Source organism: Erythrobacter sp. SDW2 (assembly GCF_021431965.1).
GTDB lineage: Bacteria > Pseudomonadota > Alphaproteobacteria > Sphingomonadales > Sphingomonadaceae > Parerythrobacter.
Genome location: NZ_CP090370.1, coordinates 1,410,645 through 1,522,660 on the forward strand (window position 1 = coordinate 1,410,645; position 112,016 = coordinate 1,522,660).

General features: G+C 64.0%; 114 protein-coding genes and 2 tRNA genes (1 of these 116 only partly in view). 60 read left to right on the top strand and 56 right to left on the bottom strand.

Features of this window, described 5'->3' with window-relative positions; all coding sequences use genetic code 11:
- Positions 1–536 carry the 5' portion of a hypothetical protein gene (locus tag LY632_RS06920; protein ID WP_234093064.1) on the bottom strand. The gene continues 130 nt to the left of window position 1, outside the view, so only the first 536 of its 666 coding nucleotides appear in the window; the start codon lies at positions 534–536; its stop codon lies beyond the left edge, outside the window.
- A 324-nt stretch (positions 537–860) separates the two neighbouring features.
- On the opposite strand from LY632_RS06920, the gene LY632_RS06925 reads away from it, so the two are divergent.
- The 3 genes from LY632_RS06925 (at position 861) to LY632_RS06935 (ending at position 3,103) form a co-directional block, all read left to right on the top strand.
- Positions 861–1,970 (top strand): hypothetical protein, encoded by a 1,110-nt coding sequence (locus tag LY632_RS06925; protein WP_234093065.1) that lies wholly within the window; start codon positions 861–863, stop codon positions 1,968–1,970.
- Between the two features lie 247 nt (positions 1,971–2,217).
- Positions 2,218–2,397, top strand: coding sequence for a hypothetical protein (locus LY632_RS06930; protein ID WP_234093066.1), 180 nt, complete (start codon positions 2,218–2,220; stop codon positions 2,395–2,397).
- Positions 2,398–2,464: 67 nt separating this feature from the next.
- Entirely contained in the window at positions 2,465–3,103 is a 639-nt protein-coding gene (locus LY632_RS06935; RefSeq protein WP_234093068.1) for a TIGR02466 family protein, read from the top strand.
- On the opposite strand, the gene LY632_RS06940 is transcribed toward LY632_RS06935, so the two are convergent.
- From LY632_RS06940 to LY632_RS06955, 4 genes are all read right to left on the bottom strand, one after another.
- Positions 3,100–3,624: a septal ring lytic transglycosylase RlpA family protein gene (locus tag LY632_RS06940; protein WP_234093069.1), complete on the bottom strand. Its 525-nt coding sequence runs from the start codon at positions 3,622–3,624 to the stop codon at positions 3,100–3,102. The genes LY632_RS06935 and LY632_RS06940 overlap by 4 nt on opposite strands.
- 905 nt (positions 3,625–4,529) lie before the next feature.
- The gene (locus tag LY632_RS06945; protein WP_234093071.1) at positions 4,530–5,744 is read right to left on the bottom strand and encodes an argininosuccinate synthase; all 1,215 of its coding nucleotides are present in this window, start codon (positions 5,742–5,744) and stop codon (positions 4,530–4,532) included.
- 108 nt (positions 5,745–5,852) lie between these two features.
- Positions 5,853–6,401 carry a DUF1003 domain-containing protein gene (locus LY632_RS06950; RefSeq protein WP_234093073.1) on the bottom strand — a complete coding sequence of 183 codons (549 nt, stop codon included), beginning with the start codon at positions 6,399–6,401 and terminating at the stop codon, positions 5,853–5,855.
- Between the two features lie 58 nt (positions 6,402–6,459).
- Positions 6,460–7,716, bottom strand: coding sequence for a cyclopropane-fatty-acyl-phospholipid synthase family protein (locus tag LY632_RS06955; protein WP_234093074.1), 1,257 nt, complete (start codon positions 7,714–7,716; stop codon positions 6,460–6,462).
- A gap of 70 nt (positions 7,717–7,786) precedes the next feature.
- On the opposite strand from LY632_RS06955, the gene LY632_RS06960 reads away from it, so the two are divergent.
- Entirely contained in the window at positions 7,787–8,227 is a 441-nt protein-coding gene (locus LY632_RS06960) for a DUF1801 domain-containing protein (protein ID WP_234093076.1), read from the top strand.
- On the opposite strand, the gene LY632_RS06965 is transcribed toward LY632_RS06960, so the two are convergent.
- The 7 genes from LY632_RS06965 to rlmN form a co-directional block, all read right to left on the bottom strand.
- A complete protein-coding gene (locus LY632_RS06965; RefSeq protein ID WP_234093077.1) occupies positions 8,224–8,976 on the bottom strand; it encodes a molybdopterin-dependent oxidoreductase in 753 nt (250 codons plus the stop codon). The genes LY632_RS06960 and LY632_RS06965 overlap by 4 nt on opposite strands.
- On the bottom strand, positions 8,973–9,647 hold the full coding sequence (locus LY632_RS06970) for a cytochrome b/b6 domain-containing protein (protein ID WP_234093079.1): 675 nt from the start codon (positions 9,645–9,647) through the stop codon (positions 8,973–8,975). Before LY632_RS06970 ends, LY632_RS06965 begins: the two co-directional genes overlap by 4 nt.
- Positions 9,644–10,429 carry an SDR family oxidoreductase gene (locus tag LY632_RS06975; protein ID WP_370636566.1) on the bottom strand — a complete coding sequence of 262 codons (786 nt, stop codon included), beginning with the start codon at positions 10,427–10,429 and terminating at the stop codon, positions 9,644–9,646. Before LY632_RS06975 ends, LY632_RS06970 begins: the two co-directional genes overlap by 4 nt.
- 99 nt (positions 10,430–10,528) lie before the next feature.
- Positions 10,529–10,921, bottom strand: coding sequence for a glycine zipper 2TM domain-containing protein (locus LY632_RS06980; RefSeq protein WP_234093082.1), 393 nt, complete (start codon positions 10,919–10,921; stop codon positions 10,529–10,531).
- A gap of 137 nt (positions 10,922–11,058) precedes the next feature.
- Positions 11,059–11,703 (bottom strand): MOSC domain-containing protein, encoded by a 645-nt coding sequence (locus tag LY632_RS06985; RefSeq protein WP_234093084.1) that lies wholly within the window; start codon positions 11,701–11,703, stop codon positions 11,059–11,061.
- Entirely contained in the window at positions 11,700–12,296 is a 597-nt protein-coding gene (locus tag LY632_RS06990; protein WP_234093086.1) for a bifunctional 2-polyprenyl-6-hydroxyphenol methylase/3-demethylubiquinol 3-O-methyltransferase UbiG, read from the bottom strand. The genes LY632_RS06985 and LY632_RS06990 overlap by 4 nt, the downstream gene beginning before the upstream one ends.
- Complete coding sequence (gene rlmN / locus LY632_RS06995; RefSeq protein WP_234093088.1) at positions 12,293–13,534, bottom strand: 23S rRNA (adenine(2503)-C(2))-methyltransferase RlmN; 1,242 nt, start codon at positions 13,532–13,534, stop codon at positions 12,293–12,295. Before rlmN ends, LY632_RS06990 begins: the two co-directional genes overlap by 4 nt.
- 253 nt (positions 13,535–13,787) lie before the next feature.
- Between rlmN and LY632_RS07000 the strand changes: the two genes are divergently transcribed.
- Entirely contained in the window at positions 13,788–14,459 is a 672-nt protein-coding gene (locus LY632_RS07000; protein WP_234093090.1) for an outer membrane protein, read from the top strand.
- A gap of 67 nt (positions 14,460–14,526) precedes the next feature.
- Here the strand turns inward: LY632_RS07000 and LY632_RS07005 are convergent, their stop codons facing one another.
- The 3 genes from LY632_RS07005 to LY632_RS07015 are packed head-to-tail and all read right to left on the bottom strand — an operon-like array spanning position 14,527 to position 17,447.
- A complete protein-coding gene (locus LY632_RS07005) occupies positions 14,527–15,012 on the bottom strand; it encodes a hypothetical protein (RefSeq protein WP_234093092.1) in 486 nt (161 codons plus the stop codon).
- Complete coding sequence (greB, locus tag LY632_RS07010) at positions 15,005–15,484, bottom strand: transcription elongation factor GreB (protein ID WP_234093094.1); 480 nt, start codon at positions 15,482–15,484, stop codon at positions 15,005–15,007. The genes LY632_RS07005 and greB overlap by 8 nt, the downstream gene beginning before the upstream one ends.
- Before the next feature lie 10 nt (positions 15,485–15,494).
- Positions 15,495–17,447 (bottom strand): lytic transglycosylase domain-containing protein, encoded by a 1,953-nt coding sequence (locus LY632_RS07015; protein WP_234093096.1) that lies wholly within the window; start codon positions 17,445–17,447, stop codon positions 15,495–15,497.
- 98 nt (positions 17,448–17,545) lie between these two features.
- Between LY632_RS07015 and dapA the strand changes: the two genes are divergently transcribed.
- From dapA to alaS, 10 genes are all read left to right on the top strand, one after another.
- Positions 17,546–18,427: a 4-hydroxy-tetrahydrodipicolinate synthase gene (gene dapA, locus LY632_RS07020; RefSeq protein WP_234093098.1), complete on the top strand. Its 882-nt coding sequence runs from the start codon at positions 17,546–17,548 to the stop codon at positions 18,425–18,427.
- A gap of 312 nt (positions 18,428–18,739) precedes the next feature.
- A complete protein-coding gene (locus LY632_RS07025; protein ID WP_234093099.1) occupies positions 18,740–18,886 on the top strand; it encodes a hypothetical protein in 147 nt (48 codons plus the stop codon).
- 183 nt (positions 18,887–19,069) lie between these two features.
- Positions 19,070–19,552, top strand: coding sequence for an SsrA-binding protein SmpB (gene smpB, locus LY632_RS07030; protein WP_234093100.1), 483 nt, complete (start codon positions 19,070–19,072; stop codon positions 19,550–19,552).
- Between the two features lie 189 nt (positions 19,553–19,741).
- Positions 19,742–20,278: a DUF2062 domain-containing protein gene (locus LY632_RS07035; protein ID WP_234093175.1), complete on the top strand. Its 537-nt coding sequence runs from the start codon at positions 19,742–19,744 to the stop codon at positions 20,276–20,278.
- Positions 20,275–22,719, top strand: a complete 2,445-nt coding sequence (locus LY632_RS07040) for a response regulator (RefSeq protein ID WP_234093102.1) — start codon at positions 20,275–20,277, stop codon at positions 22,717–22,719. Before LY632_RS07035 ends, LY632_RS07040 begins: the two co-directional genes overlap by 4 nt.
- Before the next feature lie 70 nt (positions 22,720–22,789).
- Entirely contained in the window at positions 22,790–24,271 is a 1,482-nt protein-coding gene (locus LY632_RS07045; protein ID WP_234093104.1) for a DUF4139 domain-containing protein, read from the top strand.
- 11 nt (positions 24,272–24,282) lie between these two features.
- The gene (locus LY632_RS07050) at positions 24,283–25,923 is read left to right on the top strand and encodes a DUF4139 domain-containing protein (RefSeq protein ID WP_234093105.1); all 1,641 of its coding nucleotides are present in this window, start codon (positions 24,283–24,285) and stop codon (positions 25,921–25,923) included.
- A 118-nt stretch (positions 25,924–26,041) separates the two neighbouring features.
- Positions 26,042–27,100 (top strand): recombinase RecA, encoded by a 1,059-nt coding sequence (recA, locus tag LY632_RS07055; protein ID WP_234093106.1) that lies wholly within the window; start codon positions 26,042–26,044, stop codon positions 27,098–27,100.
- 123 nt (positions 27,101–27,223) lie between these two features.
- The gene (locus LY632_RS07060) at positions 27,224–28,096 is read left to right on the top strand and encodes a trans-aconitate 2-methyltransferase (RefSeq protein ID WP_234093107.1); all 873 of its coding nucleotides are present in this window, start codon (positions 27,224–27,226) and stop codon (positions 28,094–28,096) included.
- A gap of 69 nt (positions 28,097–28,165) precedes the next feature.
- Positions 28,166–30,826: an alanine--tRNA ligase gene (gene alaS, locus LY632_RS07065; protein ID WP_234093108.1), complete on the top strand. Its 2,661-nt coding sequence runs from the start codon at positions 28,166–28,168 to the stop codon at positions 30,824–30,826.
- Positions 30,827–30,828: 2 nt separating this feature from the next.
- Here alaS and LY632_RS07070 read toward each other — a convergent pair whose 3' ends face one another.
- From LY632_RS07070 to cpdR, 6 genes are all read right to left on the bottom strand, one after another.
- Positions 30,829–31,011 carry a hypothetical protein gene (locus LY632_RS07070; protein WP_234093110.1) on the bottom strand — a complete coding sequence of 61 codons (183 nt, stop codon included), beginning with the start codon at positions 31,009–31,011 and terminating at the stop codon, positions 30,829–30,831.
- A 53-nt stretch (positions 31,012–31,064) separates the two neighbouring features.
- Entirely contained in the window at positions 31,065–32,828 is a 1,764-nt protein-coding gene (locus tag LY632_RS07075; RefSeq protein WP_234093114.1) for a cation:proton antiporter, read from the bottom strand.
- Positions 32,829–32,875: 47 nt separating this feature from the next.
- Positions 32,876–34,510 carry a bifunctional GNAT family N-acetyltransferase/carbon-nitrogen hydrolase family protein gene (locus tag LY632_RS07080; protein WP_234093116.1) on the bottom strand — a complete coding sequence of 545 codons (1,635 nt, stop codon included), beginning with the start codon at positions 34,508–34,510 and terminating at the stop codon, positions 32,876–32,878.
- Between the two features lie 95 nt (positions 34,511–34,605).
- The gene (locus LY632_RS07085) at positions 34,606–35,829 is read right to left on the bottom strand and encodes an NADP-dependent isocitrate dehydrogenase (RefSeq protein WP_234093176.1); all 1,224 of its coding nucleotides are present in this window, start codon (positions 35,827–35,829) and stop codon (positions 34,606–34,608) included.
- Between the two features lie 123 nt (positions 35,830–35,952).
- Positions 35,953–36,027 (bottom strand) — tRNA-Val (locus LY632_RS07090).
- Between the two features lie 98 nt (positions 36,028–36,125).
- On the bottom strand, positions 36,126–36,521 hold the full coding sequence (gene cpdR / locus LY632_RS07095) for a cell cycle two-component system response regulator CpdR (RefSeq protein ID WP_234093118.1): 396 nt from the start codon (positions 36,519–36,521) through the stop codon (positions 36,126–36,128).
- Between the two features lie 264 nt (positions 36,522–36,785).
- Here cpdR and LY632_RS07100 point away from each other — a divergent pair, with 264 nt between their 5' ends.
- Positions 36,786–37,562, top strand: coding sequence for an N-formylglutamate amidohydrolase (locus LY632_RS07100; RefSeq protein WP_234093119.1), 777 nt, complete (start codon positions 36,786–36,788; stop codon positions 37,560–37,562).
- 165 nt (positions 37,563–37,727) lie between these two features.
- Here LY632_RS07100 and LY632_RS07105 read toward each other — a convergent pair whose 3' ends face one another.
- On the bottom strand, positions 37,728–38,504 hold the full coding sequence (locus LY632_RS07105) for a SapC family protein (RefSeq protein WP_234093120.1): 777 nt from the start codon (positions 38,502–38,504) through the stop codon (positions 37,728–37,730).
- A 116-nt stretch (positions 38,505–38,620) separates the two neighbouring features.
- Positions 38,621–40,051 carry an FAD-binding oxidoreductase gene (locus LY632_RS07110; RefSeq protein WP_234093122.1) on the bottom strand — a complete coding sequence of 477 codons (1,431 nt, stop codon included), beginning with the start codon at positions 40,049–40,051 and terminating at the stop codon, positions 38,621–38,623.
- 161 nt (positions 40,052–40,212) lie between these two features.
- Between LY632_RS07110 and LY632_RS07115 the strand changes: the two genes are divergently transcribed.
- The 3 genes from LY632_RS07115 (at position 40,213) to LY632_RS07125 (ending at position 43,162) form a co-directional block, all read left to right on the top strand.
- The gene (locus LY632_RS07115; protein WP_234093124.1) at positions 40,213–40,758 is read left to right on the top strand and encodes a hypothetical protein; all 546 of its coding nucleotides are present in this window, start codon (positions 40,213–40,215) and stop codon (positions 40,756–40,758) included.
- Positions 40,759–40,890: 132 nt separating this feature from the next.
- The gene (locus tag LY632_RS07120) at positions 40,891–42,276 is read left to right on the top strand and encodes a DEAD/DEAH box helicase (protein ID WP_234093126.1); all 1,386 of its coding nucleotides are present in this window, start codon (positions 40,891–40,893) and stop codon (positions 42,274–42,276) included.
- Between the two features lie 52 nt (positions 42,277–42,328).
- On the top strand, positions 42,329–43,162 hold the full coding sequence (locus LY632_RS07125; RefSeq protein ID WP_234093128.1) for a sterol desaturase family protein: 834 nt from the start codon (positions 42,329–42,331) through the stop codon (positions 43,160–43,162).
- Positions 43,163–43,168: 6 nt separating this feature from the next.
- Here LY632_RS07125 and LY632_RS07130 read toward each other — a convergent pair whose 3' ends face one another.
- Positions 43,169–44,080: a LysR family transcriptional regulator gene (locus tag LY632_RS07130; protein WP_234093130.1), complete on the bottom strand. Its 912-nt coding sequence runs from the start codon at positions 44,078–44,080 to the stop codon at positions 43,169–43,171.
- A gap of 532 nt (positions 44,081–44,612) precedes the next feature.
- Between LY632_RS07130 and LY632_RS07135 the strand changes: the two genes are divergently transcribed.
- On the top strand, positions 44,613–45,677 hold the full coding sequence (locus tag LY632_RS07135) for a hypothetical protein (protein ID WP_234093132.1): 1,065 nt from the start codon (positions 44,613–44,615) through the stop codon (positions 45,675–45,677).
- Here LY632_RS07135 and LY632_RS07140 read toward each other — a convergent pair.
- Positions 45,674–47,992 carry an ATP-dependent helicase gene (locus LY632_RS07140; RefSeq protein ID WP_234093134.1) on the bottom strand — a complete coding sequence of 773 codons (2,319 nt, stop codon included), beginning with the start codon at positions 47,990–47,992 and terminating at the stop codon, positions 45,674–45,676. The two genes, LY632_RS07135 and LY632_RS07140, sit on opposite strands and share 4 nt — an antisense overlap.
- 137 nt (positions 47,993–48,129) lie before the next feature.
- Here LY632_RS07140 and LY632_RS07145 point away from each other — a divergent pair, with 137 nt between their 5' ends.
- Positions 48,130–48,432 (top strand): hypothetical protein, encoded by a 303-nt coding sequence (locus LY632_RS07145; RefSeq protein WP_234093136.1) that lies wholly within the window; start codon positions 48,130–48,132, stop codon positions 48,430–48,432.
- 284 nt (positions 48,433–48,716) lie between these two features.
- Positions 48,717–49,097: a hypothetical protein gene (locus LY632_RS07150; protein WP_234093137.1), complete on the top strand. Its 381-nt coding sequence runs from the start codon at positions 48,717–48,719 to the stop codon at positions 49,095–49,097.
- 7 nt (positions 49,098–49,104) lie between these two features.
- Here the strand turns inward: LY632_RS07150 and rsmD are convergent, their stop codons facing one another.
- The gene (rsmD, locus tag LY632_RS07155) at positions 49,105–49,653 is read right to left on the bottom strand and encodes a 16S rRNA (guanine(966)-N(2))-methyltransferase RsmD (RefSeq protein WP_234093138.1); all 549 of its coding nucleotides are present in this window, start codon (positions 49,651–49,653) and stop codon (positions 49,105–49,107) included.
- On the bottom strand, positions 49,650–50,459 hold the full coding sequence (locus tag LY632_RS07160; RefSeq protein ID WP_234093140.1) for a pseudouridine synthase: 810 nt from the start codon (positions 50,457–50,459) through the stop codon (positions 49,650–49,652). The genes rsmD and LY632_RS07160 overlap by 4 nt, the downstream gene beginning before the upstream one ends.
- Before the next feature lie 103 nt (positions 50,460–50,562).
- Between LY632_RS07160 and LY632_RS07165 the strand changes: the two genes are divergently transcribed.
- Positions 50,563–52,275: an MFS transporter gene (locus tag LY632_RS07165; protein ID WP_234090466.1), complete on the top strand. Its 1,713-nt coding sequence runs from the start codon at positions 50,563–50,565 to the stop codon at positions 52,273–52,275.
- Between the two features lie 148 nt (positions 52,276–52,423).
- Positions 52,424–52,570, top strand: a complete 147-nt coding sequence (locus tag LY632_RS07170; protein ID WP_234090467.1) for a hypothetical protein — start codon at positions 52,424–52,426, stop codon at positions 52,568–52,570.
- Here the strand turns inward: LY632_RS07170 and LY632_RS07175 are convergent.
- The 11 genes from LY632_RS07175 to purB form a co-directional block, all read right to left on the bottom strand.
- Entirely contained in the window at positions 52,567–53,802 is a 1,236-nt protein-coding gene (locus tag LY632_RS07175; RefSeq protein ID WP_234090468.1) for a folylpolyglutamate synthase/dihydrofolate synthase family protein, read from the bottom strand. The two genes, LY632_RS07170 and LY632_RS07175, sit on opposite strands and share 4 nt — an antisense overlap.
- Positions 53,803–53,898: 96 nt before the next feature.
- Complete coding sequence (gene accD / locus LY632_RS07180; RefSeq protein ID WP_234090469.1) at positions 53,899–54,750, bottom strand: acetyl-CoA carboxylase, carboxyltransferase subunit beta; 852 nt, start codon at positions 54,748–54,750, stop codon at positions 53,899–53,901.
- Positions 54,751–54,813: 63 nt separating this feature from the next.
- Positions 54,814–55,608, bottom strand: a complete 795-nt coding sequence (gene trpA / locus LY632_RS07185) for a tryptophan synthase subunit alpha (protein ID WP_234090470.1) — start codon at positions 55,606–55,608, stop codon at positions 54,814–54,816.
- Positions 55,605–56,012, bottom strand: coding sequence for an endonuclease domain-containing protein (locus LY632_RS07190; RefSeq protein WP_234090471.1), 408 nt, complete (start codon positions 56,010–56,012; stop codon positions 55,605–55,607). The genes trpA and LY632_RS07190 overlap by 4 nt, the downstream gene beginning before the upstream one ends.
- 63 nt (positions 56,013–56,075) lie before the next feature.
- Entirely contained in the window at positions 56,076–57,296 is a 1,221-nt protein-coding gene (gene trpB / locus LY632_RS07195; protein ID WP_234090472.1) for a tryptophan synthase subunit beta, read from the bottom strand.
- A gap of 67 nt (positions 57,297–57,363) precedes the next feature.
- Positions 57,364–57,999, bottom strand: a complete 636-nt coding sequence (locus LY632_RS07200; protein WP_234090473.1) for a phosphoribosylanthranilate isomerase — start codon at positions 57,997–57,999, stop codon at positions 57,364–57,366.
- A 7-nt stretch (positions 58,000–58,006) separates the two neighbouring features.
- The gene (gene bla, locus LY632_RS07205) at positions 58,007–58,807 is read right to left on the bottom strand and encodes a subclass B1 metallo-beta-lactamase (protein ID WP_234090474.1); all 801 of its coding nucleotides are present in this window, start codon (positions 58,805–58,807) and stop codon (positions 58,007–58,009) included.
- Positions 58,800–59,174, bottom strand: a complete 375-nt coding sequence (locus LY632_RS07210) for a bleomycin resistance protein (RefSeq protein WP_234090475.1) — start codon at positions 59,172–59,174, stop codon at positions 58,800–58,802. The genes bla and LY632_RS07210 overlap by 8 nt, the downstream gene beginning before the upstream one ends.
- Position 59,175: 1 nt before the next feature.
- On the bottom strand, positions 59,176–59,850 hold the full coding sequence (pyrF, locus tag LY632_RS07215; protein WP_234090476.1) for an orotidine-5'-phosphate decarboxylase: 675 nt from the start codon (positions 59,848–59,850) through the stop codon (positions 59,176–59,178).
- Entirely contained in the window at positions 59,850–60,194 is a 345-nt protein-coding gene (locus LY632_RS07220) for a LapA family protein (RefSeq protein ID WP_234090477.1), read from the bottom strand. Before LY632_RS07220 ends, pyrF begins: the two co-directional genes overlap by 1 nt.
- A gap of 53 nt (positions 60,195–60,247) precedes the next feature.
- Positions 60,248–61,558 carry an adenylosuccinate lyase gene (gene purB, locus LY632_RS07225; protein WP_234090478.1) on the bottom strand — a complete coding sequence of 437 codons (1,311 nt, stop codon included), beginning with the start codon at positions 61,556–61,558 and terminating at the stop codon, positions 60,248–60,250.
- A gap of 258 nt (positions 61,559–61,816) precedes the next feature.
- Between purB and LY632_RS07230 the strand changes: the two genes are divergently transcribed.
- On the top strand, positions 61,817–64,579 hold the full coding sequence (locus tag LY632_RS07230) for a DUF3857 domain-containing protein (RefSeq protein ID WP_234090479.1): 2,763 nt from the start codon (positions 61,817–61,819) through the stop codon (positions 64,577–64,579).
- A 3-nt stretch (positions 64,580–64,582) separates the two neighbouring features.
- Here the strand turns inward: LY632_RS07230 and radC are convergent, their stop codons facing one another.
- Positions 64,583–65,296 carry a DNA repair protein RadC gene (gene radC / locus LY632_RS07235; RefSeq protein WP_234090480.1) on the bottom strand — a complete coding sequence of 238 codons (714 nt, stop codon included), beginning with the start codon at positions 65,294–65,296 and terminating at the stop codon, positions 64,583–64,585.
- 69 nt (positions 65,297–65,365) lie between these two features.
- Between radC and LY632_RS07240 the strand changes: the two genes are divergently transcribed.
- The 9 genes from LY632_RS07240 to LY632_RS07280 all read left to right on the top strand — a co-directional run bounded on the left by LY632_RS07240 (position 65,366) and on the right by LY632_RS07280 (position 72,573).
- Complete coding sequence (locus tag LY632_RS07240; protein ID WP_234090481.1) at positions 65,366–68,569, top strand: YdbH domain-containing protein; 3,204 nt, start codon at positions 65,366–65,368, stop codon at positions 68,567–68,569.
- 47 nt (positions 68,570–68,616) lie between these two features.
- The gene (locus LY632_RS07245) at positions 68,617–68,805 is read left to right on the top strand and encodes a YnbE family lipoprotein (protein ID WP_234090482.1); all 189 of its coding nucleotides are present in this window, start codon (positions 68,617–68,619) and stop codon (positions 68,803–68,805) included.
- A gap of 11 nt (positions 68,806–68,816) precedes the next feature.
- Positions 68,817–69,218, top strand: a complete 402-nt coding sequence (locus tag LY632_RS07250; protein ID WP_234090483.1) for a YdbL family protein — start codon at positions 68,817–68,819, stop codon at positions 69,216–69,218.
- A 158-nt stretch (positions 69,219–69,376) separates the two neighbouring features.
- Entirely contained in the window at positions 69,377–69,712 is a 336-nt protein-coding gene (locus tag LY632_RS07255) for an AtpZ/AtpI family protein (RefSeq protein WP_234090484.1), read from the top strand.
- A 68-nt stretch (positions 69,713–69,780) separates the two neighbouring features.
- Positions 69,781–70,539: a F0F1 ATP synthase subunit A gene (locus LY632_RS07260; protein WP_234093177.1), complete on the top strand. Its 759-nt coding sequence runs from the start codon at positions 69,781–69,783 to the stop codon at positions 70,537–70,539.
- A gap of 43 nt (positions 70,540–70,582) precedes the next feature.
- Positions 70,583–70,810, top strand: a complete 228-nt coding sequence (locus LY632_RS07265; RefSeq protein ID WP_011414432.1) for a F0F1 ATP synthase subunit C — start codon at positions 70,583–70,585, stop codon at positions 70,808–70,810.
- Between the two features lie 86 nt (positions 70,811–70,896).
- The gene (locus LY632_RS07270; RefSeq protein ID WP_234090485.1) at positions 70,897–71,388 is read left to right on the top strand and encodes an ATPase; all 492 of its coding nucleotides are present in this window, start codon (positions 70,897–70,899) and stop codon (positions 71,386–71,388) included.
- Positions 71,381–71,905 carry a hypothetical protein gene (locus LY632_RS07275; RefSeq protein WP_234090486.1) on the top strand — a complete coding sequence of 175 codons (525 nt, stop codon included), beginning with the start codon at positions 71,381–71,383 and terminating at the stop codon, positions 71,903–71,905. Before LY632_RS07270 ends, LY632_RS07275 begins: the two co-directional genes overlap by 8 nt.
- Positions 71,906–71,964: 59 nt before the next feature.
- Positions 71,965–72,573 carry a flavodoxin family protein gene (locus LY632_RS07280; protein WP_234090487.1) on the top strand — a complete coding sequence of 203 codons (609 nt, stop codon included), beginning with the start codon at positions 71,965–71,967 and terminating at the stop codon, positions 72,571–72,573.
- Here the strand turns inward: LY632_RS07280 and LY632_RS07285 are convergent.
- From LY632_RS07285 to aroA, 7 genes are all read right to left on the bottom strand, one after another.
- Positions 72,561–73,538 carry an NADPH:quinone oxidoreductase family protein gene (locus tag LY632_RS07285; RefSeq protein ID WP_234090488.1) on the bottom strand — a complete coding sequence of 326 codons (978 nt, stop codon included), beginning with the start codon at positions 73,536–73,538 and terminating at the stop codon, positions 72,561–72,563. The genes LY632_RS07280 and LY632_RS07285 overlap by 13 nt on opposite strands.
- Positions 73,539–73,542: 4 nt before the next feature.
- Entirely contained in the window at positions 73,543–74,298 is a 756-nt protein-coding gene (gene gloB / locus LY632_RS07290; protein ID WP_234090489.1) for a hydroxyacylglutathione hydrolase, read from the bottom strand.
- A 97-nt stretch (positions 74,299–74,395) separates the two neighbouring features.
- Positions 74,396–76,102 (bottom strand): 30S ribosomal protein S1, encoded by a 1,707-nt coding sequence (gene rpsA, locus LY632_RS07295; RefSeq protein WP_234090490.1) that lies wholly within the window; start codon positions 76,100–76,102, stop codon positions 74,396–74,398.
- A 208-nt stretch (positions 76,103–76,310) separates the two neighbouring features.
- The gene (gene cmk / locus LY632_RS07300) at positions 76,311–76,931 is read right to left on the bottom strand and encodes a (d)CMP kinase (RefSeq protein ID WP_234090491.1); all 621 of its coding nucleotides are present in this window, start codon (positions 76,929–76,931) and stop codon (positions 76,311–76,313) included.
- Positions 76,928–77,182 (bottom strand): permease, encoded by a 255-nt coding sequence (locus LY632_RS07305; RefSeq protein ID WP_234093179.1) that lies wholly within the window; start codon positions 77,180–77,182, stop codon positions 76,928–76,930. Before LY632_RS07305 ends, cmk begins: the two co-directional genes overlap by 4 nt.
- A gap of 95 nt (positions 77,183–77,277) precedes the next feature.
- Positions 77,278–77,841, bottom strand: coding sequence for a YbjN domain-containing protein (locus LY632_RS07310; RefSeq protein ID WP_234090492.1), 564 nt, complete (start codon positions 77,839–77,841; stop codon positions 77,278–77,280).
- An 86-nt stretch (positions 77,842–77,927) separates the two neighbouring features.
- Positions 77,928–79,277 carry a 3-phosphoshikimate 1-carboxyvinyltransferase gene (aroA, locus tag LY632_RS07315; protein WP_234090493.1) on the bottom strand — a complete coding sequence of 450 codons (1,350 nt, stop codon included), beginning with the start codon at positions 79,275–79,277 and terminating at the stop codon, positions 77,928–77,930.
- Positions 79,278–79,417: 140 nt separating this feature from the next.
- On the opposite strand from aroA, the gene LY632_RS07320 reads away from it, so the two are divergent.
- The 5 genes from LY632_RS07320 (at position 79,418) to rimM (ending at position 83,019) form a co-directional block, all read left to right on the top strand.
- The gene (locus LY632_RS07320) at positions 79,418–79,741 is read left to right on the top strand and encodes a TIGR02300 family protein (protein ID WP_234090494.1); all 324 of its coding nucleotides are present in this window, start codon (positions 79,418–79,420) and stop codon (positions 79,739–79,741) included.
- A gap of 342 nt (positions 79,742–80,083) precedes the next feature.
- Positions 80,084–80,159: transfer RNA gene (locus LY632_RS07325), tRNA-Ala, on the top strand.
- Between the two features lie 154 nt (positions 80,160–80,313).
- Complete coding sequence (ffh, locus tag LY632_RS07330) at positions 80,314–81,816, top strand: signal recognition particle protein (RefSeq protein WP_234090495.1); 1,503 nt, start codon at positions 80,314–80,316, stop codon at positions 81,814–81,816.
- Positions 81,817–81,852: 36 nt separating this feature from the next.
- Positions 81,853–82,407 (top strand): 30S ribosomal protein S16, encoded by a 555-nt coding sequence (gene rpsP / locus LY632_RS07335; protein ID WP_234090496.1) that lies wholly within the window; start codon positions 81,853–81,855, stop codon positions 82,405–82,407.
- Between the two features lie 54 nt (positions 82,408–82,461).
- A complete protein-coding gene (rimM, locus tag LY632_RS07340; RefSeq protein ID WP_234090497.1) occupies positions 82,462–83,019 on the top strand; it encodes a ribosome maturation factor RimM in 558 nt (185 codons plus the stop codon).
- On the opposite strand, the gene LY632_RS07345 is transcribed toward rimM, so the two are convergent.
- A complete protein-coding gene (locus LY632_RS07345) occupies positions 83,016–83,939 on the bottom strand; it encodes an NAD(P)/FAD-dependent oxidoreductase (protein ID WP_234090498.1) in 924 nt (307 codons plus the stop codon). The genes rimM and LY632_RS07345 overlap by 4 nt on opposite strands.
- A 55-nt stretch (positions 83,940–83,994) precedes the next feature.
- Here LY632_RS07345 and LY632_RS07350 point away from each other — a divergent pair, with 55 nt between their 5' ends.
- The 8 genes from LY632_RS07350 (at position 83,995) to LY632_RS07385 (ending at position 91,364) form a co-directional block, all read left to right on the top strand.
- Complete coding sequence (locus LY632_RS07350) at positions 83,995–84,990, top strand: carbon-nitrogen hydrolase family protein (RefSeq protein WP_234090499.1); 996 nt, start codon at positions 83,995–83,997, stop codon at positions 84,988–84,990.
- Positions 84,991–85,000: 10 nt separating this feature from the next.
- The gene (locus tag LY632_RS07355; RefSeq protein ID WP_234090500.1) at positions 85,001–85,366 is read left to right on the top strand and encodes a hypothetical protein; all 366 of its coding nucleotides are present in this window, start codon (positions 85,001–85,003) and stop codon (positions 85,364–85,366) included.
- A complete protein-coding gene (gene trmD, locus LY632_RS07360) occupies positions 85,363–86,223 on the top strand; it encodes a tRNA (guanosine(37)-N1)-methyltransferase TrmD (protein ID WP_234090501.1) in 861 nt (286 codons plus the stop codon). The genes LY632_RS07355 and trmD overlap by 4 nt, the downstream gene beginning before the upstream one ends.
- On the top strand, positions 86,220–86,594 hold the full coding sequence (rplS, locus tag LY632_RS07365; protein ID WP_305040814.1) for a 50S ribosomal protein L19: 375 nt from the start codon (positions 86,220–86,222) through the stop codon (positions 86,592–86,594). The genes trmD and rplS overlap by 4 nt, the downstream gene beginning before the upstream one ends.
- Before the next feature lie 86 nt (positions 86,595–86,680).
- The gene (locus tag LY632_RS07370; protein ID WP_234090502.1) at positions 86,681–89,005 is read left to right on the top strand and encodes a DPP IV N-terminal domain-containing protein; all 2,325 of its coding nucleotides are present in this window, start codon (positions 86,681–86,683) and stop codon (positions 89,003–89,005) included.
- A gap of 133 nt (positions 89,006–89,138) precedes the next feature.
- Positions 89,139–90,164: an aspartate-semialdehyde dehydrogenase gene (locus LY632_RS07375; protein WP_234090503.1), complete on the top strand. Its 1,026-nt coding sequence runs from the start codon at positions 89,139–89,141 to the stop codon at positions 90,162–90,164.
- A 5-nt stretch (positions 90,165–90,169) separates the two neighbouring features.
- A complete protein-coding gene (locus tag LY632_RS07380; protein WP_234090504.1) occupies positions 90,170–90,697 on the top strand; it encodes an aspartate-semialdehyde dehydrogenase in 528 nt (175 codons plus the stop codon).
- Between the two features lie 19 nt (positions 90,698–90,716).
- Positions 90,717–91,364 carry a 2-hydroxychromene-2-carboxylate isomerase gene (locus LY632_RS07385; protein WP_234090505.1) on the top strand — a complete coding sequence of 216 codons (648 nt, stop codon included), beginning with the start codon at positions 90,717–90,719 and terminating at the stop codon, positions 91,362–91,364.
- On the opposite strand, the gene LY632_RS07390 is transcribed toward LY632_RS07385, so the two are convergent.
- From LY632_RS07390 to LY632_RS07400, 3 genes are read right to left on the bottom strand one after another with little or no spacing between them, the layout of a single operon-like run.
- The gene (locus LY632_RS07390) at positions 91,361–92,914 is read right to left on the bottom strand and encodes a DHA2 family efflux MFS transporter permease subunit (protein WP_234090506.1); all 1,554 of its coding nucleotides are present in this window, start codon (positions 92,912–92,914) and stop codon (positions 91,361–91,363) included. The two genes, LY632_RS07385 and LY632_RS07390, sit on opposite strands and share 4 nt — an antisense overlap.
- Before the next feature lie 3 nt (positions 92,915–92,917).
- On the bottom strand, positions 92,918–93,991 hold the full coding sequence (locus LY632_RS07395) for an HlyD family secretion protein (protein ID WP_234090507.1): 1,074 nt from the start codon (positions 93,989–93,991) through the stop codon (positions 92,918–92,920).
- A complete protein-coding gene (locus LY632_RS07400) occupies positions 93,984–94,430 on the bottom strand; it encodes a MarR family winged helix-turn-helix transcriptional regulator (RefSeq protein WP_234090508.1) in 447 nt (148 codons plus the stop codon). Before LY632_RS07400 ends, LY632_RS07395 begins: the two co-directional genes overlap by 8 nt.
- A gap of 106 nt (positions 94,431–94,536) precedes the next feature.
- On the opposite strand from LY632_RS07400, the gene LY632_RS07405 reads away from it, so the two are divergent.
- The 6 genes from LY632_RS07405 to rimK all read left to right on the top strand — a co-directional run bounded on the left by LY632_RS07405 (position 94,537) and on the right by rimK (position 100,131).
- Positions 94,537–95,301, top strand: a complete 765-nt coding sequence (locus LY632_RS07405) for an alpha/beta fold hydrolase (RefSeq protein WP_234090509.1) — start codon at positions 94,537–94,539, stop codon at positions 95,299–95,301.
- Positions 95,298–95,807, top strand: coding sequence for a hypothetical protein (locus LY632_RS07410; protein ID WP_234090510.1), 510 nt, complete (start codon positions 95,298–95,300; stop codon positions 95,805–95,807). Before LY632_RS07405 ends, LY632_RS07410 begins: the two co-directional genes overlap by 4 nt.
- Positions 95,808–95,887: 80 nt before the next feature.
- Positions 95,888–97,735: a M2 family metallopeptidase gene (locus LY632_RS07415; RefSeq protein ID WP_234090511.1), complete on the top strand. Its 1,848-nt coding sequence runs from the start codon at positions 95,888–95,890 to the stop codon at positions 97,733–97,735.
- Positions 97,729–98,781: a YncE family protein gene (locus LY632_RS07420; protein ID WP_234090512.1), complete on the top strand. Its 1,053-nt coding sequence runs from the start codon at positions 97,729–97,731 to the stop codon at positions 98,779–98,781. Before LY632_RS07415 ends, LY632_RS07420 begins: the two co-directional genes overlap by 7 nt.
- Entirely contained in the window at positions 98,768–99,229 is a 462-nt protein-coding gene (locus LY632_RS07425) for a RimK/LysX family protein (protein ID WP_234090513.1), read from the top strand. Before LY632_RS07420 ends, LY632_RS07425 begins: the two co-directional genes overlap by 14 nt.
- Positions 99,226–100,131 carry a 30S ribosomal protein S6--L-glutamate ligase gene (gene rimK, locus LY632_RS07430; RefSeq protein WP_234090514.1) on the top strand — a complete coding sequence of 302 codons (906 nt, stop codon included), beginning with the start codon at positions 99,226–99,228 and terminating at the stop codon, positions 100,129–100,131. Before LY632_RS07425 ends, rimK begins: the two co-directional genes overlap by 4 nt.
- Positions 100,132–100,441: 310 nt before the next feature.
- Here rimK and LY632_RS07435 read toward each other — a convergent pair whose 3' ends face one another.
- The 5 genes from LY632_RS07435 to rpsF form a co-directional block, all read right to left on the bottom strand.
- Positions 100,442–101,209, bottom strand: a complete 768-nt coding sequence (locus LY632_RS07435; RefSeq protein ID WP_234090515.1) for an SDR family NAD(P)-dependent oxidoreductase — start codon at positions 101,207–101,209, stop codon at positions 100,442–100,444.
- 169 nt (positions 101,210–101,378) lie between these two features.
- A complete protein-coding gene (locus tag LY632_RS07440) occupies positions 101,379–102,818 on the bottom strand; it encodes an AMP nucleosidase (protein WP_234090516.1) in 1,440 nt (479 codons plus the stop codon).
- A gap of 121 nt (positions 102,819–102,939) precedes the next feature.
- Entirely contained in the window at positions 102,940–103,554 is a 615-nt protein-coding gene (gene rplI, locus LY632_RS07445; RefSeq protein WP_234090517.1) for a 50S ribosomal protein L9, read from the bottom strand.
- A 10-nt stretch (positions 103,555–103,564) separates the two neighbouring features.
- Positions 103,565–103,789, bottom strand: a complete 225-nt coding sequence (gene rpsR, locus LY632_RS07450; protein WP_234090518.1) for a 30S ribosomal protein S18 — start codon at positions 103,787–103,789, stop codon at positions 103,565–103,567.
- Positions 103,789–104,154 (bottom strand): 30S ribosomal protein S6, encoded by a 366-nt coding sequence (gene rpsF / locus LY632_RS07455; protein WP_234093181.1) that lies wholly within the window; start codon positions 104,152–104,154, stop codon positions 103,789–103,791. Before rpsF ends, rpsR begins: the two co-directional genes overlap by 1 nt.
- A gap of 218 nt (positions 104,155–104,372) precedes the next feature.
- Between rpsF and LY632_RS07460 the strand changes: the two genes are divergently transcribed.
- Together LY632_RS07460 and LY632_RS07465 are read left to right on the top strand one after the other, a co-directional pair.
- Positions 104,373–105,317 carry a DUF808 domain-containing protein gene (locus tag LY632_RS07460; protein ID WP_234090519.1) on the top strand — a complete coding sequence of 315 codons (945 nt, stop codon included), beginning with the start codon at positions 104,373–104,375 and terminating at the stop codon, positions 105,315–105,317.
- Between the two features lies 1 nt (position 105,318).
- Positions 105,319–105,957: a glutathione S-transferase family protein gene (locus LY632_RS07465; protein ID WP_234090520.1), complete on the top strand. Its 639-nt coding sequence runs from the start codon at positions 105,319–105,321 to the stop codon at positions 105,955–105,957.
- On the opposite strand, the gene LY632_RS07470 is transcribed toward LY632_RS07465, so the two are convergent.
- Entirely contained in the window at positions 105,954–107,384 is a 1,431-nt protein-coding gene (locus LY632_RS07470) for a Mur ligase family protein (protein WP_234090521.1), read from the bottom strand. The genes LY632_RS07465 and LY632_RS07470 overlap by 4 nt on opposite strands.
- Before the next feature lie 57 nt (positions 107,385–107,441).
- Here LY632_RS07470 and LY632_RS07475 point away from each other — a divergent pair, with 57 nt between their 5' ends.
- From LY632_RS07475 to dnaN, 5 genes are all read left to right on the top strand, one after another.
- The gene (locus LY632_RS07475; RefSeq protein ID WP_234090522.1) at positions 107,442–108,272 is read left to right on the top strand and encodes an LD-carboxypeptidase; all 831 of its coding nucleotides are present in this window, start codon (positions 107,442–107,444) and stop codon (positions 108,270–108,272) included.
- A gap of 26 nt (positions 108,273–108,298) precedes the next feature.
- Positions 108,299–109,237, top strand: coding sequence for an ACP S-malonyltransferase (gene fabD / locus LY632_RS07480; protein ID WP_234090523.1), 939 nt, complete (start codon positions 108,299–108,301; stop codon positions 109,235–109,237).
- Entirely contained in the window at positions 109,237–109,992 is a 756-nt protein-coding gene (fabG, locus tag LY632_RS07485; protein ID WP_234090524.1) for a 3-oxoacyl-[acyl-carrier-protein] reductase, read from the top strand. The genes fabD and fabG overlap by 1 nt, the downstream gene beginning before the upstream one ends.
- Positions 109,993–110,002: 10 nt before the next feature.
- Positions 110,003–110,620 (top strand): GDSL-type esterase/lipase family protein, encoded by a 618-nt coding sequence (locus tag LY632_RS07490; protein WP_234090525.1) that lies wholly within the window; start codon positions 110,003–110,005, stop codon positions 110,618–110,620.
- A gap of 167 nt (positions 110,621–110,787) precedes the next feature.
- Positions 110,788–111,915 carry a DNA polymerase III subunit beta gene (dnaN, locus tag LY632_RS07495; protein ID WP_234090526.1) on the top strand — a complete coding sequence of 376 codons (1,128 nt, stop codon included), beginning with the start codon at positions 110,788–110,790 and terminating at the stop codon, positions 111,913–111,915.
- Positions 111,916–112,016 lie beyond the last annotated feature (101 nt).

Sequence of the window (112,016 nt, forward strand, 5' to 3'; positions counted from 1 at the left end):
GCGGCGGCGAGGATCAGCACGAGGGGGAGGGTAAAGGTGGCCAGCGCATTGCCCACGACCACGTCGGGCTGCCAGAAATTGTCGCTCATCACGCTCATGAAGCCGGGAATGATCTCGCCGCCGCCCAGCATGAGGCTGGCAGTGGCACCGCCGAAGATCACCACCGCTGCGAGCACGGCGATGCCGGTGGCGGCGAGCGACTTGCCGAGCGCTTCCAGCCAGCCGATGTGAGCGCCCGTAAGCTTCGCGGCAAGCTTCAGCGCCAGCGCCGAGACGAGGGCCGCCCCGATGGCGAAGGGGATGTAAGCCCGCATCGCCCACAGCCCCGCGCCGATGGCGATGATCCCCAGCAGGGTGGCTCCGCCCGCGCTGCCGTCGCCGTGGCCATGGCCGCCGGTCGCATCGGGAAAGGCCGAGTTGCCGCGCATCCTCGCATCGTCCTCGGCGCGGGCGCGGCGGCCCTGGTCGTAACCGTGGCTGCTGCCCCCGCCGATGCCGTAATAGCCGTTGCGATAGTCCTCCTGGTAGTCGCCCATCGTCCTGCTCCCGCCGCTTGGCGCAAGGCTCGTGCGAGGCGCGGGCAAAGTCAAGCGGGGCTGCTCCCACTCCCGCCCAGGCGGAGGTAATGGCCTCGATCGGGTAGCGCTCCCCTGACCACCAGCACACTATTCCTGCGTCTCTCCTTTCCTCCCCGGTCTCTGCGAGAAACCAATAGTGTGCCAGCGGGACCCCGGCTCCCCTGCTTTCGCAGGGCAGGCAAGTCCGGGGTGACGATATGGGTCAGCGAGGGATTTGCTGTCCTACAGCCCCCCATCTCGCATACATAAGTCGGTCCTTCTCCCCACAGACGGACCACCCCCATGCGACCGCTCACCACCGACACCCCCACACTCCCGGCCCTCGCCGAAGCGCTCCCTGCCGACCCCGGATCGGCGTCCGGGGCAGGCGACCCCCACACACTCTTCACCCGCGAACGCCAAGTCGCCTTCCTCCAGGCGCTTGCCGCGTGCGGGGCGGTGCGGCGGGCTTCGGCGCAGGTCGGCATCTCCTACCGCACAGCCTATCGCGAGCGGCGCGCCTCGGCCCCGTTCCGCCTCGCCTGGGATGCGGCGCTGCTCTCGGCCCGGGCGCTGAGCGAGGATGTGCTGGCCACCCGCGCGCTCGACGGGGTGGAGGAGATCGTCTTCTACCGCGGCGAGGAGATCGGGCGGCGGGTCCGCTACGATGCGCGCCTGCTGCTGGCGCATCTCGCCCGGCTCGACCGGCTGACCGAGGACGCCCGCACCCGCGCCTTTGCCGAGGATTACGAGGGCGCGCTGGAACGCTTTGCCGCCGGGACCGACGATCCCGCCCCGGTGTGCGAGGACTGCGGGGTGGCGCTTCCTGTGGGTAGCGTCCCCGCGCAGGCGGGGACCTCGGGCGGCAGCGAGCCATCTCCTAAGGCCCCTGCCTTCGCAGGGGGGCGCAGTTCTTCCTCAGGACTGTGTGACAAGTGTGACATCCCGCCGGCGGAGACGGCCATAAAGCGGGCTTCCACGAACCCGCCCGGGGCGCTCGATGCGGCGCGGGAGGCGGCGCTCGCGGCCATCCCCTGCGACTGCCCCGGCGCGCAGCTCGGCACCGATCGCGGCGCGCCGCACTGGCGCATGGGGGCCGGCGGGCCGGAGCCGGTCTGCAACTCCGACGGCCGCGGTCCGTGCTGCGCCGATCCGCGCTGGCCCGATTGCCGCGACTGCCCGCACTATCCCCCGGTCGACCGGCTCGAGCACGCCATGGCCGAGGCCCGCCCCGCCGATGCGCCCGAGCTGTGGCGGCTGGGCGAGGAGCGCGCGGTGGAGGCGTGCCAAGTCGAGGCCTTCCTCGCCGGGGATTCCGAGTGGTGGCGCGTGGGCGCGGACCAGGTCCGCTACCGCCGCGATGGCGAGGACGGCGGGTGGTATCCCGAGGACGAGTTCGAGGATGCGGCGTGAGTGTGCGCCGGCGGCGAGGGCATGGCGCGGCCGCGCGGGACGCCGGGCGCGAACGGGCATCCCCAACACAGGGTTAGCGGGCATGCTTAACACCGCCCTGCAAATGGCGCTTGCGTCCAATTCGCGGGGATTGGGGCGCGGTATCAGCGGCTTGTACAAACGCGACACGGCCCCGGTCCGGGGCTGCGCTGCAGGGAGAGTCCACTTGAACACCACCAGTATGCCTTGCCCCGTGTGCAAGGCGCCGATGGCTTTCGAACTGCAGGGGTTGCTGGCCGGCGAGAACGCCGAATGCGGCATCTGCGGCACCGCGCTCTCGATCCAGCCGGGCGAAAGCATCCGCGCGGCGATGGAGCGGTTCGGCGCGGCGCGGGAGGAGGTCCAGCAAGTGATCGGCGGGCGCAAGCGCCGGGGGCAGGTGCGCTGACCTTGCGAAGTCGGCACGCTTGCGGCACAGGTCGGGGCGAGATGCAACCCTGAGGGAATGCCCCGAGATGGCCGCTACCAGGACCACCGCCAATCGCAGCTTCGACGTGAAGCCGCTGTTCGCCGAGCCCTACTTCGTGATGAACATCGCCGATGCGATCAGCCCGAAGCAGGTCAGGTTCATCCAGTCGCTCAAGATGAACACCAACCAGGTCAACCAGATCTCGGACGAGCTCTACCTGTTCGCGCGGCCCGAAATGAAGAGCATCGCCGAAGCGGTGCAGCAGGGGCTCGACACCTACACCAGCGAAGTGATGGGCATCGCCCAGCGGCTGGAAGTGACGCAAAGCTGGGCGCTGATGAACCCTCCAGGGGTGGGGATGCACGGGCACACGCACTCGAACTCGATGATCTCGGGCTCGCTCTACTACACCGACATGCCCGATCCGCCGGGCAACATGATCTTCGAACGCTTCAACAGCTATCGCCAGATCGAGCTGGGCATCGATGCGAGGAAACAGAACATCTACAACGCGCCGCGCAACGCGGTGGTGCCGAAGAAGGGCGACCTCGTGCTCTTCTCCAGCTCGCTGCAGCACTATGTGGAAGTGAACAACTCGAATGAGAACCGCTATTCGATCGCCTTCAACACCTTCGTGCGCGGGACGATCGGCAGTTTCCGGGATGTGAGCGAATTGAAGCTTTAAGCTTCGATCAGTTCGAGTTCGACCGTGCCATGACCGGCACGGACGATGCCGATCTCCTCGGCCGCGGCGCGAGAGAGGTCGATGGTGCGGCCCTTGGTGAACGGGCCACGGTCGTTGATGCGAACGATGACCGACTGGCCGGTGCGCGGGTTGGTCACGCGAACCATGGAGCCGAAACGCAGAGTCCGGTGGGCGGCGGTCAAGGCGCCGTTGTCGAAGATCTCGCCGCTCGCCGTACGGCGGCCGTGGAACTTGCTGGCGTAGTAGGAGGCGATGCCGGTGCCCAAGGAGCGAGTGGTCGGCTCCGCCTCGACCGGCGGTTCGAAAGTCTCGAGATCGACCGCTTCGGGCGAGGGTTCGGCGGGGACGGGAAGCTCTTCGAAGGCTTCGAAACCGGCGACGAATTCGGCACCCATTGCACCTGTTGCGGGGGTCGAAGCCTGCGCCGGAAGTGCCAGCAGCACCGCCATTGCCGTGGCCGATACGGCCCGCCATGGCTTCAAGAGTGTCCTTTCAGACATGGCAGGGCGCTTAGCCGCAGGGTTCCTAAAAGAGTAGTTACCCGCCCCGATTTGGCCGTATTTCCGGCTCGACTCACCCCGGAATGCCCGCCACATGCGACGAACCGTTCTGTCCTACACAGCTTGTAACAGGGTATGGAGCGCAAATCGGGTGCGATTGCCGCCGGTTCGTCGAGAGAATGAGAGTGATGCCAAATTGGTGATTCCCAATGCAAATGGGGCCGGCATTGCTGCCGACCCCACTCTCACCAGCGCGTGGTCTTCCTTCTGCTTCCCGCCCGAGGGCGTTCCGTTTCCGGAAGCGCTTGGCGCCCGATGTCTTTCCGCGTGCCCGAAGGCCCGCGTTCTGTCACCGGCGCTCGCGCCGGCATCCGGTTCCATCGTTGGAAGGTCTGCTATCCCGGGCCTAAACCCGTTCCTGCCAACCTTGGGCTCCATCGATTTCCCCGCAGCCGTTCGATCCCTTGATGGCCGTTCCTTCAGGTTCCCTTTGGCCGAAGCCTCCGTTTCCCTTCATTCGCGACCGGTCTCTCCCGGCCGTGTCAGCGAACTTCCGCATCCTGGTCATCAGGAGGGCTTGCGTCTGGCCGAAGCCTTCTGCAAGCAACCCTCGCAAGTCGCGGGGACAGTCGCTGGCACATCGGTTGTTCTGGAAATTCTCTGGTTTTTCAATCCTTTCGGATGAGAAACCTGAAGTCTTCCGTCCCTCTCGATGAATTGAAACTGCGCCGCCAGACCGATTCTGGCAACTGCCGCAAGAGTGACTTTTCCACTTTTCCCCGATTCACCTGTGGACGACAGTGGATAACTCAACCACTCGTCGATTCATTGCGAAAGTTTCGCACCCACTCGGCCAATAACTACCAATGTTGCGCTGCAGCATCCGGTCTTGCAGTGAATTCGGCTCAACGATCCCGCTTGCCCAGCAGCTTCAGCCGAAGCGCATTGAGGCGGATGAAGCCCTCGGCATCCTTTTGGTCGTAGGCGCCGGCATCGTCCTCGAAGGTCACATGCGCTTCCGAATAGAGCGAGTTGGGACTCTTGCGGCCCACCACGCTCGCCTGGCCCTTGTAGAGCTTGAGCCGTACGGTGCCGCAGACCTTCTCCTGGCTGAGGTCGATCGCCGCTTGCAGCATCTCCCGCTCGGGGCTGAACCAGAAGCCGTTGTAGATCAGCTCGGCATACTTCGGCATCAGCTCGTCCTTGAGATGCGCCGCGCCACGATCGAGCGTGATCTGCTCGATCCCGCGATGCGCCCGGGCGTAAATCTCGCCGCCCGGTGTCTCGTACATGCCGCGGCTCTTCATGCCGACAAAGCGGTTCTCCACCAGATCGAGCCGGCCGATGCCGTGCTTGCGGCCAAGATCGTTGAGCGCGGCCAGCAGCGTGGCCGGGCTCATCGTTTCACCATTCAGCGCGACACCGTCGCCCTTCTCGAAGTCGATGGTGATGTATTCGGGCGTGTCGGGTGCGTCTTCGGGGTTGACCGTGCGCGAATAGACGTAGTCGGGCGTCTCTTCCCACGGATCTTCCAGCACCTTGCCTTCGGACGAAGTGTGGAGGAGGTTGGCATCGGTCGAGAATGGGCTCTCGCCGCGCTTGTCCTTGGGCACCTGGATCTGGTGCTGCTCGGCCCAGGCGATCAGCGCAGTGCGGCTGGCGAGGTCCCATTCGCGCCACGGGGCGATGACCTTGATATCGGGATCGAGCGCATAGGCGCTGAGCTCGAAGCGGACCTGGTCGTTGCCCTTGCCGGTGGCGCCGTGGGCGATGGCATCGGCACCCGTCTCATGCGCGATCTCGACCAGCCGCTTGGAGATCAGCGGGCGGGCGATGCTGGTACCGAGCAGGTAGTCGCCTTCGTAACGGGCATTGGCGCGCATCATCGGGAACACGAAATCGCGCACGAATTCCTCGCGCAGGTCCTCGATGAAGATGTGCTTGTCCGGGATGCCCATGGCCCGCGCCTTGGCCCGCGCCGGCTCCAGCTCCTCGCCCTGGCCGAGATCGGCGGTGAAGGTCACAACCTCGAGCCCGCGCTCGACCTCGAGCCATTTGGCAATGACGGAGGTATCGAGACCGCCGGAATAGGCGAGGACGACACGCTTGATATCGGACATTCGGGGTACTCCTTGATTGCGCGCGCGCCTAGCAACGGGGCGGGAGTGGGGCAATCATGAATGGGCCATTGTCTGGTCCCGGCAGGCGATCGGGAAGCTCGTCGAAGGCTAGGGGCGGGCGGACAGTTGGCGAACGAGCTTCAGCAGTTCTTCCTGCTGGGCGATTATCGTTTCGTGTTGCTCGCCGCGCAGTTTGTCGAGCTTTTGCTGCATGGCCATGATCTCGATCTCAGAACGCAAATTGACCTCGTAGTCATGCGCGGCAGCAATGCGGTCTTTCTCGGCCTGGCGGTTCTGGCTCATCATGATTACCGGGGCTTGGATCGCCGCGAGCATGGAGAGTATCAGGTTGAGGAAAATGTATGGGTAGGGGTCGAAGGCTTCGCTGCTGCTCAGAACGATCGTGTTGAGGCCGGTCCAGCCGACAAGGAACAGGAAGAACAGCCCGATAAACAGCCAGGATCCACCCACCCGCGCGACCGAGTCTGCCAGCCGGTCGCCAAAGCTGTCTTCGCGTCCCGCCAGTTCGTGCGCATCCTGACTGATCGGCTGGCGATCCTCGATCCCCTCTATGACCCGCCGGTGCCCGGCATCGCTGGGGCGATCACCAAGATATTCGCGGGCAAGGTCAAGCGTCAGGCGTTTGCTGCTGGGCATCGAAGTACCTCCTGTTCCGGGGCAAGGCGATATCCATGCACCTGAAAGGCGGCTCTCCTCAAGCGGGCAAGCGAGTTTCCAGCGTGCGCTCGCCGTCGGCGATGTAATCGCGGGTCAGCGGCAAGGCGCGCCGACTGCGGGCAAACTGGATCTGGTAGTTGCACAGTCCGCCATGCTCGAAGGCGGCAGTCGCGCCAGCGAGGTAGAAAGTCCACATCCGGAAGAAGCGCTCGTCATGAAGGGCAATGATGGCCTCGCGGTGCTCGAGGCAGCGCCGATACCACTCGCGCAGCGTGTAGGCATAGTGCAGCCGCAAGGTTTCGACGTCGGTCGCGATCAGCCGCACCTTCTCGCTTGCGGCGACTGTCTCGCTCAGGGCCGGGATGTAGCCACCGGGGAAGATGTACTTGCGGGTAAAGGCATCGGTTGTTCCGGGTCCGCCCATACGCCCGATGGTGTGGAGAAGCATTACGCCGTCATCCGCCAGCATCGTGGCGCAAGCTTCGAAAAAGGTTTCGAATTGTGGCCGCCCGACATGCTCGAACATGCCGACCGAGACGATCCGGTCGAACCGGCGCCCCGCCTTGGCGAAGTCCCGATAGTCTTCCAGCTCGATGCTGACCTTGTCCGCGACCCCCGCTGCGGCCACCCGCTCGCGTGCCAGTGCGAGCTGCTCTTCCGACAGGGTAATCCCGGTGACGGTGACATCGAAATGCTGCGCCAGATAAATCGCCATCCCGCCCCAGCCGCACCCTATGTCGAGAACGCTGTCGCCCGGTTCGAGCGCTAGCTTTGCCGCGATGTGGGCAAGTTTTGCCTCCTGCGCTTCGCCCAGGGACAAGTCCGCGCGCGGCCAATAGGCGCAGCTGTATTGCATGTGTTCGCGGTCGAGCATCAGCCGGTAAAGATCGTTGCCGATGTCGTAATGGTGCGCCACGTTGCTCTTGGAGCCGACGCGGTTGTTGACCTGCTCCAGCGCAAAGGCAGCCCTGTTGCGGAGCCGCTTGAGAGTGCTCGGGCGGCCAAAGTTGCCGCCCTTGTCCCACGGAGCGTTTGCCCGCAGCAGTTCGACGAGTTCCATGATGCCGCCCTCTTCGACGAGCAGCCTGCCATCCATGAAGGCTTCAGCCGCCCCGAGCCTCGGATCGAACACTATGTCGCGCGGGACCCGGTCGTCGGTGAAGCGGATCACGACGTCGGGAAGTCCTTCGGCGGCGGTGCCATAAGTCAGGGCGCAGCCATCGGCGTAAACCACGCCAAGGCGGCCCTGCTTCACGGTTGAGGTGAGGAAGCGGTCGAGAAGGGTCTTGCTCATGCGTTCTCCTTCGTGGCTTGAATTAACGCTCTCGGTTTGTGTCCGCCGATGTTTCGGCTAGCTTGCCGGAATGACTGAAGCGAAGACCCAGATCACCGGGGTGGATCCCGCCGATTTCATTGCGAACGTCGAACCCGAGCGACGGCGTGAAGAGGCGAACGTGCTCGACGCGATGTTTCGTCGGGTGACCGGCGAGTCCCCGCGCATGTGGGGAACGACCATCATCGGCTACGGCCAATACCGCACCACCTATGCCAGCGGACGGGAGGTCCACTGGATGCGAACCGGTTTCAGTCCGCGCAAGGCCAAACTCTCGCTCTACCTCATGGGTGGCTATTGCGACGAGATGGCGGGCAAGCACCGGGACGCGCTCCTTGCGCAGTTGGGAAAGCATTCGAGGGGCCAGAGCTGTCTTTACATCAACAAGCTGGCCGACGTCGACATGGGCGTTCTGGAAGAGTTGCTTCTGGCCGACTGGCAAGCGATGTCGCGACTGTTCCCCGAGGACTAGACCCCGGCATACCACTGATATCCGGCGCGGTCCTCCCAATAGCCGCCCTTGCCTTCGCCAATCGCATCAAGACTGTCGACCACTTCGATGGCGGTGAGATACTTTGCGTGCTTGTAGCCCAGCTGCCGCTCGATCCGCATGCGCAAGGGGGCACCATTCTTCACTTCCAGGGGTTCGCCGTTCAGCAGGTGCGCGATGATCGTCTGCGGGTGATAGGCATCGACCATGTCGATGCTCTCGTAATAGTCTCCGCCGTTGAGCGTGTCGGCACAGCGGAACACGATGAAGCGGGCCGTGTCCTTCACGCCTGCGGCTTCGAGGATGACTCCCAGTTGGGGACCAGTCCATTCCCCGATAGCGCTCCAGCCCTCGACGCAGTCATGGCGGGTGATCTGGGTGCGCTGCGGCAGCTTGCGGATATTGTCCAGCGACAGCGACAACGGCGTGTCGACCAGTCCGCGCACTTCCAGAGTCCAATTCGTAAAGCCATTGGCGACGGCTGCGGTGTAGGAAGGCCTGGCCGGATCGGTTGTGCCGTTGCCGCGAAAGTCGGGAGAGATATCGGCCTTGGAGTATTCCTTGGCGAGGCCCATCCGCCCGCCCAGCAGGCGATTGGCACCCATGTGCCAGCGCTCGGCCGCATCGAACAGCGATTGGCCTGCGCCTGATCCGGCGATTTTCTGGCAACCGGCCACGACCAAAGCGCCTATGGCTGCCAGCATCCCGCGCCGTTTGAGGTGCATGCTCATGCTCTCCCTCCCGTAATCATGTCGCGCAGCTGCTGGAGCGGCTTGTGGACGAAAACCAGCAGCACGTGAACGATGAAGAACCCGGCGATGGCGAAGGCGAAGATGAAATGCAGGCTGCGCGCGCTCTGTCGCCCACCGACCAGATCTGTGAACCAGCCCCAGCTGGGCGACATGCCGGGACTGATGGCCATGCCGGTGAAGACCATCATCGGCAGGAATATGCCGAGCACGACGCCGTAGCTGAACTTCTGCAGGAAGTTGAACTTGCCGCCACCCTCTTCTTTGGCATGCTCGAAGTTGAACTTCGCATGCTGGACGATGTCGTGCCAGATGGCGGCGGGCCTCCATTCCTTGCGGGTGGTGACCAGGTCGCGCTTGAAGTGTCCGTTCACCAGCATCGCCAGCCACATCACCAGCAGCATGACGGAAAAAGGCCAGGCCATGAGGATATGCCAGTCCCGTGCTCCGGCGAGGTCATACCGTCCCGGGATCGTCATCCAATAGGGGAACTTGGGCACCAGCAGCCAGGCATCTGCGCGGGCGAAGCCCCATTCGCCCCAATATAAACGCGGATGGGCATTCGAGATCCCGAGACCGCTCATGAACAGGATCACCACGCAGACGAGGTTGGTCCAGTGCCACAGGCGGGTGACGAGCGCATGTTTCCTCATCGGCCGGCCCCTTCCCGTGCCAGGTAGATTACATCGCGGTCCTGACTGAGCAGATGCTGGCCGCTGTCGATGAACAGCGTCTCGCCGCTGGCCAGCTCGCCGCGACTGAGGAACAGCGCCGCTTCCGCGATCTCGGATGCGCCCGTCTTGCGGCCGAGCAGGTTGAGGACGTGCGACTTCTCGACTTCTTCCTCGGCCTGGTCGTGGCTGGCGAGGATCGCTCCCGGGGCCAGTCCATAAACGCGGTCGCGCGGGTCGACCTGCGCCTTCGCCAGCATTCGGATTGCGCCATCCACGGCGTGCTTGCTCATGGTGTAGCTGAAGAAGTCCGGATTTGAGTTGGCCAGTTTCTGGTCGGTCAGCTGGATCACGCGTTTCCCCCCGCCTGCTTTCGCCAATTGCAAGAACGCCATCGCCATCGCGGCGGGGCTTTGCGCGTTGACACGCGATGCGGTGCTATACGTGGCGGGATCGATCCCGGTTACAGTGTCATACTCGAAAACCGAGGCGTTGTTTACCAGCACCCGCCAATCCGGCAGGCGGGCCGCCAATTGCTCGATCATTTGCACCGAGGCGACGGGATCCAGCAGGTCGCATTCGACCGTCTCTGCCGAAAGGAGCGTGTTTGCCAGCGCCTCCGCTTCGTCAGCGCTGCCGTGATAGTGGATGATGACATGCCAACCGGCCTCCCCAAAAGCGTGCGCGATGGTGGCACCGATCCGCCTGGCGGCGCCGGTGACGAGGGCGGCGGGTTTAGGTTCTTGCTGGTTCACATCCACCATCAACCACGGACTGGCGGGAGAGGGAAGGGGCAACGCGCGCAAAAAAGGCGCGCCGCCCCGGATGGAGCGACGCGCCCGGTTACCCTCTCCAGGGTTCGATCAGCGGCAGCTGATCGAGCCGCGGTCGATCTCGCGGCCCAGCAGTCCGCCGACAACGCCGCCAAGAATGGCGCCTACCGTGCGGTCGCCGCGGCCGGCGATCTCGGCGCCGGCCAGGGCACCGACACCGGCGCCGATGACGAGGCCGGTGGTGCCATTGTCACGGCGGCAGTAGTAGCGACCATCGTCGCCCCGCCAGACATAGGACTGGCGCGTGATGCGGCGCGGTTTGATATACCGTCCGCGATCATCGTAAATCCGGGCGCGCTCGTAACTGCGTTCCTTGGCTCGCTTGCCATAGGCCGGGGCCCATGACGGTGGGTCGGCCATGGCCGGGGTCGCGACGGGAAGGGTCATCGCGGCGGCGGCAATGACAAGAGCTGTCTTCTTCATGGGGCTGCTCCTTTCGTGTCGATATTCTGGCTTAACAACGGGCAAATTTGTTCAGCGATCCCCAACGCCAGATGAACGAGCACGCCTTCGTCTTGCGACCAAGGCGAGTGGTTTTCAGTCTGCGATGGACGGTGGGGTCAGAGCGTGAGGCGTTTCCTGATATCGCGCACCAATCGGTCGGAGACTCGTTCGAGCGAGGCCAACTCTTCCAGCTCACCATCGGGGGCGCGAGCGCTGCCGTAGGTGGCCAGAAAGGCGCGGGCCACGCTCCATGCGCCATGGCCGCGCTCGACGCGCTCCTGCAAGTCACCAGCTTGCGCCTCGCCGGGCTCGATCACCCGGTAAAACCAGCCACTGCGGGCCGCCGCCACCATCGCCTTGACCACACCTTTGGCCTCGAGATGGTGCTCGATGGTCGAACAGGGCTGACGTGGCTGGCTGACTTCGATCAGGGCCGTACCGATCCGAAAGCGGTCACCGATGCAGACGTCATGCTCGGTCATTCCGGTGGTCGAGATGTTCTCTCCCATACTGCCCGGCCCGGAGAGGCGCGGCATGGGGCCGAAGTGATGCAGCAGCCACGCATATGTCTCGGACGGGAAGTGATGCAGCGCCATCGAGGGATAACCGTGATAGGTGCGATTGACCTGTTCGTCGGACGCGATGCCGCGCTCTCCGATAGCGACTGTGCCTGTCAGCGGTGACTTCTGGATTCCGCTCCTTCTACCGGAAGGCAACGCGGCGGAAGTCCCCGCGCACAGGGCAGCAATGACGACGGTCATCGAGAAGCTCTTCTCACGGTCAGCGCGATCCAGTCGCGCATGGTACCGTCGGCACCCTGGCCGGGAAAGACAATCACGTCCTCCAAAGCAAACCCCGCCTTGCGGTAGGCATTCTCGATCCAGTCGCGGTCAGGGAAATTGTGTAGCCGTCCAAGCAGGTCGCGGCCTTCGCCGTCGCCGAGCTTATAACTCGCATAGTGCCAGCCACCGGGCGTGAGGGCACGATGGATAGCGGGAAGAAAGACGCCCAGCTCTTCCCGCGAAGCGTGGAGCAAGCAGGCGTGGGCCCAGACTGCATCGTACTCGGCGATGGCGTCCAGTTCCTCGAACGTCATCGCCCGCGCGCCGACATCGAACCGCTCGTTGGCCTTGCGAACCATCGCCGGGGCGCCATCCGTCGCATCGAGATCGAACCCGCGCTCCCTGATCCGCGCAGAATCGCGCCCGCCGCCGCAGCCCAGTTCCAGCACGCGGGACCCTGGCTCCAGCCGGTCGAGGAAGGCATCGAGATGGCGGCTTGGCGCCTGTCCGAAACTCAGGGTGTAACGCGGGGCGTTGTCTTCGTAATAGGCTATGGTCGCCGGGTCGCTCACTCGGCAGCTGTAGCAGCTGCTTCGCGGTCACGCTCGGCCCGGCTCTTCTTCTCGGCAGCGGTCTTGAGCTGGCCGCAGGCAGCGTCGATGTCGCGTCCGCGCGGGGTGCGTACCGGTGCGCTGATGCCGCCGTCGAAGACGATCTCGGCAAAGCGCTTGACCCGTTCGGGCGTCGAGCACTCGTAAGGGGCGCCGGGCCAGGGGTTGAACGGAATCAGGTTGACCTTGGCCGGCAGCCTGTACTCGCGGATCAGCCGGACGAGTTCACGCGCGTGCTCGTCGCTGTCGTTCTTGTCCTTTAGCATCACATATTCGAACGTGATGCGGCGGGCATTGCTGGCACCGGGATAGTCGGCGCAGGCCTGCAGCAGTTCCTCGATGCCGTATTTCTTGTTGATCGGCACGATCTCGTCACGGATTTCCTTGGTCACTGCGTGGAGGCTCACAGCGAGGTTGACCCCGATCTCTTCGCCGCATTTCGCCATCATCGGCACGACCCCGCTGGTCGACAGCGTGATGCGGCGCTTGGATAAGGCGAGGCCATCGCCGTCCATCACCAGCTTGAGCGCGTCGCGCACATTCTCGAAATTGTAGAGCGGCTCGCCCATGCCCATCATCACGATATTGGTCAGCAGGCGGCCATCGGCGGTGTAGTGGCCGGCATCCTCGGCATCGTCGAGGCCTGCCATCGAACCCTTGGGCCATTCGCCCAGCGCGTCGCGCGCGAGCATCACCTGCCCGACGATCTCGCCCGGCGTCAGGTTGCGCACCAGCTTCATCGTGCCGGTATGGCAGAACCGGCAATTGAGGGTGCAGCCGACCTGCGAGGAGACGCACAGCGTGCCTCGATCTGCATCGGGGATGAAGACCATCTCGAATTCGTGGCCGTCATCGGTTTGCAGCAACCACTTGCGGGTGCCGTCGACCGAATGCTGCGCCTCGACGACATTGGGCCGGCCAATGACGAAGCGCTCCGCAAGCCATGGACGCATGGTCTTGGCGATGTCGGTCATCGCCTCGAAATCGGTCACCCCGCGATGGTAGATCCAGTGGTAGACCTGCTTGCTGCGCAGCTTGGCCTGCTTGGCGTCGAGCCCGGCTTCCCCCATCAGTTCGGCGATGCGCCCCTTGGGCAGGCCCATCAGGTCGACACGGCCATCGGCACGCGGCGTGATATCACGCGCGACGGGAACGGGATCCACCTGTCCGGGGATCGGCATGAGCTGGGTATCGGCCATGGGAGGCGCGCATATAGGCTTGCTGGGCCGTGAAATCCAGCATGCAACTTTGCCTCCGCGCGTGGGTGCGCGAACCAACGTAGCGGCTGACGGGTTCCCCCATTTCATCGCTCTGGACATGCGATTGGGCGCAACAATGTTACATGAATGCAACATTTTCTTGTTGTGTAAGGTTCATGAAACTTCGCCTGCTCCGAGCCATTGGATAGGTCTCCGCAGGCACGACCTGCGCAAAACGGAACTGGAGCTAACCATGAAAAACACAGTCGCAACACTCCTTGCAGGTACTTTCGTCACCGCCGCCAGCCCGGCGTTGGCACAGTCGGTCGAGGACGAATCGCCGTTCACCGGCCTTCGTGCCCAAGCCGTTGCCGGTTATGACAGCACCCGGGCAGGCAGCACCGTCGATGACGATGCTAACCAGGACAACGACCAGTCGGCCGAAGGTGCCCTGTATGGTGCGGCAGTCGGATACGATATCGACCTGGGTTCGGTCGTGATCGGTCCCGAAGCCGAATTCACCTGGTCGAGCGCGAAGACCGAGTTCGACGCGGGCGATTTCGAAGGCTTCGGCTTCGGCAATGTGTCGGCCGACCGCGACCTTTACCTCGGCGCCCGCATCGGGACGCAGGTTGGCGATAGGGCGCTGGCCTACGTCAAGGGCGGCTACAGCAACGCCAAATACAACATTCGCTCCAACGACGGGACGACGGAGTTCGACAATGACTACGACGTCGACGGTTGGCGTCTGGGTGCGGGGGTGGAGTATGCCTTCAGCCAGAACATGTTCGTCAACGCCGAGTATCGCTACTCCAACTACTCGGAGGCTGAAGTCGATTTCGACGATACGCTCCCCGATAGTGAGCGCTTTGGTGTCGACCTCGATCGCCATCAGGTCGTGGTTGGTGTCGGCGTGCGCTTCTAACTTTTTTTCAGGCAATCATTGCTGCGGCCGGGATACGTCCCGGTCGCAGTTTCGCGAGGGGTGCCGACTATTTCCCGGCGCAGGCCACTGTCGCCGCGTCCATGGCCGTAGCGGCACCCTTCAGGTCATAGGTGTTGGAAAAGCGGGTGCCGCGTTTGTCTGTGGCACCGATTGTCATCCGCCCTGCGGAACGCATCGCCGCCACAATTGCCGCATCCATGGCCTTGTCCAGCGCCCAGGCATCGCCGCCGCCGCCGGCCAAAGTGAAGCGGTTGCCGCCGACGTTGAGATTGATGGGACGGTCGCTTCTGATTTCGCGCGATAGGCGGAAATGCACTTGCCCGCGTATCTTCCGCCGTGGCCAGGTTCCCACCGTGGCATAGGGCTCGTAATCGCGGGAGAGCTTGCTCGGGGCCGCCTTGGCGATGGCGTAACAACGCGGCACTGCGGGATCGCGAAACGCGCCCCAGTTGCCGTACACGCCGAGCGAGTCCCTGGCCAGGATCGGCGTGGCAAACGTCAAAAGGGCAAGAAGGGTGAGCGGCTTACGCATAGCGGATAGCCAGCACCTCCCACTCCTTCTCCCCCGAGGGAAGCCGAACGCTGCGCAAATCCCCCACTGCGGCACCTTTCAGCGCGCGGGCCATCGGGCTCGACCAGCCGATCTTGCCGGCGGATGCGTCCTGTTCGTCATCCCCCACCAACGTAACCACTTTCTCCTCGTCGTCCTCGTCGGCCAGCGTCACCGTGGCGCCGAAAAAGGCCCTGTCCTTGTCGGGCTGTTCGGCGGGATCGATCACCCGGGCGTGCTTCATCCGCCGTGCTAGATGGGCGAGCTCGCGGTCGATCTCACGCATGCGCTTGCGGCCATAGAGATAGTCGCCGTTTTCGCTGCGGTCGCCATTGCCGGCGGCCCAGCTGACGATCTCGACGATTTCCGGCCGTTCCTTACCCAACAGATGATCATAGCGCGCCTTGAGCGCGGCATAGCCCCCCGGGGTAATGGGATATGACGGTGCGCTCACGGCAGGCTCCCTAGCGCAGGAAGTCCCCTGCCGTTCGCGGGCGCCCCGTTGCAGTGCTTTCGGGATAGAGATGCTCATAGACCGCAGCATTCTCGATTACCCGCTGGACATAGTTCTTGGTCTCGAAGATCGGGATCTTCTCGATCCAGGTTACCCAGTCGATCGAGCCGGTGCGCGGATCGCCATTGGCGCGCAGCCACTTGTTCACATTGCCCGGCCCCGCGTTGTAGGCTGCAACGGCCAGCGGGTAGCTGCCGCCGTAATAATCGAGCATGCGCTGGAAATAGCCATTTCCGAGCTGCACGTTATAGCTCGGGCTCTCGATCAGGTCCGCGCTGAGGTATTGCATCCCCAGCTTGCCAGCCTGCTCCCTGGCGGTGCCTGGCATCAGCTGCATCAGGCCGCGCGCGCCGGCATGGCTGATGGCATTCTGCGCGAACTGGCTTTCCTGGCGGGTGATGGCATGGACGAAAGTGAAATCGACCCCGGGCGGCAATTGCAGGCGGGGGAAGCCCTGCGCCACGAACTGGTCGAGTCCGTCGGCTCCAGCCGCCTCGGCCACGTTGACCGCAAGGTCGCGTCGCCCGATCTCGCGGGCCAGGTCGACCCGCAGCAAGTGCTCTTCGGGCGTCTGGGCGGAATTGGCGATCTCGCGATAGAACTGGATCCCGGTGCGCCATGGTGCGTCGCGCGCAACCTCGCGCACGGCCTTGGTCAGGGTCGCATCGTTGAAAGCTGCGCGTTGTTCGAATGTGGGCTCGCCGACAGGCTTGCCCGCGAGCGATGGAACCGGGCGGCCAAGCTTGGCGAGGGCCAGCTGGCCATAGAAGCGGTCGGCGTAGGCCGCCGCCTCGGCATAATACCGCTCCGCATCGGCTGCGTTCCCGGCGCGCTGGGCAGCGAGGCCTGCCCAGTAGAAACCCTTGGAACGGGTCTGCGGGGTCTGTGCCGCCGCGCCATAGCGATAGAACAGGGGAGCAGCGCGGGTGCCATCGCCGAGGTTCCACAACGCATTGGTGCCGCCCAGCCACATCAGCGAAGTGTAGTCGTCGCGCAGCTTGTAGGCCTGCGTGCTGATATCCGTACCCGGCGAAAACAGGTCATCGACCATGCTCGCAATCCGGACCGACGGATCGGAACCGGCGCTTCGTGCCACGCGCAGCATCTCGCCCACCATGACTTCGGGATCGAAGGCAGGCGCATCGAAGCGCTGGCGATTGGCCAGCAGGTCGATCGCCTGCGGCACATTGCCACTGGTCCGGTAATGGCGCGCAAGATTGTAGGTATAGCCCGCGTCGCGCCCGGCCTCTGCCGGCGTCGAAAGACCCTGGCTGGCGGGGAGGGCACCCTGCACGATCGCCAGTCGCGCCATGAACAGGTCGCGCTTGGCAGTCGAGACATAGTTCATTTGCCGCACGGCACCCGCGCCATCGCGCTGCCACAGCAGCGCGTCCATTCGCGCGTCGTGATCGTCTGGCGTCAGCCGCGCGCCATAGAGGCCCACCAGATAGACCTCCGAAGGACCGCTCATGGTCCCACCCCGCCATGCGCTGCGAGCGACGGTCCAGGCGTCTTCCCGCCCGAGCGAGGCCAGCGCCAGCGCATAACGCGCCCGCGCCGGATTTGTCAGCGGCGGATGGCGGTCGAAGAAAGCAACGAGCCGCTCGGCCCCGATGGCTTCTTCGCCGAGCGATTCCTCTGCCCGGACACGCAGTTTCTCGGCTTGCGGGAAGTCGGGGTAGGCGAGCAGGAAGCCGGCGTAGTCGTCGAACGGCAGTCCGTCGCGGCCGACGAGATATTCCCACCGCGCGATAACGCTCGCCATCTGGCTCGGCTGTTGCGCCACCAGCTCGGCACGGGCGCGATCCCAGCTTGCGGGGTCGGCGGCCATGACAGGGGGCACGATGGAAGTGAGCGCGACGAGCGAAATGGCGAGAAACGGCTTGCGGGTCATGCTGGACATCCTGTCCCATGTCTCCTTATCAGGCACTGAACGGAAAAACCGCGCGATCATGCGGCGAAATTACGTGATTCTCTTGGTTCAAGAAAGGACCGATAACAATGTTTTCCGGCTCGATTCCGGCTCTGGTGACTCCTTTTCGCGACGGGACGTTTGACGAAGCCGCATTCCGTCGGCTGGTCGACTGGCAAATCGACAATGGTTCGAGCGCGCTGGTTCCCTGCGGCACGACCGGCGAAGCTTCGACATTGAGCAATGCCGAGCATCACCGCGTGATCGAGGTTTGCATCGAACAGGCTGCCGGACGCGTGCCGGTGATCGCCGGTTGCGGCAGCAACGATACCCGCAACGCGCTGCTGCACATGAACTTCTCGAAGAAGGCCGGGGCCGCTGCGGGGCTCTGCGTAGCGCCCTACTACAACCGCCCCAGCCAGGCCGGGCTCATCGCCCATTTCAGCTTCCTGGCGGAAAACAGCGATTTGCCGATCGTTCTTTACAACGTCCCCGCGCGTACGGTGACCGACATTCTCGATGATACGGTGGTCGAACTGGTCCAAAAGTATCCTGATCGGATCATCGCCATCAAGGATGCGAGTGGCGATCTGTCGCGCGTGGCGGACCACCGCATGGGGATCGGGCGCGATTTCTGCCAGCTATCGGGCAATGACGAGCTGTGGCTGCCGCATTCGGCGGCGGGCGGCAAGGGGTGTATCTCGGTCACCGCCAATGTCGCGCCGGCGCTGTGCGCCGAGTTCCACCAAGCCATCGCCGCCAACGAGCTGCAGAAGGCGCGCGAGCTCAACGACCGGTTGTTCCCGCTGCACTACGCCATGTTCAGCGACGCCAGCCCGGCGCCGGTCAAATACGCGCTGAGCCGGGTCCACGACTGGCTGCGTCCGGAAGTGCGCCTGCCGCTGGTCGCGGCTAGCGACGCATCGAAGCGGGCGGTGGACGAGGCGCTGGAGATCGCCGGATTGGTGTGACGGCTTGGCGCTGGATGCGAAGAGGGGAAACTGTCCGCATCAACATCTTGCCCGAAGCTGTGATCACCGCCCTGCGCGAGCGCATCGCCGACCGCTCGCGCAGGCATTTCCGCCGCCCGGGGGAAAGGCTCGGTGCGTTCGAGAAGCCACAGGACGGCGCCCGGCTGATGGACGAAAGTCCCTTTGGTGATGGCGATGCCTTCCGCGCCATTCGCGACAAGATGGCCGAACGGGAAGATCCCGAACCGACCTTCGGGCTACACCGGCGAAATGGACTGGCCGGCAAGTCTACTGCCGCTCACCATGCACGATGTGGGCATGACCTCGTACGATCTCGACACCGGGCATATCGTCACCTTCGACGAACATAGGTACGACCATGACATTGCCATCGAGGAGGCATTCGCTGTGGCGCATCTGTCACTGGCCGAATTCCTGCTCGATTGGGTGGAGGGCTGAACTTACCCTGCGAGCGTGGGACTGATTTTCGCGCCTTGCCCGCCCATGGCGCAGATCACTGCTCCACAGGCTTCTTGAAGAAGCGCAGGAAGGATGCAAAGCAGCGCTTGGCATGACGCCCGTCTTGGTTCGGCGCAGCTGTACTTGCCTGTCGGTAAGCCACCGCCTATATGCGCCCACCTTATGGCACGCCCCAAGCCCGAGACCTTCGACAAGCACAAAACCGTCGCCGAGAACCGGCGCGCGCGGTTCGATTATGCTGTCGAGGACAAGTTCGAGGCGGGGCTCGCCTTGCAGGGCACTGAAGTGAAGGCGCTGCGGGCAGGGGAGGCAACCATTGCCGACAGTTATGCCGAGATCCGCGACGGGCAGGCCTGGCTGATCAACGCCAATATCCCCGAATACAGCCACGGCAACCGGCTCAACCACGAACCGAAGCGGCCGCGCAAGCTGTTGCTCCATGCGCGCGAGATCGAGCGGCTGCTGGGTGCGGTCGAACGCAAGGGCATGACCCTTATCCCCCTCAGCATCTATTTCAACAAGACCGGCCGGGCCAAGGTCGAACTCGGCCTCGCCAAAGGTCGCCAGTCGCAGGACAAGCGCCAGTACATCAAGGATCGCGACTGGAAGCGCGACAAGGCCCGCATACTGCGCGAAAAGGGATAATTCCTTTCCGGGTGATTCACCCTCTGGCTATCCTTCGCGTGCTACCCATATCGCAACAAGAGCACACCCGGCGGGAAACCGCCGTTCCTGCGCTTGCGATCGGCAAAGGGTAAGCGCATGGGCACCGAAGAGACGATGAGCGGCAACAAGACCTTTCTGGCGGACCTGATCCGGCGCTGGCTTCCGGCCATGCCCTCGCGCGAGGAGATGGCGGCAAACAAGTATCTCGCGCCAATCGCCCACCGCTTCCTCAGCCCGGAGCTGTGGCGCTTTACCCGACGCTCGGTCCCGCGCGGCGTCGCGCTTGGACTGTTCTGCGGCTTTATCATTCCCATCGGGCAGATCTTCCTCGCGGCGTTCCTGGCGCTTCCGGCACGCGCAAATGTGCCGCTGGCGGCGCTTGTGACGTTCGTTACCAATCCGCTGACACTGCCGTTCTGGTTGGTCGTGGCGAAGGAAACGGGCGAGCTGGTTCTCAACATCGACGTTGCCATGGGCGTCGGTGCGGCGGAGAAGCTGGCCGCCGATGGCGGGTGGTTGGCTGTGGGCATGGAACTGGCGGGTATCACCGCTTTCGGCTTCTTCGTTTTGGCGGTGACCAGCGCCGCCCTGGGCTATGTCCTGTCGGGCTGGATGTGGCGCTTTATCGTGCACCGCAAGCGCGTGCGTCGCCTCAGGCAGATGGAAAAGCGGTTGAACCAGCGGCTGGAGGCCGATCACGGATGACTCCGGCTGGCGCTGAAGAGCAGGGGGGCGGCGTTTCCATATTCTGGGCCGGACTGGGCCTGGCCCTTGTCGCAAGTATCGTCGCGGTCTGGCTGGTCAGCGACCTGCCCTTGCTGGCGCTGGCTTATGCAGGTGGTCTCGCAACGCTGCTGGCGCTGGCCGTCGCCCTTTCGAAGGCGCGTCCGGCGGCAAGGACCGACACTTTGGCGCCACCTGACTGGTCGGTAACAGTGTCCGCGATCGAGCGGCCCGACATGGCCGTTGCCATCACCGACCGCGCCAATCGGCTGGTTTGCGCCAGTGCACTGTTTGCCGACCAGTTCGGCGTCGCCAAGGCACCGCCAAACCTGCAGGTCGACGGCCCCTCGCTCGAAGCGCTGACCCGGCTTGCTCGCGAGGCGTGGCGCGATGGTTCGGCAACTGTCGAGCGGGTCCAGAGCGGGGATGGAGCGCGCTGTTGGCGGGTTCAGGCCGAGCGGGCCGGGCGGGGCGACGACTACCTGGTTTGGCGTCTGCGCTCATTGGCCATCGAGGATGCCGCTGACAGCTATGCGGCGCAGATTGCCGGTGACCTTGGCGCTATGCTTTCTCGTGCAGGAATTGAAGCGGCTATTGTCGGACCCGACGGGATTATCCGTGCCGCCGGTCCTGGCTTTGCCGAGCGTGCGGCAGGGGATCGCAAGGCGACCCTGGCAGGTCAGGAGTTCGTCAATCATTTGCGCAGTGACGACCAGGACCGGATCTACTTTGCCCGCGAGGGCAAACGCGGGACACCGCATGCCTTGATTCACGTCCCCCTCAACGATCTATCCGATCCCAAAGGTGCCGGTGCGGACGAGGCACTTTCGCTGATGCTTCTGCTGGAACCGGGCGCTGCCATTGGCGGTGGCGATGAAGCGGGCGGAGCCAATGCGACACCGCAGCTCGAAGCCCTGATCGGCGCACTCCCGCTGGGCCTTGCGATGACGGATCGCGACGGGCGCTTCCTCTTCGCCAATGGTGCCTTCCTGCGCGCTATCGACCGTGAGGGGCAGGGGTTGCCGCAATATCCGAGTGATCTTGCCGTCAAGGAAGACAAGGGCGCGCTGGCAGATGCGGTCCGCCGTTATGCCAAGGGTCCCGTCATGAGCGGGGACATGGCTGTGCGCTTGCGCGCCAATCCGGAGGAGCCGGTTTTGCTTGGCCTTGCCGGTGTAAGGGGGTTGGGCGATGCCGCCGTGCTTCTCAGTCTTGCCGACAGTTCGGAAGAAACGAAGCTCAAGCGACAGGTGGCGCAGGCGACCAAGATGCAGGCCGTTGGTCAACTTGCGGGCGGGGTGGCACATGACTTCAACAACGTGCTCACCGCCATCATCGGCTATTGCGATCTCATGCTATTGCGTCACACGCCGGGCGACAGCGATTATGACGATATCCAGCAGATCCTGGCCAACTCCAACCGCGCCGCCAGCCTGACCCGGCAATTGCTCGCCTTCAGCCGCCAGCAGACCTTGCGGCCTGAAGTGCTCCAGCTTCCCGATGTCGTGAGCGAGGTAAACCAGTTGCTCAAGCGGCTGGTGGGCGAGAAGATCGAGTTTACTGTCCGACATGATCGCGATCTCGGCCCGGTGCGCGCAGATCCTCGCCAACTCGAACAGGTGATCATCAATCTGGCAGTCAATGCGCGCGATGCGATCCAGTCTTCGGGCAAAGGCAAGGGCAAGCTGTCGATGGCGACCCGTCGCGTTACGGCGCGCGATGTCCGCTCGATGGGTTCGGAGATCCTGCCTGCCGGCGACTATACCGCGTTGATCGTGCAGGATACCGGTGGCGGCATCCCGGATGATGTGCTGCCCAAGATTTTCGAACCGTTCTTCACCACCAAGGAACTGGGCAAGGGCACCGGTCTTGGCCTTTCGACGGTCTACGGCATCGTCAAGCAATCGGGCGGGTTCATCTTCGCCGACAACATCACGGGCATGGACGGGCGGCCAACGGGTGCGCGCTTCACGATCTATTTGCCAGTGCATCATGGTGAAGTTCAGGCCGGGGAACACAAAGATAAGGCCGTCGCGCCCTCCAGCAGCTGGTCCGGCGGCGGCCGGGTGCTGCTGGTGGAGGATGAGGACATGGTCCGCGCCGTGGCGGAACGTGCCCTGGTCCGCGCCGGCTACGCCGTGACAACCTGCGCCGATGGCGAGGAAGGCCTCGCGGCCATCGCGAACGGCGGCGATTTCGACCTTGTCGTATCCGATGTCGTCATGCCCGGCATGGACGGGCCTGCCATGGCCCGGGCAATCCGCAATGTCGCCCCCAAGATGCCGTTCCTGTTCATGTCGGGCTACGCCGAAGAGCAGTTGCGCAAGGACATCGATATCGACAACATGCATTTCATCGCTAAACCTTTCAGCGTACAGCAAATTTCGCAGAAGGTTGGCGAAGTGATGGCAACCGCGAAATGATACATAGTTACATTCATCTGCGGTAAATCCGGCGAGGTCAGATTGCCGGTGACCGATTGGGGAGGGCCTGATGAAATTTCCGCTTCGTACCGCTGCCGTTTGCATGGTCGCCCTGGCGACCGGCGCCCTGGCCCAGTCAGCGACAGACGAGACCGCCCAGGGCGATGTCTCGATCACCATCTACAACAATGATATCGCTCTGGTGCAGGATATCCGGCAACTGCCGATTGCCAATGGCCGCAGCCGCATCGAGTTTCCCGACGTATCTGCCCGCATCCGGCCTGAAACGCTCAGCTTCAATGCCGCCGACACCACCATTATCGAACAGAATTTCGACTTCGACCTGCTGACCCCGCAGAAGATGATGGAGAAGGCCGTCGGTCAGACGGTCACGCTCGTCCGGACCAATCCTGCGACAGGCGCGGAAACGCGCGAGCGGGCCGAGGTGCTGTCCACCACCGGCGGCGTGGTGATCAGGATCGGTGACCGGATCGAAGTGCTGCGTGACGACGGCCTGCCCGTGCGCGTGGTGTTCGACCGGGTGCCGCCCAACCTGCGCGCCCGGCCGACACTGTCGGTCAATGTCGATTCGACCAGCGCCGGCACGCGCCCGGCGCAGATCCGCTACCTCACTGCCGGGCTCGGCTGGAGTGCGGACTATGTGGCATTGTATGACGAGGCCAAGGGCACCATCGACATGCAGGGCTGGGTCACGCTGACCAATGCCACCGGCACGACCTTCACCCAGGCCGATACGCTGCTGGTCGCCGGGAGCCCGGGGCAGGGCGGCTATGCCCGAAGTGCCTTCAGCCCGGGCACGACCCGCGCCGGAACCGAGGCTGCCGACCGCGAACAGCTGGGCGATTTCTACCTCTATCCGATCGATGGACGGACCACGATTGCCAACAACCAGACCAAGCAGGTCAGCTTCCTTGACGTGCAGGGTGTGACCGCGCGCAAGGTCTATGCCCGCACCATCGGTTGGCAACAAAGCGACAGCAATCCCGTCAATGTCACCACGGCCATCAGCTTCTCGTCCAGCCGCGAAGGCGGGCTGGGCGACGCGCTGCCTGCCGGAACCGTGCGCTTCTATCAGCGCGACAGCCAGGGCTCGCCCCAGTTCATTGGCGAAAACTACATCGGCCACACCCCGATGGGCAGCCAGCTGAGCCTCACCACCGGCGATGCCTTCGATGTCTTCGTCAAGGCCGAGGTCGAGAAGCGGGAGGAAATCACCTCGTCCGAATGGGAGAAGAGCGCGCGCTACCGCGTGATCCGCGACGGTGAGGTGCAGGAAGAGGTCGAAGTCGAAAGGCCCAAGAAGTTCTACCGCACGACCATGCGTTACACCCTCACCAACGCCAAGGCTGCGCCGGTCGAGGTCGATCTGACTGCCACCGGCCTGTTCCGCGGCTGGTGGAGCGACGATTACCGGATCGTGCGCGAGGACATCCCGGGCGAGCAGCTCAACTGGGACAGCCGCAAATGGATCGTGCCCGTGCCCGCCGAGGGAGAACGGGTGATCCGGGTCACCTACGAAACCCGTTACTGAGGGCACAGGTGATGCGGCGCATCGCCTCTTTCCTGGCGGCCCTGGCGGCATTGCTGCCGGTGACCCCGCTCGCCGCGCGCGAGGTGGTCGAAGCCTCGGCCCCGCGCGAAGTGGCGGTGACGATCTATCGCGACCCCAACCGGGGCGAGGGCGACGCGATGGATATCCAGTTTCCGAACGGCTTCGCGATGATCAGCGAAACCCGCCGGGTGCGCTTGCCGGCGGGCGAATCGACCATCCTGTTCAGCGGTGTGGCCGAAGGCATGGTGGCGGTCACTGCCATCGTCACCGGCCTGCCCGGCGGTACGATCGAGAAGAACCGCAATGCCGACCTGCTCAGCCCCGCGGCGCTGGTCGACGGAACTTTGGGCAACCGGGTGCGCATCACCCGCTTCAATCCCGTCACCGGCAAGTCGGCCAGCGAGCAGGCCACCATTCGCACACGGGCCGATGGCGGGCTGGTGCTCCAGACCGCGAGCGGCTTCGAGGCCGTGCGCTGTTCGGGCCTGCCGGAGAAGCTGACTTTCCCCGATGTTCCGACCGGGCTCAGCGCGCAGCCGGTGTTCTCGATCGATACCAATAGCCCGCGCGGCGGGACCTATACGGTGACGCTCACCTACCTTGCCTCGGGCTTCGATTGGCAGGCGCATTATGTCGGCACTGTTAAGGAGCAGGGCGAGCGCGGCAAGGTGACGCTGGGCCTGCTGAGCTGGCTGACCCTGCTCAACGACAACGGTCAGAGCTTCGAAAATGCCGAACTGATGGCGGTGGCCGGACGGTTGAGCGTGGTGAGCGACTTCGAGGGCCTGTCCGAGCCGCCCGAAGGCCGTCCGCTGGAGCTGTCCTGCTTCCCGATCGGCAGCACTGCGGCCGGTTCGCCGGTGCCTTACTACCCGCCGACATATCTCGATGATTACGGCATCCCGATGTACACCACGGTGGATGGCGTGATCATGGTGACAGCATCGCGTGTGCCAGCGCCACCATCACCGGTGATGTCTGCCCCTGCACCCGTCATGGCGATGGAGGCCATCGAAGAGCAGCTCGGCGATCTCAAGCTCTATCGCGTCCCCGCGCCGGTGACTGTCAACGCCAAGGGGCTGAAGCAGGTCGCTTTCCTCAACAAGGAGGAGGTCGACGGCACATTGCTCTACGGCGCGCGCTGCGCTTTCGGTACTGGCGCACCGCTGTTCGCGCAGGAGAAATGGCAGCTTGGCCCGACCGCCCTGTTTTTCGAGACCAAGAACGACGAAAAGCATGGCTTGGGGGTGGCGCTGCCAACCGGCGGGATCACGCTGTTCGAACCTTCGCCGCGCGGTGACCTGCTGCTGGCCGAGGAATGGCTACGCGATTATGCCAAGGGGCAGGATGTCGAGATCGACATGGGCCTGAGCGAACTGGTCCGGGGCGCCTGCGGCCGCGAACAGGCACTGCCCTATGGTTCGCGTGAGTGGGAAAGCGTCGGGGCCCGGCTCAGCAATGCCAGGCGTGAGCCGGTGATGGTGCGTGTCTATGCCGGCAGCGAAGCCTACCAGGAAGCGGAGCAGGACGGCGCGCCGCTCAAGGTCAAGAACGGCAGCTACTACATCGATGTCGAAGTGCCGGCTGAGGGCACGCGCGAAGTTCGCTGGCGGATGCGTCAGCGGGGTTAGATCCGTTCCGGACAAAAAATCTTGTTCCACTCTTGTTCTTGAGAACAAATGTGGTACATGCACCTTCAACAGTTGATAGGCGAATGGGCGCCGGTGGCAACTGACGGAGGTGTGTGACATGGCGGCGGAACTGAAACTGGTAGACAAGGAATCCAACGTGGACCGTCAGAAGGCGCTTGACGCAGCACTCGCCCAGATCGACCGCGCCTTCGGCAAGGGGTCGGCGATGAAGCTGGGCTCGAAGGAAGCGATGAATGTCGAGGCGATCTCCACCGGCTCTTTGGGGCTCGATATCGCCCTTGGTATCGGCGGTCTGCCCAAGGGGCGCGTGATCGAAGTCTATGGTCCGGAAAGCTCGGGCAAGACCACGCTGGCACTGCATGTCATTGCCGAAGCGCAGAAGAACGGCGGCACTGCCGCTTTCGTCGATGCCGAACACGCGCTCGACCCGGTCTATGCCAAGAAGCTCGGTGTCGACATCGACGAGCTGATCGTATCGCAGCCCGACACTGGCGAGCAGGCACTCGAGATTACCGATACGCTGGTGCGCTCCAATGCGATCGACGTGCTGGTGGTCGATTCGGTCGCCGCGCTGGTGCCGCGCGCCGAAATCGAAGGCGAGATGGGCGACAGCCATGTCGGCCTGCAGGCCCGCCTCATGAGCCAGTCGCTGCGCAAGCTGACCGGCTCGATCAACCGTTCGAAGTGCATGGTGATCTTCATCAACCAGCTGCGCATGAAGATCGGGGTGATGTACGGCAATCCGGAAACCACCACCGGCGGCAATGCGCTCAAGTTCTACGCTTCGGTCCGGCTCGACATCCGCCGCACCGGCCAGATCAAGGATCGCGACGAAGTCGTCGGCAACACCACCCGCGTTAAGGTGGTGAAGAACAAGGTCGCCCCCCCGTTCAAGCAGGTCGAATTCGACATCATGTATGGCGAGGGGATCTCAAAGATCGGCGAAATCCTGGACCTTGGCGTCAAGGCCGGGGTGGTCGAAAAGTCGGGCAGCTGGTTCAGCTATGACAGCATCCGCATCGGCCAGGGCCGCGAAAACGCCAAGCAGTTTCTGAAGGAAAATACCGAACTTTGCGACAAGCTCGAAGCCGCCATTCGCGGCAAAACCGAGGAGGTCGCCGGGGAGATGATGGCTGGTCCTGACGCGGAGGACTGAGACTCGCTTCCCAAGGGGTGCCGCTGCCGTTTCAAGCACCCGCACACATGGAATGCCGGCACGGATGCTCCGATATCCGTGCCGGCTTTTCCGTTGCGGCGACCATAACCGCCACTTGCGCCCTTGCCTTGGCGCGCTATCGCCAACGGGACCAACCGGGTGGAGATCAACGCAGTGACCGATAAGGCAGCATGGCAGGGGCAGGTCGGCAGCACTTGGGCGGCCCAATGGGCCCGCACCGATCGCAGTTTTACGGGCCTGACCGACAAACTTCTTGGCCGCGCCAGCGCGCGCCGCTTCCAGCGTGCGCTGGATATCGGCTGCGGTGCCGGGGAACTGTCCCTGGCTCTTGGCCGTGGCCATCCACACGCGCAAATCATTGGTGTCGATGTCAGCGGAGAACTCGTAGCGACCGCTCGCCAGCGCGGAGGGCATCTTTCGAATGTCTCGTTCGAGCTTGATGATGCTGCCACGTGGCAGAAGCCGGACTACCTGCCCGAATTGCTGGTCTCGCGCCACGGCGTGATGTTCTTCGACGATCCGGTCGGCGCCTTTGTTCACCTCCACACCATTGCCGCTCCGGCGGCAAGCCTGGTTTTCAGTTGCTTTCGTTCGCTCGCGGAGAATTCGTGGGCCAGCGAAACATTGGCGCTGCTTCCACCGGGTACCAACGCACCGTCCGATCCCTATGCACCGGGCCCCTTCGCTTTCGCCGATGCAACCCGCGTCGAACGTATCCTTGATCGTGCGGGGTGGCAGGATATTGCCTTCGAACTGGTCGATTTCGCTTTCGTGGTCGGATCCGGAGATGAACCGGTTGAAGACGCGATGAGCTATTTTGCGGTTATCGGCCCGGTGGCTCGCGGCGCGGCATCGCTCGACGAGGAGAACAAGATGGCGTTCCGCCATCGCCTTCGTCGCTACCTTGAGCTCCATGCGAGCGGCTCGATCATTGCGCTCAAAGCCGCTGCGTGGATTGTAACCGCCCGGCGCTAGGGGCATTCACCGCACTTGAGGCCCGATTCCCCGCTTGTCGCGCGGGCCGCAAGCCCCTAACTCGCGGCCATGTATTCGACCAACGACATCCGCCGCGCATTCCTCGATTTTTTCGGCGCCAACGAACACCATATCGCGCCGAGCGCACCGCTCGTGCCGTACAATGATCCGACGCTGATGTTCGTTGCGGCCGGAATGGTTCCGTTCAAGAACGTCTTCACCGGACTTGAAAGCCCGCCCGCGCCGCGCGCTGCTTCGAGCCAGAAGTGCGTTAGGGCAGGGGGCAAGCACAACGATCTCGATAACGTTGGCTATACCGCGCGCCACCTGACGTTCTTCGAGATGCTCGGCAACTTCAGCTTCGGGGATTATTTCAAGGAACGCGCGATCGAGCTGGCGTGGAACCTGATTACCAAGGAGTTGGGTCTCGATCGGGACCGGTTGCTGGTCACGGTCTATCACACCGACGACCAGGCCCATCAACTGTGGCGCAAGATTGCTGGCCTGCCCGATGACCGCATCATCCGTATCGCCACCAAGGACAATTTCTGGGCTGCTGGCCCCGACGGCCCGTGCGGACCGTGTTCCGAAATCTTCTACGATTATGGCCCTTCCGTTGCGGGTGGCCCGCCGGGTTCGCCCGACGAAGACGGGGACCGTTTCGTCGAGATCTGGAACCTGGTGTTCATGCAGCATTTGCAGGCGGGCGACGAAATTGTCGGTGATCTGCCGCGGCCCAGCATCGATACCGGCATGGGCCTCGAACGCATCGCCAGCGTGATGCAAGGCCAGCAGAATGTGTTCGAAATCGATACGTTCCGGACACTGATCGAGGCAAGCGAAGCGCTGGTTGGGGCAGCTGCGGACGAAGAATCCATCGCGAGCCATCGCGTCATCGCCGATCACCTGCGTTCCACCAGTTTCCTGATGGCCGATGGAGTCCTACCGTCGAACGAGGGGCGCGGATATGTCCTGCGCCGGATCATGCGGCGTGCCATGCGCCACGCACACCTGCTCGGTGCCAAGGAACCGCTGATGCACCGTCTCGTCCCTGCCCTGGTGACAGAGATGGGGCAGGCCTATCCCGAACTGGTGCGCGGACAGCCGCTTATCACCGAAACGCTTGAGCGCGAGGAGACCCGCTTCCGCCAGACGCTGGAAAAGGGCCTGCGACTGCTTGACGATGCCACCGGCGACATGGGCGAGGGCGACACGCTCGACGGCGAGACTGCCTTCAAGCTCTACGACACCTACGGCTTTCCCTATGATTTGACCGAAGACGCACTGCGTTCACGTGGAATCACGGTTGACGATGCCGGCTTCGAGTCTGCCATGGCGCGCCAGAAGGCTGCCGCTCGTGCCGCGTGGAAGGGATCAGGCCAGGCCGCCGATAGCGAGGTGTGGTTCGACATCGCGGAACGCGAAGGCGCGACCGAGTTCACCGGGTACACCTCGACCACTGGCGAAGGCCGCGTGGTGGCACTGGTGAAGGACGGTGCCGAGGTCGACAGCGCCAAGGCAGGTGATGAAGTCATCATCCTCACCAACCAGACGCCGTTCTATGGCGAAAGCGGCGGCCAGACGGGCGATACCGGCACCATGTCTGCTCCCTCAGGCGTGAAGGTCCGGGTCACGGACACCGGCAAGCCGCTCGGCCGACTGCACACACATTCGGCGGTGATCGAGACTGGTGAAGTGCGCAAGGGCGACACGCTGCACCTCGACGTCGATGTCGCGCGGCGAGATCGGGTCCGGGCTAACCACTCGGCGACTCACCTCGTCCACGCTGCGTTGCGCAACCGCCTTGGCGAGCATGTGACGCAGAAGGGTTCGCTGGTGGCGGAAGACAAGCTGCGCTTCGACTTCTCGCATCCCAAGCCGCTCAGCGACGATGATATCATCGCGATCGAAGCCGAAGTGAACGCGGAGATCCGTGCCAACGAGGCAGTTACGACCCGCCTGATGACCCCGGACGATGCCGTGGCGGCAGGGGCGCTGGCGCTGTTCGGCGAAAAATATGGCGACGAAGTGCGCGTGCTCAGCATGGGCCGCAAGGGCGGGGAAGGGCGCAACTATTCGGTCGAACTGTGTGGCGGAACCCATGTCCGCGCGACGGGCGATATCCAGCTGTTCCGGATCGTCTCGGAAAGTGCGGTGAGTTCAGGCGTTCGACGCATAGAGGCGCTTACCGGCGATGCGGCGCGCCAGTGGCTCGTTTGCCGCGAGGAAGCACTCAAGGCTGCAGCAGGTGCATTGCGGACCAATCCCGAAGATGTGGCCGACCGCGTCGCTGCGCTGCTCGATGAACGCAAGCAACTTGAACGCGAGCTTGCCGAGGCGAAGAAGCAACTCGCGCTTGGCGGGGGGGGCATTGCTACAGGCCCGCAGGACGAGACCGTCGGCGAAGTCACCTTTAACGGGCAAGTGTTACACGGGCTCGATCCCAAGGACCTGCGCGGCCTGCTCGATGAAGCGAAAAAGCGTATCGGTAGCGGTGTCGCCGCTATCTGTGCGGTGAATGAAGGCAAGGCTGCCTTCGCGGCGGCGGTGACCGATGACCTGACCGCACGCTTCAGCGCGGTAGATCTTGTCCGCGCGGGTGTCGAGGTGCTTGGTGGAAAAGGCGGCGGTGGACGGCCAGACATGGCGCAGGGTGGTGGCCCTGACGGCTCGAAAGCGGACGACGCCATCGCGGCTGTGCGCGCGATCTTGGCCAGGGTTGACGCCTGACTTCAGGCGCCAGGCGTCTTCTTCGTCACCCCATCCGATCCGTTTTCGATATCGTACCCTTCGGTATCGGCGGGCCTACCGCGTTTGTCGGTGGGGGCTAGGTCCTTGAGCGGCCCCTTTACGTTCTGCGGCTTGAACTTTTCATCATTGGGTGTGGGCTTGGTCGGGTCTTTTGTATCGGACATGGGGAACTCCTTCCCTTGACCAACGCGCAAAACGGTCAATGGGTTCGAGAATCTCAGCTTTGGATCGTGCTGGTGCGAAGCTTGGGCTTCTCGGCCAGCCCCGCGTCTTGCTGGATCTGGTCGCGGAATTCGTCGCGCTTGGCGTGGATCGAGGCGAGCACAGGTCCTATCGGCACACCGATATCGGCCAATACGGCTTCGGAGAGCTGGAGCGAGCTTTCCAGTGTTTCCGGTACCGCGTGGCTCGCGCCCGCACGATAGAGGTCGGCGGCATGCTGGCTGTCGCGCGCGCGGGCAACAATCAGTAGATTCGGGTGCGCTTTGCGCAATTTGGCCGTCAACCGTTCGACCAGCACGGGTTCGTCCATGGTCAGGACAACCGCCGGTGAAGTTTCAACCCCTAGGCGGCTGAGCGCCTCACCCCGCGCGGCATCCCCGAACACAGCCCGGTATCCCTGACGGCGAGCATCCATGATCAGGTCGGCATCACTGTCCACTGCGACATAGGCGCGCTTGTGGGCCTTGAGCATATCGGCGACCAGCATGCCGACGCGACCCACCCCGACGACGATGACCCGAGGATCGTCCTGCGCTTCATTGTCGTCGATTTCCGGAACAGGTTCGACGCGGCGCCCGATCGCCCGGCCGAGTTTTGCCAGCAGCGGAGTGATGGTCAGGCCTATGGCGGTCACGATCTGCCAGAATTGCAATGTGCCGGGTTGGATCAGCATGGCGGATCCGGCGGCGGACAGGATGATCAGCGTCGTTTCCGATGGGCTGGCCATCAGGATGCCGGTTTCAGCGGCCGTCGAACGGCGCGCGCCCATCAACCGCAGCAGGATTCCCGTGACCAGTGCCTTGAACACCAGCACCAGCAGCACAGCGACCGCTATGGGCCAGAAGTTCTCCCAGATGCTCATCAGGTCGATGCTCATCCCGACGGTGATCAGGAACACGCCGAGCGCCAGGCCCTTGAAGGGCTCCATGATCGATTCGACTTCGGAGTGGTAGTCGGTCTCGGCGATCAGCAGCCCGGCAATGAGTGCGCCGACGATGGGCGAGAGGCCCGTGACAGCGGTTGCGAGGCTGGCGCCGATGACCACCAGCAGTGATGCAGCGAGAAACAACTCCGGACTCTTGGTACGTGCTGCCTGTGCAAAGAGCCGGGGAAGGGCGAAGCGCCCGAGCACCAGCAGAATAGCGATGACCAACCCACCCTGCCACAGGGTCCGCAGCATGCCGGCCCAGCCCTCGTTTTCGGCATATGGTGCCAGCGCGCCGAGGATGAAGATGATCGGGACGATCATGATGTCCTCGAACAGCAGCATGGAGAGCGCGGCGCGCCCCACCGGCGTCTTGGTGCCGGAAATCGGCAGCACAATGGCGGTAGAGGAGAAGGCGAGGGCAAAGCCGAGCGCCAGTGCCCCGGTCCAGTATTGCCCCATCATCGCCAGCACGGCCGCGATGCAGGAACCAATCACCAGCACTTCCATCGCGCCCAGCCCGAACACCAGCTTGCGCAAAGTCCACAACCGTTTGAAAGACAGTTCCAGCCCGATGGCGAACAGCAGCAGGATGATCCCGAACTCGGCAAAGGGTGCCAGGCCCTCCGGGTCCGATATCGTTACATATTGAAGCCAGTCATACTCATAGACGAGCGCGCCTAGACCGAAAGGTCCGACCAGCACGCCAATCAGGATGAAACCGATAACCGGGGTGATGCGGAATCGCGTGAATGTCGGAATGACGATCCCCGCCGCGCCAAGGATCACCAGCGCATCGGACAATACGGGGGAAAGGCTCAGTTCACCGGCCATGAGGCGACTATAGCGGATTGGCGGGAGAGGTCACGCGCACGACGCCCCTATCCCCCGCGACCGCCGTGCGGTCCGGTGGAAGGCGCATCTCCGCTTTCGCCAATCCGTGCACTGACCTGGCCGACGCGCTTGTCCCATTCGATGCGGTAAAGATCGAAGCGCCGATCGGCGAGGTTCTGGACGGTGCCTTCGGCTCTCGCCCAACTTAGGTCAGCGAGGTTGACGTCGCTGATGGTCAGCGTCTCGACATTCTCGCTCGCCTCGGCCGCGATCCCGTCGCGCGCAAACGGGAAATCGCACGGCGTTAGGATGCAGCTTTGGGCATACTGGATGTCCATGTTGGCGACATTGGGCAGATTCCCGACATTACCGCTCATCACGACATAGCACTGGTTCTCGATAGCCCGGGCCTGCGCGCAATAGCGCACACGCATATACCCTTGCCTGCTGTCGGTGCAGAACGGTACGAAAATGATCCGCGCACCCTCGTCGACCAGCCGACGAGCGAGTTCGGGAAACTCGCTATCGTAGCAAATCAGGACGCCAATAGGGCCGCAATCGGTTTGGATTGCATCGATGCTGTCACCGCCCTTGATGTTCCACCAATAGGCTTCGTTGGGGGTAGGGTGGATCTTCTCCTGCGCGTGGACCGACCCGTCGCGCAGACAGACATAGGCAACATTGTGGATGTCGCCATCTTCCATCCGTGTCGGGTGGCTGCCGCCGATGATGTTGATGTTGAACTGCAGCGCCATCTCGGACAGCCGCTTGCGGATACGCGGGGTGTAGCGGCTGAGCGCTTCGATGGCTTCGACGCTGCTCAGTTCCTTTTCCTCGGCAGAGAGCAGCATCAGCGTGAACAATTCGGGGAAGACGATGAAGTCTGCCTCGTAATCCGCCGCCACATCGACGAAATATTCGATCTGGCGGATGAATTCCTCGAAATCCTTCACTGCGCGCGCCTGCAGCTGGCAGGTTGCGATGCGGACACTTTCGACCCCGCGCGGCAGGCGATGCTTGGGCGGAGCATCACTATCGACATAGGGATTGCGCCAGACCATTTTCACCGCGTTCGCCTTGGACGGCTTGTCCTCGGGCAGGTATCCTTCGAGAATGCCCATCGGCTCGAACCCGTTGGCGAGCTGGAAGCGCAGCACGGGGTCGTGGATCTTCCCGTCGAGCACCATCTGCAAGTATTCCTGCGGACTCTCGGCCCTGTTGCGCTTGCGGCGGAGCGCTCGGGCATAGCCGGGCATGCGCCCGCCGAAAACGATGCCGGTCAGGTCGAGCCGCTCTGCCAACGCCCGGCGTTCCTCGTAGAGTCGCCGCCCGATCCGGGTCCCGCGCACATTGGGATCGACGCACATCTCGTAGCCATACAGCCAGTCGCCGGTCGGATCGTGGCGACTGCCGAAACCGTTGCCGGTAACCTCGTCCCAGGTCAGGTCGGCCAGAGCGACCCGCTCGTCGAGCCGCATGGTGGCGCAATAACCGACCAGCGTGCCGTCGAGCTTGGCGATGAAGCAGCCTTCAGGATAATTGTTCAGCTGTCCGCGGATTTCGCCGTGGGTGTAGGCGGGCAGTTCGTCATAAGCGCGGCGAACCAGGTCGGCGATAGCGCGCACATCCTTTGGCTTGGCCGGCCGGATTTCGAGGCGCGCTTTGGTACGGGTGTCGGTCATTGCGTTGTGGTAGCCCCCGGAATCAGAAAGGGCGACCCACCGATTCGATGGGCCGCCCCCGATTTACGCAGGTCGAGGTTGGTGGTTCCGCAGGCTTACGCCCAGTTCGCCATTTCCTTCTCGAGGTTCTGGACGATGGTCTCGAAGAACTGCTCGGTGGTCTGCCAGTTCTGGTTCGGGCCGATCAGCAGCGCGAGATCCTTGGTCATGCAGCCGGCTTCGACAGTCTGGATGCAGACTCGCTCCAGCGTCTCGGCGAACTTCACCACGTCCGGCGTTTCGTCGAACTTGCCGCGATACATCAGGCCGCGGGTCCATGCGAAGATGCTGGCGATGGGGTTGGTCGAGGTCGCCTTGCCCTGCTGGTGCTGGCGATAGTGGCGGGTGACGGTGCCGTGCGCAGCCTCGGCCTCGACGGTCTTGCCGTCGGGGCTGAGCAACACGCTGGTCATCAGGCCGAGCGAGCCGAAGCCCTGCGCCACCACGTCTGACTGCACGTCGCCGTCGTAGTTCTTGCAGGCCCAGACGAACTTGCCGCTCCACTTGAGTGCGCTGGCGACCATGTCGTCGATCAGGCGGTGTTCGTAGTGGATGCCCAGTTCCTTGAACATCTCGGCGAAGCCTTCGGTGTCGAACACTTCCTGGAACAGGTCCTTGAAGCGCCCGTCATAGGCCTTCATGATGGTGTTCTTGGTGCTGAGGTACACCGGCCAGCCGAGGTTGAGGCCGTAGTTGAAGCTGGCGCGGGCGAAGTCGCGGATCGAATCGTCGAGGTTGTACATCGCCATCGCCACGCCGGCGCTGGGGAAGTCGAACACGTCGAGGTCGAGCTTGGTGCCATCCTCGCCGTCGAACACCAGGCGAAGCTTACCCGGACCCGGGATCAGCGTGTCGGTGGCGCGGTACTGGTCGCCGAAGGCATGGCGGCCGACCACGATCGGATCGGTCCAGCCCGGCACAAGCCGCGGCACATTGTCGATCACGATCGGCTCGCGGAACACCACGCCGCCCAGGATATTGCGGATGGTGCCGTTGGGGCTCTTCCACATTTTCTTGAGGCTGAATTCCTCGACCCGCTGCTCGTCAGGGGTGATGGTGGCGCACTTCACGCCGACGCCATATTGCTTGATGGCATTGGCGGAATCGACCGTCACCTGGTCGTCGGTCGCGTCGCGGTTCTCGATCGAAAGATCATAATACTTCAGGTCGACATCGAGATAGGGCAGGATCAGCCGCTCGCGGATCCACTGCCAGATGATGCGGGTCATTTCGTCGCCATCGAGCTCGACGACCGGGTTCTTGACCTGGATTTTCTGCATGGTTGCCTGTTGCCTCTCTTGGGGAGTTTTCACGGTTGCGCGGGCCATAGCAGAGCGTCGGTCCGGTGCAAGTGAGGGGCGGCAACGAAAAAGCCCGCCGTTCTGGCGGGCTTCTCGAAGCGATGGTGGGCGTAGCAAGGATTGAACTTGCGACCCCTACGATGTCAACATAGTGCTCTACCACTGAGCTATACGCCCGCACCATCGGTTGCCATGCGCGGTTGCGCGTTCGGCAGGAGCGGCCCTTTAGCGAGGCCTCCGGCCTCGTGCAAGTGCCGAATTGCTGCTTCGATCCCCTACTTCGCCAGGGCCTGGTCAAGGTCCTCGAATGTCCGTTCGACTTCCAGAACGAGGTCGCGCAGGTGGAAGGGCTTGGACAATACCTTCGCCTGCGGCTGGTCGCGACTGGCCTTCAGGGATACCGCAGCGAAGCCCGTAATGAACATCACCCGTGTGTGCGGGCTTAATTCGTTGCAGCGCTGGGCCAGTTCAATGCCATCCATCTCGGGCATGACAATGTCCGACAGCAGCAAATCGTATTGCTGCGATTCGAGCAGCGGCAAAGCCGCTGTGCCGCGATCGACCGCGGCAACCTCATATCCTGCATTCTCGAGCGCCCGGGCGAGGTAGGTCCGCATGGCCTCCTCATCCTCGGCCAGCAATATGCGACGCGAAGGTGCGTTGTTATCCATGCCCTGCGGTCTAGCGCCAATCGTTTAAGAATTCTTTGGTCCTGTAACATGCGCCCTGCTTTGACACAGAGTGCGATCCGGTCCAGCAGAGAGGTAATGGTAAACACCGGTAACCAGGCCAGTCCGGGAAGATCGTACGGGGGTTCAATCCCCGGCTCGACCGATTCCGCGTTCTTCTGCCAAGGAATTGAAAAGCCAGAACTCCCTGTCCTGATTGCGGCACCACACGCGGGGCGCAGCTATCCCGAATCGCTGCGTGAGCGGATGCGTGACCCGGCCTATTCGATGCTGCGCCTGGAAGATCGGCTGATCGATGTTGTGGCGATGGACATTGCACGAGAGACGGGTGCTCCGCTGATCATCGCGCAGGCACCGCGCGCGATGATCGACCTTAACCGCGCAGATGACGATATGGACTGGTCGATGGTGGCCGACGGCGATCCCGGAAAGACCGGGCATTCGCGCGCGAACCGGCGCGCACGCAGTGGCCTGGGGCTGATCCCCCGCCGGCTGACCGGGCTCGGCGAGATCTGGAGCGAGCGGCACACCAAGGCCGAAGTCGCCGAGCGGATCGGAGCGATCCATGACCCCTATCATCGCGCGGTGTCAGAAGCGCTATCCGCGATCCGGCGCCGATGGGGAGCGGCGCTGCTCGTCGACCTGCACTCGATGCCCCCGCTCAAGAAGCGCCATCCGGACGACCAGCCCGCAGAGTTCGTCATCGGGGACCGTTTCGGGGCCTCCAGCGACGGCATGCTGTCGGCTGCGGCGCTTCGTTACTTTGCCCGGCACGAGCGGCGTGCGGCGCACAACCGGCCCTATGCAGGTGGATACGTGCTCGACCGGCATGGCAAGCCCTCCCTCGGCATCCATGCAATCCAGTTGGAGGTGTGTCGTTCGCTCTATCTCGATCTACGCCATGAGGCGGCCAATCGCAGATTGCCGCAGATCGCACGGCTGTTGAGCGGGCTGGTGCGTGCGCTCGCGACCGAGGTCATTCCCCCCGCGCGCGAGCGAGATCTTCCCTTGGCTGCCGAATAAAAAACCACCTCGCAGGTCAGACCTGCGAGGTGGCCAAGGTTCAGGGAGGGATGCACCGTGGTGCACCATCCAGCCGGGTGATGAGGGGGGAGCCCGGCCGGACCCCTTAAATTTGGTAATCGCCGCGCGGAGTTCAAGACCCCGCGCCGAGCAATTCAGGATAGGTCAGTTTACCGGCGCCGGAGCTGGCACCAGTCCGGCATTGACCTGCCGCGCGAAAATGTTGCGCATCAGGTCAAGCGAGAACATGTGGGCGTAGATCAGCGGCAGCAGGCCGTTCTTGGCCCATTCGTCCAGCTTCTCGGTCGGGACTTCGTTGAGCTTCTCCTGGTTCACCATCTGGAAGCCGCGATAAATGTACGGCTGGCCCGGGAAATCGGCCCGCTCGATCGAGATTTCGCCGTCCATCAGCAGGTTGTGGGCCTGGATCTGTTCGATGAACGCCTTGGTCCGCATGCCGGCTTCCTCGAACTTTTCGCAGAAGTCGAGAATGCGCTTCGTCGCATCGGTGGTACCGCCGTTCTCGTCGAACAGCGGCTCGCCATCGGTGAATTCGCCGACCGAGCTCGACGTCGGGTCGAAGCACAGCGAAAGATCTTCGCTGTCGGGCTGAAGCTTCGCGAGCAGGAACGGATAGCGGCGGATATAGGCGGGCAGGTAGACCGGCTCATTGATTTTGCCATCGGCGTCGATGAAGGTGTTCACACCTTCGTTGAGGCCCATCAGCACCAGCGGCAGCGGGTTGTCGCCCGACGAGAACACGATCGGGAAGTGACGCTGCGCCTGGACGAATTCCTCGACTGTCAATGGTATGGCATGGTGCTTGGCAAGGAAGGGTGCCGCATCCATCGGACGGGTGGCGTACTTGCTGTGATCCCGTGTGTTGAGCGGCATCAGGTCGTTGTAAAGCAGGGGCAGGCTGGGCTGCGGCGCGCTGGCCATGGAAATTCTCCGAAACTCGTGGCTGGTCTCGGCGGCAGCGACCCCCGCTGCCGCGCGTGATGGGCGGGGGCTTTAGGGGGTCACGCGCGCGGGCGCAAGCGGAACGAACCGAGCCCTCATGCCCGCGGCACGAGCTTGCCCGGATTCATCAGGCCATGCGGGTCGATCGCCCGCTTGACGGCACGCATCAACGCCAGCGAGACGGGGTCGCCCAGCCGACCCAGCTCGTCACGCTTCATCTGGCCAATCCCATGCTCCGCGCTGATGGATCCGCCCCATCCGGTCACGAGATCGTGGACCACCGCACTGATCTCCTTGCCTTCACCATCTTCCCACTCCCCGGGAGTGACACCTTTCGGAGCAAGGATATGGAAATGGACATTTCCGTCGCCCAAGTGGCCGAAAGCGACAGCCCTGGTGCCGGGAAAGCGCCGTTCCATTTCGGGCGCTGCCATCTCGACAAAGTCGGGCATCCGTTCCACCGGCACGGAAATGTCGTGCTGCATGGCCGGACCGAGCGCACGTTCGGCAGGCGAGATTGAATCCCGCAACAGCCAGAACGCCTCGGCCTGCGTCTCGTTGGCGGCGATGGTCGCATCCTGCACCAGTCCGTCCTCGAACGCTCTTGCCAGCAGGGTTTCGGCGAGTTCAGGCAGTTGTGCGGCGCTCGCTGCGTTCCCGACCAGCTCGATCAGGGCATACCACGGGTGAGGCTGCCCAAGTGGGTCGCGTGCGTCAGGCAGGTGTGCCAACACAGCCTCGAGCGAATGACGAGGCATCACCTCGAAGCCTTCGAGCGCGTCATCGGCGATCTTCTCTGCATGGAGCAGCAAGCGGCGGGCGTCCTTGATGCTGGCCAGTCCCGCCCACAAGACTGTGCGGCCGCCGATGGCGGGAAGCAGGCGTAGCGTGGCGGCAGTGACAATGCCGAGTGTCCCTTCCGATCCTATCAGTAGCTGCTTCAGGTCGAAACCGCGGTTGTCCTTCTTGAGCGGGACAAGCCCTTCGAACACGCTGCCATCCGGCAACACGGCCTCGATGCCCAGGACTTGGGCTCGCATGGTTCCATGGCGAAGGACCTGCGTTCCGCCTGCATTGGTGGATATCAGCCCGCCAATGGTGGCGGATCCCTTGCCGCCAAGGGTCAACGGGAAGCGCAAGCCCTTGGACTCGACCGCTTCATGCAGGTTTTGCAGGATCACCCCGGCCTCGCATGTCGTCTGCCGGGCGTCGGGATCGATACGGCGGATTGCGTTCATTCGCCTGAGCGACAGAACAATCGCATGGCCTTCGGCGTCGGGAGTCGCCCCGCCACACATGCCGCTGTTGCCGCCTTGCGGGACGATCGGGACGCCATGGTCGGCACACAGCTTGACCAGGGCTGCCACTTCTTCTGTCGAGGCGGGAGAGGCCATGGCGAGCGCTCGCCCGGTATATCGACCGCGCCAGTCGGTCAGCCATGGGGTCATGAGGTCGGCGTCGCGCGTCAGTCCACGCGGACCGAGCAAGGTGGCAGCAGCTTCGAGGAATGCAGTGGAATCCGGCATGGCTGGCCTATGCCACAGCTTCGGCCAGGGCCGCCAGCACTTGCGGAATATGACAAAGCAATTAAGCCGCCATTCAAACCATGGGGGTATAGCGGGACCCGTCGCACCAATGCTTGCCGGAGTTTTCCGGCCGATATGGGGAGGCTTTCGTCTCTTAGGATATGTTCAACTGGGCTGCCATGTTTGCGCCTGTCGCACTGCTGTTGCCCGCTGTCATGACCGACAGCGAGGGTGACGCGAGGCAGTTGGGCAGTCCCGAGGCGGCGACACGGCCAGTTTCCGAAAATGAGCTGTGGACTGCTTTTCGGCCATGGGAAACCGAACGCCTGCCACAGCAGGTTCGCATCCAGCAGCGCGTGGTCATTCGCATTTCGCCTGCCCGCCCGCGCAGCGGTTCGATCGATGAAGTTCCCCGCGTCGTTCCGTCAAGGGTGGTCGAACGAAAGATGGGCAAGTGCGTCGCCATGAACGACATCGTCGCGTTCCAGACCGGCGCGACCAACAAGCTGATCCTGTTTCTGCGCAACAGACAGATGATCAGTGCCGAGCTGGAAAAGGCCTGCGCGGCGCGTGATTTCTACTCGGGTTTTTATGTCGAACCGAGCAAGGACGGGAATCTCTGCATCAAGCGCGAACAGCTGCAATCACGCAACGGCACCAAATGCGAGATCGCCAAGTTCGCCCGGCTTGAGGCCGCGCGCGATTGAATGTGTTCCCCGCCAAGGGGAAATCTTGACATTTTGGCCAGTTTTCGCGAAGGGCGCGCAGAGTGCGCAGCGCCAGCTCCGCATTCTTTGCAGGGGTCCGGTTACGGGCCATCATATTTTCCGGACATCCGAATGACATTTGCCGATCTCGGCCTTTCACCCGAATTGCTCAAAGCGGTCGATGCCGCCGGGTACAGCGAACCGACTCCGATCCAGGCGCAGGCCATCCCGCCGGTGCTGATGATGAAAGACATCATCGGCATCGCCCAGACCGGCACCGGCAAGACCGCCAGCTTCGTGCTGCCGATGATCGACATCATGGCCAATGGTCGCCGGCGTGCGCTGATGCCGCGCTCGCTGATCCTCGAGCCGACCCGCGAGCTCGCCGCCCAGGTGGCCGAGAACTTCGAGAAGTACGGCGTCAACCATGATCTCAAGATGGCTCTGCTGATCGGCGGAGTGCAGATGGGTGACCAGCTCAAGGCACTGAATGAAGGCGTCGACGTCCTGATCGCGACGCCGGGCCGGCTGATGGACCTGTTCGAGCGTGGCAAGATCATGCTCAACGGTTGCGAGCTGCTGGTGATCGACGAGGCGGACCGGATGCTCGACATGGGGTTCATTCCCGATATCGAGTTCATCTGCTCCAAGCTGCCCGAAACGCGCCAGACCATGCTGTTCAGCGCCACCATGCCGCCGCCGATCGAGAAGCTGGCTAAGAAGTTCCTCAACAATCCCAAGCGGATCGAAACGGCGCGGGCGGCGACGACCAACAAGGATATCACCGCTTTCCGGGTCAATGTCCCGACTCGCCAGAAGCGCGAAACGCTGCGCTGGCTGCTGCGCAACGATCTGGTCGAGACCGCGATCATCTTCGCCAACCGCAAGACGACCGTGCGCGAGATCAACAAGAGCCTGCAAAGCCACGGCTTTTCCTCGAGCGAGATCCATGGCGACATGGACCAGTCGAGCCGGATCAAGGAACTTGAACGGTTCAAGAAAGGCGAAGTGACTATCCTGGTTGCGTCCGACGTTGCCGCGCGCGGACTCGATATCAAGGGCGTCAGCCACGTCTTCAACTTCGACACGCCGTGGCACCCGGACGATTATGTCCACCGCATCGGCCGCACCGGTCGCGCCGGGGCCAAGGGCCGCGCCTTTACCTTCGTCGCGCCCGAGGATGCCGAAGCCATCGACAATGTCGAGAAGCTGACCGGCGCCAAGATACCCGTGTTCGGCAAGGCGGATGTCCGTGTCGAGCTCAAGCCGGCGCCCGAGCCCGAAGTGCACGAGGAAGAGCCGCGCGAGGACAAACCGCGCCGCGCCAAGAAGGAAGCACGCGACGATCGCCCCGAACGCGAACCCCGCAAGCCGCGCCGTGACGAGCGCCCGGAGCGCGAGGAGCGTCCGCGCGAACAGCGGGCCTCGCGCCGGAACGAGCCGCAGGATCCGCCGACCAAGCCGGGGGAATGGAACGGTCCGCGTCCCGGTTTCCTCGACGTCACTTTCGGCAGCTGATCAAGCCGGATCTTAACGCTTCGCTTACCACACAGGGCGCATGGTTTGCGCCATGGAAACGCTCACCGCCGCCCTCGGCAAAACCGCCTGGGACATGCTGCTGACACTGGCCCCGCTGGGTGCGGTGTTCGGCATGCTGGCGCTGGCGATGAAGCGCGGTGCCATGGCGGGGTACCTGCGGCGCACACGGCGCGAGACTGAGACCAACCTGGCGTTGGTCGCGTTCAACTATGTTTTCCTCGCAACGTTCTTCACCGGTGTCGCTGCAGGGTGGGAAGGGCGCGCGGCCGGTGTTGCGATCCTGAGCGACTTCTGGGCCGGCGCGAATCCTATCTTGGTCCTCACGGTCACCATGCTGGCGGGCGAATTCGTCGTCTATTGGCGCCATCGGATTGAGCACCTGCCGCTGCTGTGGCCGATCCATGCGGTGCATCATTCGGACGAAGCGATGACCTGGCTCGCGCTGCTGCGCAAACACCCGCTGGCCTACTTGCTGGCCCTGTTTGTCGACACCGTCCCGCTGCTGCTTATGGGACTGCCGGTGTGGGCGGTTGCGGCGTGCGCGCTGGCACGGAGCAGCTGGGGCTATTTCATCCATGCAGATCTGCCCTGGACGCTTGGACCGCTCGGCCAATGGCTCATCTCCCCGGCCGCTCACCGGCTGCACCATATCGACGACCTGGAACTGTGCGGCAGCAATTACGGCGGCGTGCTGACGCTGTGGGATCGGCTGTTCGGCACGTACATCGACCCCGCTCCCTATATCGGCTGCCGCACCGGCGTCGACGGCGGGTCGCGCGGGTTCCTGGGCGAAGTGGCCCGACCGTTCGAGGCCTGGGCCGGTCGCCGCCCGGTCGATGCCCCGCAGGAGCCGGCGGAGGCCTAGCCTGGGCTAAGCCGCCTGCGCCACGGCCAGATGTGGCGGGCGGCGAGCGAGGGTCTGCTGGATCTGTTCCACCACCAGGTCAATCACCGCGCGGATATGCGGCTGGCGTCGGGCGGTGTCGGTGGTGACCATCCAGCCGGGCGTGGTCAGTTCCTCGATCGGCGGTAGCAGGCGCACGAGGCCGGGCATGCCATCGGCCATCATGCACGGCAGGATCGCCGCGCCAAGGCCCGAACGCACCGCTGCGCTGATGCTCGACATCGAGCTTGAGCGATGGGCAATCTCCGCATCGGGCAGGTGCTGCGCGATCCAGCGGTTGGTGATGTTGGTATCGTCGGTCGAGGCGACCAGTGGATAGCGCGCGAGGTCCTCGACGCTGGCGGGCATGCCCAGCCGCTCGACCATCTCATGGGTGGCGTAGAAGCTCTCCAGCATGTCGAGCAGGTGCCGCACCACCAGCGATTCCTGCGTCGGGCGGGGGCCGAAGCGCACCGCCACATCGGCCTCGCCACGGGCCAGGTCGACATAATGCTCGGAGGTGAGGATCTCGACGCGGATTTCAGGGTGCTGTCCGCGCAGCAGGCCAATCGCCGGAATGACCCATGCGTTGACGGCTGACTCTACCGTCGAGATCCGCACCGTGCCCGCCAGCCGCCGCGATTCCGCCGCCACGCCATCGGAGAAATTGAGGATCGCCGCTTCGACACTTTCCGCCGCCGGCAGCACCGATTGCCCGCGCGGGGTCAGCTCGTATCCCGAGGGCCTGCGGACGAACAGCTGGACCCCCAGCTGCGCCTCCAGCGCGGTGATCCGGCGCGACACTGTCGATTGGCTGGCGCGCAGCTGGGTCGAGGCGGCCAGCGTGCTGCCGCTCCGCGCAACGGCGAGGAAATAGCGCAGGTCGTTCCAGTCGAGCATCGGCACTTCGCCTCGGTCCAGAGGGGTTATGCATTCCTGCATAACACAGATGCAGGAGTAGTGTTAGCGGCCGCAGAGCGTGAGGCGTATCTGGGTTTCACGACGATGGAACGGTCCACCGCCCGACAGGAAACCCAAGGATAGGAGATCCGCCATGACCAGGTTCAACATTTTCGCTTTCGCCGGTGCGCTGGTGGCTTCGCTCAACACCTTCGCCTTCGCGCTCGCCACCTCGCCGGTCGCGATCCTCAGCGCCTGAGCGAGCAGGCTTCCCCCGGGCGGAGAGTTCCTCTCCCCTCTCCGCCACCACACCCCCGCCGCACCCCCCGGCGGGGGTTTTGGTATGTCGTCGCATTGCCTCAACTCATGAGCAATAGACGCCTCGGCAAAATTCCATTCGGGCGGGATTGTAAACTTGCTTGGCATCGTGAGCTCAAAAATCATTTGATGGGACAGTATGTGAAAGAAATGTTCTCGCATTGAGTCGTAAGCGCTGGCAGATATTCAGATCAGACCGCTTGGGGAGGGGAACTTGCGCTCGATAGGCATACTGATCGCCATAGTTGGCGCAATATACGTCCTGATAGCCTTCAACATGGACGTTTCTATATCGACCCCATCTACCTATGTTCCGGGTGTTGGTAACGTCGGAGGAGGTGATGTTGCGAACTTAGATCTCATGGAAAGAAGGCAAAACCACCTAATAGTTGCTTGCTTTGTTACTCTTATTGGTTCATTAATGGCTATTTTTGGTAAAAATTATCAAGGCAAGGTGGGTTTTGAATCAATTGGTAGTGAGGGTAACACTCGAGCAGATGCGGTTTTTCAGGGTGAAAGAAATCTTAAGAGTGACCCTTACAGGTTATGGCTTTCAGATTATTACGGTATCACAAGAAATGAATTGTTTGATCGCTTTGTTCTTGCCGACCAAACTTTTGATTCTCTAGATGACGCACTTGCTGAACCCGATCGTCAGGAAAGCGCCAAAATTCTTGCTGCGAGCGAGCATGCCGAACAGCTTAGGTTAGAAGCCGAGGAACTCGATGCCAAAAGAATTGAGGAAGTAAGAATAGCTGAAGCTGAATGGGAAGAGTTTCGGCCTAAGCTTTATGTCGGCTTAAGCTTGATGGCGATGGTTTTGACCGGACTGTATTTTCTAGTTAGGGAAACCCCGGAAGAGCGGAATGCAAGGCTTGCTGCAGAGGAAGCTGCGGCCAGCGCCGCTTTCGAAGACGCATCACAAGCAATCGGAATCAAATTTCCCGATGACGTGAAGGTTATTGAGAAGGATGATAGCGGAAACTCAACGTGGTGTAACCCAGAGTTTATGATGAACCCAACAGCGATGGGATCAGGCAATATTGTTGAATACAGATTCCGAACCGCCATAGATGCGACCTCGTTGAAGAAGCGATTTATGGACGTCTACGGTGAAGGCGAGCCTGACTTACCCTTGCTGGAGGACGACAACTCTGATTGGCGGTGGTCCAAGGGCGAACGGAAAATTCTTCTTAGACATCTGGACTATGAGGGCGGCGACGAGAAAATTGTCTGCGTTGCGTCACCAGAGATCGAGCCAACCTCCAAGTCTCCTTAGCCAGCCACCGTCACGAAGCTGTCGATCACCCGCTTCACCCCGGCCTTCTCGAACTCGATCTCCAGCTTGTTGCCTTCCTGGTCCGTCACCACGCCGTAACCGAACTTGTCGTGGAACACGCGCGCGCCGATGGCGATGTCTGTGCGAGCCTTGGCGGCGAAGCTGGCGGCGCTGCGGTGGTTTTCCTTCACCACCGCTGGCCGGGTTTCGTAGCCGCTGGTCAGGGCCCGCTGCCAGCCGGGGCCGCGTAGCTGCGAGCGGTCGGGCCGGTCGCGCATTACGTGGGCGAAGGGGTCGTCCTGTTCGGAAAGTCCCGCCCGCCAGAGCGACGCACCGCCGGTGAGGGTGGTTTCCTGCTCGATCTGTTCGGCCGGCAGTTCCTCGATGAAACGGCTGGGAATGCTGCTGGTCCACTGGCCGTAGATGCGGCGGTTGGCGGCGTGAAGGATGGTGCAGCGCCGCCGGGCGCGGGTGATGGCGACATAGGCCAGCCGCCGCTCCTCCTCGAGGCTCGCCAGCCCGCCTTCATCGAGCGCGCGCTGGCTGGGGAACACGCCCTCTTCCCAGCCGGGCAGGAAAACGTGGTTGAACTCCAGCCCCTTGGCCGCGTGCATGGTCATGATGGTGACCTTTTCCTCGTCCGGGCTGGCGTCGTTGTCCATCACCAGGCTGACGTGTTCGAGGAAATCGCCGAGCGTCTCGTATTCCTCCATCGCCCGGGCGAGTTCGGAGAGGTTTTCCAGCCGCCCCTTGGCCTCGGTGGTTTTCTCCGCCTCCAGCATGGCGTTGTAGCCGGTTTCCTCCAGCACTTCGCGCAGCAGGTCGGAGGGGGCAAGCTGCTCGGCGCGCTCGCGCCAGTGCAGGAACTGCCGCATCAGCCCGCCGATGGTCCCTGCCGCGCGCGCTGGCAGCTCGTCGCTGTCGGCCAGTTGCAGAGCCGCCGCCGCCAGCGGCAGGTTCGCCCGCCGGGCATATTGGTGCATTTTCTCCAGCGTCTTCGCGCCGAGCCCGCGCTTGGGCTGGTTGTAGATCCGCTCGAACGCCAGATCGTCCTGCGGCTGGGCGATCACCCGCAGATAGGCCAGCGCATCGCGGATTTCGGCCCGCTCGTAGAAACGGAAACCACCGATGATGCGGTAGTTGAGCCCGATCTGGATGAAGCGGTCCTCGAACTCGCGGGTCTGGTACTGGGCGCGAACGAGGATGGCGATCTCGTCCAGCGGCACGCCTTCGCGTTCGACCCGCTCGATCTCCTCGCCCACCCGGCGCGCTTCCTCGGGACCGTCCCACACGCCGATCACGCGGACCTTCTCGCCGGCGTTGACCTCGGTCCACAGCGTCTTGCCGAGCCGCTGGCTATTTGACGCGATCAGACCCGATGCGGCGGCGAGGATATGCGGAGTGGAGCGATAGTTCTGCTCCAGCTTGATCACTTTCGCGCCCGGAAAATCTTTCTCGAAGCGCAGGATGTTGGCCACTTCCGCGCCACGCCAGCTGTAGATCGACTGGTCGTCGTCCCCCACGACGCAGATGTTCTTGCGCGCCTGCGCAAGCAGCCGCAGCCACAGATACTGGACGGCGTTGGTGTCCTGGTATTCGTCGACCAGGATGTATTTGAAGCGCTGCTGATACTGCTCCAGCACCTCGCGGTGCTTGCGGAAGATCGTCAGCATGTGGAGCAGAAGGTCGCCGAAATCGCAGGCGTTCAGCGCTTTCAGCCGGTCCTGATAGAGCTGGTAGAACTGCTGCCCCCGGCCATTGGCATAGGCTTCGTTGTCGATGGCATCGAGATCGCCCGGGTTGAGGCCGCGGTTTTTCCACCCGTCGACCAACCCTGCGAGCTGCCGCGCGGGCCAGCGCTTCTCGTCCAATTCGTTCTGCTGGATCAGCTGCTTGAGCAGACGCAGCTGATCATCGGTGTCGATGATGGTATAGTTGCTCTCCAGCCCGACCAGCTCGGCATGGCGGCGCAGCATCTTGGCGCAGATCGAATGGAAGGTGCCGAGCCAGGGCATCCCCTCGACCGCATCGCCGATATGCTGTGCGACGCGGTGGCGCATCTCGCGCGCCGCCTTGTTGGTGAAGGTGACGCACAGGATCTCGCTCGGCCATGCCTTGCGCATGGCGATCAGATGCGCGAGCCGCGCAGTCAGGGCGGCGGTCTTGCCCGTTCCCGCCCCGGCCAGCATCAGTACCGGGCCTTCGCTGGTCAGCACGGCTTCACGCTGGGGCAGATTGAGCCGCTCCGCATAGGGCGGCAGGCCGGTGTCACCGGCGGCGAGGGCGAGGGGGTAGGGGGCGGTGTTGTCGGTCATGCTGCTGGTGAACAGTTAGGGAACATGGGGCAGGGGGGCAAGCCTCGCCTTGCAAGACCTGCGCGGAACCAAGGCAGGGGCCCTTCATTGATTCAACAAGGACGGAAACGACCAACCAAGATCGAAGGACCTGGAAAATGAGGAACATCATCGCTGGAACGTTAAGTGCCCTGACCATCATCAGTTTCACCGCCGCCGCGGCAACGGCGCAAACGGCAGACCGCCCCCAACGTGCCGACAAGCAAGACTATACCACAAAGGTGAAGGCCGAAGTGGTTGAGCGCAATGCCCAGGGCAAGGCGACCAAGGTCAGGATCGGCGAATACATTGTCGATGTTTGCATGGACGAGGGAATGACAGATGGCTGCATCAACCCGCGTGCAGCCGGTCTCAACTGGGGCAACTATCCCGCCGCGACCTATCAGCCGGACGACGACTGATCGGCGCACTGCTTCGGCTCCCATGCGCGGCGAACTTGGGGAGCCACCTTACAGCTTCGCCTGCGCAAGACGGGCGGGTGTGCCATGGCGCACTCGCCCGTTTTCATGCCTGCGACGAACCGCTCGCCCCGTTTGCAGCACCGAAGCTGGCGGAAGGAAGGTGCCGTGCGATGGGCCTCGGGGCGTGGGGTTGCCGACGCGGCAAGCAACTGGGATAGCGGAGGTGCCTCGCCTGAGAGGCGGGTCGCGTTCGTCGCGCACGGGAACAGTCAAAGGAGTATCCCATGCGTAATTCGTCTCTCGTTATCCTGTGCGCAGGTGCCCTGGCCGCGCCTGCGCTGTCCCAAGGCATGCCCGATGGCATGCCGGACCATCATGGCTCACTACCCGGCGCGCCTCCGGCAGAGGCACCTGCGCCGGGCCTGTCTGCCGAGCAGCAGGCTGCGTTGGCAGCGTGGCCCCCTGACGTGCAGGAATACTACCGCTCGCTTCCGCCGCCGCGGCAGGAGACCTTCTGGCTGCTGACCGACGAATACAAGGTCAAGCTCGCCGGCATGGACGAAACCCAGCGCGTCGCCGCTTGGGAGCAGATCGAGCAGAAACTCCAGGAACGCGCCGATGCCATGACGCAAAAGGACAAACAGCCCGAATCCGAACCGCAATAGCGGCGTTTCAGGGGGTGGGAAGGCGGAGGATGGTCAGCTTCGCCTTCCCTACCTTGCGTTCCGATTCCACTTCGAGACCTTTGACTTCGGGCGTTTCCCTGGCTGAGGTTTCCAGCGCGATCCAGGTCGCGGGGCCGATCCAGCCCAATCGCAGCAGCTTGTCGAGCGCGACTTCGCCGGCCCCCGTCTCATAGGGCGGATCGGCGAGGATGAGGTCGACCGTGCCGCGTGCCGGGCCGAGGCTCATTACCGAACCGCCGGTCACGCTCGCCCGGTCGCGCGCACCGAGCCCTGCGATATTGGCGCGGATCGCTTCGAGCGCGGCCTTGTCCTGCTCGACGAACTGGCACTGCGCCCCCCCGCGCGACAGTGCCTCCAGACCTAGCGCGCCCGATCCCGCGAACAGGTCCAGCACCGAGAGCCCTTCGAAGCTGCCGAGGCGGCTGGCGAGCATGGAGAACAGCGTTTCGCGCGTGCGGTCAGCGGTGGGGCGCGTGTTGTCCCCCCGGGGCGCGACGAGTTTCCTCCCGCGCCATTCCCCGGCGATGATCCTCATGCCTTCTTCAGCGTGCTTAGGAACCGGGCGAGATCGCCCTTGCGGATTTCGGCGGCCTGGCCGCGCGGCAGGTCGGCCAGTTCGAACGGGCCGTAGGACGTGCGCATCAGCCGGCTGACCTCCAGCCCGAAGTGTTCCAGCACGCGGCGGATTTCGCGGTTCTTGCCTTCGGTGATGGTCAGTTCGATCCACTGGTTGCGCCCCGTCCTGCGCTCCATATTGGCATCGATCCGGCCATAGCGGACGCCGTCGATTGTAATCCCTTCGATCAGGCTTTCGAGCTGTTCCTGCGTCACCTCGCCGAACGCGCGGGCGCGGTAGGTGCGCGGCACGCCGCTGGAGGGCAGCTCCATCCGCCGCTTCAACTCGCCGTCATTGGTCAGCAGCAGCAGCCCCTCGGTATTGTAGTCGAGCCGCCCGATCGGCATCACCCGCCCGGCATCCTTGGGCAAGGCATTGCGCAGCGCGTCATAGATCGTCGGGCGGCCCTTGGGGTCGTATTCGGCGGTCAGCAGGCCCGACGGCTTGTGGAAGGCGAACAGGCGCGTTTCCTCGGCCTTGCCGACCTGCTTGCCGTCCACCGTCACGCCGCTCAGGCTCTCAAGAAAAGTCGCCGGGGTATCGATCACCTTGCCGCCGACCGCCACGCGGCCCTCGGCGATCATCCGCTCGACCTCGCGGCGGCTGGCGACACCGGCGCGGGCGAGCAGCTTGGCGATGCGGTCGCCTTCGGGGCGATCGGCGGCCCGTTCAGCTTTTGGCTTGGGTTGCTGTGGTTTGCCGGGATGGTTGTAAGCACGGGTCATGCCGCGCCCCTACACGCCAACACGATGCGGTGGAAGCGCGTTAGGGCAGGGCTTCCCTTGGCGCAGGCGCACGTTAGGGAAGGGACAAGAGGGAGTTGTGGCAATGAGCGAAGCAAAAGCGAAACCCGGTTGGCGTGCCGTCATCCGCGCGCTGGGGCAGCCCAAGACCGGCTATATGCTGCTGTTCGGCTTTGCCGCCGGCCTGCCCTATGCGCTGCTGCTCGGCACGCTCTACGCCTGGCTCAGCGACGCCAAGGTCGATCTGGAGACCATGGGGGTCTTTTCGCTGATCGGGCTTGCCTATGCCTTCAAGTTCCTGTGGTCGCCCGCGCTTGACCGGATCGACCTGCCGCTGCTCCACCGGCTGGGCAAGCGCAAGCAGTGGATCGTCACCGCGCAGCTGATGCTGGGGGCGTTCCTCGTTATCTTGTCGATGCTCAACCCGCTGACGCAGCTCGGCTGGTTCAGCCTGCTCGCCGGGCTGGGCGCCTTTGCCAGCGCGACGCAGGACGTGGTGATCGACGCCTGGCGGGTCGATGTGGCAGACGAGGTCGCGACCATCGACATGCTCTCCACCGTGTACCAGCTCGGTTACCGCATCGCGGCGCTGGTCGGCGGGGCCCTGGCGCTGTTCATGGCCGAGCGGACCAGCTGGCCGACGGTCTACCTCACCATGGGCGCGATCCTGCTGGTGGTCGGCTTCGTCGGGCTGTGGGCCCCTGACACGGACGCGAAGGCCGATAACCTCGCCGAAGCCAACCAGGCCGATCCGCACGGATTGCGCGGTGTGGGCCAGCTCAGCCCGCGTGTCCGGGCGTGGTCCTTGGGCGCAGTTGCCGCGCTGTGGCTGTGGGCGCTGCTGACGGTCGGCAGCTTCATGGTCCGCTCGCTGACGGCGACGCCAGAGACGCGGCCCGATTCGGTCGAGTTCATCACCACCTTCGGTCCGCTGGTTGTGCTGGCGACCGTGGTCCTGCCCGCGCTGATTGCCGCCTGGCTGGTCCGCAAGGAGAAATCGGGCGAGGGGCTCCTGACCGAGGCCAAGCCCGCCCTCACCGGCGCGGACCGCGTGATGGACCACCTCTATCGCGCGCTGGTGCTGCCGCTGACCGACCTGATCGGGCGGCTCGGCTGGGCGATCATCATCGTCATCGCGCTGGTCCTGACCTATCGCATCACGGACTCGATCTGGGGCAGCTTCGCCTATCCGTTCTATCTCGACGAGTTGCAGTATTCGAAGGACGAGGTGGCGGTTGCCTCCAAGTTCTTCGGTGTCGGTGCGCTGATGCTGGGTCTGGCGCTGGGGGGCTACCTGCTCACGGTGCTGGGCCGGATGCTGACGCTGACGCTGGGGGCGTTTCTCGCCGCGGCGACCAATTTGCTCTATGCCGACCTGGCGCGTGGCGGCGCGGTGATGGAGGCGGTGAGCAATATCACCGGCTTCACCTGGCTGGTCTCGCACCTCGGGGGCGACGCGCGAATGGCCAAGCTGATGATGGCGATCGCGGGCGAGAACATCGCTGTCGGTATCGCAGGGGCGGCCTTCGTCGCCTACCTCTCCAGCATCGTCGCCAAGGGGTACAGCGCGGTGCAATATGCGCTGCTGTCCTCGCTCACCCTGCTCGTGGGCACGCTGGGGCGCGGAGCGCTGGGCCAGATGATCGAGGAGCAGGGCTATTTCAGCGTGTTCCTGCTGACGACCGCCATGGGCATGTTCGCCGTGGTGCTGTGCGTGGTGGAATGGGTGCGGCAGGCGCGGCTGGGCAAGGATGCGGGCGTGGTGGCGCCGGAAGCGGTGGCGGCGGAGGCGAAATAACTCCATGAAGCTCGGCTTTCCGGTCTGCCCGAAGTGCAAGGCTGATATGCCGCCACGGCTGCTATTGTGGGGGCTTGGCAGGACCTATGCATGCCCGCGATGCAACGCAAAGCAGGTCGTTCCACGCGGGTCGGGCCTTGGTATCGCGTTGGCGGCGATTACCGTCCACTGGCGTTTCAAGGACAATTTCAGCGGGTTGCAGTCAGTCGGTTTCGTACTGGGTCTGCTGGTGCTGGTCGCGTTGCTAGGCTGGCTGACCATGCGGCCGCGTCTGGTCGACCTTGCGGAAAGCTAGTCGGGTATCTGGTCGTTGAGCCGCAGCACCTCGCCCGCGAGGTAGAGCGAGCCGGCGATCAGGACCGTGAGGCCGTCGTCGGGCAGGGCTGCGATTGCGGTGGCAACATCCGGATTGGCCCTTGCCCCCGTGCCAAACGCTTCGGCCGGGTAACAATCATGCGCGGGAACCGGTACGACTGACAGGCTCACGAACATGTCCGCCAACGGTTTGGTCAGAGCGGCCGGATTCTTGCCCTCGATCATGCCTGCGATCAGGTGAAATCGCTGCCCGGCAAAGTGCTTCGCCAATGCATCCCCCGCAGACGGATTATGCCCCCCGTCCAGCCAGACCTCGCGCCGACCGGTCAGCGGCCCGGACGAAAGGCGCTGGAGCCGCGCGGGCCACCGGGCATCGGCCATGCCCCTTTCGATGGCTGCGTCGGCTATAGGCACGAGCTGCTGCGCGCGAAGCATTGCCGCAGCCAATCCGGCATTCACCCGCTGGTGCTGCCCTGGCAGGGCGATTGGCACATCGGGTGCCTCGCACGCGAGAGTGACGGGCGCGCCAACCCGATCGGCCACCGCCCGAATGGCCGCCATTTCTAGCGGGCGCTGGGCAATGGTAACCAACGGCACGCCCTTCTTGGCAATCCCCGCTTTCTCGAATGCAATCCGCGCCATCGGCTCGGTCGGCACGCCTTCCTCGGGCGCGAGCAGGAAGCGTTCGTGGTCGATCCCCAGCGCGGCGATGCCGCAGGCGGCGAGAACCTCCGGCCCCAGCACATTGGTCGCATCGAACCGCCCGCCGAGCCCGACCTCGACCACGCAGGCATCGGCCGGCTCACGGCTGAAGGCGAGGAAGGCGGCAGCTATGGTCACTTCGAAGAAGCTGGGGTTGAGCCCATCGATCTGTTCGAGAACCTCCCCCAGCAGCGCGGCGAGGTGGTCGTCCTCGATCAGCTTCCCGGCGAGGCGAATGCGCTCGTTGTAGCGCACCAGGTGCGGGCTGGTGGTGACATGGACGCGGTAACCTTCGGCCTCCAGCATCGCCCGCAGGAAGGCGCAGGTCGAGCCCTTGCCGTTGGTTCCGGCGACATGGAAGGTCGGTGGGACCCGCTTGTGCGGATCGCCCAGCCGGGCGAGCAACTGGCGCACCGTCTCCAGCCCCAGCCGCCCGTCGGGCACGCTGAGCGCGGCCAGCCGGTCAAGCTGGGCCTGCACGCCGGGGTGGGAGGAGGTGGCGAAGTCCATTGCCAACCCGTCACCCCAGCGAAAGCTGGGGTCTGTGGCCGCAAGCGCAGGCGCGAGAGGTGAGCGATCCCAGCTTTCGCTGGGATGACGATAACATCACGCCGCCGCCCGGGGCTGCAGGTAATCCAGCAGCGTCGCCAGCTCGCCCCGCAGCTGGTGGCGGTGGACCACGCGGTCGACCATGCCGTGCTTGTGCAGATATTCCGCCCGCTGGAAACCTTCGGGCAATTGTTCGCGAATCGTGTCCTGGATCACCCGCTGCCCGGCAAAGCCGATCAACGCGCCCGGCTCGGCGATATGGATGTCGCCCAGCATGGCATAGCTTGCGGTGACGCCGCCGGTGGTGGGATCGGTCAGCACCACGATATAGGGCAGCTCGGCTTCACGCAGCCGGCGGGTCATCACCGTCGCCTTGGGCATCTGCATCAGGCTGAGGATGCCTTCCTGCATGCGCGCGCCGCCGGCGGCGGTGACGACGATATAGGCGCACTTGCGGGTCAGCGCCCGCTCGGCCCCGGCGCAGAAGGCAGTGCCCACGGCCATGCCCATCGATCCGCCCATGAAGCCGAAGTCCTGCACGCCGACCACCGCCGCGCGCCCGTCGATCGCGCCCGAGCCGACCGTGAAGGCATCGGCATGCGGGTTCTTGGCTCGCGCGTCCTTCAGGCGATCAGGGTATTTCTTGGTGTCGCGGAACTTGAGCGGATCCTCGGTCACCTGCGGCTGGGGCAGCACCTCGTAGCCGGGATCGAGCAGTTGCCGCAGCCGCTCGTCCGCGCCGATACGTCCATGATGGTCGCAGCGCGGGCAGACCTGCTGGTTGTCCTCATACTCGCGGACAAACAGCATCTCCGCGCAGGAGGGGCACTTGATCCAGAGATCTTTTTCGGTGGTGCGCTTGTCCCCGCCGAAGCCGAGCGAGTTTCTGACACGTGTGAACCAGTTCATGGGGTGGCCTTAAACCCAGTTTGCCGAGGCTGAAAGCCCCCTCTTCTTCAGAGGAGGGGGGACTTAGCGCGCCGCGTGCACAGCCGCCGCCAGCGAGGCGGTGTACTCGCGCAGCCTCGCCGGGGCCTCGGCGCCATGCTCGCCGACCAACTCGACCAGCGCGCTGCCGACGACGACGCCGTCCGCTACCTTGGCGATGGCCCTGGCCTGCTCGGGCGTGCGCACGCCGAAGCCGACCGCGACGGGGAGGTCGGTTGCTGCCTTCAATCGCGCCACCGCATCCTCGATGCTGGCCTGCGCCGCCTGCTGCTTGCCGGTGATCCCGGCGACCGAGACATAGTAGAGGAAGCCTTCCGACCCGGCGAGCACCTGCGGCAGGCGCGCGGCATCGGTGGTGGGCGTGGCGAGGCGGATCGGGGCGATCCCGGCGGCGCGGAGCGCGGGGCCGAGGGCATCGTCTTCCTCGGGCGGTATATCGACGCAGATCACCCCGTCGACGCCGCAGCCCTGGCACTCACCCGCGAACCAGTCCGGCCCGCGCCGCACCATCGGGTTGGCATAGCCCATCAGCACCAGCGGCACATCGGGGTGGCGCTCGCGAAACTCATTGGCGATCATGAACACATCGCGCGTGGTCGTGCCCGCGCCGAGGCTGCGCAGGTTCGCAGCCTGGATCGCGGGGCCATCGGCCATGGGATCGGTGAAGGGCATCCCCAGCTCGATCACATCCGCACCGCCCGCGACCAGCGCGTCGAGATTGGCCGCGGTGTCGCCATCGCCTGCGGTGATGAAGCAGACGAGCGCGGGGTGGGGTTTGGCGAAGGCGGCAGAAAGTCTTTTGGGGACGAGGCGGGTCACGAAGCCCTCTCCACTTCAGGGGAGAGGGTTGGGAGAGGGGGACGTACCCGCAATTCCTCGATCAACTCGCCTAATCGTACCAAAACGCCCTCCAAATTTGTCATGACATCTGCGTTGCAGAAGCGGATCACCACGTACCCTTTGCGCTCCAGAAACCGGGTTCGTTCAGCATCGTATGCTTCGTCACCGGAATGCGTATCTCCGTCCAGTTCGACTACCAGCTTCGGATTGTTGGCTGCGAAATCGACGATATAGCGATGGGCATCGTCCTGAATCACCTTCTGCCGTCGGAATTTGACCTCTCCGAACCGTTTGGCCCGCAGTTGCAGCCACAGCCGCGTCTCGGGCTCGGTCATTTCCTTGCGCATGGCCTTGGCGCGGCGCGTGAGATCGAGGTCACGCATGAGAGTTCTCATTCCCCTCTCCCAACCCTCTCCCCTGAAGGGGAGAGGGCTTTTGCGGGGCCATCACATCTCCACTCCCAGCTTCTCACCTACTGTGAAGATGTCCTTGTCGCCGCGCCCGCAGAGATTGGCGAGGATGATCTGGTCGCGGTCCATGGTCTTCGCGACCTTGGCCACGGCGGCGATGGCGTGGCTCGGCTCCAGGGCGGGGATGATCCCCTCGGTCCGGCACAGCAGCTGGAAGGCGTCGAGCGCCTCGTCATCGGTGACTGCGGTGTATTCGACCCGGCCCATGTCCTTGAGCCAGGCATGTTCCGGCCCGATGCCGGGATAATCGAGCCCCGCGCTGATCGAGTGGCCCTCGGTGATCTGGCCGTCCTCGTCCTGCAGCAGGTAGGTCTTGTTGCCATGGAGCACGCCGGGGAAGCCGCCGAGCAGGCTGGCCGCGTGCTGGTCACCATCTAGGCCGTAGCCTGCCGCCTCGACCCCCAGCATCTTCACATCGGGATCGTCGAGAAAGGGGTGGAACAGGCCCAGTGCATTGGAGCCGCCACCGATCGCCGCCACCAGCAGATCGGGCAGGCGTCCGGTGCGTTGCATCATTTGTGCGCGCGCTTCCTTGCCGATCACGCTCTGGAAATCGCGCACCAGCTCAGGGTACGGATGCGGCCCGGCGGCGGTGCCGATGATGTAGAAGGTGTCATGGACATTCGCGACCCAGTCGCGCAGCCCTTCGTTCATCGCGTCCTTTAATGTCGCCGCGCCGCTCGTGACGGGCACCACTTCCGCGCCGAGCAGCTTCATGCGGAACACATTGGGTGCCTGCCGGGCGACATCGGTCGCGCCCATGTAGATCACGCAGGGCAGGCCGAAGCGCGCGCAGACGGTCGCGGTGGCGACCCCGTGCTGGCCCGCGCCGGTTTCGGCGATGATGCGGGTCTTGCCCATCCGCATGGCGAGCAGGATCTGCCCGATGCAATTGTTGATCTTGTGCGCGCCGGTGTGGTTGAGCTCGTCGCGCTTGAACCACACCTGTGCCCCGCCGAGCGCCTCGGTCAGCCGCTCAGCGAAATAGAGCGGGCTGGGGCGGCCGACATAGTGTTCGAGCAAGTCGTCGAACTGCGCCTGGAACGCCGGGTCGGCCTGTGCGGCGCGATATTCGCGCTCGAGGTCGAGCACCAGCGGCATCAGCGTCTCGGCGACATAGCGCCCGCCATAGTCGCCGAAATGGCCTCGCTCGTCCGGCATGTTGCGGAAGGTGTTTGGTTTGGTGGGGGTGTTCATGCGACCCCCCATGCCGTTCGTGTCGGGCGAAGTCGAGACACTATAGATTGCGGCAATTGTATCTCGCCTACGCGCCGCGATGGGCAGCGGCGCAGAAGGCCACGATCTTCGTAACGTCCTTCACACCGGGCGCGCTCTCGATACCGCTCGAGGCATCGACCAATGGTGCGCCGGTGCGTGCGATCGCCTGGGCGACATTGCCCGCGTTGAGCCCGCCGGCGAGGCCCCACGCGGTGGGTCCGCGATAGGCGGTCAGCAGCGACCAGTCGAACCGCAGGCCCATCCCGCCGGGCAGCGCGCCCTTGGGCGTCTTGGCGTCGAACAGCAGAAAATCCGCCGCGCCATGATAGGCATGGGACCGCGCGATATCATCCGCCGTGGCGACTGGCAGGACCTTCCACACTTCCAACCCATACCGCGCCTTGACCTCCGCCACCCGCGCCGGGCTCTCCTCGCCATGCAGCTGGATCGCGTCGAGCCCGGTCGCGACACCTTCGGTCAGCGCCGCGTCATCCGGATCGACGAACAGCCCGACCCGAATGACCCGTCCCTTGGCCTGCAAGGACAAAGCGGCCGCATCTGCGCTGGACAGAAAACGTGGTGAAGGCGGGAAGAACACCAGGCCGACATGGCTCGCCCGCGCGGCAATCGCCGCTTCGAGCACTTTGGCCCGGTCGATGCCGCAGATCTTGATGCCGGTCATGGCCGCGCTATTGCGAGAGTTCTTCCGCCAGTTCAAGCGCCAGAGCCAACGAACGTGCGATCGCTTCGCGTCCTTCGGGCGGGGAATGGCTCATCACGATCAGGCCGGCATCGGGAAAGGCGGCGCTGAAGTTGCGCACCGACCGGGCATAGGCGGCGGTGTCGGCATCGCCGAGATTACCCAGCGTCGGCGCGTCGCTCCCCTTGATCATGCAGCCCCCGAAGGCGAGCCCAATGTCGGGCAGGCCAACCGTGATATTGTCGCGCGTATGCGCCCCGCCGGGGAAATAGACCTTGAGCGGAGCCAATACCGCCGCTCCTGCCCCGATCGCCCAGCCTTGGGCATCGAAAGCCAGTGCATTGCTTGCAGGAAGCAAATCATTCTGCGGTGCCAACTCGTTGCTCAGCGGATTGGCCCAACTGGGGAGACCCGCTGCATTCAGCGCACCGATTCCGCCCATCTTGTCCTGATGGGCGTGGGTGACGACCGCCGCGCGCACGGGCTTGCCCAGCACCTCGGCCGCCCAGCGCAGGATCTGCGCGGTCTGGTATTCGGTCCACGCGGTATCGACCAGCAGGCTGCTCTCGCCATCGACCACCAGCAGACCGTTCGAGGGCACCGGCCCGAAGCCCATCAGGTCGAGATAGGTCGTATGCTGCCACACGCCCGGTCTAAGTTCGGTAAAAGACACTTCGCCGAACCGCACCACATCGCGCCCGGCCTCCTGCTCCGCCACCGGTGCGCGTATTTCCGACGGGATGCAGGCCGAAAAGGCGATGCAGGACAAGGCGAAAAGGAGCCTAGTCATTCTGGATCAGCCGCAGCAGCGAGCAATCGGGATCGACGAGATAGGCGATAGTGAGACCGCTGGCCTCGCGGCGGGGCGGGCTGATGCGGGGCCAGCCGGTCGCTTTCTGCTCGATGCCCGCCGCAAGGCATGTGGCATGGAACCCGGCCAGATCGTCGAGCCGCAGGCAGCATCCGTGCGAACTCGTCGCCGGATCGAGATCGGGATAGGGGAAGAATTCGAGCTGCACGCCGCTATCTTTTGGGCCGCGCGTCAGGATCATCCACCCGCCATCCTTCCACTGCGTGACAAAGCCTAGCGCGGCGTAGAACGCCTCGGTCGCCTCGAAATCGCGCGAGGGCAGGGTGGGGGTGGCGTGATCGACCAAGCTACAGCGTAGCCTCGATCGCTCGCGCTGCACCGAGGGGATCGTCGGCGCGGCTGATCGGCCGGCCGATCACCAGCACGCTGGCACCATCGTCGCGGGCCTGGCGCGGGGTGACGACGCGCTTCTGGTCACCCGCGGACGAGTCCGCAGGGCGTAGGCCGGGGACCACGAAAAAACCCTTCTTCCACTGCTTGTGCACGGCACCGACTTCATGGCCCGAACAGACGATGCCGTCGAGGCCGCTCGCTTCGGCCAACTCGGCCAGGCGCAGCACCTGGTCGTGCGCCGAACCATTGACACCGGTACGCATCAGGTCGCGCTCGTCGAGGCTGGTGAGCATGGTGACGGCGACGACTTTTGTGTTTTCGCCTGCCGCCGCCTTGGCATCCTCCATCATCGCGCGCCCGCCGCTGGCATGGACAGTGACGATGGCGGGTTCCAGCACGTGAATCGCCTGCATCGCGCCGGCCACGGTGTTGGGAATGTCGTGCAGCTTCAGGTCGAGGAAGATCGGCAGGCCGACGTGGGCGATTTCATGCACCCCGTGATGGCCATGGGCATAGAAGAACTCCATCCCCAGCTTGACCCCGCCGATATGCGCCTTGACCTTGTTGACCAATTCCTTGGCCGCTTCGAGCCGGGGGACATCGAGCGCGAGAAAGACCGGGTTCGACATCAGGCTTCACTCTCGGGCTTGAGCACATCGCTTTCGGCCTGTGGCGGCGGTGGCGGCGAGGGCGACGGGGCGGCCGGTTTGGGCGCAACATTTGTGCGGGCTGCGTTCTCGAGGCTCACCACCTTGCGCGACAGGCTCCACTTAACGCCGCGGTGATAGAACCACATAGGCAGGAAACCGAGCAGGAAGAAGACCGGCGCAATGAAGCCGACCGGCCATTCGAACAGCAGGCCTTCGTCGAACGGCCAAATCCGCACCGGCACCCGTTCACGCCAGTTGAGGCCGATGAATATCAGCGCGATCAGCCCGAAGGCGGCGAACAGCAAGGTTCGGATTATTCGCATCTTCCTCTCGTTCTCCCTTCACCCGGGATGCTAGGGCGAGAGCGGCGAAAGGTCTAGCCGAATACCCGCGCGAAGATCGTGTCGACGTGCCTGAAGTGGTATTCGAGGTCGAACTTCTCCTCGAGCTGCGCGGGGCTGAGCGCGGCGGCCACTTCCTCATCCTGCTTGAGAAGGTCGAGCAGCATCAGTCTTCCGTCCGATTCCCAAACCTTCATCGCGTTGCGCTGGACCAGGCGGTAGGCGTCCTCGCGGCTGACCCCGGCCTGCGTCAGCGCCAGCAGCACCCGCTGCGAATGGATCAGGCCGCCCATGCGGTCCATATTGGCCTGCATCCGCTCAGGATAGACCAGCAGCTTGTCCACCACGCCGGTCAGGCGGGCGAGGGCGAAGTCGAGCGTGATGGTGGCGTCGGGCCCGATGAAGCGTTCGACCGAGCTGTGCGAAATATCGCGCTCGTGCCACAGCGCGACGTTTTCCAGAGCGGGCAGGGCATAGGCGCGGATCATCCGCGCTTGCCCGGTCAGGTTCTCGGTCAGGATCGGGTTGCGCTTGTGCGGCATGGCCGACGAACCCTTCTGGCCGGGCGAGAAATACTCCTCGGCTTCGAGCACTTCGGTGCGCTGAAGGTGGCGGATTTCGACCGCAAGGCGCTCGATGCTGCCCGCAACCACCGCCAGCGTGGCGAAGAACATCGCGTGTCGGTCGCGCGGGATCACCTGGGTGCTGACCGGCTCGACTGTCAGGCCCATCTTCTGGGCGACATACTCTTCGACCGCCGGATCGATATTGGCGAAAGTGCCGACCGCGCCGCTGATGGCGCAGGTGGCGATTTCCGCGCGCGCGGCTTCGAGCCTCGCCTTGCAGCGGTCGAACTCGGCATAGGCCTGCGCCAGCTTGAGCCCGAAGGTCACCGGTTCGGCATGGATGCCGTGGCTGCGGCCGATAGTCGGCGAGTATTTATGCTCTTCCGCACGGCGGCGGATGGCTGCGAGCAGATCGTCGAGATCGGCCAGCAGGATGTCGCTCGCCCGCGCCAGTTGGACGGCCAGCGTGGTGTCGAGCACATCGCTGCTGGTCATACCCTGGTGCATGAAGCGCGCCTCGTCACCGACGTTCTCCGCCACCCAGGTCAGGAAAGCGATCACGTCATGCTTGGTCACGGCCTCGATTGCGTCGATGGCGTCGACATCGATCTTGGGGTTCGTCGCCCACCAGTCCCACAGCGCCTTGCCGGCGCTGGCCGGAACCACGCCCAGTTCACCGAGCTTGTCGGTCGCATGCGCCTCGATCTCGAACCAGATGCGATAGCGGGCTTCCGGCTCCCAGATGGCGGTCATTTCGGGGCGGGCATAGCGGGGGACCATCGGTCGACTCCGGGCAAGTGGTTGGCAGGTGTTGCGCGGCGGCTAGGGCGCACGCGGCGATTGTTCAACCCCGCTTGCGCCGCACAAACCGGCTTTGTTGCGCAGGCGGTGGGGATTCTCGGTGCAGAGCCAATGGGCCACTTGCGTCGGTCTCCGATTGTTGCGACACGACTGGCGAGAGAGAATTGCTTGAACGATTGGGGCGGCTTGATGAAATTGCGATTGGCGGCTTCTGCCGCATGTGGGGCTGCACTTGGAGTGCTGGCCTGGGCGGCACCGGCGGTCGCGGGTACCGAGCCACTTTATGAAGCGGCGCCGGGCTGGGTCGTCCCCGCGAGCCTCCCGCCAAAGTCGGACGACACCGATTTTACTTTCCTGCTCTATGACACGCAGACCCGGCTAGAGAACGGACGGCTGTGGCAGTACCAGGACATGGCCCTCAACCTCAACACGCCGCAGGTCCTTACCCAGTTCGGGACTCTCAGCGCCGACTGGCTGCCCGACAAGGGTGACCTGATCATCCACCGGCTCGACCTGCTGCGCGACGGACAGGTGATCGACCTGATCGCCGACGGCAGGCGTTTCGAGGTGCTGCGCCGCGAGCGCATGCTGGAACAGCGTATGGTCGATGGCCAGTTGACGGCGACCATCAACGTGCCGGGCGCGCGGGTGGGCGACGTGTTGCGCCTAGCCTATTCGGTCACGCTTGCCGACCAGGCGCTGGGCGACAAGATGCAGTACGCGAATTACCTGCCGGCCGGTGAACTGCCGCTGAGCAAGGGCAGCGTCAGCGTCTCCTGGCCCGCCGATGAGGACATCAGGTGGGCCGCCGAGGGCAAGTTCGACAAGCCTTCGCCGGTGCTCAAGGACGGCTATTACTCGCTTTCGGTCGCGATCCCGATCGAGGAGCAGGACGACACGCCCTACAACGCGCCGGCCCGCTATCGCCTGCCACCAATGCTGCAGGCGACCAATTTTGCCGACTACCCCGATCTGTCGCGGACGATGTATCCGCATTTTACCACCACCGGCGCTGTCGTCCCAGGGGGCGAAATTGCCGGTCAGGTGGCGCAGATCATGGCCACGCACGACACGCCGCTGGCCCGCGCTGCGGCCGCCACCAAGCTGGTGCAGGATGAAATCAGCTACCTCCTCAACGGGCTCGATGGCGGCAACTACCTGCCCCAGAAACCTTCCGAGACCTGGGAGCAGCGCTATGGCGACTGCAAGGCCAAGAGCATGCTGCTGCTCGCCATGCTGCGCGAGATGGGGATCGAAGCCGATCCGGTGCTGGTGCTGAGCCGGGCGGGTGATACCGTTTCCGTCAAGTTGCCGATGGCGAGCAATTTCGACCACATGATCGTGCGCGCGGTGATCGATGGCCAGGTCTACTGGCTCGACGGGACCAATGCGGGCACGCGGCTGGAGAACATTGCCGATGTCCCGCGGTTCTATTACGCCCTGCCGCTGACCGAAGCAGGGTCGGACCTGATCGAAATGGTCGAGCGGCCCAAGTCGCTGCCCGATGGCACGGTGACGTTGACCGTCGACCAGAGCGCTGGCCTTTTCGTCCCCGGCCTGTTCGATGTCCGGATCGAAACCAGCGGGGCCGAGGCGACCCAATGGGAGAACATACTCACCGGCAATGACGAGATGCGGCGCGCGTCGATCGATTCTGTGGTCATGGGAGCCATAGGCTACTCGAATGTCATCGACTCTAGTGTCGTCTATGACCGGGACCGGTCGACTGCGGTGATTACCGCATCGGGCATCCTTTGGTCCGATTGGGAGCGTAAGCGCGGCTATTCGGAAAGTGCCCTACCGGCGCAGGTGCTGCGCGAGCGCACGATTTCTGCCGATCGCGCCCGTCCCGAATGGAGGGAACTGCCGCTGGTCGTCTCGGGACCGAAATACGATCGCAGCTTTGCCACCATCGTTTTGCCGGACGGCGGGGCCGGAGTGACGCTGCGTGGCGAGGCCAATATCGACCAGACCGCCGGAGGCGCGCTGGTCCAGTCGCGCGCCTCGCTCGCCGAGGGCAAGCTGGTGCTCGAACAGTCCTATCGCACGGTTGCGCGGGAGATACCGGCCGACCGGATCCGCGCGGAAAAGATCGCCACCAGCCGCCTCAATCGCAATTTGCCGCGCATGCGCGCAACCATCGATGCGCGCGAAGCGTGGGAATACTTTGGTGCCGACCGCAAGCTGCTGGCACCGATCGAAGCTGCGATGGCGAAATTCGTCGAGCAGGCCATCGAGCGCGACGAGGATATTGCCGCTTCCTATGGCACGCGCGCGTCGTTCCGGACTTCGATCTATGACTATGCCGGCGCGATTGCCGATCTTACCGCAGCCAACGAAGAAGAGGCTTCTTCAGACTATTTGAGCCGCCGCGCGGCGAGCTACTACGAAATGGGCGAGCTGGAGAAGGCGCTGGCGGATTACCGTGCAGTCGAAGAAATGCAGGGCGATGGCGGGACGCTTTACTGGCAGTCCGATATCCTGTCGCTGCTTGGCCGTCATGACGAAGCGATTGTCGCGGCAGAGGAATATGCCGCCTTCGCCAAGGAAGCCGATGCGGCCGAAGCCATGAGCTATGCGCTTTCCTACGCCGGACGGCGCGATGAAGGGGCGGCGCTGCTCGACGATACCATCTTGCTGGAACCTGACGAGCTTGACCTGCTCAATGCTGCATGCTGGCAGATGGGCATCTTCAACGCGGTGACCGATGCCACCATCGATGTCTGCACGCAGGCGGTCGAAGCGACCAGCGATCCGTCCGCGGCGTTGGATAGCCGGGCGATGGCCTACTACCGTCGCGGCGAGTACGACAAGGCATTGCAGGACCTCGAAGCCGCGCTCAAGCTCTCGCCCGGCACGGCAGGGTCGCGGTATTTGCGCGGGATCGTGCGGCTGGAACTGGGCGACAAGGGTGGTCGCAAGGATATCGAAACCGCGCTCGGAATGTCCCCGGTCTTGGAACTCCAGTACGACAAATGGGGCGTCAAGCCGCCGCGCTAGGCCTCAGATCAGGCCCTTTGCCCGCAGGCTGATGTGACCCTGCCGTCCCACGATCACATGATCGTGGACGGTAATGCCGAGCAAGCGTCCGGCCTCGGCGATGCGGTTGGTGATCTGGATATCGGCCCGGCTCGGTTCGGGATTGCCGCTGGGGTGATTGTGCACGAGTATCAGCGCGGTCGCGCCAAGGTCCAGCCCGCGACGGATGACTTCGCGCGGATGGATCGCCGCCTCGTCAATGGAGCCGTCACCCACATGGTGGTCCTGGATCAGCCGGTTCTGGGTGTTGAGATAAAGCACCCGTACCCGCTCGACCGTCAGATGCGCCATATCCACCGTCAGGTAATCGAGTAGCGCCTGCCAGCTGCCCAGCACCGGCTTGTCTTCCACTTCGTTGCGCGTCATCCGCCGGGCGGCCAGCGCCACGGCCTTGAGCGCGGCGGCGCTGGTCTTGCCCATGCCCTTGACCTCGGCCAGCGCGCCGGGATCGGCATTGAGCACCGCCGAGAGAGAGCCGAACCGCTTGATCAGGACCTTCGCGATGGGCTTGGTATCTCCCTGGCGGAAGGCGGCGAACAGCAGATATTCCAGCACTTCATAGTCGGCCAGCGCTTCGGCACCGCCTTTGAGCAGCCGCTCGCGCAGCCGCTCGCGGTGGCCGGCACCGCCATGTTCGGACGCCTGACTGCGCAATTGGCCATTTTCTGTGTCCGGCAAGCAACCCTCCGCCAAATCAAGCGTTGTGAAGCATTGCCTTTGCATGGCTGAACGCGCAAGTGGAGTGCGATGGAACCGGGCGAAGAGACAGCGGTCGCAGTGGCCCGTACCAGCCGCGCGCCATGGCGGGCCGCCCGCATCGGCGGGCTGGCGTTGCTGGCCATGCTCGCCATCGGTGTGCTGGTCGTCTGGCTCAGCCGTGAGCGCATTGCCGACAATATCATCGCCGACCAAATGCAGCAGTACGACCTGCCGGGCACTTACGATATCGAATCGATCAGCCCGGCGCGGCAGGTCGTGCGCAATGTCGTGATTGGCGATCCGGCCGACCCGGACTTGACCATCGAACGGGTGGTGATCAACCTGCGCTACCGCTTCGGTTATCCTGCTATTGGTCGAGTAGAACTGACCCGACCGCGGCTGTACGGGTCGGTCGGCGAAGACGGCCAGATCACCTTCGGCGCGCTCGACAAGGCCATCTTCGCGGAGAGCGACCAGCCGCCCGGACTACCCGATCTCGACATCCTGCTCGACGACGGCCGCGCTCGGATCGACACGCCGTGGGGCAATGTCGGGCTGAAGGCGCAAGGCGAGGGTGAACTGGACGACGGGTTCACCGGTACGCTGGCGGCAATAGCGCCTCGCATGGAATATGACGGCTGCACGCTCCAGCGGCTCTCGCTGTACGGGGATGTGCGGGTGGTAAGGGGACGACCGATCCTGACCGGGCCGCTTCGGGCCGGCCAATCGCAGTGTCCGGCTCAAGGGCTGGCTTTGGCCAGGGCAGACTTTTCGCTCGGCGTTACCGGCGATGCCACGCTCGACGGGGCCGACATCAGGCTGGAAGGGAAGACAGGGCGCATCGCTTTCGCAGGTGGCTCTATCGAAGCCACATCGCTTGGCACACAGGCTACCCTACGCGGCGGACGGTTGGTGGCGAAGTTCGACTCGACGCTCGAACAGGCCGAAGCGGGCGGGACCGGCCTCGCATCGCTCGGCGTTACCGGCGGGGTGCGGACCGACAAGGGATTTACCGCGCTGCAATCGGATATCGCATTGGTGGGCGAGGGGCTCTCGCTCGATTCTTCGATCCTGCAGGGCCTCCGGGACAGCGTCGGCTCCGCTGAAGGAACACTGGCAGCGCCGCTGCTGGCGCAGCTGACCTCTGCGATAGAGCGTGAGGTTGTCGGGTCATCGCTGGCCGCCGATTTCACCGTGCGATCGGGTGAAGAGGGGCTGACAATTGTCGCCCCGCGCGCCAGTTTGCGCGGTCGTGGCGGCGATGTGCTTGCCACCATGACGCGGGTGCAACTCCGTTCGACGGGCAGCGGCGTCCCCCTGATCAGCGGCAATATTGCCATGGGCGGGGCGGGGCTTCCGCAGGTACAGGGCCGGATGGAGCGCGACGGGGCCGGTTCGGTCTTCCGCCTGCGCATGGCGCCCTATGCGGCGAAAGATAGCCGGCTGGCTTTTTCCGACCTCGATATCCGCCAGTCGCGCAGCGGGGCGTTGACGCTGAAAGGGTCGATGCAGGCCGACGGTCCGCTGCCCGGCGGCGCTGTACGCGGGCTCAATGTCCCGCTTGACGGGCAGGTGGCGGCGAACGGGACTTTCACCATGTGGGGTGGGTGCACCCCGGTCAGTTTCCAGCAGCTGGGTGTCTACGACCTGACCCTCGACGCGCGGCGGCTGACGCTGTGCCCGCAGCGGGGGCGGCCGATCCTTCGGTTTGATGGTCGCGGCCTGTCGGTGGTGGCGGGGGCGGCAGGGCTCGACCTCAAGGGCAGACTGGGCGAATCGCCGATCCGGCTCGCCAGCGGTCCAGTCGGCATCGCCTGGCCGGGCAAGTTGGCGATGCTGGATGTCGATCTCGTCATCGGCGAGGAAGACAATGCCGCGCGCTTCCTCATCCCCGAACTGCGCGGCGAGCTGGGCGAGGAGATCACCGGCACCTTCGCGCAGGCCGATATTGCCCTCGATGCCGTTCCGCTCGACATCCGCGAGGCCAGCGGCAATTGGAGCTATATCGACAGTGTCCTCGCGATCGATGGCGGCACCTTCCGGGTCGAGGATCGCAAGGAAGAGGACCTGTTCAACCCGCTTTACGCCCGTGATGCGGCGCTGACGCTGGTCAACGGCCGGATCGAAGCCAGCGCGGCCCTGCGCGAGAATACCAGCGACCGGGTGGTGACTTTTGTCGATCTCGCCCATGACCTGGGCAGCGGCGTCGGCTTCGCCGACCTGCGGGTGGACGAACTGCGGTTTGATTCGAGGCTCCAGCCCGTAACCCTGACCGAGCTGGCGCGAGGCATCGTCGCTCTGGTGGACGGAGCGGTTTCGGGCACGGGCAGGATCGACTGGAATGCTCGAGGCATCACTTCAACCGGTCGCTTCCGCACCGATTCGCTCGATCTGGCGGCGCCCTTCGGCCCAGTGCGGGGCGCTTCGGGAACGATCGTATTCACTGACCTGCTGGGCTTGACGACCGCGCCCGATCAGAAGCTGTTTGTAAAATCCATCAACCCCGGGATCGAGGTCGAGGATGGCGTCATCACCTGGCAGCTGACGGGCGGCACCCTGCTGGAAATCAGGAACGGCAGCTGGCCGTGGCTGGGCGGCACCCTCGCCATGCGGCCCGTGCGGCTCGATTTCTCACAGCCGGAAACGCGGCGCTATATCTTCGATGTCCGTGGCCTCGACGCTGCGCTGTTCATCGAACGGCTGGAGTTGAGCAATCTTTCGGCACGCGGGATTTTCGACGGCACCGTCGGCGTCACGTTCGACGAATTCGGCAACGGGTTTATCGAGGACAGCGTGCTGATCGCGCGTCCGCCGGGGGGCAATGTGTCCTATGTCGGCGAGCTGACCTATGAGGATATGGGGGCGATTGCCAATTTTGCCTTCCAGTCGCTGCGCTCGCTCGACTTCAAGCAGATGCGGGTCGGCATCGAAGGCCCGCTGGCGGGCGAGGTGCTGACCGCGATCAGCTTCGAAGGCGTCAGCCAGGGCGAGGGCGCCAGCAAGAACTTCATCACCAAACGGCTGGCCAAGCTGCCGATCCGCTTCAACGTGAATATCAGGGCGCCGTTCTACCAGTTGCTCACCAATATGCGCTCGCTGTACGACCCGGACTACATCCCCGATCCGCGCAGTATCACCGGCCTGATGCCCAGGTCGCCGCCGACACCGCCAGCGCCACAGCCCCAACCAGAGCAGGAGCTTGCTCCAACCAAACCGCCTATTCAGGACCCCGAAAGCGAGGACGACCTATGACTGCCACCAAATTGACGGCCTGCGGGTCCGGTGCGAAAACGCGCACCATGAAACGGGGGTTGAAGATTGTGTCGGGATCGGTGGCTGTGCCGGTCATGCTGGGCGGTTGCATCAATATCAATGCACCGGCGGAACCCATCGTGATCGAGCTCAACATCAATATCCGGCAGGAAGTGATCTATCGTCTCGCGGAAGATGTGAAGGAAAACATCGAGGAAAACGCGGACATATTCTGAAGGTGAGTACCATGGCGAAATTTTCGATCGGCAAACTGGCTCTGGCAGCTGCGCTGGGCGTGGCGCTGGCGACGCCGGCGGCGGCCCTGTTCCAGCGTTCGCCGGAATATGCTGCGGCACGTGCCAAGGGGCAGGTCGGTGAGAAGCCCGATGGCTACCTCGGTGTGGTTGGTTCCCAACCCAAGGATATCGAGGATCTGGTAGCTGAGCTCAACATCAAGCGTCGGGCGAACTACACCGCCAAGGCGCAGGAAAAGAACGTTACCTTGCAGGAATATGCCTTTGCGCAAGGGTGCGAGCTCATCGCGCGCACGGAAGCAGGTGAGAAGTATCAGGCTCCCAATGGCACCTGGCAAACCAGCACCGGTTCGGGCCAGATGCGCGACCCGCGCTGTTTGCCGCCGCAGGGGTAGGGGCGCTTTCGCAACGGCCGTTGCAGAAATTTCCGCAACCGGGCGGCACCTTGGGGTGCTGTCCGGTTGACTTGTTTTGGACCCCCTTCTAAGGGGGCGGCGCCCTCGGCGGGCAGCTCTTGCCCGTGCCGCGCAAGCCTTCAGTAAAGGAGCATGGCATGAGCGACGAAAAGTCCGCCCGGGAACCCATTGCCGAAGATGCGCGGATCGACGCGCTCGAAGCGCGGCTGAAGGCCGCACGCGAGCGGGAAGAGCAGCGCAACCGGCCGCAGGGCACCGGTGCCGACGCGAATTACCGCAGCGGCAACCGTGTGCTGGCGGACCTCCTTGGCGGGCTTCTCGGCGGCACGGTGATCGGATGGGCAGTCGATGCCCTGTTCGATACCGGCCCATGGGGTCTGTTGGTGGGGCTGTTCCTCGGGATAGTCGTCGCCTTCAGGAATGTGTTCCGGATGGCGAACACGCCTCCCGATGAAAGTCCGAACGAGGACTGACCGGGACGCGGGTTCGCCCAGTCGTGTAAGGATTTCGCGTGGCCGCCGAAGAAGGCAAAGTCGACCCGATGCACCAGTTCACTGTGGAACCGATGTTCGGTTCGCAGAACTGGGAAGTTGCCGGCTACAACATCATGTTCACCAACAGCTCCATGTGGATGCTGGTGACCGTGATCGCTCTGACCGTGTTCATGCTCGGCGGGATGAAGCGTCAGCTGGTCCCGGGCCGCTGGCAGATGGCAGTGGAAAGCTTCACCGGCTTCATCGACAACATGCTGGAAGCCAACATCGGCAAGGAAGGGCGCAAGTATGTGCCTTACATCTTCAGCCTGTTCATGTTCATCCTGTTCGGCAACCTGCTTGGCCTGCTGCCGCTGGGCGTGCTGGGCATCCACCCGTTCACCTTTACCAGCCACTTCACCATCACCGGTGTGCTGGCGATCATCAGCTTCTCGATCGTCCTGATCGTAGGCTTCTGGAAGCACGGGCTGCATTTCTTCAGCCTGTTCGTGCCGCATGGCACGCCGCTGCCGATGGTCCCCGCGATCGCCCTGATCGAGTTCTTCTCGTTCCTGATCCGCCCGTTCAGCCTCGGTCTGCGACTGTTCGTCGCCATGATGGCCGGGCACGTGCTGCTCAAGGTCCTTTCCAGCTTCGTCATCAACGGCATCAACGCCGGTGTCGGCATCGGCCTGCTCGTCAGCCTGCCCAGCTTCGCCCTGATGGTGGCGATCAGCGCGCTGGAAATCCTGGTCGCAGGCATCCAGGCCTATGTTTTCGCCTTGCTCACGTCGCTCTACATCAACGACGCCGAGCACCTTCACTAAGTTTCCCGATCAACCATCTGAATTTTCCCAAGGAGTTATTACAATGGACGCAGAAGCAGCAAAGCTCGTCGGTGCGGGTCTCGCAGCCATCGGTGCCGGCATGGCCGCCATCGGTGTGGGTAACGTTTTCGGCTCGTTCCTCGAATCGGCTCTCCGCAACCCGGGTGCCGCCGATGGCCAGCAAGGGCGTTTGTTCATCGGCTTCGCCGCTGCCGAACTTCTCGGCCTGCTGGCGTTCGTCGTGGCGATGATCCTGATCTTCGTCGCCTAAGATACCGATTGATGCGACGGGGCGGGGGCAATTGCCTTTGCTCCGTCGTGTTCCCTTTGTTTGACTGACTTTCCGGGACCGCTTCCATGCCCCAGATTGCCCAGCTCGCGGAAACCTACTCCAGCCAGATCTTCTGGTTGCTGGTGTTCTTCGGGTTCACTTTCTTCGTCATCGGCCGCGGCATGGTGCCCAAGGTCCTGGCGACCGTGGGCCAGCGCGACCAGCAGATCGCAGACGACCTTGCCGCTGCGCAGGCCGCGCGCGACAAGGCTGACGCCGAGGAAGAAGCCTGGCGGGTGCGTGAAAACGAGAACCGCGCTGCAGCGCAAAAGCTCGTTGCCGAAGCCAAGGCTGAAGCCGCCAGGAAGTCGGAAAAGACCATCGCGACCGCGCAGAAGCGGCTCGACACCAAGCTGGCCGAGGCCGAGGAGCGGATTGCCGCTGCCCGCGCCCAGGCCATGGCCGAAGTCGAGACCGTCGCTGTCGAGGCCGCGCAGGATATCGTCTCGCGCCTTGCCGGCGTGAAGGTGACCAAGCCGGCCGCCGCCAAGGCCGTGAAGGAGGCGCTCAATGCTTGATTTCCTCCTTGCCGCCGAAGAAGGCGCAATCGCTGAACCGACCGCCTTTTTCCTGGAGCCCTACCAGTGGGTATCCGTGGCAATGGTCGTCTTGATTGCCGTCTTTGTCTGGAAGAAAGTGCCGCAGCTTGTGGCGGGCGGGCTCGACAGCAAGATCGCTGAAATCCGAGCCCAGCTCGACGAAGCCAAGGCGCTTCGGGCCGAAGCGGAAAAGCTGCGCGATGAATACAGCGCAAAGATTGCCGGAGCCGAAAAGGACGCCGAAGCGATGATGGAAAACGCCCGGCACGAAGCGGACGCGATCGTCGCCAAGGCCGAGGCTGACAGCAAGGCGCTGGTCGAACGGCGCAAGAAGATGGCCGAAGACAAGATTGCCGCCGCCGAGCGTGAAGCGATCGAAGAGGTCCGCGCCTCCGCCGCTGCTGCCGCCACCAAGGCGAGCCGCAAGCTGATCGCCGAGAAGCACGACGCCGAAGCCGACAAGGCGTTGGCCGACCAGGTGATCTCCGCGCTCTAGAATCTCCCATTCGGAACAATTGGCACGGGCCGCGGCTTTCTCCTGTAAAGGAGAATGTCGTGGCCCTTACTGCATGTGCCCTCAATTGCTCGCTGGCTCCCTCCGGCGCCCGCGCAAGTTCCACCGATGCCATGATCGGCGTCTTGCGCGAATCCTTCGCCAAGCACGATGTGACGGTCGGGGACCCTGTCCGGCTGGCTGACTTCAACATCAAGCCCGGCGTGTCCTCAGATGAAGGCGAGGGCGATGACTGGCCCCATATCCGTGAGCAGGTCCTGGCTGCCGACATCCTGGTCTTCGGGACCCCGATCTGGATGGGACAGGCCTCTTCCGTTGCGAAGCGTGCCCTCGAACGGATGGACGCCTTCCTTGGCGAAACGGACGATGCAGGGCGGATGCCCAGCTATGGCAAGGTCGCGGTAGCGGCGATTGTCGGCAATGAGGACGGAGCCCATTGTGCCTCCTCGCAGATTTTCCAAAGCCTGAACGATACCGGGTGGACGATCCCGGCTGTCGCGGCCTGTTACTGGGTCGGCGAAGCCATGGGCAGTGTCGATTTCAAGGATCTCGAGCATCGCCCGCGCAAGGTGTCGGAAACCGCAAAGATGGTCGCCAGCAATGCCGCGCATTTGGCAGGTCTGCTCAAACAGTCACCCTATCCCGGCTGAAGCACCACTTTCCCGATCAACTCACCCGCTGCCATGGCGCCGAAAGCCTCGCGCCATCGTTCCAGCGGCAGGGTGCGGTCGATATGCGGCTGGATTGCACCGGTGCTGGCGAGTTGCGCAATCTCCGCCATGATCCGGTCACCGCGGTCCGGGAATCGTCGCGCGTATTCGCCTGCGCGCACCCCGACGACGGAAAAGCCCTTGATCAGCGGGAGATTGACCGCGATCTCCGGAATGCGCCCGGAAACAAAACCGACCACCAGCAGCTTGCCACCAAATGCGACACAGCGGGTGCTTTCGTCGAACACGTCGCCACCGACCGGGTCGAATACCAGGTCGCACAGGCGACTGTCGGTCAGGGCGATCACATCCTCGCGAAACCGCCCGGTGTTGACGATCGCATGGTCGACGCCGCGTGCCGCCTTGAGTGCGTCCAGCTTGGCCGGATTGTGGGTTGCGGCGATGACCGTGGCCCCCAGCGCCTTGGCAAGGTCACAGGTGGCGAGGCCGACCCCTCCACTGGCCCCGTGAACAAGTACAGTTTGTCCGGCTTCCAGTCCGCCCAATTCAGCCAGCGCGACATAGGCGGTGAGATAGGTTGCCCCCATCGAAGCCGCCGCCGCAGCGGAGATGCCTTCGGGTACTCGCCGAAGGGAGCGGGTCGGGACTGCCGCGTATTCGGCAAAGCCGCCGGTCTTGGCCCCGCCCATCACGAGATCGCCCGCTGCAAAGCCGCTGTCGCTGTCGGCTTCGACCACTTCGCCAGCAAGCTCCATCCCGCTGGTAAAGGGCGGTACGGGTTTGAACTGGTATTTCCCCTGCGTCATCAGCAGGTCCGGGAAGTTGAGCGAGGCGGCGTGGACGCGGACGAGCACTTCCCCGGGGCCTCGCTCCGGCACGGACAGGTCGACCAGTTCGATGCCCGAGAGGTCGTCGGACAGCTGCTGGACGCGCAAGGCCTTCATGGAGCTAGAAATTGTCCTTGCCCGCACGCAGCGCGGCGAATGTCTCGGCGGGGGTCGATCCGCCCCATTTCGCTGCCAGCACCGGATCATCGGCGCGCAGGAAGGGGTTGGTGGCGAGTTCCTTGCCCAGTTCCGTCGGAACGGTCGGCTCGCCGGTCTTGCGCATCTCGATCACCCATGCTGCATAGGCTCGCAACTGCTCGTTGTCCGGGTCCGCGTGGACCGCGAAGCGCGCATTGGATTCGGTGTATTCATGGGCGCAATAAAGCATGGTTTCGGGCGGGAGCGCCTTGATCCGGCTGAGGCTGTCCCAGAACTGCTTCGGCTCGCCTTCGAACATCCGGCCGCAACCCAGCGCGAAGACGCTGTCGCCGACAAAAGCCACGCCTGCTTGTGGCAGATGGTAGGCGATATGCCCGTTGGTGTGGCCCGAAACGTCGATCACGTCGGCGGTGAAGCCGCCCAGCGCGACGGTGTCGCCATGCGCCACCACGCGGTCGATGGCGGAAATCTTCTCGACCTCCTGCGGGGCGATGATCGTGGCGCTGGTGGCTTCAACGATGGCCTTGTTCCCGCCGGCATGGTCGGGGTGCCAGTGGGTGTTCCAGATCTGGGTAATGATCCAACCCTTGGTCTGCGCCTGGCGCAGGTACTCGGCACCGTCGGGCGTATCTATCGCCGCGGTCTCGCCGCTGGCGGGATCGTGGACGAGGTAGCCGTAGTTGTCGGACAGGCACGGGAACTGGTGGATCTGAAGCATAGTGGGCACTGTATGCTAGTCCCCCAAGGGTGAAAAGGCCCGCCTGCCGCGATGGCAAGCGGGCCTTTCTGATTACCCCGAACCGGGAGGGAAGAGCTTAGTCTTCCTTCTTCTTCAGCGCTGCGCCGAGAATGTCGCCGAGCGATGCACCCGAGTCGGCCGAACCGAACTGGGCCACGGCTTCCTTCTCTTCGGCGATCTGCAGGGCCTTGATCGAGAAGTTGGGCTTCTTCGAACGGTCGAAGCCGATGACCATGGCATCGACCTTGGCACCGGGCTGGAAGCGGTCGGTGCGCTGCTCGTCGCGGTCGCGGCCGAGGTCCGAACGCTTGATGAAGCCGGTCGCGCCGTCTTCGCCGACCTGCACTTCGAGGCCGCCATCGCGGACTTCGAGAACGGTGACCGTGACGGTTTCGTTCTTGCGCAGCGAGCTCGAATCCGCACCGGCAGCCGACGGGGCGCCCTTCTCGAGCTGCTTCATGCCGAGGCTGATGCGTTCCTTGTCGGTGTCGACGTCGAGCACAACGGCCTTGACCATCTCGCCCTTGCGGTGGAGCGCCAGCGCGTCTTCGCCCGAGATGCCCCAGGCGATATCCGACATGTGGACCATGCCGTCGACATCGCCGTCGAGACCGATGAACAGGCCGAATTCGGTGGCGTTCTTGACTTCGCCTTCGACTTCGCTGCCGACCGGGTGCTTCTCGGCGAACTCTTCCCACGGATTGCGCTGGGCCTGCTTGAGGCCGAGCGAGATGCGGCGCTTCTCGCTATCGACTTCCAGCACCATGACTTCGACTTCCTGCGAGGTCGAGACGATCTTGCCGGGGTGGACGTTCTTCTTGGTCCAGCTCATTTCCGAAACGTGGACCAGGCCTTCGATGCCGGGCTCGATTTCGACGAACGCGCCGTATTCGGTGATGTTGGTGACAGTGCCCGTCAGTTTCATGCCGACCGGGTACTTCGCGGCGACGCCATCCCACGGATCGCTTTCCAGCTGCTTCATGCCGAGGCTGATGCGCTGGGTATCCGAGTTGATGCGGACGATCTGGACGGTCACGGTCTGGCCGATCTCGATCACTTCGCTCGGGTGGTTGACGCGCTTGTAGCTCATGTCGGTGACATGCAGCAGGCCGTCGATGCCGCCGAGGTCGACGAAGGCACCGTAATCGGTGATGTTCTTGACGACGCCGTCGATGACCTGGCCTTCGGCGAGGTCGCTGATCAGCTCGCTGCGCTGTTCGGCGCGGGTTTCTTCAAGCACCGCGCGGCGCGACACGACGATGTTGCCGCGGCGGCGGTCCATCTTCAGGATCTGGAACGGCTGCGGCATGTCCATCAGCGGGCCGACGTCGCGGACCGGGCGGATGTCCACCTGGCTGCCGGGCAGGAAGGCCACGGCGCCGTCGAGGTCGACGGTGAAGCCGCCCTTGACGCGGCCGAAGATGCGGCCTTCGACGCGGACGCCCTCGCCGAACTCGCTTTCCAGCTTGTCCCAGGCGGCTTCGCGGCGAGCGCGGTCGCGGCTGAGCATGGCTTCGCCGTCGGCGTTCTCGACGCGGTCGACGAAGACTTCGACTTCGCTGCCGACGGTCGGGGCTTCGTCGCCTTCGCCGCGCTGGAATTCCTTGAGATCGATGCGGCCTTCGCTCTTGAGGCCGACGTCCACGATCACGAAACCGTTTTCGATTGCGGTGACGGTGCCCTTGACGACGCGGCCTTCGAAGCCTTCATCGCCTGCGCCGCCGAGTTGTTCATTGAGGAGCGCTTCGAAATCGTCGCGCGTGGGGTTGGCAGAAGTCGCCATGGTTGCGTGTCCTAATCATCTGCTACCGGCCACCGGTTTTTCCGGGGTCTTTCTCCGTCCCCCATGCACGATTGCACAGGTGTACGGGGCAAGAGGGCCGTGATCTCCGCGAGGCCGGATGCCGCCGCGAAGGTTCCGTCGATCCAGGGATGCTCGAGAACGGCCGCGCGCCTAGGCCAAAGGCGGGGGGAATGCAAGGAAAATGGGGCTAGGCCAGCTTCGCTTCGACCGCAGCGATCGCTTCGGCAATCGCTTGGTTGCGGTCGAAGCTGGTGGTGTCGAACACCAACGCATCGGGCGCAGCGCGCAAAGGTGCATTGGCCCGCCCGATATCGCGGGCATCGCGGGCGGCGATGTCCTGCTCGATGGCATCGAGGCTGATCTCGATCTCGCGGTCGGTCATTTCCAGCCAGCGGCGGCGGGCGCGCTGGTAGACGCTGGCAGTGACGAACAGCTTGACGTCCGCTTCAGGCGCGATCACGGTTCCGATGTCGCGCCCATCGAGCACCGCTCCGCCCGGCTGCAAGGCGAATGCGCGTTGCCGTTCGTACAGCGCCTGCCGCACCGACGGATGCACCGACACCCGACTGGCAAGCCCGCCGACTTCCTCCGAGCGCAGGAACTCGTCCTCAAGCAGCGCATCCGGGAATTCGCACGCCGCCAGCGCATCGTCGGGATCGTCGGGATCGCCGCCGTTCAGCGCCACCTGCCGCCCGACCGCACGATAGAGCAGTCCGGTATCGAGATGTGGCAGCCCGAAATGCGCGGCCAGCGCCTTGGCAATGGTTCCCTTGCCCGAAGCGGTCGGACCGTCGACGGCGATGATCATGTCGCCTTCCTTCGTGCCCTTGCGGCCTTAACCAGCCCCGTAATGGCAATCGCAGCCCAGAACCCTTCCAGCACCAGGCTGGGCCAATTGGTGTGAACCAGAAGCGACACCGTCAGGAGCGCTGCCCCGGCGAGGTTGGTGCCGTGGAGAAGGTAGGGGTTTGGTGCATTGCTCAAGGTCAAATAGGCATAGGCCCCGATAATGCAGGCGGTCCCGACGAAACCGACGAGACTGTAGATATCGAGCGGCATCATCCGGCCGCTCTCTGACGGGAAGGTATGTTCATGCCGCGCTGACTATGGTGCGCATCCATTTCGGGCAAGCAGGGATCGCGCGACAAGCGCCGCTATGCCGGCCAGATGATATCGGCAACCTGTGGGGCAATATCCAGCACGTTGATCAGGATGGTCGAAAGATTGCCCATCTTCTGCCCGCCATCGAGAATGGTGTAATGGGTGATGAACACCGTGTCGCCGCCACTCTCGTTATACCCGCGCGAGGTTTTGCTAGCGGAAAAGGCCCGATTGGCGCGATTGATATTTTCCAGCGTGACCCGGTAGTCGGCATCATAGCGGACCTGAAAGTCGACCCCCAGACAGCCTGGACCGTAATCCGGCAGGTCGCACACGGTACCGATCAAGATATAGTTCAGCCCTTCGGGCGTGACCGCATGCACCGACACGTCACCCATTTTGCCCTCGCTGACGATGGTATCGCCATTGTTGCGGGCGATGGCTGCCAGATCTTCCAGGAATACCTGGGTGACGATCCGGTCCGCGTCATAGGCGGCTGATGTCCGCGCCGCGCCAGTCGAGCCACCCACCTGGGCCGAGATGGGCGCAACGGGCGAAGCGATGATTGCGCAGGCAACGGCAGCAGATGTGTACCGAATCAAAGTTGTGCGTTGCATATTTTCCCCCAGGCCAACCCCACTCCCATTTCGCTGCCAAATCAGTCGGAGGCAAGACAGTATTTCGCGGAGTCCTGCGCTGGTATTCAGAAGGCCGCCGCTTCGAGCAGCGCGACGAAGTTGGGAAAGCTGGTGGCAATGGGGCGGGTGTCGTCCACTTCGACTCCGTCGCGACTGGCCAGACCCGCCACTGCCATGCTCATGGCGATGCGGTGGTCGAGCAGGGTCCTGGTGCGGCTGTTGGCGCTGCCGCGCAGAGGCGCTCCGCCGGTGCCGTGGATGACGAGGCCGTCCTCACGCTCCTCGATCTGCGTGCCTGCGCCGGTCAGGGCAGCGGCCATCGCGGCGAGGCGGTCGCTTTCCTTGACCCGCAGTTCCTCGAGCCCGCTGGTGTTGGTGGTGCCCTTCGCCAGCGAGGCAGCGACGAACAGCACAGGGAATTCGTCGATCATGCTCGGCGCAATAGCGGGATCGACCTCTATGCCGGTTAGGGCGGAGTGCCGCACCCGCAAATCCGCCACCGGCTCGCCGCCGACTTCGCGGGGGTTCAGTTCCTCGATACTGCCGCCCATCTGACGCAGCACTTCGAACAGGCCGGCGCGGGTCGGGTTGAGGCCGACATTCTCGATGACGAGATCGCTCCCTTCCACCAGCAGCGCCGCGACGACGAAGAAAGCGGCCGACGAGGGGTCGCCCGGGACTTCAATGACCTGAGGCGTCAGGTCGGCTTCTCCGTGTACGCGGATCACGCGCTCACCGCCGACTTCGTCGATCTCGATCTGCGCGCCGAAGCCGCGCAACATGCGCTCGGAATGGTCGCGGGTCGGGACCGGCTCGATCACCGTGGTGATGCCCGGCGTGTTGAGCCCGGCCAGCATCACCGCGCTCTTCACCTGCGCGCTTGCGACAGGCAGGCGGTAGGTGATCGGCACGGCGGGGCACAGGCCCTCCATGGTCAGCGGCAATGTGCCGCCCCAAGACGGAGATTGCGCGCCATGGAACTGCGCGCCCATTTTGCTCAAGGGTTCGATGACCCGGCCCATCGGACGCTTGGAGAGGCTCGCGTCGCCGGTGAAGGTCGCGGTGATGCCATGGCTGGCGACAAGGCCCATCAGCAGGCGGGTCGAGGTACCGCTGTTGCCCATGTCGAGCGCCTCGCGCGGCTGCAGCAGCCCGCCGACACCGACGCCGTGGACGCGCCATTGCTCGCCGGTCTTCTCAACGGAAGCGCCCATCGCCCGCATCGCGGCGGCGGTCGCCATCACGTCCTCGCCTTCGAGCAGGCCCGTTACCCGCGTTTCGCCCACCGCCAGAGCGCCGAGCATGATCGAGCGGTGGCTGATCGACTTGTCGCCCGGCACGCGGATGCGGCCCTTCAGCGGCCCGGAGGCGGTGAAGCGATGCGGGGTCGGCTGGTCTGCGGAATGGCCTGTCATGCGGCGCGGTCTTTGACAGGGGGGTGCCCCTATGGCAAGGCGCGCGGCGCTCTTGATTCGGGGCCTTTTGCTACCCATCAAGATAGAGAATTTTTCGCGGGCTTCGATGACCGGACGCCCGACCAAAGGAACAGTGAGACATGGCCAAGCCAGAATGGGGCACCAAGCGTAGCTGCCCCAAATGCGGGACCCGCTTCTACGATCTCGGCAAGGACGACCCCGTCGCCTGCATCGAATGCGGCGAAGAGTGGCACCCCGAGCCCGTGCTGAAGACCAAGCAGCCGATCCCGTTCGAGGAAGAGAAGAAGAAGGACGTCGAGCCCGACAGCGATCTGGGCGATGACGATCTGGACATCGACGTCGACGAAGACGACGATTCGCCCGACAATGAAGTCGATCTGGGCGGCGACGACGATCTCGGCGTCACCACCGGCGGTGACGACGACGACACCGACGATAGTTGAATCTTTTTGTTTCATGAACCCGCATCCGCGGGTTCATCCTCGGTGCGATTTCGGTGCTGCGCACCGAGCACCTGCGGGCGGCCAGTCGGCCTTGCGGCCCGCTGGTCGCGGACCGTGCTCCGCCACTCGATAGCGTTCTGGGTCCAAGGACGCGAGCCGCAGGCGAGTGCAAGCGCGACCGCGCGCCCGCAGCGACGCGACCATCAGGTCGCATGAGCGGGGATTTCGCGCGCCGGATGGCGTGCGGCGGCACTTTTTCCTTGCGAAAGGAAAAATGCCCTCATAAAGCGCCGCTTCCCGCAAGGGTCGGGCCCTCCCAGGGGCTCGGTGAAACAAGTGATTGGGGCCTTAGCTCAGCTGGGAGAGCGCCTGCATGGCATGCAGGAGGTCAGCGGTTCGATCCCGCTAGGCTCCACCACTTGATTGATATTCGTGGTGAAAACCGCACGCTGGCCGATGAGTTCTCATCCGCCGGCGTTTTTCGCGTTCGGGAGTTTCCCAGAAAAAGCGCTCGCCGCTTTTTCGGTTCGGGAAGCGACCAATAAATAAGCCGGTTTGAGTTTGGAGTTGCGATGTTCGACGCCCTGTCCGATCGCCTTGGTGCAACCTTCGACCGCCTGCGCGGCCGCGGGGCGCTGCGCGAGCAGGACGTGCGCGATGCCATGCGCGAAGTGCGGATCGCGCTGCTCGAAGCCGATGTGGCACTGCCCGTCGCGCGCAGCTTCATCGACAAGGTCACGGAAAAGGCCGTCGGCGAAAGCGTGCTCAAGTCGGTCACGCCGGGCCAGCAGGTCATCAAGATCGTCAATGACGAGCTGGTGGCGATGCTGGGCGGCGATGACGGTGAGAACGGCCACGTTCCGCTGGTCCTGGAAGCCAAGCCGCCGGTCGTGATCATGATGGTTGGCTTGCAGGGTTCGGGCAAGACCACCACCACCGCCAAGCTCGCCAAATATATCCGCGAGAAGCACGGCAAGAAGGCCATGATGGCCTCGCTCGACGTCAACCGTCCGGCCGCGCAGGAACAGCTGGCGGTGCTGGGCGAGCAGACCGAGGTCGCGACCCTGCCGATCGTGCAGGGCCAGCAGCCGGTCGATATCGCCCGCCGCGCGCTGGAAGCCGCGCGCCTGCAGAACTTCGACGTCCTGCTGCTCGACACCGCGGGACGCCTGCATGTCGACGAAGCGCTGATGGCCGAGATGAAGGCCGTCGCCGGCGTTTCCGCGCCGACCGAAGTGCTGCTGGTGGTCGACAGCCTGACCGGCCAGGACGCGGTCAATGTGGCGCAGAATTTCTCCGACGAGGTCCCGCTCACCGGCGTGATCCTCACCCGGATGGACGGCGATGCCCGCGGCGGCGCGGCGCTTTCGATGCGCGCTGTTACCGGGAAGCCGATCAAGTTCGCCGGCACGGGCGAGAAACTCGATGCGCTCGAAGCCTTCCATCCGGCGCGGGTGGCGGACCGGATCCTCGGCATGGGCGACATCGTCAGCCTGGTCGAGAAGGCTGCCGAGACGATCAAGGTCGAGGAAGCCGAAGCGCTCGCCAAGCGCATGGAGAAAGGCAAGTTCGATCTCAACGACCTGCGTATGCAGCTCCGCCAGATGCAGAACATGGGCGGGATCGGCGCGCTCGCTGGCATGATGCCGGGCATGAAGAAGGCCAAGGCGGCGATGGCGGCCAGCGGCATGGACGACAAGGTGCTGGTCCACATGGACGCGATCATCGGTTCGATGACGCCCAAGGAACGCGCCCGTCCCGAACTGATGAACGCCAAGCGCAAGAAGCGCGTTGCGGCCGGCTCCGGCACTTCGGTGCAGGAGATCAACAAGGTGCTGAAGATGCACCAGGAAATGGGCCGCGCGATGAAGCAGATCAAGAAGATGGGCGGGCTTAAGGGCCTCGCTGCCATGTTCGGCGGCGGCGGAATGCCCGGCATGGGTGGCGGCGGGATGGGCGGTCTTGGCGGCCTCCCTGGACTTGGCGGAATGGGCGGTTCCGGGGGCAAGGGCCCCAGCGTCGACATGGACACGCTGCCGCCCGAGCTTCGCGATATGTTGAACAAGAAAAATTAAATTAATCAGTGATTTGAATTGGAAAGGTAGAATACAATGGCAGTTGCAATCCGTCTCTCGCGCGGTGGTGCGAAGAAGCGTCCCTATTACCGCATCGTCGTCGCCGACTCGCGCGCTGCGCGTGACGGCAAGTATCTCGAGCAGATCGGCACCTACAACCCGATGCTGCCGAAGGATTCGGGCGAGCGCGTGAAGCTCAACGAAGACCGCGCCCGCCACTGGCTGAGCGTCGGTGCGACCCCGTCGGACCGCGTCCACCGCTTCCTCGACGCCGCCGGCATCCTCGAGCGCGCGCCGAAGAACAACCCGAAGAAGGGCGAACCGGGCGATGCCGCCAAGGAACGCGCCGAGGAAAAGGCCGCCAAGGCTGCCGAGGCCGAGGAAGCTGCCAAGGCCGCTGCCGAAGCTCCGGCTGAAGAAGCACCGGTTGAAGAAGCCGCTGCTGAAGAAGCTGTTGCCGAAGAAGCAGCCACTGAAGAAGCTCCGGCCGCTGAGGAAGCTGCCCCGGCTGAGGAGGCACCCGCAGCCGAGGAAGCTCCTGCTGAAGAAGCTCCCGCTGACGAAGCCGCCGAAGAAAAGTCGGAAGGCTGATGCCTCTCATCCCCTCCCGCTTGCGGGAGGGGCCGGGGGTGGGCGCGTAACGCTATGACGCGCCCGGCCTCGCCCACCCCTCACCCCTCCCGCAAGCGGGAGGGGAATGGACCCGACACGCCCGTCACGCTGGCCGCCGTTACCGGTGCGCATGGCGTGGCGGGCGAAGTCCGTCTGAAGCTGCTGGGCGAAGGGTTCGATGCCCTGAAAGCCCACAGGAGCTTCAATCAGGGTGCGCTGACCCTCTCTAAACTTCGCAGCGATAACAAGGGCGGCGCCATCGCCCGCTTCGCCGAAGTGCAGACCCGCGAACAGGCCGAGGCCCTGCGCGGCACCACGCTCAGCGTCTCGCGAGATGCACTCCCGCCCCTGGCCGAGGGCGAGTATTACCACGCCGACCTGATCGGCCTGGCAGTCGTCACCGATGTGGGCGATCCGGTTGGCACTGTGCTCGACGTCCACAATTTCGGTGCGACCGATATCGTGGAGATTGCCAAGGACCCGGTTCCCGAGAAGGGCATGAAGAGTTTCATGGTTCCCATGACCCCGCAGGCGGTGCTGGAATGGGATCACGCCCGCATGGTCATCGCCGCCGACTTCGTTACCGACTAGCGCCGGATCGGTCGCTGCTCGGCCAGGGTGTTGCGAATGTCGGTCGCGGCGATCCCCGCGCCGCCCATCGCGTGGCCGATCTGGTCGAGACCCTTCACCACGTCGCCCACGGCGTAGAGGCCCGGCACGCTCGTGCGCATGTGATCGTCGACCACGATACAGCCGTTCTCGCCGCATTTCGCGCCGACCGCCTGCGCCAGTTCGGAGCGGATATCGCTGCCCAGGGCAGGATAGACGCTGTCGAATTCCAGCCATCCCTCCGCCGTCTCGACCGCCAGCCTGTCGCCGCGAATTTCGTAGCGTCCGCATGGCCCTTGGGTCCGCGCGATGGCCGCCTCGTCGAGCTGGTCCATGCATTCGCCGGACAGATTGTGCTCCCCTCTTGGCGCGATCAGCGTGATATCGCGGGTGAAGCCGCGCAGGAACAGCGCCTCGGCTGTGCCATGCTCACCCGTGCCGATGATGCCCACGCGCTTGTCGGTCACCTCGTAGCCGTCGCACACCGGGCAATAGCGCAGCAGGCACTTCGCCATCACCTTGTCGTGGAAGTCGTCGCTCATGCCCGGCGGATGGCGGTTGAACACCCCCGTCGCCAGCAGCACGCTGCGCGCAGTAAAGGTTCCTTCGTCCGTGCCGACGATAAAGCGGTCTCCCGCCTTGGCGAGATGGACGACCTTCTTCTCCTCGCGCACGACGCCGAATTTCTCGGCCTGGGCGAGCATGTTGCCGACCAGCTCGATCCCCGGAATGCCGTCCGGATAGCCGGCATGATTGTTGGTGCGCGGGATCAGCACGGCGCGGCTGGTGCCGCAGTCGAACAGCCGGATCGAAAGGTGATAGCGCGCAAGATAGATCGCCGCCGTCAGCCCGCCGGGGCCGCCACCCACGATGATGCAGTCGTCGATTTCGTTCTCGTCCATGCCGCCGCAACGCACGGGATGGCAAAGCGCTCCCCGGCAAGCTAGGGCGCAGGGCATGACCGCTCTAAACGTCGCCATCTGCCAGGCCGCGCCGATCTCGCTCGCCATCGGGGACGGGATCGACAAGGCCGTGCGGCTGGCGCGCGAGGCGATCGAGGGTGGGGCGCAGCTGGTGGCATTCGGCGAGACCTTCCTCGGCGGCTATCCGCTATGGCTCGACGAGGCACCCGGCGCGGCGCTGTGGGACCATCCGGGCAGCAAGGCGCTGCACCGCATCCTGCTGGAACAGGCGGTGGTGCCGGGGGACGAGCGGCTGCTGCCCTTGCAGGAACTGTGCGACGCAAGCGGCGCGGTGATCAGCATCGGCGCGCATGAGCGGGTGCGCAATTCGCTCTACAACAACCAGCTGACCTTCCGCCCGGGCGAGGCACCGCTCGACCACCGCAAGCTCGTCCCCACCCATGGCGAACGGCTGGTGTGGATGCGCGGCGACGGTTCGACGATTGGAGCGCACCAGGCCGAATGGGGCCGCGTCGGCAGCCTGATCTGCTGGGAACACTGGATGCCGCTCGCCCGCGCGGCGATGCACAATCTCGGCGAGCATGTGCATGTCGCCGCCTGGCCGACGGTGCGAGAACAATATGCCATCGCCAGCCGGCACTATGCGATGGAGGGCCGCTGCTTCGTGCTGGCGGCGGGGCTGGTGCAGCACAAGGACGATCTGTTCGACGGGCTGGAGCGGTGTGCCCGCGCTCAAGCAGCCGCAGGCGGTAGCGCAAACAAGAATGCCGATGCGGCCGCGCGCGAACTGATCGAAGCCATCCCGGTCGAAGTGCTCAACAAGGGTGGCAGCCTGATCGCCGCGCCCGATGCCGGCGTCGTCGCACAAGCAGGCCAGGGCGAGGAAACTCTGTTCGCAGAGCTGAATATAGCTGCGATTGCGGAGGGACTGGCGAGCCTCGACACCGACGGCCACTACTCGCGGCCCGATGTGTTCGAGCTGAGGGTCGATACGCGGGCGAAGAATGGGGTAATTTTCAGTGCGGACTGAACCGCCGTCCTTGGATGATGGCGCGCTTCCCTATGTTATGTGGGTCGCGCAAATCGAGCACGGATGCACGGATGCGGCGCCAGAAAGCGCGATTGCTCAAGATCTAGGAATCTATGGGCTAGACATTGACGACTTCGCCATGAAGCTAGCGGAGCGGTTCGGTGCTTGGGTATTTGATTGGCCGTGGGATCGCTATACTGAGTTGAACGAGGGTACAGATGTAACAGGCTGCCTCGCGTTGCCGTTCACCCCGATCATCGCTCTGGTTCGGATGTCGAAAGGCCTGCCGCTGCGTCGCGAGAAGCAAAGAATTGAGCGACTTGAACTCCGCCATATTGCCAGAGTGCTGGAAGCAGGCGAGTGGATCGATCCATGACCTTCGCCGCTACCATCCTCACCCTCTACCCGGAGATGTTCCCCGGGCCGCTCGGCGTGTCGCTTGCGGGCAAGGCGCTCGAGCGGGGGGACTGGTCGTGCGAGACCGTCCAGATCCGCGATTTCGCCACTGACAGGCACCGCACGGTCGATGATACGCCGGCCGGGGGCGGGGCGGGGATGGTGCTCAAGGCGGATGTGCTGGCGGCGGCGCTGGATTCTATCACGCCCCCTCATCTTCAGAGGAGGGGGAGGAGCGCCGCAGGCGCGGAGGGGGTGGTGGAAGCCGCTGATGCAGTTGCTTTCGGCCACCACCCCCAAACCCCCTCCTCTGAAGAGGAGGGGGCTTTAGCGCGCCGCCCCATCCTCGCCATGACGCCGCGGGGCAGGCCCATCACCCAGGGGCGGATCCGCGAGCTGGCGGAGGGCCCCGGCGTCGTCATCCTGTGCGGCCGGTTCGAGGGTTTCGACGAGCGGATTTTCGAGGCGCGCAGGATCGAGGAAGTCAGCCTCGCCGATATCGTCCTCTCCGGCGGTGAGACCGCGGCGCTGGCCATACTCGACGCTTGCATTCGCCTGCTTCCCGGAGTAATGGGCGCGCCTTCCAGCGGGCATGAGGAATCCTTCGAAGACGGATTGCTCGAATACCCGCACTACACCCGACCTTATGAATGGGAAGGGCGCACGATCCCTGAAGTGCTGCGATCGGGGGATCATGCGAAGATAGCCGCTTGGCGCAAAGCCCAGGCGGAAGAGATCACACGGCTACGCAGGCCGGACCTTTGGGAGCGTTACAGTGACGCTCGGGTCCAACCTGCCTCTGGTGCGCGGCGAAAGAAGAAGGACATGGACCAGTGAACCTGATCCAGCAGATCGAAGCGGAAGAAATTGCCAAGGCTGGCAAGGAGATTCCGGAATTCCGTGCCGGCGACACCGTTCGCGTCGGCGTGAAGGTTGTCGAAGGCACGCGCGAGCGTGTGCAGATGTTCGAAGGCGTCGTGATCGCCCGCTCGAACCGTTCGATCAACAGCAATTTCACCGTGCGCAAGATGAGCTTCGGCGAAGGCGTGGAACGCGTGTTCCCGCTCTACTCGCCGATCGTCGACAGCATCACCGTGGTCCGCCGCGGCGTGGTGCGCCGTGCGAAGCTCTACTACCTGCGTGGCCGCACCGGTAAGAGCGCCCGTATCGCCGAGCGTCGCGACAACCGTCCGGCCAAGGGCGAATAAGCGCACCGACCCAAAAGGTTTGACGAAAGGGCGTCCTGGCTTACATGCCGGGGCGCCCTTTCTCTTTGGAGTTCCAGCTTCTTGCTATGCGCCTGCTTATTGCCGCTACCGCTTCGCTCCTTTTCGCCACACCTGCTATTGCCGGAGACAATCCGGTGAGCGAGCCGCAGGACCTGACCTTCGAGCGCGTCTTCGCCTCGCCCTCGCTCAACGGGCCGAGCCCGCGGCAGGCCAAGCTGTCGCCGGACGGGCGCTATCTCACCCTGCTGAAGAACCGCGCCGACGATCTGCAGCGCTACGACCTGTGGGCCTATGACCGCGAGACCAGCGAATGGTCCATGCTGGTCGACAGCGAGAAACTGGGCAGCGGGCGCGAGCTTTCCGAAGACGAGAAGATGCAGCGCGAGCGGGCGCGGATCGGCAGCCTCAAGGGCATCGTCTCTTACCAGTGGAACGCCGACGGTTCGGGCCTGCTGGTCCCGCTCGACGGCGACCTCTACCTGGCGAAGCTCGACGGCAGCGTACAACGGCTGACCGATACCGAGGAGAGCGAGCTCAACCCCTCGCTCAGCAAGACCGGCAAGTATGTCTCCTTCGTCCGCGATCGCCAGCTGTGGGTCGGTGAAGTCGGCAAGGAAGCAACGCCGATCACGCCCAAGGAAGCCGATACCGTCCGCTGGGGCGAGGCCGAATTCGTCGCACAGGAAGAAATGTCGCGGCTCGCCGGTTACTGGTGGTCGCCGGATGACAAGCGCATCGTCGTCCAGCGCACCGACGAAAGCCCGGTCGGCGTGGTCACCCGCGCCGCCATCGGCGCGACGGGGACCAAGGTGTTCGACCAGCGCTATCCGGTGGCGGGCAGCGACAATGCCATCGTCGAACTGTTCGTGATGGACCCGGATGGCGGCAACAAGGTCAAGATCGACCTGACCAGCGATCAGCCCGCCGAGGATTACAACCCTTCCGATCCGACCGACTTCTATGTCGCCCGTGTCGACTGGGCCCCTGACGGGAGGCTCTTCGTCCAGCGCCAGAACCGGCAACAGACCCGGCTCGATTTGCTCGAGGTCGACCTGTCCACTGGCCAAACCTCGTTCATCACGGCGGAGTTTCCCTGGCGTGACGAGTACTGGATCAACCTGTCGGACAGTTACCGTTTCCTCAAGGACGGCTCGTTCGTGTGGTGGAGCGAGCGGGACGGCTTCGGCCATCTTTATCACAGCTTCCGCGGGATGAAGTTTCAAGCAAAGGACGGCGTTAAGCCTGAACTGGTCGGGACCTTCTTGCCGATCATCCCCACCGACAGGCAGCTGACCCAGGGCGATTGGGTCGTCACCAAGCTGGTCGGGGTGGACGAGGAGACCAAGACCGTTTTCTTCACCGGCAACAAGGACGGCGTGCTGGAGCAGCATGTCTACCGCCTCGACCTCGCTAAGCCCGGCGAGATCACCCGCCTGACCGAACCTGGCTTCACCTACAGTGCCAGCATGGACGACAAGGGCCAGACGCTGCTCGTCACCCGTTCGAGCGACGACAGCCCGCCGCAAACCTATCTCGCGGATCGCGACGGCAAGCTGCTGACCTGGATCGAGGAGAACGCGCTGGACGCGGACCATCCCTACACGCCCTTCCTCGCCAGCCATCGCCCGACCACCTACGGCACCATCAAGGCCGAGGACGGCACGGATCTCTACTGGGAAATGATCACGCCCGAGATGGAACCGGGCAAGCGCTATCCGGTGTTCTACAGCCACTACGGCGGGCCGGGACCGCAGACCGTCGCCAATGGCTGGAACGGGGCGCTGCGACAGGCGATTGTCGACAAGGGCTATATCTGGTTCCAGCTCGACAACCGGGGCAGTGCCAACCGCGGGGTCGAATTCGAACAACCGATCTACCGCGCCATGGGCGGGGTCGAGGTGCGCGACCAGAAGGCCGGGGCCGAGTATCTGGGGACGCTCGATTTCGTCGATCCTGACAAGATCGCGATCTACGGCTGGTCCTACGGCGGATACATGACGTTGAAGCAATTGCAGTCCGATCCTGGCCTCTATGCGGCCGGAATAGCGGGCGCACCGGTGACCAGATGGGAGCTCTACGACACCCATTACACCGAACGCTTCATGGGCGATCCGCGCGAAGTGCCCGAGGCCTATGCCAAGGCGAGCGCCATTCCCGACGCGACGAAGATGACCGATCCGCTGCTGCTGATCCACGGCATGGCCGACGACAACGTCGTGTTCGAGAATTCGTCGGAGCTGATCTCGGTGCTGCAGGAAGCCAACCGCCCGTTCGAGATGATGCTCTATCCCGGCCAGACCCACAGTGTGGCCGGCGAGCAGATTTCGCCGCAATTATGGAACACCATCTTCCGCTTTCTCGAGGCGCATGGGGTGGTGCCGCCGGAGTAGCTGTGCGTCATCCCAGCGAAAGCTGGGATCGCTATCGGCGAAGAACTGATTGGCCAAAGATCCCAGCTTTTGCTGGGATGACGGGCCTGGGGGCGCTAAGGGGCCTCCCCAATCGAAGTTGGAGACTCTTGCAATGGGCTATCGCGTAGCCGTCGTCGGCGCGACCGGGAATGTCGGTCGTGAAATGATGCAGATCCTCGCCGAGCGGGAATTCCCGTGCGACGAAGTGGCGGCCGTCGCCTCATCGCGCTCGGTCGGAACCGAGGTCGAGTTCGGCGACACCGGCCGCATGCTCAAGTGCAAGAACATCGAACATTTCGACTTCACCGGTTGGGACATTGCCCTGTTCGCGGCGGGCGGCGGTCCCGCCAAGGAGTATGCGCCCAAAGCGGCAGCGGCCGGCTGCGTCGTGATCGACAACAGCTCGCATTTCCGCATGGACCCCGACGTGCCGCTGATCGTACCCGAGGTGAACCCTGACGCGGTCGACGATTACAAGCGCAAGAACATCATCGCCAACCCCAACTGCTCGACTGCGCAGCTGGTTGTCGCGCTCAAGCCGCTGCATGATGCGGCGACGATCAAGCGCGTGGTGGTGAGCACCTACCAGTCGGTTTCCGGCGCGGGCAAGGCGGGCATGGACGAGCTGTTCGAACAGAGCCGCGCGATCTTCGTCGGCGATCCGATCCAGCAGCGCAAGTTTACCAAGCAGATCGCCTTCAACGTCATTCCGCATATCGACGTCTTCATGGATGATGGCTCGACCAAGGAAGAGTGGAAGATGGTCGTCGAGACCAAGAAGATCCTCGACCCCAGGATCAAACTCAACGCCACTTGCGTGCGTGTGCCGGTATTCGTCGGCCATTCCGAAGCCGTGAACATCGAGTTCGAAAACGAGATCAGCGCGAGCCAAGCGATGGACATTCTGCGCGAAGCGCCGGGCGTGATGCTCGTCGACAAGCGTGAGGACGCCGGATACGTCACTCCGGTCGAAGCGGCCGGCGACGGCGCCACTTATGTCAGCCGCGTGCGCGAAGACCCAACGGTCGACAACGGCCTTACCCTGTGGTGTGTCTCCGACAATCTGCGCAAGGGCGCCGCGCTTAACGCGGTCCAGATCGCCGAACTGCTCGGGCGGCGGCATCTGAAGAAGGGGTAAGGGCTGTGCAACGCAGTCTGCTTTGCGGGATCGTCGTCAGTCTTGCGCTGGCCGGTTGCGGCAGCGAAGTCACGCCACCGGCGGCGAGCGATGTGGCCGCCGCGAGCCAGTCCATCGTCCTTGGCGGGGGCGGTTTTGCGGCGGGTGATAAGACCATCGCCTTCTCGCAGGAGCGCGCCGAGGCGGAGGCGGCGCTGGCAAGCGTAATGGGCGAACCCGAGGGCCGCGACGAGAACCGCGAGTGCGGCGCGGGGCCGATGCAGTTCACCAGCTATCCCGGTGGACTGACCGCCAATTTCCAGCAGGACCGTCTGGTCGGCTGGTTCTACAACGAAGCCAATCCCAAGGTCGCGCTTGAAAACGGCATCACCGTCGGCACCTCGCGTGACCGCATCACTGCCTCGCCGCAGTTCCTGCCGATCGAAGGCAGCACCCTGGGCGAGGAGTTTGCCTTGGGCGAAGCGGTTGGTGGCTTTCTCGAAGGCGACAAGGTGACGAGCCTCTATGCCGGGGTGAATTGCTTCTTCCGCTGATCCGCGCAACAAGGCGGGCATGACCCTGCACGCCGACCTCTTCTTCAGCTTCCGCTCTCCCTACAGCTATCTCGCCATCGGGCGGTACCGCAAGCTGACCGAGACTCACACCGTCGATATCGCGCTGCGCCCGGTCTATCCGTTGGCGGTGCGGCAGCCCGATTTTTTCGAGCGTAACCATCCCAACTGGCTCGGCTACACCTTTCGCGACATGTTCCGTGTGGCGCAGTTTCACGGCATCCCGTTCGGCCCGCCGCGACCCGATCCGATCATCCAGAATGTCCAGACCCGCGAGATTGCGGCTGACCAACCGTATATCCGCCGTGTCACCCGGTTGGGTCAGGCGGCCGCGCGACGGGGCAAGGGATTGGCCTTTGCCGCCGAAGCCGGGCGGCTGATATGGGGCGGGGCGGAGAACTGGCACGAGGGCGACCACTTGGCCGGAGCCGCCGGACGGGCCGGGCTCGACCTTGCCGAACTGGACGCAGAAGTGAGCTCCGAGGCTGAAGTGCTCGACGCCGAAATCGCCGCCAACCAGGACGCGCTCGAGGCGGGCGGGCACTGGGGTGTGCCGACACTTGTGTTCGAGGGCGAACCGTTCTTCGGCCAGGACCGGATCGAGATGGCCAAGTGGCGGATGGAGCAGAAGGGGCTGGAGAAGCGCTAGCGCGGCCCCGCAGGTGGCCCGGCCTTGCGCATCACGAACACCAGCGGGATCGCTGCCAGGGCGAGCCACATCATCAGATAGAAGTCATCGACATAGGCGATCATCGCCGCTTGCCGGTTCACCTCGTTGTCGATCATCCGCATGACCACGTCGCCTGCTGGCTGAAAGCGGTCGAGTGCGGAGATATCGACGGAATTGACCGTGGCCGAGGTGACATGGCTGCCCAGTTCCTGGTGCGCTGTCTGGATGTTGACGCCCAGCAGCAGGGTGGTGATCGATATTCCCACGGAAGCGCCGAGCGAGCGTGACAGGTTAAGCAGGCTCGACCCGTCGGTGCGCAAGCGGCCGGGCAGGGTCGAGAAGGCAGTGACATTGAGCGGGATGAACACCAGCCCGAGGCCAAGGCCCTGGATCAGCCCGGTGCTGATGAAGTGCCACTCGTCGGTCTCCAGCGACCATCCGGCCATCAGCCACTGCGACCAGGCGGCGATGGCAAAGCCTGTGCCGACGATCAGGCGGGGATCCACGCCCTTGCGCAGCAGCAGGCCGGACAGCTGCATGCTCAGCATCACTCCCACGCCGCGCGGCATCAGCACGATGCCGGTGTCGATCACGCCATAGCCGAACAGGCGCTGCAGCATCGGCGGCATCAGTGCCATATTGGCGAACATCACCACGCCGATCACCAGCATGAAGGTGAGCGCGATGATGAAGTTGCGGTCGGCGAAAATAGCCTTGTCGAACAGCGGCTCGCCTGCGGTGGCGAAATGGATCACGGCGATCCAGCCAGTGCTGGCAGCGAGCAGGGCATAGAGCCAGATCTCACCCGATGCGAACCAGTCGAGCTGCGTGCCGCGGTCAAGCATCAGTTGCAGCGCGGTCAACGCCGTGCCCAGCATGATGAAGCCGAACAGGTCGAACCGCCGCGCCTTGGCGTCGCGGTGCGGCAGCTCGGCCATCAGGATGGCCAGCGCCAACAACCCGATCGGCAGGTTGACGAAGAACACCCAGCGCCAGTTGGCAGTCTCGGTCAGCCAGCCACCCAGCACCGGCCCCAGGATCGGGCCAAGCATGATTCCGAGGCCCCAGATCGCCATCACCTGCGCGTGGCGGCTGGGGCGCGAAGTATCGAGCATGAAGCTCTGGCTCAGCGGCGGGATGAACGCGCCGGTGATGCCCTGCAGGGCCCGGAACAGGACCATTTCCTCGAGGTTCTGCGCCAGCCCGCACAGCATCGATGTGACGATGAAGCCGATGACGGAGAGGATGAACAGCCTGCGCCCGCCGACGCGATCCGCCAGCCATCCGGTGATCGGCATAGCGACGGCGCTGGCGATGATATAGCTCGTCAGCACCCAGGTAATGCTTTCGGCGGTGGCGCCGAGGCTGCTCTGCATATGCGGGATCGCGACATTGGCGATGGTGGTGTCGAGGATCTGGATCAGCGAAGCCGCCATGATCCCGATCATCAGCAGGGGCTGGTTGCGGACGGGATGGGCGGGGGAATCGCTCTGCGCCATGGCACCGGCGGGTAAGGCCGCGCTCGCCATGGGCTACTGCTCGTCAGTGAAGACGGTGACTTCGGTCGAGAGGCCGGCGATCAGGCGGCGCGGGCTCTTGCTCTTGATGCGGATGCGCACCGGAACGCGCTGGGTCACCTTGACCCAGTTACCGGTCGCATTCTGGGCCGGCAGGACGGAGAATTCCGAACCCGTGCCGGCACCGATGCTCTCCACCACGCCTTCGAGCACCAGTCCGGGATAGGCGTCGAGGCGGATTTCGGCGCGCTGGCCGACCGCCATGTCGGCGAGGTCGGTTTCCTTGAAATTGGCTTCGACATAAGAACTGCTGTCTTCGACAAGCGTCAGGACCGGCAGGCCCTGCACGACCTGCTGGCCGATCTGGAGCCGGTCCGCCTGGGTCACGATACCTGCAATGGGTGCGCGGACTTCGGTGCGGCGAATGTTGAGTTCGGCAGCGGCCTTGCGCGCTTCCCCGGCGGCGATGGCCGGGTCTTTCCCGGGGACTGCAGCACCCACCGCCAGGCGTCCGCGAGCTTCTGCTCGACGGGCCTGCGCCATGCGCAGCTCCTCGCGCGCTTCGTTGAGCTGGTGCAATGCAGCGTCATGGTCGGCCTTGGTCAGGAAGCCGCGCTCGAACAGCGCATCCTTGCGGGCATAGTTGGCCTCGGCAAAGGCGATGTCCTCGCGCGCGGCCGAGATCGCGGCGCCGGACAAATCGGCATCGCTGCCAAGCGCGATGCGGCTGGCCTGCGCCTGCGCGATGCTGGCGTTGGCTTCGGCGATCTGGACGCGGTAGGGTTCCTCGTCGATGCGGAACAGCAGATCGCCTGTGGCCACTTGCTGGCCGTCGCCAACCAGCACTTCGACGATCCGCCCCCCAACCTCGGCCGAGATCGACACCCGGTCCTGCTGGACATAGGCGTTATCGGTGCTGACCTTGCCCTGCAGGCTCGACCAGTAAAGTAACGCGCCGACGGCCAGCAGCAGGGGCACCGATACCATCACGGCAAGCCGGCCCCGACGGCGCTGCTTCGCGACAAGGGCCGGAGCCGGGGCGTCAGGCTGATTTTGCATGGCAGGCATCACGGCATCGGCATCAGCCATGGGCGACACTTTCCACCCTGGCAGAAGGTGTGAGGTTCCGGGTTACGACTTGCAGCATTCGCAGAAGCTCGTCCTGCTCGCGCTCGTCGAGGCCGGCGACCATCTGGTCCAGCATCCCGTCGAGGGCACTGCGGATGCGGGCGACTTCACCTTCGGCCGTGGCGGTGAGGTGGAGCAGCCGGGCGCGGCGATCCGCCGGATCGTGGCGACGTTCGACCAGCCCGCCTTCCTCCATCCGGTCGACCATCCGGCACAGGGTTATCGGTTCGACTTCGAGACGATCGGCGTAGAAGGCCTGGTTTTCGCCCGGCGAACGATCGAGCGCCAGCAGCAGCCGCGCCTGCGGCGCGGTAATGCCGGTGACTCGCACGCGCTCTTCGAACGCACGGCGCAAAAGGCGTGTGCTGTCCGACATCAACCAGGCGAGATTCTTGTCCATGTGTGCGCATATAATAAGTATGCTTATTAAGAGCAATCCGGTTTGATCTGGCGTGGTTGCAGATGCGGCTGGATAAGCTCTGCGCCATTGGCTAGTCGGCTTCTCCATGGACGGGTTAAAGACCGAGCGTTTCGCGTCATTCGACGGGGTCGGGTTGGCGCTGCACCGGATGGGCAGCGGACCGCCCTTTGTTCTGTTGCACGGGCTGTTCTCAAACGCCGACATGAACTGGATCCGCTGGGGCCACGCAGCAGGCATCGCGGCGGCAGGCTACGAAGTGCTGATGCTCGACTTCCGTGTCCACGGCGAGAGCGAGGCGCCGCATGATCCGGCGAAGTACCCCGGGAACGTGCTGGTGCGCGATGTCGCGGCGCTGGTCGATCATCTTGCGCTGGACGGCTATGTTTTGGGCGGCTTTTCGCTCGGTGCACGCACCTCACTGCATGCTGTGGCGCAGGGCGTTCTGCACCCCCAGCGTCTCGTCATCGGCGGGATGGGCACGGCGGGTCTGGGGGAGTGGAGCAAACGAGCGGCCCATTTCCTGCGCGTGATCGACGAGTTCGACACCATCGACCGCGACGACCCGGCCTATTTCTCGCGCCAGTTCCTCAAGAGCCAGGGGACCGACCGGGTGGCAGCGCGCATGCTGCTCCAGGCCCTGCCGGACCTTGATCTGGCGCTGCTGGCCAATGTCACTATGCCCGCGCTGGTAGTCTGCGGGGCCGAGGACCGCGACAACGGCTCCGCGCCGGAGCTCGCCGCCCTGCTGCCCGACGCGGCCTATGTCGAGGTGCCCGGCACCCACATGTCCAGCGTAACCAAGCCCGAACTGGGTGAGGCGATCGTCCGCTGGCTGGAGGAAACCGCATGATCTCCCGCAAGCGTTTCCTGCTGGTCTGGCTCGGCGGCCTGGCGGCCTTCGGTGTCGCCATCTGGCTGCACGGACCGCTCGCGATCCCCAGCGTGCCGGGCGGGATCATGGAGCACCAGACTGCAGCGACTGCAGCGAGGGTCGACTTCATCCAGGCAGAATGGGCTCAGGCAGGGGTCTATCGCGCAGCGCTTACAGCGATGTTGAGCGATATCGCGTTCATCGTTCTCTACGGACTCGGCAGCCTCTTGGGCGGCCTCTATTTCCTGCAACGCGGCATGCGGGCAATCGGCTGGCTACTGTCGATTTTGGCGGTCGTCTTCTTCGCTACCGACATGACGGAAACCGTTCTTGAGGTGATGCAGTTGGCCGTTGGCAGGGGTGACGATACCAAGGCCGCAATTGCAGCGGCCATGCAATATCCCAAGATCGCCGGCTGGACGGCCTGTTTGGTGCTCCCCATCGTGGGGCTCTTGTTGGAACGGCGGGCAGCACCGACGGCCTGATGGCCGCTTGAATTTGCCGCCCCGGCAGTCCAAACCGGTCTCAATCGCAACCGGTTTGCCGAGAGAGGATAACAGTCCCGATGAAGATCATAACCCCAGCGCTGACCGCGCTCGCTCTGGCCATGGCCGCACCGGCCTATGCAGAACATCATGCCCCTGCCGAGGCCGGAGCCCCCGCCGAATTCCCCATGACCCCGCAGGGCGCTGCGGACTGGGTGGCAATGGTCGAGGCGGACCTCGCCAGCTTCAGCAACCGTGCGCAAAAGGTTGCGTGGATCAACGAGACCTACATCACCGACGATACCGAAGCTCTGCTGGCTGAAGTGAGTGCGGAAGGGACGGAGAAATCGGTCAAATACGCGCTCCAGGCCGCGAAATACGCGCAGGTCGAGGGGCTCGATCCCGAGGTCGCCCGCAAGCTCACCCGTCTGCGCACCGGCATCGTCCTGCCCGCACCGACGACAGAGGGTTCAGCGGCCGAGCTGGCGAAGATCGCCACCAGCCTGTCGGGGCAATACGGCAAGGGCAAGGGCACGCTCGACGGCCAGCCCATCAGCGGCAGCGATATCGAAGCCGAGATGGGCAACATGTCGCACACGCCTGAGCAGTTCGCCGAAATGTGGACCAGCTGGCATGATCAGGTAGGCGCGCCGATGAAGGACGAATATGTCCGCATGGTCGAGATCGCCAACCAGGGCGCACAGGAACTTGGTTTTGCCGATGCCGGCGCCATGTGGCGTTCGAACTATGACATGAGCGCCGATGACTTCGCCGCCGCCAAGGAACAACTGTGGGAGGATGTGAAGCCGCTCTACATGGCGCTCCACACCTACGTCCGCTGGAAGCTCAATGAGAAATACGGCGATGCCGTCCAGCCCAAGACCGGCCCGATCCGCGCCGACCTGCTCGGCAATATGTGGGCGCAGGAATGGGGCAATATCTACCCGCTAGTCGCGCCCGAGGGCGCCGGCGACATCGGCTATGACCTGACCTCGCTGATCGAGGAAAAGGGCCTGAGCGAGAAGGACATGGTCAAGGTGGGCGAGGGCTTCTTCTCCTCGCTCGGTTTCGATCCGCTGCCGGAGACCTTCTGGCAGCGCAGCATGTTCACCAAGCCGGCTGACCGCGAAGTGGTGTGCCACGCCAGCGCGTGGGATCTCGACAACAAGGACGATATCCGGATCAAAATGTGCATCAAGCGCAACGGCGATGACTTCGTCGTGATCCATCACGAGCTGGGCCACAACTATTACCAGCGCGCCTACAAGGAACAGGATTTCATCCATCTCGACGGCGCCAACGACGGGTTCCACGAGGCGATCGGCGACATGATCGCGCTTTCGATCACGCCGGAGTACCTCGTCCAGATCGGCATGCTGGAGCCCGAACAGGTGCCGGGCGCGGAGAAGGACATCGGCCTGCTGCTGCGGCAGGCGCTGGACAAGGTGGCTTTCCTGCCCTTCGCCCATCTGGTCGACAAATACCGCTGGGGCATCTTCGACGGTTCGACCGCGCCGGCGGATTACAACACCGCGTGGAACCAATTGCGGCTCGATTACCAGGGCATTGTTCCGCCGGTCGAGCGGCCCGATGACGCCTTCGACGCCGGTGCGAAGTATCACATCCCTGCAAGCGTTCCCTACACGCGCTATTTCCTCGCCCGGATCTTGCAGTTCCAGTTCTACAAGGCGGCTTGCGATGCGGCCGGGTGGCAGGGCCCGCTGCATCGCTGCAGCTTCTACGGCAACAAGGATGTCGGCGCGAAGCTCAATGCCATGCTGCAAATGGGCGCGTCGAAGCCGTGGCCTGACGCGCTTGAAGCCTTCACCGGCAGCCGCGAGATGAGCGGCGAAGCCATGATCGAATACTTCGCGCCGCTGATGGAATGGCTGGAAGAACAGAACAAGGGCAAACCGCAGGGATGGTAAGACCCGTCCTTGTGGCGGCGGCGGGCATCGTCGCGCTCGCCGGCTGCTCGCCGACCGCTGCCGAACTGCCCGCGCCGCCGGTGGTTGCCGATCCGGCGATGGCTGGGCAGGTGCTGTTCGTCACCAACAAGGGCGAGGACACGCTGAGCAAGGTCGATCTGGCCACCGGCAAGGAAGTCCAGCGGGTGCCGAGTTGCGCCACGCCGCACGAGCTGGCGGTCTCACCTGACGGGCAGCATGTCGCACTGGGATGCTACGGCGGTCGATCGATTGCGATCTTCCGTGCCTCGGATCTTGCCGAGGTCAAGCGAATCGATCTGGGCGAAAAGGCCAGGCCGCACGGAATTGTGTGGCATCCTTCCGGGGCTATCTACGCCACGGCCGAAGGACGCCCGTCGATCTTCCGGATCGTGGACCCGCTGGCCGAGACGCCGAGGCTGACCGAATACAAGACGGGCCAGGAAGGCACCCATATGCTCGCAGTCGCGCCGGACCAGTCGGCCGCCTGGACGGTCGACATGGCTTCCGGCACGGTGTCGCGGATCGGCCTCGTCGGCAAATCTGCCACCATCCACGCCGCCATGGGCAAGGAGCCGGAGGGAATCTCCCTTTCGCCCGACGGCCGCACCTTGTGGGTTTCCGCACGCGGTTCGAACGAGGCATTCGCGCTCGATCCGGACACGCTGGCTGTCAGGTCACGCGTGGCAACCGGCGGCTTCCCGCTGCGTCTGGCCATCAGGCCGCAAGGCGATGTCGCGGTAACGTCCGACCTCACTGATGGCGGGCTGACGGTGATCGACCTCGCCACGGCCACCAAACAGGGTTCGATCCCCATCGGCGGCAAGGAAGAGGCCGAGGCGCGCTTCCAGGTCACGATCCTCTGGTCTGCCGATGGCCGCCGTATCTATGCCGCCGAAACCGGCACCAACACCGTTGCGGAAGTCGACTATGCCAGTGGCAAGGTGCTGCGACGCTTCGTGGTAGGCGAGGATGGCGACGGCCTGGCCATCGCCACTCTCTCAAGCGGCAGCAATGGCGGCGAGTAAGCCGCTCGCCACGGTCGGCTGGCGCGAGCTCGTCACCCTGCCGAAGCTGAGCGACGCGCGCATTCCGGCCAAGATCGACACCGGCGCGCGCACCTCCTCGCTCCATGCCCTCGAGATCGAACGCTTCGACCGCGACGGGCTCCGCTGGGTCCGCTTCCTGCTCGATATTGGCCATGGCGCGAGCGAGCCGGTTACGGTAGAGGCGCCGCGGGCGGACCGGCGCATCGTCACCAGTTCGAATGGCGAAGCGCAGGAACGCTACATCATCAAGACCGTGCTGGAACTGGGCGAACTTCGCTTCGCTGCAGAATTCAGCCTGGCTGACCGCAGTGACATGAAATTTCCAATTCTGATCGGCAGGACCGCGCTCAGGCGCCGGTTCCTGGTCGATTCGGGCCGCAGTTACCTCCAGTCGAGCGCCGCCGAGCGGCGAAGGATCCTCAAATGAAAATCGCCATGCTGGCGCGCAATCCCGATCTCTACTCGCACCGCCGCCTGAAGGAGGCAGCGGAGCAGAGGGGGCATGCTCTCGACATCCTCAACACGCTGCGTTGCACCGTGAACATCGCCAGCCACCGCCCGACGCTGACCTACAACGGCGCGACCGTGGCGAAGTATGACGCGGTGATCCCGCGCATCGGCGCTTCGATCACGCAATACGGCCTCGCCGTGCTGCGCCAGTTCGAAATGAAGGGTGTGTGGCCTCTCAACGAAAGCGTCGCCATCGGCCGCAGCCGCGACAAGCTGCGCAGCATGCAGATCCTCGCCAAGCACGGCCTCGGCCTGCCGCTGACCGCCTATGCCAACGATCCCAAGCAGGCCGAGGAGATCATCAAGGCCGTCAACGGCCCGCCGGTGGTGATCAAGCTGCTGGAAGGGACGCAGGGCATCGGCGTGGTGCTGGCCGAGACGATGAGCAGCGCCAAGTCGGTGATCGAGGCCTTCCGCGGCGCCAACGTCAACATCCTGGTGCAGGAATTCATCAAGGAAGCCGGCGGGACGGATATCCGCGCGCTGGTGGTCGGCGGCAAGGTCGTGGCGGCGATGAAGCGCACCGGCGCGGCGGATGATTTCCGCAGCAATCTCCACCGCGGCGGCAGCGCCGAGCTGGCCAAGATTACCCCCGCCGAACGCGCGACAGCCGTCAGCGCGGCCAAGCGCATGGGGCTCAATGTGTGCGGTGTCGACATGCTGCGCAGCAATCACGGCCCGGTGATCATGGAGGTCAATTCCTCACCCGGGCTGGAGGGGATCGAAAGCGCGACCGGCAAGGATATCGCCGGGATGATCATCGATTTCATCGCGACGAACGCGAAGGACGGGAAGACCAAGACGAAGGGGAAGGGGTGAGGAGACAGCCTCATGCCAAAAAAACGCAAAAAGGTCAGAGCCAAGTTGGCGGGTCCGACGCAGCCAAAAGCTTTGCTCTTTCGGCATGTAGTCTTTCGAACGTTCGGTTGGCTAGCGCTATTGCTAGGTGTTGTTATCTTTCGCAAGCCCGAGCGGAGAGAATCGGTCCTGGCGGGCACATTCGAATGGTGGCGCTTGGTGTTGTTCCTCGCAATTGTTTTGGCGATCAGTATCGCCGCCGCGATCATTGGTGAGTGGCTACAGAGACGTAAGCACAAGCGAGCAGGTACGCCCCGCTAACAGAAGACCTTCAAGCATTCCGCGCCATCAGCCCGCCATCGACCGGGATCACCGCGCCGGTGATATAGCTTGCCGCTGGGAGCACCAGCGACAACGTCATATGCGCCACTTCCTCCGGGTCGCCGTAACGTTTGAGGGCGGTGCGGCGTTTGGCGAAGATGACCTTGTGCTCGTCGGGCACCTTGTCGGTCATCGCGGTGAGAATCGGGCCGGGGCAGATGCAGTTGCAGGTGATGCCTTCGGGGCCGAGGTCGACCGCGAGGCCGCGGGTCAGGCCCGTCACCCCGGTCTTGGCCGCGACATAGGGCGTGTCGCCGGGGGTTGCGCCGAGGCCTTCGGTGCTGGCGATATTGACGATCCTTGGCGCGTTGCTGCGGCGCAGGTGGGGCAGGGCGGCGCGGACCATGCGCTGGTGCGCAGTCAGCATCACCGCGACAGCGCGGTGCCAGGTGTCCTCATAGGCATCGTCGTCGAGCGCGCAGAAGCTGGAGACGCCGGCATTGTTGACGAGGATATCGATCCCGCCGAAGTCCACCGCGATCTGCGCCACCACGCGCGCAATCGCATCCTTGTCCGCCACGTCGAGCGCATAGGCGCGGGCGCCCCCGCCGCACTCCGCCGCCACTGCCTCGCAGGCCGCAAGGTCGAGATCGGTCACCGCCACCTTGGCCCCCTCGGCCGCAAACAGCCTCGCCGTCGCCCGCCCCATGCCGCTGGCGGCCCCGGTGACGATGGCGACCCGTCCGGCTATGGAACGGGAGCGGTTGGGTGCGGTCATTGTGGGTGGTCTCCTCTCTCAAGGTGAGAGGCTAACCCAACAATTTTCTCCCGTCACCCCGGACTTGATCCGGGGTCCCGCTTACAAGCGGCCTGGCGCTACCCCGCAAGAAGCGGGACCCCGGCTCGTGGGCCGGGGTGACGAAAGTGCTTGGTCGTAAAACAAGGCCCTACCTGAACGGCGGCTCGTTGAAGGCGCGCAGTTTGCGGCTGTGCAGGCGGTCGCCTTCGTCGCGCAGGCGCTTGCAGGCTTCGATGCCCATTTGCAGGTGGGCGGCGATGGCCTGTTCGTAGAACTGATTGGCCTGACCCGGCAGCTTGATCTCGCCGTGGAGCGGCTTGTCGCTGACGCACAGCAGCGTGCCGTAGGGGACGCGGAAGCGGTAGCCCTGGGCGGCGATGGTGGCGCTTTCCATCTCGATGGCGATGGCGCGGCTTTGCGAGAAGCGCTTGGCGCTGGAGCTGTAGAGCAGTTCCCAGTTGCGGTCATCGGTGGTGACGACAGTGCCCGTGCGCATCCGCTGCTTGAGGTTGGAGCCTTGCTGGCCGGAGACATGCTCGGCTGCGCCCGCCAGCGCCTGCTGCACTTCGGCAATCGGCGGGATCGGGATTTCCGGCGGCAGCACCGCGTCGAGCACGTGATCGTCACGCAGATAGGCGTGGGCGAGTACGAAGTCGCCGATCTTCTGGCTCGAGCGCAAGCCGCCACAATGCCCGATCATCAACCAGCTGTGCGGGCGTAGCACGGCGAGGTGGTCGCAGATCGTCTTGGCGTTGGAGGGGCCGACGCCGATGTTGACCAGCGTGATCCCGCTCTTGTCATCCCGCATCAGGTGGTAGGCCGGCATCTGGTGCTTGCGCCAGGCCGTGTCGGACAGCTGCAGCCGCGCAGTATCGGTCGCGGCGCGGATGTCGAGCCCGCCCGCGCCGGTGAGTCCGGTGTAGTCGTCGCTCCCGACTTGGCGTGCGGCCCATTCCACGAATTCATCGACATAGCGGTGATAGTTGGTGAACAGGATGAAGTGCTGGAAGTCCTCCGTCCGCGTGCCGGTATAGTGCGCCAGGCGGGCGAGCGAGTAGTCGGTCCGCAGCCCGTCGAACAGCGACAGCGGCATCGGTGCACCGAGCTCGCCCAGCTCGTGCCCGTCGGCCAGCTCGTCGCCGATCAGCGCCAGATCGGTCGAGGGGAAGTACTTGGCGATGGTCTGCGGCGAGATCCCCGCCATCAGCGCCCCGGCATCGCCGTCGAGGACATAGGGGAAGGCGATCTCCTGCCGCGAAGGGCCGACGTCCATTTCGACGTCGTAATCGGCGACGATCAGGCTGAGCTGCTCGGAAAGGTAATCCTCGAACAGCGCCGGGCGGGTGATGGTCGTGGCATAGGTCCCGGCCTGCTCCAGCCGGCCGAAGGCGCGGCTGCGGTCGGATGGGCCGCCTTCGCCTTTGAAGTGGAGCCGCAGCTCCGGATAGGCATAGGTGCCATCGGTGCGGCGCGAGGGCGAGGGCAGGGTGCCGTCGCTGGCAAAGGCAAGGATATCCGCCCGCAGGGTTGCGGTGGCGGCGTCGTAGAGCCGGTGAAGTTCGGCGATGATTTGGGAAACAGACTGCATGACCAGCCCCTAACGCCATTTCGTGACATTTCAAGTTGGGGCGAGAGGCGACGCACAAACAGAAAGGGCGCGAACCTTGCGGCCGCGCCCTTCCGGAATGTCTTGCGACAGGCGGTGAAGCTTACGCTTCGTCGCCCTCGGCGCGGTCTTCGAGCAGCTCGGCGGGGATTTCGCCCGGCTCGAGGGTCGAAGGGATCGCGGTTGCCGCAGCGGCTTCCTCGATCTCGCGCTGTTCGTCTTCAAACATCTGCGCCAGCACGTCGACGCCTTGGCTCTGCAGCTCGGCCTCGTCGTCGGAGCGGGCGACATTGGCCTTCACCGTGACGTGGACTTCCGGGTGCAGCGCGATAGTGACATCGTGCATGCCGATGGTTTTTATGGGGTGACCCATGACAACCATCTTCTTGTCGATCTGGTGGCCCTGGTCGGCCAGGCCCATGACGATGTCGCGGACGTTGACCGAACCGTAGAGCTGGCCGGCGTTCGACGAGGCGCGGATCAGCACCACTTCGGCACCGGCAATTTTTTCGCCCTGCTTTTCAGCTTCGGCGCGGCGTTCGGCGTTGTCCTTTTCGAGACGATCGCGGTTGGCTTCGAAGACCTTCTTGTTGGCTTCGTTGGCGCGCAGCGCCTTCTTCTGCGGCAGCAGGAAGTTACGGGCATAGCCGTCCTTCACGGTGACCACGTCACCGATGTTGCCGAGATTGCCGATGCGTTCGAGGAGAATGATATCCATGGTCTCTCTCCTACTTCACGATGTACGGCAGCAGGCCGATCTGGCGGGCGCGCTTGATCGCCTGGGCGAGTTCGCGCTGCTTCTTCGCGCTGACGGCGGTGATGCGGCTGGGGACGATCTTGCCACGCTCGGACATGAAGCCCTGCAGCAGGCGCACGTCCTTGTAGTCGATCTTCGGCGCATTCTTGGCCGAGAACGGGCAGGTCTTGCGACGGCGGAAAAACGGGCGGGCCATCAGTCGCGCTCCTCACGTTCAGAGCGACGCTTGCGATCGCGGTCGTTCTTGCGCATCATCACGCTCGGGCCGGTCTCGTGCTCATCGACACGGATGGTCATGTAGCGGATGATGTCTTCGTTGATGCGGGTCTGGCGCTCAAGCTCCGCGACGACGTCACCCGGGCACTCGATGTTGAGCAGCACGTAGTGAGCCTTGCGGTTGCGGTCGATCTTGTAGGCCAGATTCTTGAGGCCCCAGGTTTCGGTCTTGGTGACCTTGCCCTTGCCGGCCTCGACGATTTCGGTTGCTTGCGCAGCCAGCGCGTCAACCTGAGCCTGGCTCAGATCCTGACGCGCGAGAAAGATATGCTCGTACAGAGCCATCTCGCGTCCTTTCACTTCCATGCCGATCGCTGGCTGATCCCGCACCATGCAGGGGCCCCTCCGGCTTTCTTCGTTTCCGAGCCCTCGGGACGCGGAAGCGGCGCACATAGCGGCATTGGCGCATATTGCAAGCGCGAAGGGGCGGGCAGTGTGGGGGCTTGCCAGCAAGGGCGCAGCAACGCATGGCGGCGTCAAGTGCAAACACCAAGGAGTTCCCCATGCCCGGTGGCCTTACCGCCCTGCTCGACGATATCTCGGTCATCGCCCGGATGGCGGCTGCCAGCATCGACGATGTTGGCGTGGCAGTGGGCAAGGCCGGGACCAAGGCGGCCGGCGTGGTAATCGACGATGCGGCAGTAACGCCGGGCTATGTCACCGGTCTATCCCCGGCGCGCGAACTGCCGATCATCTGGAACATCGCCAAGGGCAGCTTGAAGAACAAGCTGCTGTTCCTGTTGCCGGGCGGGTTGCTGCTCAGCTGGCTGCTGCCGCAGGCGATTATCTACCTGCTGATGCTGGGAGGGGCCTATCTGTGCTATGAAGGCGCGGAAAAGGTGATGGAGAAGCTGGGCGGGGAGAAGCACGGCAAGACGCTGGAGGACCCGATCGAAGACCCGGTCCAGTTCGAAAAGGACCGCATCAACGGCGCGATCCGCACCGACCTGATCCTCTCGGCCGAGATCGTCGCCATCGCGCTCAACGAGATCGCCACGCTGACCGACAGTTTCTGGACCCGCGCGGCGGCACTGGCGGCGGTGGGGATTGCCATCACGGTGGTCGTCTATGGCGCGGTGGCTCTGATCGTGAAGATGGACGATGTCGGCCTGCATCTGGCCGAGCGGCAGGACAAGGCCTCGCAAGGTCTGGGCAAGGTGTTGCTCCTTGCCATGCCCAAGCTGCTGACCTTCCTCTCGGTGGTGGGAACCGTAGCGATGCTGTGGGTCGGCGGCGGGATCATCGTCCATGGTACGCATGAGATCGGCTTTCACACGATCTACGACCTGTTCCACGGGGCAGAATATGCCGCCAAGGGCGCGTCCGGCGCGCTGGGCGGGGTATTCGGCTGGCTGACCTATGCCGGGCTGTCGGCGGTTCTGGGGCTGGTGCTGGGGGCGGCGATCGCCTTCGTGGTACACAAGGTGTTCAAGATCGGGGCGCACTGAGGTGGCCGATCTGCCCACGCTCTACACCTGCGCCGGATCGCGCGGACTGCGTTGCACCTGGGCGGCGGAGGAAGCGGGGTTCGAGGTCGACCTCAAGCTGCTGCCGTTCCCGCCGCGCTTTGCCGCGCCCGAGTATCTCGAGATCAACCCGCTCGGTACTGTGCCGCTGCTGGTCGATGGCGAGGCAAGAATGACCGAGAGCTGCGCCATCGCGCACTACCTCGCGACCAAGGACGGCATGACCGATCTCGCTATCGCGCCGGGCGAGCGGGACTATGCAGAATATCTCGACTTCACCTATCTCGCCGATGCGACGATCACTTTCCCGCAGACGGTGTATATGCGCTTCGCCCTGTTCGAGAAGGACAAGGGTTGGTCCGAAGCGGGCGAAGCCTATGCCAAGTGGTTCTGGAAACGGCTGGTCAAGGTCGAGCAGCAGCTTGAAGGCCGTGAGTTCCTCTGCGCCGATCGCTTCACCGTGGCAGATATCTGCGTCGGCTATGCCCTGATCCTGGCCGAGCGGGTGGGGCTGGACGAGGGCGTGCCGGAGAGATTGAAGGCGTATCGGTCGCGGCTCAAAGCGCGCGATGGATATCGGCGGGCGGTCGAGCGGGAGAAAGCAGGGCCGAGGGCGATCTAGCCGAGCCGCGCCAGGATCGAGGCGGCAAATTCGCTCAGCGTGTCGTCCCGCGCGCCCATCACCACGATCCGATCACCGGCTGCGGCATTGGCGACGAGAAAGTCGCCGCAGCCTTCACGGGTGTTAATGTGGAACGCTTTCCCGCCAGCCTTGGCGATGAGGTCGACAATGCGCTCGCTGCCTTCGCTGCGGTCGACCGTGCCGCCGAAATAGACCGGATCGCACAGCAACGTCAGGTCGTCGGGGCCAAGCTCTTGCGCGAAAGTCTCGGCGAGCTCGGCCCCCATCTGTCGCAACGGGCCGTAGCCATGCGGCTGGAAGAAGGCGAGCACGCGGCCCGGATGGGCTTTGAGCGTGCGCAGGGTCGCGGCGCATTTTTCCGGGTTGTGCCCGAAGTCGTCGATCACTGTCACGCCGGATGGGCTGGTGCCGACGATATCGAACCGCCGCGCAAGGCCCTTGAAGCCGGCCAGCGCCGCCACCGCCTCCGCCACCGTGACGCCAGCCGCATTGGCTCCGGCAATCGCCGCCAGCGCGTTGGAGAGATTGTGGCGACCGGGCACGCCCAGCACCAGCGGATGTTCGCTCCCGTCGCGGCGGTCGATCACGGTCGCGGCCTGCCGGGTCGGTCCGTCGGCGATGCTGCCGGGGACAACGGAAATGCTCGCGCCCTTGTCGTCGATGGCGAAGGTGATCGCGTGCTGCGCCCGGCCGACCAGTGCCAGGGCCTCGTCATCATCGGCATTGATCACCGCGACCTTCGATGCTGCGACGAAATCTCCGAACAGCACCCGCAGCTCGTCCATGCTCTTGTGGTCGAGGCTGACATTGAGCAGCACACCCACCGTCGGGCGATAGAACGCGATTGAGCCATCGCTTTCGTCTACCTCGGACACATAGAGGTCCGTGCCGCCGACCACTGCGCTGGCGAAGGGGCGTTCTGGCGAGACGAAATTCTTCATCACCGCGCCGTTCATGATCGTCGGCGCGCGCTCTGCATGGTGCAGGATCCAGCCCAGCATGCCGGTTACCGTCGATTTGCCGCTGGTCCCGGCCACGGCTACCCCCGTTTCGGCCGAATTGAACAGCGCCGCGTTGAGATCGGCCCGGGTCAGACGCGGCAGGCCCAGTTCCTTGGCGCGGACGATCTCGGGCACGGTGTCCTCGATCGCGGCGCTGGCGACCAACACCTGCTCTGGCCGGGTAATGCCGCTGCCGTCCTGCGGGAACAGCTGGAAGCCCTGCCGCTCGAGCGCGGCGAACTTCTCCGGCGTGCGGCCCTGGTCGCGGCTGCGGTCGGACCCTGCCACTTCCGCCCCGCGCCCCTTGAGGATCGCGGCCAGTGGCTGCATCCCCGAACCTCCGATGCCGCAGAAGAACCAAGGGCGTGCAGTAAGGTCGGCGGTCGGATCGGGGAAGCTGCTCATGGGGATGCGGTTAAGCGGGGACTCGCACTTTGTGAAGCGAATGCTAGACCCTTATCCATGACCCGCATTGCCATCTGCGCCCCCGCGACCGCCATCACGCGCGAACACGCCGCAGCCGCGCAGGAATTCGTTGCCGCCGAGTTTCCCCAGCACGAGCTGTGGTTTCACGAGCAGTGCTTTGCGACCGAAGGGCATTTTGCCGGCAGCGATCTCACCCGCCTCTCGGCACTGGTCGAATGTGCCAACCACCCGGATTACGACGCCGTGTGGTTCGCCAAGGGCGGCTATGGCTCGGGCCGCATTGCCGAAGCGGCGGTTGCACGGATGAACGATGCCGCGCGCGAGAAGACCTATGTCGGCTTCTCTGACATGGGCTATCTGCTCGCCGCGCTCTATCGCTCAGGGATCGGGCAGGCTGTGCACGGATCGATGCCAGTCAGCGCCCGTAGCGAGACGGGGCGAGGCGCGCTGCGGCGGGTACTCAACTGGTTCTCCGGCGATGCCAGCGGGGTCGAACCCTCGGTCGACGGCAAGACCCCGGTGGTGGCCTTCAACCTCATCACGCTGGCGATGATGGTCCGCACCCCGCTCTTGCCGGATCTCACAGGCCATGTCGTGATGGTCGAGGAAGTGAGCGAGCATCTCTATTCGGTCGACCGGTTGTTCTTCAGCCTCGCCAACACCTTGCCGCGCATTGCCGGCCTGCGGCTCGGCTCGGTGACCGACGTGCCTGAGAACGACCGCGAATTCGGGCAGACGGCAGAGGAGATCGCGCAATTCTGGTGCGACCGGGCGGGCATTCCCTACCTCGGCCGCGCGCGGATCGGGCACACCGGGGATAACCACGTGGTACCCTTCGGGGTTGCGAGTCCGCCGCGCCCCGCCTAACCGCGCCGCTCCGGAGGAGATATCTGATGCGAGCTTTCATTTTTCCCGGCCAGGGCAGCCAGAAAGTCGGCATGGGGGCGGAACTTGCCGCTGCCAGCGCCGCTGCGCGCGAGGTGTTCGAGGAAGTCGACGAAGCGCTGAGCCAGACGCTGAGCGACATCATGCGCGAGGGTCCTGAAGCCGACCTGACGCTGACCGAGAATGCCCAGCCCGCGATCATGGCCAATGCCATCGCCACACTGCGGGTGCTGGAGCGCGAATTCGGCGTCAAGCTGACGGAGAAGGGCGTGTGCGTCGCAGGGCACTCGCTTGGCGAATACACGGCGCTTTGTGCGGTCGAGGCTTTCTCGCTGGCCGATACGGCGCGGCTGCTCAAGCTGCGCGGACAGGCAATGCAGGCGGCTGTGCCGGTGGGTGAGGGCGCGATGGCGGCGCTGCTGGGGGCCGATATCGAGAAAGCCACCGCTTTGGCTGCGGCGGCTGCCGAAGGCGAGGTCTGCGAAGTCGCCAATGACAACGATCCCACTCAGGTCGTCATCTCCGGCCAGCGCAGCGCGATCGAGCGCGCCGTCGCCATGGTCAAGGACTTCGAGATCAAGCGCGGCGTGCTGCTGCCGGTCTCGGCCCCGTTCCACTGCTCGCTGATGCAGCCGGCGGCCGATGCCATGGCCGCAGCGCTGGAGGCGACCCCGCCGCAGAGCTTCCTCCTGCCGGTCTATGCCAATGTCACCGCCGCACAGGTCACTGACGCCGACGAAGAGCGCGCCCTGCTGGTGCAGCAAGTCACCGGCCGAGTCCGCTGGCGCGAGAGTGTCTCCGGCATGCGGGCTGCGGGGGTCGAGCATTTCATCGAACTCGGCGGCAAGGTCCTCGGCCCCATGGTGGGCCGGATCGAGAAGGATGCGGCTGTCACCAGCGCGGTGACGATGGAAGAGCTCGGAGCGCTCGCGAAGGAGATTGGCTGATGTTCTCGCTGGAAGGAATGACCGCCCTGGTTACCGGGGCCAGCGGGGGTATCGGTTCCTCCATCGCGCGCGCTCTGGCGCGGCAGGGGGCGCGGTTGGCGCTTTCGGGGTCGAACCCGGCCAAGCTGCGGGCGTTTCGGGACGAGCTCAATGCCGAGTTCGGGCATGACCATGTCGAGATCACCTGCAACCTCAGCGACACGACCCAGGTCGAGGAGCTGGTGCCAGCTACCGTCGATACGCTCGGCAAGATCGATATCCTCGTCAACAATGCCGGGATCACGCGCGACAACCTCGCCATGCGGATGAAGGACGAGGAGTGGGACGAGGTGATGAAGATCAACCTCGAAAGCGCCTTCCGCCTGATGCGCGCCGCTGCCCGGCCGATGATGAAGGCGCGCTTCGGCCGAATGATCTCGATCACCAGCGTCGTCGGCGCGACCGGCAATCCGGGGCAGATGAACTATGTTGCTGCCAAGGCGGGCCTCACGGGCATGTCCAAGGCCCTGGCGCAGGAGCTCGCCACGCGCGGCATCACGGTCAATTGCGTCGCCCCTGGCTTCATCCGCACCGCGATGACCGATCAGCTGACCGACGACCAGAAAGCCACCATCAATGCCCGCATCCCCATGGCCCGCATGGGCGAGGGCGAGGATATCGGTGCCGCCGTCGCCTATCTCGCCAGCCGCGAGGCAGGCTATGTCACCGGCCAGACGCTGCATGTGAACGGCGGCATGGCGATGGTGAGCGCCTAGGGGAAACGCAATGCGCCACGTCGTCCTTTGTGGAGATTCGATCTTCGACAATGCAGCCTATGTCGAGGGTGGGCCAGACTTGGCGCAACAATTGCGCGACATCCTCGATCCGGGCGACAAGGTCACAGTTCGGGCAGTCGATGGCAGCATAAGCAGCCAAGTGGTTGGGCAATTTGCACAGCTGCCGAATGATGCCACGCACTTGGTGGTCTCGACCGGTGGCAATGACATCCTACACCACGCCGCAATGCTTGAACAAAACGTCAACACAGTGTCAGCAGCCATGGCAATGCTGGCTGCCGCCAAGGCAGAATTCGCGCCGCACCACATGGCAGCCGTCAACGCCTCCTACGATATCGGGCTGCCGGTTGCCTTCTGCACGATTTACGATGCCAATATGGGGCCCGCCATCAGTACGGCCCTGGGGATCTTTAACGATGCCATCACACGGCACCTTCACCAATTTGGGCTCGATCTGATCGACCTGCGTCTGGTCTGTACTGAATCGGCAGACTACGCCAACCCGATCGAACCATCTGTGGCGGGAGGAGCGAAGATCGCTGCTGCCGTGGCACGATATGTCCGAGCTGTCACAAAGCGCAGCGAAGCGACCCGAGTTTTCCTGTAGCAGCGCCGCTCGCGCCACTTATCCCCAAGGAATCCCGCCCCTTGGGCGATACTCCTTGCGGGGCATTGCAGGTGCGCTAGGGTTCGGGGGCATTTTTCCCGGCGCCCGGGGCGATTCCGGTGGGGATTTCGCATCTGTCGGGCGCACCAGAAACGAGAGAAGGACCGATGAAGGCCACCATCGAACGCGCGACGCTGATCCGTTGCCTGTCCCACGTGCAGTCGGTCGTCGAGCGCCGCAACACGATCCCGATCCTCTCCAATATCCTGATCGAGGCCAGCATGGGCGGCGCGGTCAAGGTCATGGCGACGGACCTCGATCTGCAGGTGGTCGAAACCATGCCTGCGGCCAGCGTCGAGAGCCCGGGAGCGACCACGGTTTCGGCCCATCTGTTGTTCGACATTGCCCGCAAGCTGCCCGATGGCAGCCAGGTCAACCTCGAGGTGGCCGACAACCGAATGACGGTGAAGGCCGGCCGCAGCCGCTTCCAGCTGCCGACCCTGCCCAAGGACGATTTCCCGGTGATTGTCGAAGGCGACCTGCCGACCAGCTTCGAAGTTCCGGCCAAGGTGCTGGCCGAACTGATCGACCGCACCCGCTTCGCCATCAGCACCGAAGAGACCCGCTACTACCTCAATGGCATTTTTCTGCACGTTTCGGACGAGGATACCCCGGTGCTCAAGGCGGCTGCGACCGACGGCCACCGCCTCGCGCGCTACACCATCGCCCGGCCTGACGGGGCCGAGGGCATGCCCGACGTTATCGTGCCGCGCAAAGCCGTCGCCGAACTGCGCAAGCTGCTGGAAGAGGCGATGGACGGCAATGTCCAGGTCGACCTCTCAGCCAGCAAGATCCGCTTCACTCTGGGCGGGGAGGGCGGCACGGTGCTGACCTCCAAGCTGATCGACGGAACCTTCCCCGATTACAGCCGCGTCATCCCGACCGGGAACGACAAGTTGCTGCGGGTCGATCCCAAGGCCTTCTTCGCCGGGGTCGACCGCGTGGCGACTATCGCCACGGAGAAGACCCGCGCGGTCAAGATGGGCCTCGATGCCGACAAGGTGACGCTCTCCGTCACCTCGCCCGACAACGGCACCGCGACCGAGGAACTGGCTGCCGAATACAGCAGCGACGGCTTCGAGATCGGCTTCAACGCAGGGTATCTCAAGGATATCCTCAGCCAGATCGAAAGCGACACGGTCGAACTGCACCTGGCCGATGCCGGCGCGCCGACGCTGATCCGCAAGGACGAGAATGCGCCGGCGCTCTATGTGCTGATGCCGATGCGGGTGTAGCCAATCGGGCGATGCCGGGCTGCAAATCGTCCGGTCGTCCGCTTCCGGTGCTCACGACCAGAAGGTCGCTGCGCGCCGGTTCTCCGCCCGAACAATTTTCG

Excerpts from the sequence above, each read along its gene's own strand:
- LY632_RS07100 (WP_234093119.1), top strand. The coding sequence starts at position 36,786 with ATGCGTGACCCGGCCTATTCGATGCTGCGCCTGGAAGATCGGCTGATC.
- rimK (WP_234090514.1), top strand. The coding sequence starts at position 99,226 with ATGAAAATCGCCATGCTGGCGCGCAATCCCGATCTCTACTCGCACCGC.
- LY632_RS07160 (WP_234093140.1), bottom strand. The coding sequence starts at position 50,459 with ATGACCCGTGCTTACAACCATCCCGGCAAACCACAGCAACCCAAGCCA.
- rimM (WP_234090497.1), top strand. The coding sequence starts at position 82,462 with ATGACGCGCCCGGCCTCGCCCACCCCTCACCCCTCCCGCAAGCGGGAG.
- LY632_RS07470 (WP_234090521.1), bottom strand. The coding sequence starts at position 107,384 with ATGAGCAGCTTCCCCGATCCGACCGCCGACCTTACTGCACGCCCTTGG.
- LY632_RS07475 (WP_234090522.1), top strand. The coding sequence starts at position 107,442 with ATGACCCGCATTGCCATCTGCGCCCCCGCGACCGCCATCACGCGCGAA.
- LY632_RS07425 (WP_234090513.1), top strand. The coding sequence starts at position 98,768 with ATGGCGGCGAGTAAGCCGCTCGCCACGGTCGGCTGGCGCGAGCTCGTC.
- rpsA (WP_234090490.1), bottom strand. The coding sequence starts at position 76,102 with ATGGCGACTTCTGCCAACCCCACGCGCGACGATTTCGAAGCGCTCCTC.
- LY632_RS06935 (WP_234093068.1), top strand. The coding sequence starts at position 2,465 with ATGGCCGCTACCAGGACCACCGCCAATCGCAGCTTCGACGTGAAGCCG.
- rpsP (WP_234090496.1), top strand. The coding sequence starts at position 81,853 with ATGGCAGTTGCAATCCGTCTCTCGCGCGGTGGTGCGAAGAAGCGTCCC.
- LY632_RS06925 (WP_234093065.1), top strand. The coding sequence starts at position 861 with ATGCGACCGCTCACCACCGACACCCCCACACTCCCGGCCCTCGCCGAA.
- LY632_RS07245 (WP_234090482.1), top strand. The coding sequence starts at position 68,617 with ATGAAACGGGGGTTGAAGATTGTGTCGGGATCGGTGGCTGTGCCGGTC.
- LY632_RS07375 (WP_234090503.1), top strand. The coding sequence starts at position 89,139 with ATGGGCTATCGCGTAGCCGTCGTCGGCGCGACCGGGAATGTCGGTCGT.
- LY632_RS07070 (WP_234093110.1), bottom strand. The coding sequence starts at position 31,011 with ATGTCCGATACAAAAGACCCGACCAAGCCCACACCCAATGATGAAAAG.
- LY632_RS07395 (WP_234090507.1), bottom strand. The coding sequence starts at position 93,991 with ATGGCTGATGCCGATGCCGTGATGCCTGCCATGCAAAATCAGCCTGAC.
- LY632_RS07175 (WP_234090468.1), bottom strand. The coding sequence starts at position 53,802 with ATGGACTTCGCCACCTCCTCCCACCCCGGCGTGCAGGCCCAGCTTGAC.
- LY632_RS07420 (WP_234090512.1), top strand. The coding sequence starts at position 97,729 with ATGGTAAGACCCGTCCTTGTGGCGGCGGCGGGCATCGTCGCGCTCGCC.
- recA (WP_234093106.1), top strand. The coding sequence starts at position 26,042 with ATGGCGGCGGAACTGAAACTGGTAGACAAGGAATCCAACGTGGACCGT.
- LY632_RS06945 (WP_234093071.1), bottom strand. The coding sequence starts at position 5,744 with ATGTCCGATATCAAGCGTGTCGTCCTCGCCTATTCCGGCGGTCTCGAT.
- LY632_RS07125 (WP_234093128.1), top strand. The coding sequence starts at position 42,329 with ATGGAAACGCTCACCGCCGCCCTCGGCAAAACCGCCTGGGACATGCTG.
- LY632_RS07310 (WP_234090492.1), bottom strand. The coding sequence starts at position 77,841 with ATGCAACGCACAACTTTGATTCGGTACACATCTGCTGCCGTTGCCTGC.
- LY632_RS07460 (WP_234090519.1), top strand. The coding sequence starts at position 104,373 with ATGCCCGGTGGCCTTACCGCCCTGCTCGACGATATCTCGGTCATCGCC.
- LY632_RS07110 (WP_234093122.1), bottom strand. The coding sequence starts at position 40,051 with ATGCCGGATTCCACTGCATTCCTCGAAGCTGCTGCCACCTTGCTCGGT.
- LY632_RS07270 (WP_234090485.1), top strand. The coding sequence starts at position 70,897 with ATGCCCCAGATTGCCCAGCTCGCGGAAACCTACTCCAGCCAGATCTTC.
- LY632_RS07255 (WP_234090484.1), top strand. The coding sequence starts at position 69,377 with ATGAGCGACGAAAAGTCCGCCCGGGAACCCATTGCCGAAGATGCGCGG.
- LY632_RS06980 (WP_234093082.1), bottom strand. The coding sequence starts at position 10,921 with ATGAAGAAGACAGCTCTTGTCATTGCCGCCGCCGCGATGACCCTTCCC.
- LY632_RS06985 (WP_234093084.1), bottom strand. The coding sequence starts at position 11,703 with ATGACCGTCGTCATTGCTGCCCTGTGCGCGGGGACTTCCGCCGCGTTG.
- dnaN (WP_234090526.1), top strand. The coding sequence starts at position 110,788 with ATGAAGGCCACCATCGAACGCGCGACGCTGATCCGTTGCCTGTCCCAC.
- LY632_RS07285 (WP_234090488.1), bottom strand. The coding sequence starts at position 73,538 with ATGAAGGCCTTGCGCGTCCAGCAGCTGTCCGACGACCTCTCGGGCATC.
- LY632_RS07045 (WP_234093104.1), top strand. The coding sequence starts at position 22,790 with ATGAAATTTCCGCTTCGTACCGCTGCCGTTTGCATGGTCGCCCTGGCG.
- fabG (WP_234090524.1), top strand. The coding sequence starts at position 109,237 with ATGTTCTCGCTGGAAGGAATGACCGCCCTGGTTACCGGGGCCAGCGGG.
- LY632_RS07220 (WP_234090477.1), bottom strand. The coding sequence starts at position 60,194 with ATGCGAATAATCCGAACCTTGCTGTTCGCCGCCTTCGGGCTGATCGCG.
- LY632_RS07350 (WP_234090499.1), top strand. The coding sequence starts at position 83,995 with ATGACCGCTCTAAACGTCGCCATCTGCCAGGCCGCGCCGATCTCGCTC.
- LY632_RS07435 (WP_234090515.1), bottom strand. The coding sequence starts at position 101,209 with ATGACCGCACCCAACCGCTCCCGTTCCATAGCCGGACGGGTCGCCATC.
- LY632_RS07000 (WP_234093090.1), top strand. The coding sequence starts at position 13,788 with ATGAAAAACACAGTCGCAACACTCCTTGCAGGTACTTTCGTCACCGCC.
- LY632_RS07015 (WP_234093096.1), bottom strand. The coding sequence starts at position 17,447 with ATGTCCAGCATGACCCGCAAGCCGTTTCTCGCCATTTCGCTCGTCGCG.
- fabD (WP_234090523.1), top strand. The coding sequence starts at position 108,299 with ATGCGAGCTTTCATTTTTCCCGGCCAGGGCAGCCAGAAAGTCGGCATG.
- LY632_RS07005 (WP_234093092.1), bottom strand. The coding sequence starts at position 15,012 with ATGCGTAAGCCGCTCACCCTTCTTGCCCTTTTGACGTTTGCCACGCCG.
- LY632_RS07305 (WP_234093179.1), bottom strand. The coding sequence starts at position 77,182 with ATGCCGCTCGATATCTACAGTCTCGTCGGTTTCGTCGGGACCGCCTGC.
- LY632_RS07075 (WP_234093114.1), bottom strand. The coding sequence starts at position 32,828 with ATGGCCGGTGAACTGAGCCTTTCCCCCGTATTGTCCGATGCGCTGGTG.
- LY632_RS06930 (WP_234093066.1), top strand. The coding sequence starts at position 2,218 with ATGGCTTTCGAACTGCAGGGGTTGCTGGCCGGCGAGAACGCCGAATGC.
- purB (WP_234090478.1), bottom strand. The coding sequence starts at position 61,558 with ATGGTCCCCCGCTATGCCCGCCCCGAAATGACCGCCATCTGGGAGCCG.
- rsmD (WP_234093138.1), bottom strand. The coding sequence starts at position 49,653 with ATGAGGATCATCGCCGGGGAATGGCGCGGGAGGAAACTCGTCGCGCCC.
- LY632_RS07035 (WP_234093175.1), top strand. The coding sequence starts at position 19,742 with ATGCCCTCGCGCGAGGAGATGGCGGCAAACAAGTATCTCGCGCCAATC.
- LY632_RS07320 (WP_234090494.1), top strand. The coding sequence starts at position 79,418 with ATGGCCAAGCCAGAATGGGGCACCAAGCGTAGCTGCCCCAAATGCGGG.
- LY632_RS06955 (WP_234093074.1), bottom strand. The coding sequence starts at position 7,716 with ATGAGCAAGACCCTTCTCGACCGCTTCCTCACCTCAACCGTGAAGCAG.
- LY632_RS07105 (WP_234093120.1), bottom strand. The coding sequence starts at position 38,504 with ATGGCCAGCGCGCCGCAGCCCAGCCTGCCCCTGCTTTACAACGACCTG.
- LY632_RS07250 (WP_234090483.1), top strand. The coding sequence starts at position 68,817 with ATGGCGAAATTTTCGATCGGCAAACTGGCTCTGGCAGCTGCGCTGGGC.
- LY632_RS07085 (WP_234093176.1), bottom strand. The coding sequence starts at position 35,829 with ATGCAGAAAATCCAGGTCAAGAACCCGGTCGTCGAGCTCGATGGCGAC.
- LY632_RS07120 (WP_234093126.1), top strand. The coding sequence starts at position 40,891 with ATGACATTTGCCGATCTCGGCCTTTCACCCGAATTGCTCAAAGCGGTC.
- LY632_RS07260 (WP_234093177.1), top strand. The coding sequence starts at position 69,781 with ATGCACCAGTTCACTGTGGAACCGATGTTCGGTTCGCAGAACTGGGAA.
- LY632_RS07440 (WP_234090516.1), bottom strand. The coding sequence starts at position 102,818 with ATGCAGTCTGTTTCCCAAATCATCGCCGAACTTCACCGGCTCTACGAC.
- LY632_RS07385 (WP_234090505.1), top strand. The coding sequence starts at position 90,717 with ATGACCCTGCACGCCGACCTCTTCTTCAGCTTCCGCTCTCCCTACAGC.
- LY632_RS07145 (WP_234093136.1), top strand. The coding sequence starts at position 48,130 with ATGAGGAACATCATCGCTGGAACGTTAAGTGCCCTGACCATCATCAGT.
- ffh (WP_234090495.1), top strand. The coding sequence starts at position 80,314 with ATGTTCGACGCCCTGTCCGATCGCCTTGGTGCAACCTTCGACCGCCTG.
- bla (WP_234090474.1), bottom strand. The coding sequence starts at position 58,807 with ATGACTAGGCTCCTTTTCGCCTTGTCCTGCATCGCCTTTTCGGCCTGC.
- pyrF (WP_234090476.1), bottom strand. The coding sequence starts at position 59,850 with ATGTCGAACCCGGTCTTTCTCGCGCTCGATGTCCCCCGGCTCGAAGCG.
- LY632_RS07410 (WP_234090510.1), top strand. The coding sequence starts at position 95,298 with ATGATCTCCCGCAAGCGTTTCCTGCTGGTCTGGCTCGGCGGCCTGGCG.
- cpdR (WP_234093118.1), bottom strand. The coding sequence starts at position 36,521 with ATGGATAACAACGCACCTTCGCGTCGCATATTGCTGGCCGAGGATGAG.
- LY632_RS07080 (WP_234093116.1), bottom strand. The coding sequence starts at position 34,510 with ATGACCGACACCCGTACCAAAGCGCGCCTCGAAATCCGGCCGGCCAAG.
- LY632_RS07130 (WP_234093130.1), bottom strand. The coding sequence starts at position 44,080 with ATGCTCGACTGGAACGACCTGCGCTATTTCCTCGCCGTTGCGCGGAGC.
- rpsR (WP_234090518.1), bottom strand. The coding sequence starts at position 103,789 with ATGGCCCGCCCGTTTTTCCGCCGTCGCAAGACCTGCCCGTTCTCGGCC.
- rplI (WP_234090517.1), bottom strand. The coding sequence starts at position 103,554 with ATGGATATCATTCTCCTCGAACGCATCGGCAATCTCGGCAACATCGGT.
- LY632_RS06940 (WP_234093069.1), bottom strand. The coding sequence starts at position 3,624 with ATGTCTGAAAGGACACTCTTGAAGCCATGGCGGGCCGTATCGGCCACG.
- LY632_RS07150 (WP_234093137.1), top strand. The coding sequence starts at position 48,717 with ATGCGTAATTCGTCTCTCGTTATCCTGTGCGCAGGTGCCCTGGCCGCG.
- LY632_RS07165 (WP_234090466.1), top strand. The coding sequence starts at position 50,563 with ATGAGCGAAGCAAAAGCGAAACCCGGTTGGCGTGCCGTCATCCGCGCG.
- dapA (WP_234093098.1), top strand. The coding sequence starts at position 17,546 with ATGTTTTCCGGCTCGATTCCGGCTCTGGTGACTCCTTTTCGCGACGGG.
- LY632_RS07405 (WP_234090509.1), top strand. The coding sequence starts at position 94,537 with ATGGACGGGTTAAAGACCGAGCGTTTCGCGTCATTCGACGGGGTCGGG.
- LY632_RS07345 (WP_234090498.1), bottom strand. The coding sequence starts at position 83,939 with ATGGACGAGAACGAAATCGACGACTGCATCATCGTGGGTGGCGGCCCC.
- LY632_RS07140 (WP_234093134.1), bottom strand. The coding sequence starts at position 47,992 with ATGACCGACAACACCGCCCCCTACCCCCTCGCCCTCGCCGCCGGTGAC.
- LY632_RS07400 (WP_234090508.1), bottom strand. The coding sequence starts at position 94,430 with ATGGACAAGAATCTCGCCTGGTTGATGTCGGACAGCACACGCCTTTTG.
- LY632_RS07370 (WP_234090502.1), top strand. The coding sequence starts at position 86,681 with ATGCGCCTGCTTATTGCCGCTACCGCTTCGCTCCTTTTCGCCACACCT.
- LY632_RS07050 (WP_234093105.1), top strand. The coding sequence starts at position 24,283 with ATGCGGCGCATCGCCTCTTTCCTGGCGGCCCTGGCGGCATTGCTGCCG.
- LY632_RS07390 (WP_234090506.1), bottom strand. The coding sequence starts at position 92,914 with ATGGCGAGCGCGGCCTTACCCGCCGGTGCCATGGCGCAGAGCGATTCC.
- trmD (WP_234090501.1), top strand. The coding sequence starts at position 85,363 with ATGACCTTCGCCGCTACCATCCTCACCCTCTACCCGGAGATGTTCCCC.
- LY632_RS07040 (WP_234093102.1), top strand. The coding sequence starts at position 20,275 with ATGACTCCGGCTGGCGCTGAAGAGCAGGGGGGCGGCGTTTCCATATTC.
- LY632_RS06950 (WP_234093073.1), bottom strand. The coding sequence starts at position 6,401 with ATGCCCAGCAGCAAACGCCTGACGCTTGACCTTGCCCGCGAATATCTT.
- aroA (WP_234090493.1), bottom strand. The coding sequence starts at position 79,277 with ATGACAGGCCATTCCGCAGACCAGCCGACCCCGCATCGCTTCACCGCC.
- alaS (WP_234093108.1), top strand. The coding sequence starts at position 28,166 with ATGTATTCGACCAACGACATCCGCCGCGCATTCCTCGATTTTTTCGGC.
- LY632_RS07240 (WP_234090481.1), top strand. The coding sequence starts at position 65,366 with ATGGAACCGGGCGAAGAGACAGCGGTCGCAGTGGCCCGTACCAGCCGC.
- LY632_RS06975 (WP_370636566.1), bottom strand. The coding sequence starts at position 10,429 with ATGGTGGATGTGAACCAGCAAGAACCTAAACCCGCCGCCCTCGTCACC.
- rlmN (WP_234093088.1), bottom strand. The coding sequence starts at position 13,534 with ATGGCCGATACCCAGCTCATGCCGATCCCCGGACAGGTGGATCCCGTT.
- rpsF (WP_234093181.1), bottom strand. The coding sequence starts at position 104,154 with ATGGCTCTGTACGAGCATATCTTTCTCGCGCGTCAGGATCTGAGCCAG.
- LY632_RS06960 (WP_234093076.1), top strand. The coding sequence starts at position 7,787 with ATGACTGAAGCGAAGACCCAGATCACCGGGGTGGATCCCGCCGATTTC.
- LY632_RS07265 (WP_011414432.1), top strand. The coding sequence starts at position 70,583 with ATGGACGCAGAAGCAGCAAAGCTCGTCGGTGCGGGTCTCGCAGCCATC.
- gloB (WP_234090489.1), bottom strand. The coding sequence starts at position 74,298 with ATGCTTCAGATCCACCAGTTCCCGTGCCTGTCCGACAACTACGGCTAC.
- accD (WP_234090469.1), bottom strand. The coding sequence starts at position 54,750 with ATGAACTGGTTCACACGTGTCAGAAACTCGCTCGGCTTCGGCGGGGAC.
- LY632_RS07415 (WP_234090511.1), top strand. The coding sequence starts at position 95,888 with ATGAAGATCATAACCCCAGCGCTGACCGCGCTCGCTCTGGCCATGGCC.
- LY632_RS06970 (WP_234093079.1), bottom strand. The coding sequence starts at position 9,647 with ATGAGGAAACATGCGCTCGTCACCCGCCTGTGGCACTGGACCAACCTC.
- LY632_RS07190 (WP_234090471.1), bottom strand. The coding sequence starts at position 56,012 with ATGCGTGACCTCGATCTCACGCGCCGCGCCAAGGCCATGCGCAAGGAA.
- LY632_RS07275 (WP_234090486.1), top strand. The coding sequence starts at position 71,381 with ATGCTTGATTTCCTCCTTGCCGCCGAAGAAGGCGCAATCGCTGAACCG.
- LY632_RS07200 (WP_234090473.1), bottom strand. The coding sequence starts at position 57,999 with ATGACCGGCATCAAGATCTGCGGCATCGACCGGGCCAAAGTGCTCGAA.
- cmk (WP_234090491.1), bottom strand. The coding sequence starts at position 76,931 with ATGATCATCGCCGTCGACGGTCCGACCGCTTCGGGCAAGGGAACCATT.
- smpB (WP_234093100.1), top strand. The coding sequence starts at position 19,070 with ATGGCACGCCCCAAGCCCGAGACCTTCGACAAGCACAAAACCGTCGCC.
- LY632_RS07115 (WP_234093124.1), top strand. The coding sequence starts at position 40,213 with ATGTTCAACTGGGCTGCCATGTTTGCGCCTGTCGCACTGCTGTTGCCC.
- LY632_RS07490 (WP_234090525.1), top strand. The coding sequence starts at position 110,003 with ATGCGCCACGTCGTCCTTTGTGGAGATTCGATCTTCGACAATGCAGCC.
- trpB (WP_234090472.1), bottom strand. The coding sequence starts at position 57,296 with ATGAACACCCCCACCAAACCAAACACCTTCCGCAACATGCCGGACGAG.
- LY632_RS06965 (WP_234093077.1), bottom strand. The coding sequence starts at position 8,976 with ATGAGCATGCACCTCAAACGGCGCGGGATGCTGGCAGCCATAGGCGCT.